The sequence below is a fragment of the Ensifer sp. Root954 genome (genome assembly GCF_001429005.1).
In the GTDB taxonomy this organism is placed as follows: Bacteria; Pseudomonadota; Alphaproteobacteria; order Rhizobiales; family Rhizobiaceae; genus Ensifer; species Ensifer adhaerens.
Genome location: NZ_LMJM01000001.1, coordinates 364,440 through 476,702 on the forward strand (window position 1 = coordinate 364,440; position 112,263 = coordinate 476,702).

The 112,263-nt window shown below is 63.1% G+C and carries 109 protein-coding genes (1 of these 109 cut by a window edge); 62 read left to right on the forward strand and 47 right to left on the reverse strand.

Translation table 11 applies throughout. The features are described from left to right. A partial coding sequence (locus ASE71_RS36665) for an isocitrate/isopropylmalate family dehydrogenase (protein WP_244497345.1) occupies nt 1-331 on the forward strand: 331 nt, incomplete at its 5' end. 116 nt (nt 332-447) lie between these two features. Here ASE71_RS36665 and ASE71_RS01570 read toward each other — a convergent pair. The 10 genes from ASE71_RS01570 to ASE71_RS01615 form a co-directional block, all read right to left on the reverse strand. Then, a complete protein-coding gene (locus ASE71_RS01570; protein ID WP_060517845.1) occupies nt 448-1,197 on the reverse strand; it encodes an SDR family oxidoreductase in 750 nt (249 codons plus the stop codon). Nucleotides 1,198-1,217: 20 nt separating this feature from the next. Beyond that, nucleotides 1,218-2,060 carry a fumarylacetoacetate hydrolase family protein gene (locus ASE71_RS01575; RefSeq protein ID WP_060517844.1) on the reverse strand — a complete coding sequence of 281 codons (843 nt, stop codon included), beginning with the start codon at nt 2,058-2,060 and terminating at the stop codon, nt 1,218-1,220. A 42-nt stretch (nt 2,061-2,102) separates the two neighbouring features. Next, a complete protein-coding gene (locus ASE71_RS01580) occupies nt 2,103-3,125 on the reverse strand; it encodes a hypothetical protein (protein ID WP_034787909.1) in 1,023 nt (340 codons plus the stop codon). Continuing rightward, the gene (locus ASE71_RS01585; protein ID WP_060517842.1) at nt 3,122-4,015 is read right to left on the reverse strand and encodes an SMP-30/gluconolactonase/LRE family protein; all 894 of its coding nucleotides are present in this window, start codon (nt 4,013-4,015) and stop codon (nt 3,122-3,124) included. The genes ASE71_RS01580 and ASE71_RS01585 overlap by 4 nt, the downstream gene beginning before the upstream one ends. A gap of 9 nt (nt 4,016-4,024) precedes the next feature. Next, nucleotides 4,025-5,137, reverse strand: a complete 1,113-nt coding sequence (locus ASE71_RS01590) for a mannonate dehydratase (RefSeq protein ID WP_060517840.1) — start codon at nt 5,135-5,137, stop codon at nt 4,025-4,027. A 19-nt stretch (nt 5,138-5,156) separates the two neighbouring features. Continuing rightward, on the reverse strand, nt 5,157-5,942 hold the full coding sequence (locus ASE71_RS01595; protein ID WP_034787900.1) for an SDR family NAD(P)-dependent oxidoreductase: 786 nt from the start codon (nt 5,940-5,942) through the stop codon (nt 5,157-5,159). Between the two features lie 108 nt (nt 5,943-6,050). Continuing rightward, nucleotides 6,051-7,043, reverse strand: coding sequence for an ABC transporter permease (locus tag ASE71_RS01600; protein WP_034787896.1), 993 nt, complete (start codon nt 7,041-7,043; stop codon nt 6,051-6,053). After that, nucleotides 7,040-8,584, reverse strand: coding sequence for a sugar ABC transporter ATP-binding protein (locus tag ASE71_RS01605; protein WP_082566297.1), 1,545 nt, complete (start codon nt 8,582-8,584; stop codon nt 7,040-7,042). The genes ASE71_RS01600 and ASE71_RS01605 overlap by 4 nt, the downstream gene beginning before the upstream one ends. A gap of 74 nt (nt 8,585-8,658) precedes the next feature. Continuing rightward, the gene (locus ASE71_RS01610; protein WP_051659114.1) at nt 8,659-9,618 is read right to left on the reverse strand and encodes a substrate-binding domain-containing protein; all 960 of its coding nucleotides are present in this window, start codon (nt 9,616-9,618) and stop codon (nt 8,659-8,661) included. A 111-nt stretch (nt 9,619-9,729) separates the two neighbouring features. Beyond that, nucleotides 9,730-10,473 carry a FadR/GntR family transcriptional regulator gene (locus ASE71_RS01615; protein WP_051659113.1) on the reverse strand — a complete coding sequence of 248 codons (744 nt, stop codon included), beginning with the start codon at nt 10,471-10,473 and terminating at the stop codon, nt 9,730-9,732. A gap of 200 nt (nt 10,474-10,673) precedes the next feature. Between ASE71_RS01615 and uxuA the strand changes: the two genes are divergently transcribed. Together uxuA and ASE71_RS01625 are read left to right on the forward strand one after the other, a co-directional pair. Further along, entirely contained in the window at nt 10,674-11,864 is a 1,191-nt protein-coding gene (gene uxuA / locus ASE71_RS01620) for a mannonate dehydratase (protein WP_060517838.1), read from the forward strand. Between the two features lie 8 nt (nt 11,865-11,872). Beyond that, a complete protein-coding gene (locus tag ASE71_RS01625; protein ID WP_034787868.1) occupies nt 11,873-12,565 on the forward strand; it encodes an RraA family protein in 693 nt (230 codons plus the stop codon). Between the two features lie 33 nt (nt 12,566-12,598). Here ASE71_RS01625 and ASE71_RS01630 read toward each other — a convergent pair whose 3' ends face one another. Beyond that, on the reverse strand, nt 12,599-13,081 hold the full coding sequence (locus ASE71_RS01630) for an Lrp/AsnC family transcriptional regulator (protein WP_034787865.1): 483 nt from the start codon (nt 13,079-13,081) through the stop codon (nt 12,599-12,601). A gap of 100 nt (nt 13,082-13,181) precedes the next feature. Between ASE71_RS01630 and ASE71_RS01635 the strand changes: the two genes are divergently transcribed. The 6 genes from ASE71_RS01635 to ASE71_RS01660 all read left to right on the forward strand — a co-directional run bounded on the left by ASE71_RS01635 (nt 13,182) and on the right by ASE71_RS01660 (nt 19,792). Beyond that, a complete protein-coding gene (locus tag ASE71_RS01635) occupies nt 13,182-14,678 on the forward strand; it encodes an aminotransferase class V-fold PLP-dependent enzyme (RefSeq protein WP_082566296.1) in 1,497 nt (498 codons plus the stop codon). Beyond that, nucleotides 14,671-15,546 (forward strand): MBL fold metallo-hydrolase, encoded by an 876-nt coding sequence (locus tag ASE71_RS01640; RefSeq protein WP_060517836.1) that lies wholly within the window; start codon nt 14,671-14,673, stop codon nt 15,544-15,546. Before ASE71_RS01635 ends, ASE71_RS01640 begins: the two co-directional genes overlap by 8 nt. 28 nt (nt 15,547-15,574) lie before the next feature. After that, a complete protein-coding gene (locus ASE71_RS01645; protein WP_060517834.1) occupies nt 15,575-16,336 on the forward strand; it encodes a sulfite exporter TauE/SafE family protein in 762 nt (253 codons plus the stop codon). A gap of 157 nt (nt 16,337-16,493) precedes the next feature. Then, entirely contained in the window at nt 16,494-17,489 is a 996-nt protein-coding gene (locus ASE71_RS01650; RefSeq protein WP_034787853.1) for an SLAC1 anion channel family protein, read from the forward strand. Then, entirely contained in the window at nt 17,489-18,448 is a 960-nt protein-coding gene (locus ASE71_RS01655; RefSeq protein ID WP_060517832.1) for a GlxA family transcriptional regulator, read from the forward strand. Before ASE71_RS01650 ends, ASE71_RS01655 begins: the two co-directional genes overlap by 1 nt. Nucleotides 18,449-18,493: 45 nt before the next feature. Beyond that, the gene (locus ASE71_RS01660) at nt 18,494-19,792 is read left to right on the forward strand and encodes an amidohydrolase family protein (protein WP_060517830.1); all 1,299 of its coding nucleotides are present in this window, start codon (nt 18,494-18,496) and stop codon (nt 19,790-19,792) included. A 17-nt stretch (nt 19,793-19,809) separates the two neighbouring features. Here the strand turns inward: ASE71_RS01660 and ASE71_RS01665 are convergent, their stop codons facing one another. Together ASE71_RS01665 and ASE71_RS01670 are read right to left on the reverse strand one after the other, a co-directional pair. Further along, the gene (locus ASE71_RS01665) at nt 19,810-20,667 is read right to left on the reverse strand and encodes a MurR/RpiR family transcriptional regulator (protein ID WP_043614025.1); all 858 of its coding nucleotides are present in this window, start codon (nt 20,665-20,667) and stop codon (nt 19,810-19,812) included. A 76-nt stretch (nt 20,668-20,743) separates the two neighbouring features. Then, entirely contained in the window at nt 20,744-21,823 is a 1,080-nt protein-coding gene (locus ASE71_RS01670) for a spermidine/putrescine ABC transporter substrate-binding protein (RefSeq protein ID WP_234852724.1), read from the reverse strand. 162 nt (nt 21,824-21,985) lie between these two features. Between ASE71_RS01670 and ASE71_RS01675 the strand changes: the two genes are divergently transcribed. The 4 genes from ASE71_RS01675 to ASE71_RS01690 are packed head-to-tail and all read left to right on the forward strand — an operon-like array spanning nt 21,986 to nt 25,943. Next, nucleotides 21,986-23,077: an ABC transporter ATP-binding protein gene (locus tag ASE71_RS01675; protein ID WP_034787836.1), complete on the forward strand. Its 1,092-nt coding sequence runs from the start codon at nt 21,986-21,988 to the stop codon at nt 23,075-23,077. Between the two features lies 1 nt (nt 23,078). Beyond that, entirely contained in the window at nt 23,079-23,978 is a 900-nt protein-coding gene (locus tag ASE71_RS01680; RefSeq protein WP_034787833.1) for an ABC transporter permease, read from the forward strand. A gap of 7 nt (nt 23,979-23,985) precedes the next feature. Further along, nucleotides 23,986-24,816 carry an ABC transporter permease gene (locus ASE71_RS01685; protein WP_060517868.1) on the forward strand — a complete coding sequence of 277 codons (831 nt, stop codon included), beginning with the start codon at nt 23,986-23,988 and terminating at the stop codon, nt 24,814-24,816. A gap of 2 nt (nt 24,817-24,818) precedes the next feature. Beyond that, nucleotides 24,819-25,943, forward strand: a complete 1,125-nt coding sequence (locus ASE71_RS01690) for a P1 family peptidase (RefSeq protein ID WP_060517827.1) — start codon at nt 24,819-24,821, stop codon at nt 25,941-25,943. A 36-nt stretch (nt 25,944-25,979) separates the two neighbouring features. Here the strand turns inward: ASE71_RS01690 and ASE71_RS01695 are convergent, their stop codons facing one another. Beyond that, nucleotides 25,980-26,858, reverse strand: a complete 879-nt coding sequence (locus ASE71_RS01695; protein WP_060517825.1) for a helix-turn-helix domain-containing protein — start codon at nt 26,856-26,858, stop codon at nt 25,980-25,982. A 94-nt stretch (nt 26,859-26,952) separates the two neighbouring features. Here ASE71_RS01695 and ASE71_RS01700 point away from each other — a divergent pair, with 94 nt between their 5' ends. The 3 genes from ASE71_RS01700 to ASE71_RS01710 all read left to right on the forward strand — a co-directional run bounded on the left by ASE71_RS01700 (nt 26,953) and on the right by ASE71_RS01710 (nt 30,438). Further along, entirely contained in the window at nt 26,953-28,515 is a 1,563-nt protein-coding gene (locus tag ASE71_RS01700) for a 4-hydroxyphenylacetate 3-hydroxylase family protein (RefSeq protein WP_060517823.1), read from the forward strand. Between the two features lie 8 nt (nt 28,516-28,523). Then, nucleotides 28,524-29,036 (forward strand): flavin reductase, encoded by a 513-nt coding sequence (locus tag ASE71_RS01705; RefSeq protein ID WP_034787824.1) that lies wholly within the window; start codon nt 28,524-28,526, stop codon nt 29,034-29,036. Nucleotides 29,037-29,184: 148 nt separating this feature from the next. Next, entirely contained in the window at nt 29,185-30,438 is a 1,254-nt protein-coding gene (locus tag ASE71_RS01710) for a sensor domain-containing diguanylate cyclase (RefSeq protein ID WP_060517822.1), read from the forward strand. An 84-nt stretch (nt 30,439-30,522) separates the two neighbouring features. Here the strand turns inward: ASE71_RS01710 and ASE71_RS01715 are convergent, their stop codons facing one another. Both ASE71_RS01715 and ASE71_RS01720 read right to left on the reverse strand, forming a co-directional pair. After that, nucleotides 30,523-31,230 carry a YczE/YyaS/YitT family protein gene (locus ASE71_RS01715; protein ID WP_034787819.1) on the reverse strand — a complete coding sequence of 236 codons (708 nt, stop codon included), beginning with the start codon at nt 31,228-31,230 and terminating at the stop codon, nt 30,523-30,525. 164 nt (nt 31,231-31,394) lie between these two features. Then, nucleotides 31,395-33,122, reverse strand: coding sequence for an amidohydrolase family protein (locus ASE71_RS01720; RefSeq protein ID WP_060517820.1), 1,728 nt, complete (start codon nt 33,120-33,122; stop codon nt 31,395-31,397). Between the two features lie 176 nt (nt 33,123-33,298). On the opposite strand from ASE71_RS01720, the gene ASE71_RS01725 reads away from it, so the two are divergent. Further along, nucleotides 33,299-34,201: a LysR family transcriptional regulator gene (locus ASE71_RS01725; protein ID WP_060517867.1), complete on the forward strand. Its 903-nt coding sequence runs from the start codon at nt 33,299-33,301 to the stop codon at nt 34,199-34,201. 45 nt (nt 34,202-34,246) lie between these two features. Here the strand turns inward: ASE71_RS01725 and ASE71_RS01730 are convergent, their stop codons facing one another. Next, the gene (locus tag ASE71_RS01730) at nt 34,247-35,725 is read right to left on the reverse strand and encodes an aldehyde dehydrogenase (protein WP_060517819.1); all 1,479 of its coding nucleotides are present in this window, start codon (nt 35,723-35,725) and stop codon (nt 34,247-34,249) included. Between the two features lie 71 nt (nt 35,726-35,796). After that, nucleotides 35,797-37,248, reverse strand: coding sequence for an APC family permease (locus tag ASE71_RS01735; protein ID WP_060517817.1), 1,452 nt, complete (start codon nt 37,246-37,248; stop codon nt 35,797-35,799). 297 nt (nt 37,249-37,545) lie between these two features. Here ASE71_RS01735 and ASE71_RS01740 point away from each other — a divergent pair, with 297 nt between their 5' ends. The 6 genes from ASE71_RS01740 to ASE71_RS01765 are packed head-to-tail and all read left to right on the forward strand — an operon-like array spanning nt 37,546 to nt 43,915. Continuing rightward, nucleotides 37,546-38,328, forward strand: coding sequence for an IclR family transcriptional regulator (locus tag ASE71_RS01740; protein WP_060517815.1), 783 nt, complete (start codon nt 37,546-37,548; stop codon nt 38,326-38,328). Next, complete coding sequence (locus tag ASE71_RS01745; RefSeq protein ID WP_060517813.1) at nt 38,328-39,581, forward strand: Tm-1-like ATP-binding domain-containing protein; 1,254 nt, start codon at nt 38,328-38,330, stop codon at nt 39,579-39,581. The genes ASE71_RS01740 and ASE71_RS01745 overlap by 1 nt, the downstream gene beginning before the upstream one ends. Beyond that, the gene (locus ASE71_RS01750) at nt 39,578-40,252 is read left to right on the forward strand and encodes an HAD family hydrolase (RefSeq protein ID WP_371273169.1); all 675 of its coding nucleotides are present in this window, start codon (nt 39,578-39,580) and stop codon (nt 40,250-40,252) included. The genes ASE71_RS01745 and ASE71_RS01750 overlap by 4 nt, the downstream gene beginning before the upstream one ends. A 2-nt stretch (nt 40,253-40,254) precedes the next feature. Then, a complete protein-coding gene (locus ASE71_RS01755; RefSeq protein WP_034787806.1) occupies nt 40,255-41,610 on the forward strand; it encodes an aspartate aminotransferase family protein in 1,356 nt (451 codons plus the stop codon). Nucleotides 41,611-41,613: 3 nt separating this feature from the next. After that, nucleotides 41,614-42,897 (forward strand): aspartate aminotransferase family protein, encoded by a 1,284-nt coding sequence (locus tag ASE71_RS01760; protein WP_060517809.1) that lies wholly within the window; start codon nt 41,614-41,616, stop codon nt 42,895-42,897. Between the two features lie 7 nt (nt 42,898-42,904). After that, nucleotides 42,905-43,915, forward strand: coding sequence for a phosphotransferase (locus ASE71_RS01765; RefSeq protein ID WP_060517807.1), 1,011 nt, complete (start codon nt 42,905-42,907; stop codon nt 43,913-43,915). A gap of 20 nt (nt 43,916-43,935) precedes the next feature. On the opposite strand, the gene hpaR is transcribed toward ASE71_RS01765, so the two are convergent. Continuing rightward, on the reverse strand, nt 43,936-44,424 hold the full coding sequence (gene hpaR / locus ASE71_RS01770; protein ID WP_034787802.1) for a homoprotocatechuate degradation operon regulator HpaR: 489 nt from the start codon (nt 44,422-44,424) through the stop codon (nt 43,936-43,938). A gap of 108 nt (nt 44,425-44,532) precedes the next feature. On the opposite strand from hpaR, the gene ASE71_RS01775 reads away from it, so the two are divergent. From ASE71_RS01775 to ASE71_RS01840, 14 genes are all read left to right on the forward strand, one after another. Beyond that, nucleotides 44,533-44,925 (forward strand): 5-carboxymethyl-2-hydroxymuconate Delta-isomerase, encoded by a 393-nt coding sequence (locus tag ASE71_RS01775; protein WP_034787798.1) that lies wholly within the window; start codon nt 44,533-44,535, stop codon nt 44,923-44,925. A 64-nt stretch (nt 44,926-44,989) separates the two neighbouring features. Next, nucleotides 44,990-46,507 (forward strand): 5-carboxymethyl-2-hydroxymuconate semialdehyde dehydrogenase, encoded by a 1,518-nt coding sequence (hpaE, locus tag ASE71_RS01780; protein WP_060517805.1) that lies wholly within the window; start codon nt 44,990-44,992, stop codon nt 46,505-46,507. 33 nt (nt 46,508-46,540) lie between these two features. Then, the gene (hpaD, locus tag ASE71_RS01785) at nt 46,541-47,521 is read left to right on the forward strand and encodes a 3,4-dihydroxyphenylacetate 2,3-dioxygenase (protein WP_060517803.1); all 981 of its coding nucleotides are present in this window, start codon (nt 46,541-46,543) and stop codon (nt 47,519-47,521) included. A gap of 50 nt (nt 47,522-47,571) precedes the next feature. After that, nucleotides 47,572-49,008, forward strand: coding sequence for a pyridoxal phosphate-dependent decarboxylase family protein (locus ASE71_RS01790; RefSeq protein WP_060517801.1), 1,437 nt, complete (start codon nt 47,572-47,574; stop codon nt 49,006-49,008). Beyond that, on the forward strand, nt 49,005-49,874 hold the full coding sequence (locus ASE71_RS01795; RefSeq protein WP_060517799.1) for a fumarylacetoacetate hydrolase family protein: 870 nt from the start codon (nt 49,005-49,007) through the stop codon (nt 49,872-49,874). Before ASE71_RS01790 ends, ASE71_RS01795 begins: the two co-directional genes overlap by 4 nt. 3 nt (nt 49,875-49,877) lie before the next feature. Further along, nucleotides 49,878-50,681 carry a 2-oxo-hept-4-ene-1,7-dioate hydratase gene (gene hpaH / locus ASE71_RS01800; protein WP_060517797.1) on the forward strand — a complete coding sequence of 268 codons (804 nt, stop codon included), beginning with the start codon at nt 49,878-49,880 and terminating at the stop codon, nt 50,679-50,681. A gap of 8 nt (nt 50,682-50,689) precedes the next feature. After that, entirely contained in the window at nt 50,690-51,496 is an 807-nt protein-coding gene (gene hpaI / locus ASE71_RS01805; protein ID WP_060517795.1) for a 4-hydroxy-2-oxoheptanedioate aldolase, read from the forward strand. Nucleotides 51,497-51,630: 134 nt separating this feature from the next. Continuing rightward, on the forward strand, nt 51,631-52,863 hold the full coding sequence (pepT, locus tag ASE71_RS01810) for a peptidase T (protein ID WP_060517793.1): 1,233 nt from the start codon (nt 51,631-51,633) through the stop codon (nt 52,861-52,863). 96 nt (nt 52,864-52,959) lie between these two features. Next, nucleotides 52,960-53,892, forward strand: coding sequence for a helix-turn-helix domain-containing protein (locus ASE71_RS01815; RefSeq protein ID WP_060517791.1), 933 nt, complete (start codon nt 52,960-52,962; stop codon nt 53,890-53,892). A 227-nt stretch (nt 53,893-54,119) separates the two neighbouring features. Next, nucleotides 54,120-55,397: an ABC transporter substrate-binding protein gene (locus ASE71_RS01820; RefSeq protein ID WP_082566294.1), complete on the forward strand. Its 1,278-nt coding sequence runs from the start codon at nt 54,120-54,122 to the stop codon at nt 55,395-55,397. 90 nt (nt 55,398-55,487) lie between these two features. Further along, nucleotides 55,488-56,348, forward strand: coding sequence for a carbohydrate ABC transporter permease (locus ASE71_RS01825; RefSeq protein ID WP_060517789.1), 861 nt, complete (start codon nt 55,488-55,490; stop codon nt 56,346-56,348). Next, entirely contained in the window at nt 56,348-57,169 is an 822-nt protein-coding gene (locus tag ASE71_RS01830) for a carbohydrate ABC transporter permease (RefSeq protein ID WP_060517787.1), read from the forward strand. Before ASE71_RS01825 ends, ASE71_RS01830 begins: the two co-directional genes overlap by 1 nt. Before the next feature lie 32 nt (nt 57,170-57,201). Further along, the gene (locus ASE71_RS01835) at nt 57,202-58,248 is read left to right on the forward strand and encodes an NAD(P)-dependent alcohol dehydrogenase (RefSeq protein ID WP_060517785.1); all 1,047 of its coding nucleotides are present in this window, start codon (nt 57,202-57,204) and stop codon (nt 58,246-58,248) included. A 3-nt stretch (nt 58,249-58,251) separates the two neighbouring features. Then, a complete protein-coding gene (locus ASE71_RS01840; RefSeq protein ID WP_060517783.1) occupies nt 58,252-59,334 on the forward strand; it encodes an ABC transporter ATP-binding protein in 1,083 nt (360 codons plus the stop codon). A 40-nt stretch (nt 59,335-59,374) separates the two neighbouring features. On the opposite strand, the gene ASE71_RS01845 is transcribed toward ASE71_RS01840, so the two are convergent. Next, nucleotides 59,375-60,367 carry a hypothetical protein gene (locus ASE71_RS01845; protein ID WP_244496838.1) on the reverse strand — a complete coding sequence of 331 codons (993 nt, stop codon included), beginning with the start codon at nt 60,365-60,367 and terminating at the stop codon, nt 59,375-59,377. 591 nt (nt 60,368-60,958) lie between these two features. Between ASE71_RS01845 and ASE71_RS36335 the strand changes: the two genes are divergently transcribed. Further along, nucleotides 60,959-61,420 carry a hypothetical protein gene (locus ASE71_RS36335; RefSeq protein WP_060517781.1) on the forward strand — a complete coding sequence of 154 codons (462 nt, stop codon included), beginning with the start codon at nt 60,959-60,961 and terminating at the stop codon, nt 61,418-61,420. Nucleotides 61,421-61,473: 53 nt separating this feature from the next. Here ASE71_RS36335 and ASE71_RS01855 read toward each other — a convergent pair whose 3' ends face one another. Next, nucleotides 61,474-62,115, reverse strand: a complete 642-nt coding sequence (locus tag ASE71_RS01855) for a response regulator (protein ID WP_034787767.1) — start codon at nt 62,113-62,115, stop codon at nt 61,474-61,476. 5 nt (nt 62,116-62,120) lie between these two features. Then, the gene (locus ASE71_RS01860; RefSeq protein WP_034787765.1) at nt 62,121-63,506 is read right to left on the reverse strand and encodes a sensor histidine kinase; all 1,386 of its coding nucleotides are present in this window, start codon (nt 63,504-63,506) and stop codon (nt 62,121-62,123) included. 278 nt (nt 63,507-63,784) lie between these two features. Here ASE71_RS01860 and ASE71_RS36340 point away from each other — a divergent pair, with 278 nt between their 5' ends. From ASE71_RS36340 to ASE71_RS01895, 7 genes are all read left to right on the forward strand, one after another. Next, nucleotides 63,785-64,537 (forward strand): hypothetical protein, encoded by a 753-nt coding sequence (locus ASE71_RS36340; protein ID WP_034787762.1) that lies wholly within the window; start codon nt 63,785-63,787, stop codon nt 64,535-64,537. A 75-nt stretch (nt 64,538-64,612) separates the two neighbouring features. Continuing rightward, nucleotides 64,613-65,380, forward strand: a complete 768-nt coding sequence (locus tag ASE71_RS01870) for an EAL domain-containing protein (protein WP_034787760.1) — start codon at nt 64,613-64,615, stop codon at nt 65,378-65,380. A 355-nt stretch (nt 65,381-65,735) separates the two neighbouring features. After that, nucleotides 65,736-66,044 carry a hypothetical protein gene (locus ASE71_RS01875; RefSeq protein ID WP_060517779.1) on the forward strand — a complete coding sequence of 103 codons (309 nt, stop codon included), beginning with the start codon at nt 65,736-65,738 and terminating at the stop codon, nt 66,042-66,044. A gap of 244 nt (nt 66,045-66,288) precedes the next feature. Further along, nucleotides 66,289-66,669 (forward strand): hypothetical protein, encoded by a 381-nt coding sequence (locus ASE71_RS01880; RefSeq protein ID WP_060517777.1) that lies wholly within the window; start codon nt 66,289-66,291, stop codon nt 66,667-66,669. 66 nt (nt 66,670-66,735) lie between these two features. Then, on the forward strand, nt 66,736-67,410 hold the full coding sequence (locus ASE71_RS01885) for a response regulator transcription factor (RefSeq protein ID WP_034787757.1): 675 nt from the start codon (nt 66,736-66,738) through the stop codon (nt 67,408-67,410). After that, a complete protein-coding gene (locus ASE71_RS01890) occupies nt 67,407-68,876 on the forward strand; it encodes a sensor histidine kinase (RefSeq protein ID WP_034787754.1) in 1,470 nt (489 codons plus the stop codon). Before ASE71_RS01885 ends, ASE71_RS01890 begins: the two co-directional genes overlap by 4 nt. A gap of 144 nt (nt 68,877-69,020) precedes the next feature. Further along, nucleotides 69,021-70,274, forward strand: a complete 1,254-nt coding sequence (locus tag ASE71_RS01895) for an adenylate/guanylate cyclase domain-containing protein (RefSeq protein WP_034787751.1) — start codon at nt 69,021-69,023, stop codon at nt 70,272-70,274. A 64-nt stretch (nt 70,275-70,338) separates the two neighbouring features. Here ASE71_RS01895 and hutC read toward each other — a convergent pair whose 3' ends face one another. Both hutC and ASE71_RS01905 read right to left on the reverse strand, forming a co-directional pair. Beyond that, complete coding sequence (hutC, locus tag ASE71_RS01900; protein ID WP_051659117.1) at nt 70,339-71,118, reverse strand: histidine utilization repressor; 780 nt, start codon at nt 71,116-71,118, stop codon at nt 70,339-70,341. A 139-nt stretch (nt 71,119-71,257) separates the two neighbouring features. Then, entirely contained in the window at nt 71,258-71,449 is a 192-nt protein-coding gene (locus ASE71_RS01905) for a hypothetical protein (RefSeq protein ID WP_034787749.1), read from the reverse strand. Nucleotides 71,450-71,736: 287 nt separating this feature from the next. On the opposite strand from ASE71_RS01905, the gene repA reads away from it, so the two are divergent. From repA to ASE71_RS01925, 4 genes are all read left to right on the forward strand, one after another. Beyond that, nucleotides 71,737-72,933 (forward strand): plasmid partitioning protein RepA, encoded by a 1,197-nt coding sequence (repA, locus tag ASE71_RS01910; RefSeq protein ID WP_034787965.1) that lies wholly within the window; start codon nt 71,737-71,739, stop codon nt 72,931-72,933. Nucleotides 72,934-72,936: 3 nt separating this feature from the next. Beyond that, the gene (gene repB / locus ASE71_RS01915; RefSeq protein ID WP_060517775.1) at nt 72,937-73,938 is read left to right on the forward strand and encodes a plasmid partitioning protein RepB; all 1,002 of its coding nucleotides are present in this window, start codon (nt 72,937-72,939) and stop codon (nt 73,936-73,938) included. Between the two features lie 155 nt (nt 73,939-74,093). Beyond that, entirely contained in the window at nt 74,094-75,362 is a 1,269-nt protein-coding gene (gene repC, locus ASE71_RS01920) for a plasmid replication protein RepC (RefSeq protein WP_060517773.1), read from the forward strand. A 737-nt stretch (nt 75,363-76,099) separates the two neighbouring features. After that, nucleotides 76,100-77,266: an RHE_PE00001 family protein gene (locus ASE71_RS01925; RefSeq protein ID WP_060517771.1), complete on the forward strand. Its 1,167-nt coding sequence runs from the start codon at nt 76,100-76,102 to the stop codon at nt 77,264-77,266. A gap of 43 nt (nt 77,267-77,309) precedes the next feature. Here the strand turns inward: ASE71_RS01925 and ASE71_RS01930 are convergent, their stop codons facing one another. The 9 genes from ASE71_RS01930 to ASE71_RS01970 all read right to left on the reverse strand — a co-directional run bounded on the left by ASE71_RS01930 (nt 77,310) and on the right by ASE71_RS01970 (nt 86,589). Then, the gene (locus ASE71_RS01930) at nt 77,310-77,525 is read right to left on the reverse strand and encodes a hypothetical protein (protein ID WP_034787730.1); all 216 of its coding nucleotides are present in this window, start codon (nt 77,523-77,525) and stop codon (nt 77,310-77,312) included. Nucleotides 77,526-77,580: 55 nt separating this feature from the next. Next, nucleotides 77,581-78,279 carry a helix-turn-helix domain-containing protein gene (locus ASE71_RS01935; protein WP_060517768.1) on the reverse strand — a complete coding sequence of 233 codons (699 nt, stop codon included), beginning with the start codon at nt 78,277-78,279 and terminating at the stop codon, nt 77,581-77,583. Nucleotides 78,280-78,368: 89 nt separating this feature from the next. After that, the gene (locus ASE71_RS01940; protein WP_034787727.1) at nt 78,369-78,764 is read right to left on the reverse strand and encodes a hypothetical protein; all 396 of its coding nucleotides are present in this window, start codon (nt 78,762-78,764) and stop codon (nt 78,369-78,371) included. 180 nt (nt 78,765-78,944) lie between these two features. Then, nucleotides 78,945-80,450, reverse strand: a complete 1,506-nt coding sequence (locus ASE71_RS01945; protein WP_060517766.1) for a tripartite tricarboxylate transporter permease — start codon at nt 80,448-80,450, stop codon at nt 78,945-78,947. Between the two features lie 10 nt (nt 80,451-80,460). Next, a complete protein-coding gene (locus tag ASE71_RS01950; RefSeq protein ID WP_034787711.1) occupies nt 80,461-80,922 on the reverse strand; it encodes a tripartite tricarboxylate transporter TctB family protein in 462 nt (153 codons plus the stop codon). 219 nt (nt 80,923-81,141) lie between these two features. Beyond that, complete coding sequence (locus ASE71_RS01955) at nt 81,142-82,119, reverse strand: tripartite tricarboxylate transporter substrate-binding protein (RefSeq protein ID WP_060517764.1); 978 nt, start codon at nt 82,117-82,119, stop codon at nt 81,142-81,144. A gap of 228 nt (nt 82,120-82,347) precedes the next feature. Next, nucleotides 82,348-83,133, reverse strand: coding sequence for a pseudouridine synthase (locus ASE71_RS01960; protein ID WP_060517761.1), 786 nt, complete (start codon nt 83,131-83,133; stop codon nt 82,348-82,350). A gap of 77 nt (nt 83,134-83,210) precedes the next feature. Next, entirely contained in the window at nt 83,211-84,773 is a 1,563-nt protein-coding gene (locus tag ASE71_RS01965; protein WP_060517759.1) for a D-aminopeptidase, read from the reverse strand. 97 nt (nt 84,774-84,870) lie between these two features. After that, nucleotides 84,871-86,589 (reverse strand): ABC transporter ATP-binding protein, encoded by a 1,719-nt coding sequence (locus tag ASE71_RS01970; protein WP_060517758.1) that lies wholly within the window; start codon nt 86,587-86,589, stop codon nt 84,871-84,873. A gap of 335 nt (nt 86,590-86,924) precedes the next feature. Between ASE71_RS01970 and ASE71_RS01975 the strand changes: the two genes are divergently transcribed. Further along, the gene (locus ASE71_RS01975) at nt 86,925-87,218 is read left to right on the forward strand and encodes a DUF6074 family protein (RefSeq protein WP_034787698.1); all 294 of its coding nucleotides are present in this window, start codon (nt 86,925-86,927) and stop codon (nt 87,216-87,218) included. A gap of 10 nt (nt 87,219-87,228) precedes the next feature. Here ASE71_RS01975 and ASE71_RS01980 read toward each other — a convergent pair whose 3' ends face one another. From ASE71_RS01980 to ASE71_RS01990, 3 genes are all read right to left on the reverse strand, one after another. After that, nucleotides 87,229-88,449: an adenylate/guanylate cyclase domain-containing protein gene (locus ASE71_RS01980; protein WP_060517756.1), complete on the reverse strand. Its 1,221-nt coding sequence runs from the start codon at nt 88,447-88,449 to the stop codon at nt 87,229-87,231. Nucleotides 88,450-88,517: 68 nt separating this feature from the next. Continuing rightward, nucleotides 88,518-90,584, reverse strand: coding sequence for a pyridoxamine 5'-phosphate oxidase family protein (locus tag ASE71_RS01985; protein ID WP_060517754.1), 2,067 nt, complete (start codon nt 90,582-90,584; stop codon nt 88,518-88,520). Nucleotides 90,585-90,643: 59 nt separating this feature from the next. Further along, a complete protein-coding gene (locus tag ASE71_RS01990) occupies nt 90,644-91,255 on the reverse strand; it encodes a glutathione S-transferase family protein (protein WP_034787691.1) in 612 nt (203 codons plus the stop codon). Nucleotides 91,256-91,402: 147 nt separating this feature from the next. On the opposite strand from ASE71_RS01990, the gene ASE71_RS01995 reads away from it, so the two are divergent. Continuing rightward, nucleotides 91,403-92,296 carry a LysR family transcriptional regulator gene (locus ASE71_RS01995; RefSeq protein ID WP_060517752.1) on the forward strand — a complete coding sequence of 298 codons (894 nt, stop codon included), beginning with the start codon at nt 91,403-91,405 and terminating at the stop codon, nt 92,294-92,296. A 10-nt stretch (nt 92,297-92,306) separates the two neighbouring features. Here the strand turns inward: ASE71_RS01995 and ASE71_RS02000 are convergent, their stop codons facing one another. The 3 genes from ASE71_RS02000 to ASE71_RS02010 are packed head-to-tail and all read right to left on the reverse strand — an operon-like array spanning nt 92,307 to nt 95,413. After that, the gene (locus ASE71_RS02000; RefSeq protein WP_034787682.1) at nt 92,307-93,110 is read right to left on the reverse strand and encodes a LytR/AlgR family response regulator transcription factor; all 804 of its coding nucleotides are present in this window, start codon (nt 93,108-93,110) and stop codon (nt 92,307-92,309) included. After that, nucleotides 93,107-94,201 (reverse strand): sensor histidine kinase, encoded by a 1,095-nt coding sequence (locus tag ASE71_RS02005; protein WP_200949893.1) that lies wholly within the window; start codon nt 94,199-94,201, stop codon nt 93,107-93,109. Before ASE71_RS02005 ends, ASE71_RS02000 begins: the two co-directional genes overlap by 4 nt. A 9-nt stretch (nt 94,202-94,210) precedes the next feature. Next, nucleotides 94,211-95,413 (reverse strand): sensor histidine kinase, encoded by a 1,203-nt coding sequence (locus ASE71_RS02010; protein WP_200949891.1) that lies wholly within the window; start codon nt 95,411-95,413, stop codon nt 94,211-94,213. Nucleotides 95,414-95,669: 256 nt separating this feature from the next. On the opposite strand from ASE71_RS02010, the gene ASE71_RS02015 reads away from it, so the two are divergent. Together ASE71_RS02015 and ASE71_RS02020 are read left to right on the forward strand one after the other, a co-directional pair. Then, nucleotides 95,670-98,696, forward strand: a complete 3,027-nt coding sequence (locus tag ASE71_RS02015) for an autotransporter domain-containing protein (protein ID WP_162251834.1) — start codon at nt 95,670-95,672, stop codon at nt 98,694-98,696. Next, nucleotides 98,696-99,232, forward strand: coding sequence for an invasion associated locus B family protein (locus ASE71_RS02020; RefSeq protein ID WP_060517749.1), 537 nt, complete (start codon nt 98,696-98,698; stop codon nt 99,230-99,232). The genes ASE71_RS02015 and ASE71_RS02020 overlap by 1 nt, the downstream gene beginning before the upstream one ends. A gap of 168 nt (nt 99,233-99,400) precedes the next feature. Here the strand turns inward: ASE71_RS02020 and ASE71_RS02025 are convergent, their stop codons facing one another. Next, entirely contained in the window at nt 99,401-99,979 is a 579-nt protein-coding gene (locus ASE71_RS02025; RefSeq protein ID WP_034787676.1) for a flavin reductase family protein, read from the reverse strand. Between the two features lie 219 nt (nt 99,980-100,198). Here ASE71_RS02025 and ASE71_RS02030 point away from each other — a divergent pair, with 219 nt between their 5' ends. From ASE71_RS02030 to ASE71_RS02040, 3 genes are read left to right on the forward strand one after another with little or no spacing between them, the layout of a single operon-like run. Then, nucleotides 100,199-100,522 carry an ArsR/SmtB family transcription factor gene (locus ASE71_RS02030; RefSeq protein ID WP_034787670.1) on the forward strand — a complete coding sequence of 108 codons (324 nt, stop codon included), beginning with the start codon at nt 100,199-100,201 and terminating at the stop codon, nt 100,520-100,522. Continuing rightward, nucleotides 100,519-100,929, forward strand: a complete 411-nt coding sequence (locus ASE71_RS02035) for an SRPBCC family protein (RefSeq protein ID WP_060517747.1) — start codon at nt 100,519-100,521, stop codon at nt 100,927-100,929. The genes ASE71_RS02030 and ASE71_RS02035 overlap by 4 nt, the downstream gene beginning before the upstream one ends. A 42-nt stretch (nt 100,930-100,971) precedes the next feature. Then, nucleotides 100,972-101,187 (forward strand): hypothetical protein, encoded by a 216-nt coding sequence (locus ASE71_RS02040; RefSeq protein WP_034787664.1) that lies wholly within the window; start codon nt 100,972-100,974, stop codon nt 101,185-101,187. A 19-nt stretch (nt 101,188-101,206) separates the two neighbouring features. Here ASE71_RS02040 and ASE71_RS02045 read toward each other — a convergent pair whose 3' ends face one another. Together ASE71_RS02045 and ASE71_RS02050 are read right to left on the reverse strand one after the other, a co-directional pair. After that, a complete protein-coding gene (locus ASE71_RS02045) occupies nt 101,207-101,461 on the reverse strand; it encodes a helix-turn-helix domain-containing protein (protein WP_060517745.1) in 255 nt (84 codons plus the stop codon). Between the two features lie 65 nt (nt 101,462-101,526). After that, a complete protein-coding gene (locus ASE71_RS02050; protein WP_034787658.1) occupies nt 101,527-102,420 on the reverse strand; it encodes a LysR family transcriptional regulator in 894 nt (297 codons plus the stop codon). A 122-nt stretch (nt 102,421-102,542) separates the two neighbouring features. Between ASE71_RS02050 and ASE71_RS02055 the strand changes: the two genes are divergently transcribed. After that, entirely contained in the window at nt 102,543-103,238 is a 696-nt protein-coding gene (locus tag ASE71_RS02055) for a type 1 glutamine amidotransferase domain-containing protein (protein ID WP_060517861.1), read from the forward strand. Nucleotides 103,239-103,479: 241 nt separating this feature from the next. Here ASE71_RS02055 and ASE71_RS02060 read toward each other — a convergent pair whose 3' ends face one another. Continuing rightward, the gene (locus ASE71_RS02060; RefSeq protein WP_060517743.1) at nt 103,480-103,953 is read right to left on the reverse strand and encodes a VOC family protein; all 474 of its coding nucleotides are present in this window, start codon (nt 103,951-103,953) and stop codon (nt 103,480-103,482) included. Nucleotides 103,954-104,204: 251 nt separating this feature from the next. On the opposite strand from ASE71_RS02060, the gene ASE71_RS02065 reads away from it, so the two are divergent. Continuing rightward, the gene (locus ASE71_RS02065; protein ID WP_060517741.1) at nt 104,205-104,969 is read left to right on the forward strand and encodes an SDR family oxidoreductase; all 765 of its coding nucleotides are present in this window, start codon (nt 104,205-104,207) and stop codon (nt 104,967-104,969) included. Nucleotides 104,970-105,166: 197 nt separating this feature from the next. Then, nucleotides 105,167-105,904 (forward strand): glutathione S-transferase family protein, encoded by a 738-nt coding sequence (locus tag ASE71_RS02070; RefSeq protein ID WP_060517739.1) that lies wholly within the window; start codon nt 105,167-105,169, stop codon nt 105,902-105,904. Between the two features lie 75 nt (nt 105,905-105,979). On the opposite strand, the gene ASE71_RS02075 is transcribed toward ASE71_RS02070, so the two are convergent. The 3 genes from ASE71_RS02075 to ASE71_RS02085 form a co-directional block, all read right to left on the reverse strand. Continuing rightward, a complete protein-coding gene (locus tag ASE71_RS02075; protein WP_034787648.1) occupies nt 105,980-106,357 on the reverse strand; it encodes a hypothetical protein in 378 nt (125 codons plus the stop codon). A gap of 10 nt (nt 106,358-106,367) precedes the next feature. After that, on the reverse strand, nt 106,368-107,282 hold the full coding sequence (gene yghU / locus ASE71_RS02080) for a glutathione-dependent disulfide-bond oxidoreductase (protein WP_060517736.1): 915 nt from the start codon (nt 107,280-107,282) through the stop codon (nt 106,368-106,370). A gap of 128 nt (nt 107,283-107,410) precedes the next feature. Next, complete coding sequence (locus ASE71_RS02085; protein ID WP_034787642.1) at nt 107,411-107,830, reverse strand: GNAT family N-acetyltransferase; 420 nt, start codon at nt 107,828-107,830, stop codon at nt 107,411-107,413. A 239-nt stretch (nt 107,831-108,069) separates the two neighbouring features. Between ASE71_RS02085 and ASE71_RS02090 the strand changes: the two genes are divergently transcribed. Further along, on the forward strand, nt 108,070-109,038 hold the full coding sequence (locus ASE71_RS02090; protein ID WP_210333184.1) for a TerC family protein: 969 nt from the start codon (nt 108,070-108,072) through the stop codon (nt 109,036-109,038). Nucleotides 109,039-109,174: 136 nt separating this feature from the next. Here the strand turns inward: ASE71_RS02090 and ASE71_RS02095 are convergent, their stop codons facing one another. Further along, nucleotides 109,175-110,590, reverse strand: a complete 1,416-nt coding sequence (locus ASE71_RS02095; protein ID WP_060517859.1) for an aldehyde dehydrogenase family protein — start codon at nt 110,588-110,590, stop codon at nt 109,175-109,177. A 96-nt stretch (nt 110,591-110,686) separates the two neighbouring features. On the opposite strand from ASE71_RS02095, the gene ASE71_RS02100 reads away from it, so the two are divergent. Beyond that, complete coding sequence (locus ASE71_RS02100) at nt 110,687-111,619, forward strand: LysR family transcriptional regulator (protein ID WP_060517735.1); 933 nt, start codon at nt 110,687-110,689, stop codon at nt 111,617-111,619. A 125-nt stretch (nt 111,620-111,744) separates the two neighbouring features. After that, nucleotides 111,745-112,263: the 5' portion of an RNA polymerase sigma factor gene (locus ASE71_RS02105; RefSeq protein ID WP_034787638.1), read on the forward strand. 24 nt of this gene lie beyond the right edge of the window; only the first 519 of its 543 coding nucleotides appear in the window; the start codon lies at nt 111,745-111,747; the stop codon falls past the right edge of the window.

Sequence of the window (112,263 nt, forward strand, 5' to 3'; positions counted from 1 at the left end):
CTCGCTCGGCATGCTGCCCTCGGCCTCGCTCGGCGCACCGGATGGTGTCAGCGGCAAGCGCAAGGCGCTCTATGAGCCGGTGCACGGCTCGGCACCCGACATTGCCGGCCAGGGCATCGCCAACCCGATCGCGATGATCGCGTCGTTTGCCATGTGCCTGCGCTACTCCTTCAACCTGGTGACGGAAGCCGACAATCTGGAGAAGGCGATCGCCAACGTGCTCGACCAGGGCATCCGCACCGGCGACATCATGGCCGAAGGGGCGACGAAGGTCGGCACCACCGAGATGGGCGACGCCATCCTTGCCGAATTCAAGGCGCTGTCGGCGTAAGCGACAACCGATCCCGAACGGCGTCACGCCGACGCCAACAGGCCTACGAAAACCAACACCTCCGGAGCGCATCCGGAGGTGTTTTGCGTTTCACGGCCTTGCGAGAATGCGGCGTCTCAGATCGTGATGCCGCCGTCTATGTTGATTGCCTGGCCGGTAATGAAGGCCGCCTCGTCGGAGGCGAGGAAGGCGCAGATGGCGGCGACTTCTTCGACCGTGCCGAACCGGCCGGCCGGCTGGCGGCTGATGAAGGACCGGTAGGCCTCATCCCGGCTTCCAAGCTTTTCGCCAAGTTCGCCGATGCGCTCTTCCAAGGAGGGTGACGCGACAGTGCCGGGGCAGACCGAATTGCAGCGAATGCCCTGAGAAACGTAGTCAGCTGCCACCGCCTTGGTCAGGCCTATGACGCCACCCTTGGCGGCGCCATAAGCGGCACGCCGCGGGAAACCCTTGATCGAGGAGGCAACCGATCCGATGGTGATGATGCTGCCGCCATTGGCCTTCATCTTCGGGATTGCGCCGGCAATGACGTTGTAAGCGCTGTCGAGCGTAATGTTCACCGAGCGCCGCCAATCGGCGGGCGAGCATTCCTCGATCGTGCCCTGATGCACGTAGCCGACCGCGTGCACGAGGATATCGACCCGGGCGAAGGCGTCGAAATAGGCACCGACCGCCACATGATCCGTCGCATCAAGCCGCGTCGTTGTAACCCCTTCGAGTGTGGCGAGCAGCTCGGCATTGATGTCGCTGGCGTGGACCTCGGCGCCTTCAGCCATCAGTCGTTCGGCGACCGCGCGGCCGATGCCTTGGCCGGCAGCCGTGACCACGGCAATGCGCCCGGTCAAACGTCCCGTCTTTTCCTTCATGGTGAGACCCTTCTGCATGTCTAGAGGGATTGAACGACCTGACGCTGGCGGCCGAGTCCATCGATACCGAGTTCGACCACGTCACCGGGCCCAAGATAGCGCGGCGGCTTCTTGCCCATGCCGACGCCGGGGGGCGTGCCGGTGCAGATGAGATCGCCGGGCTCCAGCACGCAGAACTCGCTCATGTAGGAGACGATGGTCGCGACGTCGAAGATCATGCGCGCGGTCGTACCCGCCTGCATGCGCTCGCCGTTGACGTCGAGCCACATCGACAGGGCCTGCGGGTCCGGAACCTCGTCTTTCGTCACAAGCCAGGGGCCCGTCGGGCAGAAATTCGGGAAGCTCTTGCCCTTCACCCACTGCCCGCCACGCTCCATCTGCCAGGCACGTTCGGAGACATCGTCGACGATCGTGTAGCCGAGGACATGGTCCATAGCCTCGGCGCGCGATACGTTGAGCGCCCGCTTGCCGATGACGATGCCGAGCTCGACCTCCCAGTCCAGCTTCGACATTTTCTCGGTGTGGAGAAGCGGTGCGTTCGGGCCGCAATAGGTGCCGGCCGCCTTGTTGAAGAGGATCGGTTCGGACGGCACTGGCAGTCCCGCCTCTTCCGCATGGTCGGAGTAGTTGAGGCCGACGCACCAGATTGTACCGGGCCTTGCGACCGGCGGCAGGATGTCCGCATCGACCACCGGCATCACAGGGAGCGCCGCGAAATCGGCGCCGGAGAGCACTGCCAAGACACCAGGCAAAGTCTCCGCCGTGAAGTCCTGGACGAGCGAAGACACGTCCCGCGCCTTGCCCTCGCCATCGAGGATGCAGGGCACGGCAGAGCCGTCGACGGTGAGACGCAACAATTTCATTCTCTTGGCCTTTCAGTTGGATATGTCTCAGCGAGCGACCATTCAGCCGATCGGAGCGGCTTCGACGGAAAGCCGATAGCGGGTGGTGAAGGTCTGATCGGGTTCGAAGGCAATCGCCGTTGCAACGCCGGATCCCGCGATGGGGCTGTCGCCCGTGGAGACAGCCGGTCCGAGATCGAAGGCGGATGCGATCGGCTCGACGCCGAGCGCCACGTGCCGCCCATTCCAGGGGTAGGCCTTGCGACCGCGGTTGCTGTACCAGAGCAGCAAGCTTGGGAAATGCTCGTTCTGCCAAGTGAGCCGCGCGCGAAAACCCTCGTCGCGATAGTGGAGCGCGAGGCTGCCGTCGATGCCCGAGAGCTGCAGCAGGTCCTCGGTCTCCTCGACAAGCGGCACCTGCGACGCATCGAGCATGACACCTTTGCGCGTCTCGACCTTGCCGAGCGATAACCATTGCCGATCGGGCGAGAACAGAGCCGCGCCCGGTTCGACATCGCCGGGAAAACTCCAGACGCGATCATGGGCGCCGGGTTCGATCGTGACCGAACCGGGACGGCTCGGCAGTCGGAACGTCGGATGCAGGCCGATCGGCAGGCGGCACGGACGCCGGGCCTCGATTTCCAGGGTGATGTCGATGGAGGGCGCATTTGGATCCGGCACGATCTGCCGCCGCAACAGTCGGATCGGATGGTTCTCCGGATAATGGCATTCCATCGCTATCTGGCGGTCATCGCAGGCACCCCACGCCCAATGGACATTGGAGCTATGGCCATGCGGCACGCCGGCGCCGTCGAAACTCTCACCGTCTACGGACCAGCCTGCAGGAAGCGTGCGGCTGGCGTCGCTGCCGAAAGGCACACACGGCCACTCGCCACGCAATTCCTTCAGGATTTCCGGCAGCGTCTCGCGCTCGGGATCGTTGCCCCAAGGCGCAACTTGCAAGGGGCTGACTTGCCGCCCGTCCGGAAGCAGGAACAGCACCGGGCCGAGCATGCCGCCGAGCGACTGCACCGAGAGGCAGCCATGCGCCCAGGCGAGCGCGCGCCGTGTGGTCTCCGCGCTCACTTTGTAGCCGCCCCGAACCGGTTTTCCGGCATGCCGGCGACCGTGACGCGCATGGCATAGAGGCTGCCGGCGAGACGCTCGGCTGGCCCCGCACCGGCCGTGGTGATGTAAAGCGTCTTCAGGTCGGCGCCACCGAAAGTGCAGGTGGTGATGTTGGTGATCGGCATATCGATCGTCTCGGCAAGGCTGCCATCCGGCGCAACACGGGCGATGCAGCCACCGCCATAACGGCAGTTCCAGAGGAACCCCTCGCTGTCGATCGCCGAGCCGTCGGGCGCGCCGCGATCGAAACCGGTGAAGAAGGGTCGTTCGCCGGAAATCGAGCCGTCCACGGCATGATAGTCGAAGGCGTAAATCTCGTTTGCCAGCGTATCGCCGAAGTAGAAGGTGCTTCGATCCGGGCTCCAGCAGAGCGTGTTGGAAATGCCGAGGCCATGCCGCCATTCGGTGACGGTGCCATCGGGTGCGATCCGGTAGAGGATGCCCTCGCCCGGGGCAACGTCGCCAAGCTGGCCATCCGGAAGCACGTTGTTCTTCATCGAGCCGACCCAGAAGTTTCCGAGGGGATCGGCGCGACCGTCATTCAGCCGAACACGCGGTGAACCGGGCAGGACGAAGCCGTGATCCTGCCGCCGGTCGGTTTCGGGCCACCACCATATGAGCTTCGAGCCGAGAGCGATGAGCAGACGCCCATCTTCACGGGTCAGCGAGATCGCCACCACCGGCTCGTCGAAGAGCCACGTCCTGACCGCGCACGTCGCCTCGTCATAGCGGTGGATCAGAAAGCGGTTGATGTCGGTCCAGTAGAGCGCCGCCTCTTCCGCCGACCAGACGGCGCCCTCGCCGCAGCGGTCGCCGACGGGCGCGACACAGACGAGCTCACGGGCCATCTCCGCCTCCTATTCCGCTGCGATGCTTGTCGGGATCGAACGCGCGGGGCCGAGCGCCTCGGCATTCTGCACAAGCGCCTTCATGTAGCCGAGCGCAAAGGCCTTGCCCGCATGCCAGGAGGCGCCGCAGGTCATGGCCGGCGTATGGTCGGGGATCATCACACCCTGGTAGTTTTCGTCGCGCAGGATGCGGATGATTTCGGCCATGTCGATATCGCCCTCGTCGACGAAGGTCTCGACATAACGCGGCATCTTTCCGCGTACGTTGCGGAAGTGGATGTAGCCGATGCGGCCGGAGCGGGCGAAACGACGAACGTGCTCGTAGATATCCCCTCCCGGCATTTCCTGCAGCGAGCCGAGGCAGAGTTCGAGCCCGTTCGAGGGCGAGTCGGCGATCGCCATCAGCCGGTCGTACTTCTCCGGACGGTTGACGAGCCGCGCGGTGCCACGCAGTTCCTCGGCTGGCGGATCGTCCGGGTGAGCGCCGAGCACCACGCCCGCCTCCTCGGCGACCGGCACGACCTCCTTCAGGAAGTGGCTGAGGCGGTCCCAGAGCTCCGCCGAGCTGACGGAAACGGAGGCAGCGCCGGCGACGCCACGACGATAGCGCATGTTCCAGACCATGCCGTCTGGGATCGGCGCATCCGGGCTTGGCGCGATGCTGTTTTCGACGCCGAAGCCGACGGATTCCGCACCGCCGCGGGCATAGGGGCCGCGGGTCCAGCCATAGACGCCGGCAAGCGAGAAATTGTAGCCGATGCAGGGAATGCCGGCGCGACCGGCGTCGCGAATGAGCTGCTTCAGCCCCTCGATCTGCTGCGCCCGCTCTGGCCCGTCGAGCAACACGTCATGCCAGAAGCGCGGCGAGAAGTTCTCGATCGCCGCCACTTCCAGCCCACCGGCCCGCACGTCCTTCACCAGCGCCGACAGCTCTTCGTAAGTCCAGAGCCGGTCACCGGAGCAATCACCCCAGCCGCCCTGGTCGCCACTGTCGATCTTCGGATCCTTGCCGGCGAAATAGTTGGTGAGATGCGCGACGACGTGGGTCGCGCCCGCCTGCAAGGCAAACTGAAAGTTATCCGGGGTGAGTTGCTCCCGGTAGAGCCCAAGGCCGATTTTCATCTTGTCGTTTCCTATCCGATTATTTGACGCCGATGCCGGCGGTGAGGCCGCCGTCGATGCGGAAGTCCGAGCCGGTGACGAAGGCGGCGCGATCCGAGGCGAGATAAGCGACCAGCTCGGCCACCTCCTCCGGCTCGCCGATGCGGCCGATCGGGTGTGCAGCGCCGAAGCGGGCAAAGGCTTCCGCCTCGCTGACGCCCTCGCCGCCATAGGTGCGGGCTGCAAGCGATAGCAGCGGCGTGCGCACCGAGCCTGGGCTGACCGAATTGACCCGGACCTTCGCCGCCGCATGATCGAGCGCCATGGCGCGGGTCAGCGCATGGATCGCGCCCTTGGAAGCGACATAGGCGGCGACGTTCTGCTGGCAGGCATGACCCTGCACCGAGGAGATGTTGACGATCGCGCCGCCGCCGCGCTTCATCATTTCCGGAATGCCGAAGCGGCCGGTGAGATATATCGAGCCGACATTGACCGACAGGCAGCGCGCAAAGGTCTCGGCGCTGGTGTCGAGCACGGTGCCATAGGGGTGAACGGCGGCGGCATTGACGATGATGTCGAGGCCGCCGTGGCGCAGCACCGCCTCGCGCACGGCCGCTTCGACCTCTGCTTCCACGGCAACGTCCGTCAGTCGGGTCGACATCGGCAAGTCGCGCTCTTTGGCTATGCGGTCGAAGATCTCGTTGGTGGCGACGTCGTTGCCACAGGCAAGCACGGTGGCGCCTGACGAGGCGAGCCGGATCGCCGAGGCAAGCCCGATCCCGGACGTGCCGGTGACCAGCGCGATCTTTCCCTTGAATTCAGTCATGATTGTCTCCGCGATGGATCGCGATGATCCGGGCCGGCGTCGACCCGAGATCATAAGCGTGATCGTTGGTCATAAGGGGGAGCGGGATGCGGACACCCCGCGCCGGTCTCAGCGCACCCGTTCCAGAACCTGGTTCAGGAGCACGGCGCCGAGGATGATCCCGCCGCGCACGACGTATTGCCAATATTCGCTGACATTCATCAGCGTCATGCCGTTGGAGATGCATCCAAGGAAGAGCACCCCGATCAGCGTGCCCCAGATCCGGCCCTTGCCGCCGAAGAGCGAGGTACCGCCGATGATGACGGCCGCGATCACGTCGAGTTCCATGCCGGTCGCCGTCGTCCCGGTGCCGGCCCCGATCTGCGAGGCGATCAGCGTGCCGGAGACGGCGGTTAGCGCGCCGGTCAGGCCCAATGTCAGCGCCTTCACCTTCCAGATGTCGATGCCGGAGAGACGTGCCGCCTCCATGTTGCCGCCGACCGCGTAAACCTCACGGCCGAAGCTTGTGTACTTCATCAGGAAGTGCATCGCCGCGAAGGTCAGCGCAAAGATATAGACCGGGAACGGAATGCCGAAGAGATAACCGCCGCCGAGGAAATCGAAACCGAGCGGGAAGGACGACATCGGGAAGCCGCCGGTGATCAAATTGGCGACACCGCGGAGTGCCGCGAAAAGCGCCAGGGTGGTGATGAAGGTCGGCACGTTGAACCACTGCCGGAAACGGCCGGTGAGATAGCCGAGCGAGAAGCCGAGCAGAAGTGCCACCGCAAAACCGACGGTGACCGCGCCCCAGTCACCGAACGTGTCGGTGAAACGGTCGGCGAACCAGGCAACGATGCAGCCGGCGAGCGCGGCACCGGCGCCGACCGAGAGATCGATCTCCCCGCTGATGATAACCGCCGTCATGCCGAAGGCGATGATGCCGAGCATCGAGACGGTGCGCAGCACGTTCAAGACGTTGCTGGTGGAGGCGAAGCCCGGTGCGACGAAGATCAGGAAAATCACCAATGCGGCGAGAATGATCTCCATCGGGTAGGTTTTCAGAAACTTGAGCGGCGTGTTCTGTCCGCCTGTTTCCGTGGTCTGGCTCACGAGTGTCATTGCTTGGCCCCTTCCATGCACAGGCCGTAGAGTTCGGTCAGGTCGGTTTTCGTCGGATCCACTTCGGCGACGACGGCGCCGTGATGCATGACGAGGATGCGGTCGGCGACTTCCAGCACCTCCTCGAGCTCGGTCGAGACAAAGAGGCTGGCAAGGCCATCGGCGGCCTGTTGCCATATGATGTCGAAGATCTGGCGCTTGGCCTGGACGTCGACGCCGCGGCTCGGCTCATCGAAGAACATCACCGACGGCTGCCGGTTCAACCATTTGCCGATCACCACCTTCTGCTGGTTGCCGCCCGACAGCGACGACACGGGCAGTTCCGGATCGCCGCACTTGATGTGCAGATCGGCGATCTGGCGGCGCACGTGCGGCTGTTCGCGGCGGCGCGAAATGAAGCCTCTGTTGGAGATCGGGCCGAGGCTCGCCATGCAGAGATTGTCGGCGGTCGAAAGCGACTGCACGAGGCCGACCTCCTTGCGATTTTCCGGCGTGTAGCCGAGTCCCGCCTTGCGCATGTCGCGTGGGCTGGCACCGGTCATATCGCGACTGTTGAACGTCACTGAACCGCTGTCGATCCGGTCGGCGCCGAAGATCGCCCTCATCAGTTCGGTGCGCCCGGCGCCGAGCAGGCCGGCGATTCCGAGGATTTCGCCCGGATAGAGATCGAAAGAAACATTCTGAAAATGCCCGGAGCGGCTGAGATCCCGCACCTCGAGCACCGGCCGGGTGCGATCGAGCGTGCGCCGCGGCGGCCGCGTTGCGCGGGCGGCATCGCCGAACATCATGCCGACGATCGCCGAAGGCGTCGTCGCCTTCATCTCGACCGCGCCGATGTAATGGCCGTCGCGGATCACCGTGCAGGTATCGGCAATCTCGAAAAGCTCGCTCATCCGATGGGTGATGTAGATCATCGTCACGCCGCGGGCGCGCAGCCGTTCGATCAGTGCGAAGAGCTGCTTGACCTCGCGCGACGCCAGCGCCGAGGTCGGTTCGTCCAAGAGCAGGATCGACGGGTTGAAGGACATCGCCTTGACGATTTCCACCACCTGCTGCTGGCCGACGCTCAGCGCCGAAACCGGCTGGCGGGAATCGATCGCAAGCCCCATGTCGGCAAGCAATTCGCCGGCGCGCTTGTGCAGGCCCGCCCAGTCGACGACGCTGAAACCGGCGCGACGCCGATGCGGCAGCCGGCCGAGAAAGATGTTCTCGCCGACAGAAAGCTCCGGCACCAGCGAGAGCTCCTGGTGCACGGTGACGATGCCGGCGGCAAAGGCATCATGCGGCGAGGTGAAATGGCGATCCTCGCCATTGACACTGATCGTGCCCGATGTCGGCTCGGTGACGCCGGCAAGCAGCTTGACGAGCGTTGATTTGCCCGAGCCGTTCTTGCCCATCAGGGCATGCACCTGGCCGGGGGCGAAGCTGTGGGTGAATTCGGAGAGGGCGACAGTCGGACCGTAACGCTTGGTCACGGCCCGAAAGTCCAGCCGTCCCTGCACCCCTTGCAACGCGGCTGAACTCGGTTGCGGATAGCTCATGCGGATTTCCTGCTGTGCAAGACGAGGGAGTGGCGGGCGCGATGTCCCGCCGCTCGGCTGACGTCAAAACCCAATCACTTCAGCGCCTTCAGGCCTTCCTTGTAGGCCGCGACCGCCTGCGTATCGGCGCGCGTCAGAGGCAGCACCGGCACGTTGACCTTGGTCTCGATCTTCTTGCCGTCGAGCAGGTTCTGTGCCGCTTCGATCGCCTGCTTGCCGACCTCGAGCGGCTGCTGCGCCGTCGTTGCCTGCAGTACGTTGTCGGAATTCAGCAACATGTTGGCGAGCTGCTCGGAACCGTCGGTGCCGAAGACGAAGACCTTGCCTTCGAGGCCTGCCTTTTTCACGGCCTGGACCGCACCGATCGTGCCGCCCTCGTTGGCAGCGTAGATCACCTGGATATCGGGATTGGCCGTCAGCATGTCGCTTGCGACCGCGAGCGCCTTTTCGGCAAGCCAGGCATCCTGCTGGGCGACGATATCGACCTGGTCCTTGACGACGCTTAAGAACCCGTCGACGCGGGCGTTCGACTGTTCAGGCAGCAGTGCCTTGAAGGCGAGCGTGCCGATCTTGACCTTGCCACCATTGCCGAGGGTCTTCAGGAAGTCGGTTGCGGCGTTGCCTGTGCCGATGCCGATATCGCGGTCCGAGCTCGTCACCGTCGCCTGGGCGACGTCGCCATTGGCCGAAGTGCCGTAGGTGACGACCGTGATGCCAGCATCACGCGCCTTCTTCAGCGCCGGCACCGAGGCATCGGCCGAAAGCGGCGCCACGACGATCGAGTTCACGCCGCGAGCGATGTAGGTGTCGATGAGCTGCGCTTCCTTCTCCAGCTTGCTGTCGCTGTTGCCGGCGAGAAGCTCGTCGCCGGCGGCTTCCGCAGCCTTCTCCATGCCGATCTGGATGCCGCGGAAATACTGGTCCTGCTGGAAGACGATGCCAGCGATCGCCTTGCCGCCAGCAAAGGCTGCGCCCGGCGCAAAGCTGACGGTGGCAAGAAGTGCGGCAAGCGCCAGACGTTTCATGTTGCTCATATTGGTTCTCCTCCCAAGTGCCCTGTTCGTGCCGCCGGACCAACGGGCGAAAATCCGGCAAATGGCTGCCCGCACCGCGTGAAGCGCGGTTCGGACCCAATCTCCAAATGTTTATCGTGGCTGCGAGCTGCCCGGCACGGCATCGACGAAGCGGATGCCGAACTCCAGATGACGGCTCATCAGGTAGACATAGGCGATGCGGTCGCGCGCCCTCAGCGCCCGGATGATCTCGGCATGCGCCTCGAAGGTCGCCGCGTGCACCGGACGTTCGGCCTTGCCGAGCCGCATGACCTCCTCGATCACCGAACGCAGCATGTGATAGGCGGCAAGCGTCGTGCGGTTGCCCGAGAGTTCGACGATCGCCGAATGGAACTCATAGTCGCACTGTGCGGCTGCCTCGACGCTCTCGGCCTCAAGGATCCTGGAATTGATCGCATCGAGCCGGTCGAAATCGGCGTCGCTGGCCGTCAGGATGATGTGTTCGCCGACACCGGTCTCGATGATGCGGCGGAAGCCCTGCAGGTCATGAAACGAGTCCGGTGAGATACCGTTGTGAAAGGCAAAGAGCCGGCGGATCGCCTCGCCGTGGCCACCGCTGATCACGGCGCCCACCTTCGGCCGGGTCTCGACCATGCCATAGGCGCGCAGCACCTGCAGCGCCTCGCGCACGGTGTTGCGGCCGGCCTGGAACTGTTCGCCGAGATCACGCTCGGTCGGCAACGCGTCACCGACACCAAGGCCACGCTCAGAAATCATGTCGCGGATCTGCTCGACCAGCCGATCGACGGCCGAGGTCTTGCCCGGCTCCACGGCCTCGACGCCCGACAACACCTCTTCCCTTACCGAACTGCTCACCGGCTCTCCTCCCTGCGATGCCTTATTTGTTGGTCCAGATTGCAGTTTCCGTCAAGCGAAATTTGAAGGCCTCAGCTTAATCGGTGATTTTCACGCGAAATCTCCGCTTTCAGACTTGAATTGTTGGACCAATGGGACATTATTGCCGGGCGTGGTCCAACAATAGCCACGGAAGCGGGTAGGAGTTCTGCATGAGACTGATGGAAGAGTGCTTTCGCTGGTACGGGCCCAACGATCCGGTGCCGCTCAGCCACATCCGGCAGGCGGGCGCCACAGGGATCGTCTCGGCGCTGCATCACATTTACGACGGCTCGCCGTGGTCCGATGAGGCTATCCTTAAGCAGAAGGCGCTGATCGAGGCGGCCGGCCTGCGCTGGAGCGTCGTCGAGAGCATTCCGGTGCACAATTCGATCAAGCTCGCGACGCCAGATAGCGATCGCTATATCGGCTGGTACAAGGATACGCTTCGCGCCCTGGCACGTTCGGGCATCAGCATCGTCTGCTACAACTTCATGCCGGTGGTCGACTGGACGCGCACGGAACTGATGCAGCCTTTGGCCAATGGCGGCTTTGCGCTGCGCTTCGATGCTGTCGATTTTGCCGCTTACGACCTCTTCGTCCTGCAGCGTCCGCATGTGGAGGACAGCTACTCAACGCAGCAGATCGCCGCCGCCCGCCAGCGTTTCGACGAGATGGACCAGGCGAAAATCGACCGGATCGAACGCAATCTGATCGCCGGTCTTCCGGCCACCGAGCGCCAGTTCAACCGGGCGAGCTTCCTCGCAGCCCTCTCGGAATATAATGGCGTCACCGCCGACATCTTGCATGAGAACCTCGCGCGCTTCCTCAGGGAGATCGTGCCGGTCGCAGAAGAAGTCGGTATCCGGCTCTGCATCCATCCGGATGACCCAGCCTTCTCTCTCTATGGCCTGCCGCGGATCGTTTCGACGCCGGCCGACGTCCGGCGCATTCTCGCCGCCGTCGACAGTCCGGCCAACGGCATCACCTTCTGCACCGGCTCTTACGGCACACGCTCCGACAACGATTTGCCGGCCATGGTGCGCGAATTCGGCCCGCGCATCCATTTCGCCCATCTGCGCAACGTCCAGCGCGAAGAAGACGGATCCTTCTACGAGGCCGACCATCTTGGCGGATCGAGCGACATGCCCGCGGTGATATTGGCATTGATGCAGGAGCAGGAGCGCCGCGTCCGCGAGGGTCGCACCGACTGGCAGATCCCGCTTCGGCCCGATCACGGCCATCTGCTCGCGGACGATATCGGCAAGGAGCGGATCAACCCCGGCTATTCGCTGATCGGGCGCTTGAAGGGTCTCGCAGAAATCAGAGGCGTCATGCAGGGCATTGCAACGGCCATGGCGCACAAGGATTGAGGGAAGACATGAAACATTTTGAAGACGATACCGAACTCTTTACCGCCATGCGCAGCCGGCTGTTCACGGCCGTGGTCGGCGACATTCTCGACACGATGGGCCTGCAGCACCAGTTCCTGCCGCCGCAGATCAAGGCGCTGCGCGACGACATGGTCGCTGTGGGCCGCGCGATGCCCGTGCTGGAGGCGGATTTTTTCGCGACCGCTGAGGCCGGCGGCCATTCGGAATTCAGCGCCAAGCCTTTCGGCCTGATGTTCCATGCACTCGATAGCCTGAAGGAAAACGAGATCTACGTCTGTTCCGGCTCGTCGCCGCGCTATGCGGTCTGGGGCGAACTGATGTCGACGCGAGCAATGAAACTCAAGGCGGCCGGTGCGATCTGCGACGGCTATTGCCGCGACAGCGCCGGCATTCTCGCGCTCGATTTCCCGACCTTCTGCTACGGCTCCTACGCCCAGGACCAGGGCCCACGCGGCAAGGTCGTCGACTACGGCATCCCGATCGAGATCGGCGGCATCCGCATCCGGCCGGGCGACATCCTCTTCGGCGACCGCGACGGCGTGCTCGTCATCCCGAAGGAGGCGGAGCGCGAGGCGATCGCGCTGGCGCTGGAAAAGGCCGAGACTGAAAACAAGGTGCGGCTGGCGATCGAGGCCGGCATGAGCACCGTCGAGGCCTTCGAACGCTTCGGCGTCATGTAACGACAGAATGATGAGGTGCCGGGAGACGGCGCCTCACCTCAACCGGCTCAGATCCACGGGGCGACCGTTGATGATCGCCTCCATCGAGAAGAAGCCGGTGACCGTGGCGAGGTCGAAATTGGTGATGAGCTTCTGGTAGAAGGTGTCATAGCCGCGCATGCCGCGGGTCACCACCTTGATCAGATAATCCCAATCCCCGCCGATGCGATAGAAATCGATCACCTCCGGCAACCGCTCGACATGCTGCCGAAAACCGTCGCTCCATTCCTTGGAGTGATGGCGGGTGCGGATCATCACGAACACGGTGAGATCCAGCCCCAAAGCGTCGAGATCGATGTCTGCATGCGAGCCCCGGATCACACCGATTGCCTGCAGGCGCTGGAGGCGCCGCCAGCAGGCGTTTTGCGACAGGCCGACCTTTTCGGCCAGATCCCGCTGCGACAGCGACGAATCTTTTTGCAATGCGGTAAGAATGTTCAGATCGAAAGCATCGATTTTGAGCGACGATTCGATCATTTGACACAATTCCTCGATGAAACCGCAGAAGATAGGTGAGGTTTTCGACCCTGGACGGGATTACAATTGCTGTCAATGTCCGCTCCGAGGAGTAAGCGCGATGATCGTGCCCGCCGTCCACCAACCCTGCGAGGCGCTCTCGCCGCTCGCCCGGTTCCGCCAGTCCCTGAACCGGCCGGGTCTCGTCGCCGAGCTACGCGACGACCTGGTCGGAGCGAAGGCGCGGATCGCCGGTCCCTACGGCACGAAGGCACTGGTCTATGCCGACTACGTCGCCTCCGGCCGCGCGCTGCGCGTGATCGAAGATTTCGTGCTCGAAGAGGTCCTGCCTTACTACGCCAACAGCCACACCGAAGCCTCCTATTGCGGGGGCTTCATGACCCGGATGCGGCGGGAAGCGCGGGCGCTGATCGGGGAATTCTGCGGCGCCACGGCCGACCATGCCGTGATCTTCACCGGCTCCGGTGCGACCTCCGGCATCAACCGTCTGGTCAAGCTCGTCGGCGTTAGCGACGCGGTTGCTGCCGGCCAAACCGTCCGCGTCATCATCGGCCCCTACGAGCACCACTCCAACATCCTGCCCTGGCGCGAAAGCGGCGCTGAGATCGTTGAGATCGCCGAATGCCCGGCGGGTGGACCGGACCTCACGGAACTTCGCAAAGCGCTGAGCGTTGGCTCGTCCGACCTGACAGTCTGTACCCTCTCGGCCGGCTCGAACATCACCGGCATCACCAGCGACGTGGCCGCGATCACCCGCATGGTCAAGGCTGCCGGTGCGAAGATGATCTGGGACTATGCCGGCGCCGGCCCCTATGTTCCAATCGCCATGTCTCCCGTTTCCGGTGCCGAGATCGACGCCATCGTCGTCTCGCCGCACAAGTTCATCGGTGGCCCGGGTGCTTCCGGCATCCTGATCGTTCGCCGCGACAGTGTCACGACCGACAAGCCGACCTGGCCGGGCGGCGGCACGGTGAAGTTCGTTTCGCCGGATACACACGACTACAGCGCCAACATCGAGGCCCGCGAAGAGGCCGGAACGCCGAACGTCGTCGGTGACATCCGTGCAGCCCTTGCCTTCATCGTCAAACACGCGATCGGGCTTGAGAGCATGGAGCGGCGCAACCGCGAACTGGCGGAGCAGGCATTTGCCGCCTGGAGGGCCATTCCGCAACTGGAACTGCTCGGCTTGCAAGAACCGGACCGGCTGCCGATCTTTTCGTTCCGCATCAGGAACGGCAAGGGCGGCTATGTCCACCAGCAGCTCGTCACCCGCATGCTGAGCGACCGCTTCGGCATCCAGGCGCGCGGCGGCTGCGCCTGCGCCGGACCTTACGTTCATCGGCTGCTGTCGATCGATGCCGAGCACTCCGAACAGATCCGCCAGGCGATCCTTGCCGGCGAGGAAATCGAGAAGCCGGGTTTCACCCGGCTGAACTTCAGCGTGCTGCTTTCGGAAGACAAGGTGAAGTACATTCTCGATTGCGTCACGCAGCTCGCCGCCGACGCGCCGAGCTTCGAAGCCGATTACGATTTTGACCCCGCCCGCGCGATCTTCTTCCCGTGCGCCGCGGCTGAAGAGGCCCTCGCCTATGCATAAGCCCGATGTGACCGGCTTCTACGATCCCCGCACCGGCAGCATCCAATATGTCGTCGCCGACCCGGCGACGGGCAAATGCGCGATCATCGATCCGGTGCTGGACTTCGATGAAAAGTCCGGCTCGACCGCGACGCGGAATGCCGATGCGATCCTCGACCATATCGCCGCCAAGGGTTTGACGGTCGAGTGGATCCTCGACACCCACCCGCACGCCGACCATTTCTCGGCGGCGCGCTACCTCAAAGCGAAGACCGGCGCGCCGACGGCGATCGGCGAACATGTGAAGGGCGTGCAGCGGATCTGGAAGGAGATCTACAACTGGCCGGACTTCGCCTGCGACGGTTCGCAATGGGACCGGCTGTTTGCCGACGGCGAGACGTTTCAGATCGGTGAGCTCAAGGCCCACGTCATGCATTCGCCGGGACATACGCTCGCCTCGATCTCTTACGTGATCGGCGACGCCGCCTTCATTCACGACACGCTGTTCATGCCCGACAGCGGCTCGGCCCGCGCCGACTTTCCGGGCGGAAGCGCTGCCGACCTCTGGCGCTCGATCCAGGCCATTCTGGCACTGCCGGACGAAACACGGCTCTTCACCGGCCACGACTATTGCCCCGGCGGCCGCGAGGCGCGCTGGGAAAGCACGGTCGCCGAACAGAAGGCCACGAACCCGCACGTTGCCGGCAAGTCCGAGGCCGATTTCGTCGGCCTGCGCGAGGCGCGCGACCGCACCCTGCCGATGCCGAAGCTCATCCTGTACGCGCTGCAGGTGAACGTGCGTGGCGGCGAGCTCCCTGTCGCCGAGGACAACGGCCGACGCTACCTGAAGATACCGCTCGACGCGCTGCCCGGTTCGGTCTGGGGGTAGCGGCATCGTGGCGGACCCCTTCCAGCAGATGCTGCTTGCGATCGGCTCCGGTTCGCTCACCGGCTTCACGCTCGGCCTGATCGGCGGTGGCGGCTCGATCCTGGCGACGCCGCTCCTGATCTATGTCGTCGGCATCCGCGACGTGCACACCGCGCTCGGCACCGGAGCGCTTGCGGTTTCCGCCAATGCCTATCTCAACCTGATAAGCCACGCGCTCCGCGGTCATCTCTGGTGGCGCTGCGCGCTGATCTTCACGGTCGCGGGTTCGCTTGGCGCCTTTTTCGGCTCCAGCCTCGGCAAGCTGATCGATGGCCAGCGATTGCTGTTCCTCTTCGGCCTCGTGATGATGTTCGTCAGCTTCGCCATGCGGAAGGTCAGGTGCGACACGGCGGCGACACCGCAGTCGCTTTCGCTCGGCACACACGCCAAGACCGGCTTGACAGCGCTTCTGACCGGCACCTGTTCCGGCTTCTTCGGCATCGGCGGCGGTTTCCTCATCGTTCCCGGACTGCTGCTTGCGACCGGCATGCCGCTCATCAACGCTGTGGGCACGTCGCTGCTTGCTGTCGGCACCTTCGGCCTGACGACCGCGATCAACTATGCCGCCTCTGGATTGGTGGATTGGCGCATCGCCGGCTACTTCATCCTGGGTGGCGTCGCGGGTGGCGTGATCGGCACGATCGTTTCGACGCAGCTTTCGACCCAGCGCGATACGCTGACCAAGATTTTCCGTGCGATCATCTTTTCCGTCAGCCTTTACGTTCTCTGGCGCAGCTACGGAGCCGTGTGACCGGCTTCGCCGTCCGCAATCCATATGACGGCGCGACTGATCGGTCCTTGGCCGGAAACATACGCAGCGAGTCCGGAATCGTACTATCTGGATCATTCAAGACAACGGCGTGGCGTGTTTTAATCCTGTCAGCACTCTTTCGGACAGGAATAATCCAATGACCGTTCAATCCATGGACCTCTCGAACAGCACGCCGTTGACCCGCAGGTCGATCTCGCAGCTTCCGATCAACCTGTTCGCCTCGGTAATGGGCATAACCGGCCTGAGCCTCGCCTGGCGCGAAGCCACCAGGACGATCGGTCTGCCGGCCCTTCCCGGCGAATATGTCGGCTGGCTCGGGACTTCGATCTTTCTAAGCCTTGCGCTCGGCTACGCTTTCAAGTGGCACCGCCATCCGGCCACGGTCGCCGCCGAATTCGCCCATCCGGTTCAAAGCAACTTCTTCGCAACGGTCGCAATCGGCTTGCTTCTGCAGTCAGCTTTTCTGAACCGCTATAGCCCGCTGCTGTCAGAAGTCGTCTGGACGGCTGCGTCGGCGCTGACCTTCGCCCTCGCCTATGTCGTCGCCAGGGGCTTCCTCGGCCGGCAACAGTCGCGCGATACGACGCTGCCGCCGCTGCTCATCCCCGGTGTCGCCACTCTGGATATCGCCGTTACCGGCCACGCCATGCCGTTCGCCTGGGCACATGAGGTCAACATGCTTGCCTTCTCGGTCGGCAGCGTCATCGCCGCAGTCTTCATTGCGCTGATCTTCTCGCGGTTGCGCCATGAAGATCCACTTCCGGCGCTGGCTCGGCCGTCTCTCATGGTTCTGGTCGCCCCCTTTGCCGTCGGCTTCCTCGCCTATACCAATGTCACGGGTTCGGTCGATCTCTTCGCCACGGTCCTGTTCTACTTCGCGCTGTTTCTGATGCTCGTCCTGTCGCCGATGGTATTCCGCTCCCATGTCCCCTTCAGCGTCGGCTGGTGGGCGATCAGCTTTCCGCTTGCTGCGCTCTCGATCGCCTTCTTCCGGTATGCTGCGTCTGCCGAGAGCACCGTCCTCACCGGGCTGGCTGGACTGTTCTTTCTGTTTCTGGCTGGCGCGATTGCGGTTGTCTTCTATCGGACGATCAGCATCATCCTCACCGGCAGATTGTTCGAGGTTCGCTAATGGCCGTTCACAAAGTCGCGATCGTCGCAATGCAGGGCGTCCAGCTCCTCGACGTTATCGGCCCTTCGGACGTGTTCGCGGAGGCCAACCGTCAGAGTGGCACCGACCATTATTCGGTGGAGGTCGTCAGCGCCTCCACCGCCCCGGTGCGTGGGTCTTCCGGGCTGACCCTCCTTCCCGACCGTGCGATGGATGACGGCATTGCCGACATCGATACCCTGCTGGTTGCCGGGGACCCGCTCATTCACGAACGACCGCTTCCGATATCGCTTCTGACTTGGGTGAAGGACGCATCCGCCCGTGCCAGTCGCTTCGGATCGGTATGCTCCGGCGCCTTCGTGCTCGGCGAAGCGGGCCTGTTGAACGGCAGGCGGGCGACGACGCATTGGTCGCAAGCGGCGGAATTCGGCAAGCGCTTTCCGGAGGTGAAGCTCGAGCCCAACCGCATCTTTACCAAGGACGGCAATGTCTGGACCTCGGCGGGCGTGACAGCCGGCATCGACCTCGCACTTGCCATCGTCGAAAAGGATCTCGGCCTGGACATCGCCTTGAAAGTCGCGCGTGAACTTGTTGTCTTCCTCAAGCGACCCGGCGGCCAGACCCAGTTCAGCACGCTCCTTGCCGGCCAGCTTGCGCAGAAGACCCCTATTCGCGCGGCGCAGGACTACATTGCCGACAACCTCTCTGCCGATCTCGGTGTCGGGGCGATCGCCAGGCGCACCGGCATGAGCGAGCGAAACTTCTCCAGGCAATTCAAGCAGGAGGTGGGCATGACGCCGGCTGACTATGTTGAGAGCATGCGGCTTGAGGCGGGGCGCAGATTGGCCGAAGACACAAGCATCCCGCTCAAAAAGATTGCGACCGATATCGGCTTCCATGACGATATCGCCTTCCGTCGTTCCTTCGTTCGTCGATTCGGCACGTCGCCGGCGGCTTATCGAAAGAGCTTCGGCTCCTAAGCCTCGCTCAAGGCCCGCGCCGTTACCGCCACCGGAGAAACCAGCATGTTCGACCTGATCATCCGCAATGCCAATCTTCCGGACGGACGGCTTGGCGTCGATGTCGGCGTCAAGGGCGGCAAGATCGCAGCGATCGAGATGGCTCTTGCCGCGACAGCGGGCGAAGAAATCGACGCCACCGGCCGCCTGCTCAGCCCGCCTTTCTGCGACCCGCATTTCCACATGGACGCGACGCTGTCGCTCGGACTGCCGCGGATGAACATTTCGGGCACGCTGCTGGAAGGCATCGCGCTCTGGGGCGAGCTGCGCCCGATGTTGACCAAGGAGGCGCTGGTCGAGCGGGCGCTTCGCTATTGCGACCTCGCCGTCAGCCAGGGCCTTCTTGCCATCCGCAGCCACGTCGACACCTCCGATCCACGGCTGGTGACGGCCGAGGCACTGCTGGAGGTAAAGGAAAAGGTCGCGCCCTATATCGACCTGCAGCTCGTCGCCTTCCCGCAGGACGGCTATTTTCGCGCGGCCGACGGCGAGGCTTCACTGAACCGCGCACTCGATATGGGCATCGGCATCGTCGGCGGCATCCCGCATTTCGAGCGCACGATGGAAGATGGCACCCGCTCGGTGGAAGTGCTCTGCCGGATCGCCGCAGACCGCGGCCTGCCGGTCGACATGCATTGCGACGAGACCGACGATCCGATGTCGCGCCACATCGAGACGCTGGCGGCTCAAACGGTCCGTTTCGGACTTCAGGGCCGCGTCGCCGGATCGCACCTGACTTCGATGCACTCGATGGACAACTACTATGTCTCCAAGCTGATCCCGCTGATGGCGGAGGCGGAGATCAACGTGATCCCCAATCCGCTGATCAACATCATGCTGCAGGGACGCCACGACACCTATCCCAAGCGCCGCGGCATGACGCGGGTTCGCGAGTTGATGGCGGCCGGCCTCAACGTTTCCTTCGGGCACGACTGCGTCATGGATCCCTGGTACTCGATGGGTTCGGGCGACATGCTGGAAGTGGCTCACATGGCCATCCACGTGACGCAGATGGGCGGGATCGAGGACAAGCGCAAGATCTTCGACGCCATCACCGTGAATGCAGCGAAAACCATGGGCCTTGAAGGCTATGGCCTCGACGTCGGCTGTAAGGCCGACCTCGTCCTGATGCAGGCGGCCGATGTCAGCGAAGCGCTGCGGCTGAAACCGAACCGGCTCTGCGTGGTCAAGGACGGCAAGGTCATCGCCAGGACGGCGCCGCGCATCAGCGAACTGCTTCTCGACGGCCGGCCGGCCTCCATCGACATCGGGCTGGATTACATCCCGCAGACGTCGGCGCCCTGAGCTTTCGGACTTCGATTTCAATCCTCGAAGTCGCCGAAGACGTTCTGTAGCCGAGTAAGCTGGGCGACGCGCTCGCCGACCTCGTCGCCGAGGACGACGATGATGTTGCTCAGAAGCAGGTCCATGACCGCGACGGTCGTTGCTGCTCCATCCCAGAGCGGACCATGGGACCCGGGCACGACGAGGCAGATGTCGGAGACCTCCGGCGCCCAGGGGCAGAACTCGTCGGTGAAGAGGATGACCTTGACGCCGGCCCGACGCGCCTCCTCCGCCAAGGGCCGCGCCTTGGCGGCGAAGCGGCGTACGTCGTGCAGGAACAGCACGCGTCCCTCGACGGAACCGTCGAGCAGCTCGGCATAGGTGCCGTTGAGGCCATCGACGAACTGCACCCGCGGCCGGGTATAGGATAGCTGGCTCGCGAAATACTGCGCGATGCCGCGTACGTTCTGGTAGGCAGCGACATAGACCTCGCTGGCAGCAATCAGAGCGTCGATCGCCTGCTGCCATTCCGGCGCGGTCGTCAACTCATAGATCATGCCGAGATTGTCGATCTGCTGCTGGATCAGGCCGGCAAGCAGCTTGCCTTCGCGGTTGTCGTCGCGCAGACGGCCAACCGATCCCTTCACCTGCCAGGCAGGATTGTTGGAGCCGTCGCGCCGAAGCTCTAGTTTCAGCTCGTCGAGACCGTCGAAGCCCATGCGCCGAAGATAACGCCCGACCGTCATCGGCGAAACTTCAAGCCGGGTCGCGATCGAACGCGCCGTCTCGAAGGGAATGTCGGCCAGATTACGCTCGATGTAGTTGGCGATGAGCTTATCAGATTTCGAGCGTCTGAGCTCGTCGCTGCGCACCAGCTTCAGGATTCGCTGCGCCACGTCCCCTCCCCTTGCATGATCGGAGCGGGACGCCGGCAAGCTAGCGCCGCATATCCCGCTCCGTCGCATCGCCTGTTTATTGCGCCGTCTTCACCTTCGTCCAGACCCGATCGAGCTGGCGCACGCCGGGGCCGAGATCTTCGAAGATCTGCAGCTTCTGCATGGTTTCCGGCGGCGGGTTGATTTCCTTGCTATTCTTGATCTGCTCGGGGGTCAATTGCCGCGCAGGCACGTTGGCCGTGCCGTTCGTCTGCTGCTCGATGTTGAGCGCCGCCACTTCGGGACGCGTGTAGAACTGCATGAACTTTACGGCGTTCTCCTTGTTCGGCGCGGTCTTCAGAACGCAGATATCCTCCTGATACATCGTCGCGCCTTCCTCCGGGATCACGTAGCCGAGATCCTTCGGATTGCCGAAGACGTCGACCATCGAGCCGACGAAGAAATGACCGGCCGCCACATCGCCGGCCGCGACCATCGGGCGGGTGTCATAGGTGAAGGCGGCGACATCCGGCTTCATGGCGATGATCGTATCGGCCGCCTGCTGCAATTCGGCAGGGTCGGTGGAATTGACCTTGTGGCCATTGAGGATGAGGCCGACCGACAGCACCTCGCGCATGTCGTCAAGCAGCGTGAATTTCAGGCCTTTGGCCTTCACGGTTTCGATCAGGTCGCGCCAGCCGGTCACGTCCTTGCCGAGCAGCGTGCGGTTATAAAGGATACCGACCGTACCGAAGGCATAGGGCAGGCAATATTCGCCCTTCGGGTCGCTCTTGGCGCGCAGGAACGTCGGGTCGATATTCTTGAAGCCCTCATAGGTGTTGATGTCGGTCTTTTCGAGCAGGTCGAGCTTGGCCATGATGTCCTGCATGTGCACCGACGGGAAGACGATGTCGTAACCCGTGGCGCCACCCTGGATCTTCGCCAGCATCTCCTCGTTGGAGGAATAGGTCGAGAGGTTGACCTTGATCTGGGTCTCCTCCTCGAACTTCTTGAGGACAGCCGGATTGATGTATTCGCCCCAGTTGTAGATGTTGAGCTCGGCCGCTTGCGCCGTGCCGAAAAGGGCTGTCAGCGTCGCGAGGGACAGTGCCACTGTGCGCGCACGGGTCGCGAAGGCTCTCCTGCCCCCGCGGGTCGTCCCGTTTGTCATCGTCATCGAAATTCTCCTCTGATGGTTCTGGCCGGACGGCCTGACACGACCTTGACCGGCCGCTTCCGGATCACGGCTTCTCGTGGCCGTTGACTCCGATAGGCAAATGGTATCCATATATCGAAAACGCACAAGCGTTATTTGCATAACATTTTGGGGAACAGAAGTATGCAGAATTCCATCGTCCGGCTGGTGGAGGCGAGCAAGGCCTTTACCACTCCGGAAGGCGGCACCGTGACCGCTCTCGACCGTATAAATCTCGATGTCCGCCGCAACGAATTCCTGACCTTGCTCGGTCCCTCCGGTTGCGGCAAGACCACACTGCTGCAGGCGATCAGCGGCTTCGTCGAACTCGACGGCGGCTCGATCCTGATCGACGGCGAGGACATGACCGACCGGCCGCCCTATCGTCGCCCGGTCAACACCGTCTTCCAGAACTACGCGCTGTTTCCACATATGACCGTCGGCGAAAACGTCGCCTACTCGCTGGAGGTGGCGGGCGTTGCCAAGCCGCAGCGCCGGGAAAAGGTCGCGTCCGCCCTGAAGATGGTCGGGCTCGAAGGCATGGAAGCACGCAAGCCGCGCCAGCTCTCCGGCGGCCAGCAGCAGCGGGTGGCGCTCGCCCGCGCCATCATCGCCCGGCCGAAGCTGCTTTTGCTCGACGAACCGCTGTCGGCGCTCGACAAGAACCTGCGCCAGGCCATGCAGATCGAACTCAAGACGCTGCAGAACGAGCTTGGCATCTCCTTCATCTTCGTCACCCATGACCAGCAGGAAGCGCTGACGATGTCGGATCGCGTTGCCGTGCTATCAGGCGGGCGCATCCAGCAGCTCGATACGCCTCGCGCCATCTACGACCATCCGGTCAACACGTTCGTTGCAACGTTCATCGGCGCCAGCAATCTGTTCGAAGGCAGGCTCGACGGCGACCGGTTGATGACGGCTGACGGCATGGCGATCCGCCACCGGCCCTGCGAGCGGAAGATTTCGGCAGAGGCAACGGCGCTGATCCGTCCGGAACAGTTCTTCCTCGCCGAGGACAACGCTCCCTTCCCGACGATCGACGTCGATCTCGACCAGATCGTCTTCGTCGGCTCCACCTTCGAGCTGTTCGGTCGCACCGCCGAGGGCCGCAAGGTCGTCGCCGAGATTCCGGCCAACCGCCGCAGCCTCGTTGGCACGGTCGAGCAGACCCGTAAGGCGCGACTTGCCTATGATCCAGCCGCCGTGCACCTGATTGGCGAAAGCGCAGGTGCCTAAGATGACGATCGCCAGTCGCCGCCGCTTCCAGCTTGCACTCCTGCTCGGGCCCGTCTCGGCCTTTCTCGCCGTCTTCTTCCTCGGGCCGCTCGCGATCATGATCGTGACCAGCTTTCTCGCACCCGGCCTTTATGGCGGGGTGGAATGGACCTTCTACCCGCATAATTTCGGCCGCATTCTCGGCTTCGCCGATCCGATGTTCGAGGAGTTCGATCCGATCTACATCGCGATCTTCCTGCGCTCGATCGAGATCGCGGCCCTTACGGTGCTCGCGACCCTCCTCGTCTGCTACCCCGCGGCCTTCTGCATCGCCCGGCTTTCCGACCGCTGGAAGAACTTCTGCCTGTTCCTGATCACACTGCCCTTCTTCACCAGTCTGATCGTGCGGCTGTTCGTCTGGGTGCTGATCCTGCGCCAGACCGGCCTCGTCAACGAAGTGCTTCTATCCACGGGGCTGATCGAACGGCCGCTCGACCTGATCTACACCAAGGGCGCGATCATCCTCGGCATGACCTATGTGTTCATTCCCTTCATGTTCATGCCCGTCTATGCCAGCGTCGAGAAACTCGACTGGACGCTGGTGCGCGCCTCGCTCGATCTCGGCGCCGGCCCCGTGCGCACCTTCTTGCGCATCATCCTGCCCTTGACCGCACCCGGCATCGCCGGCGGCTCCGTCATCGTCTTCATCCCGGCGCTCGGCAACTTCGTCGTGCCGGCGGTGCTTGGTGGCGCCAAGGTGATGATGTTCGGCAACCTCATCGAGCAGCAGTTCCTCGCCGCCCGCAACTGGCCCTTCGGTGCAGCACTGGCGATGATGGTGATGAGCGTCATGCTGATCATGATGATCGCCCATGTCATCCTTTCCGGACGGCGCGGCGCTGCCGCCGCACTGGCACGGTGAGGCGCCCATGAAGATCGCTCGATCCCTTTTTACCGGTGGCCTGCTTGCCTACACCGGCTTGTTCTTCGCCTTCATCTACATCCCGCTCGTGGTCATCGCCGTCTATTCGTTCAACGCCAATCCGGTGAACATGATGACCTGGACCGGGTACACCACCGAATGGTACGCTCAGGTTCTCGGCTTCAAGACCAAGGTCTCCGAGAGCGCGCTCTACATCGAATCGACGGGGCAGCTGCTGCAGGCGGTGTGGAACAGCCTGGTCATCGCCGCCTCGACAACGGCCATTGCAACCGTCTTCGGCACGGCGATCGCGATTGCGCTCTACCGCTTCGAATTTGTCGGCCAGCGCTTCTACCGGGTGGTGATGTTCATGCCGATGCTGATGCCGGATATCGTGCTCGGCATCGCGCTCCTGATCTTCTTCGTCAATTCCGGCATCCGGCTGGGCCTGACGACGATCATCATCGGCCAGTGCACCTTCCTGATCTCCTACGTCTTCATCGTCGTCTCGGCCCGCCTTGCCGGCATGGATCGCACGTTGGAACACGCGTCGGCCGACCTCGGCGCCAACGAATGGATGACCTTTCGTCGGGTGGTGCTGCCGCAGCTTTTCCCGGCGATCGTCGGCGGCGCGCTGCTCGCCTTCATCATCTCGATGGACGATCTCGTCATCACCTATTTCATCGCCGGCGTCGATGTCACGACGCTGCCGATGTTCATCTTCTCCATGCTTCGGCGCGGCATCAAACCGGAGATCAACGCCATCGCCGTGATGATGCTGACCTTCTCCTTCGTCGTCGCCTCGCTCGGCCTTTACCTTCGCTCCCGGCAGAAATGATCATGAACGACAAAACCTCTACGCCCTCCAGCGCCCGCGCCCGCGATATCGGCCTGCCCTTTGCCGGCCGCACCGGCCGCTTCAACGCCATCACGGATGTCGAAGGCATTGCCGTCGGCTTCCGCACTATCGAGGAGCAAACGCCGCGACCCGGCCGAAAGCGCCCGGTGCGCACCGGCGTCACCGCCATCCTGCCGCATGCCGGATCGGAAACACCGGTCCCGGTTTATGCCGGGGTGCACCGCTTCAACGGCAACGGCGAAATGACCGGCACCCACTGGATCGAGGATGGCGGCTTCTTCCTCGGACCCGTGATGATCACCAACACCCATGCGGTCGGCATGACCCACCACGCCACCATCCAATGGATGCTGGAGCGCTACAGGACGACCTACGACACCGATGATTTCCTCTGGCTGATGCCGGTGGTCGCCGAAACCTATGACGGCGTTTTGAATGACATCAACGGCCAGCCGATCACGGAAGCCGATGTGCACGCCGCACTCGACGCTGCCGCGTCCGGCCCGGTCCAGGAAGGCAATTGTGGTGGCGGCACCGGCATGATCGCCTATGGCTTCAAGGGCGGCACCGGCACCGCCTCGCGCGTCGTTGAATTCGGCGGCCGCGACTACACGATCGGCACGCTGGTCCAAGCCAATCACGGGCAACGCGACTGGCTGACGATCCGCGGCGTTCCGGTCGGCGAACACATGCGCGACGGCACGCCGCAAAGCCAGATGCAGGAGCGCGGCTCGATCATCGTCGTGATCGCGACCGACCTGCCGATGGCACCGCATCAACTCAAGCGCCTGGCGCGACGGGCGGCGATCGGCATCGGCCGCAACGGCACGCCCGGCGGCAACAATTCCGGCGACATCTTCCTCGCCTTCTCCACCGCCAACACCCAGCCGATGGCCCACAAGGCGCCGCCGCGACTGTCGCTGGAAATCGTCAACGACGAGCTGCTTGACCCCGTCTATCTCGCGACCGTCGACAGCGTCGAAGAAGCAGTGGTGAACGCGATGATCGCGGCCGAAGATTCCGGCGGCACAGCCCATGATCGCTTCAAGATCCGGGCGATCCAGCATGAGCCTCTGATGGAGGTTATGCGGGCCTATGGCCGATAACCGACGGACTTGGCGATACCTCTCGGAGCCGGTGACTTAGCCGGCTCCAGGCGAGTTCAACCGCGCGCGGCGCCAGTCGCTCGGGGCTTCGCCGACCCTCAGGCGGAAAAAGCGCGAGAAATAGGCGGCGTCGGCAAAGCCGATCTCATAGGCAATGTCTTCGAGTGGCCGGACCGTAAAGAGCAGTAGGCGCTTGGCCTCGAGCAATCGCCGCTCGTTGATCAGTTCCTTCACCTGCATGCCGAAGGCATCCCTGCTCGCCTTGGCAAGCAGGTGCGGCGTCGTGGCGAGCGCGTCGGTGTAGTGCCCGACGCTCCAGTTCTCGCGGAAACGCAGATCGATGAGCCGGCGCAGTTCCGTGGCCAGCATCGCCTGTGTCGGCTGGGCGGTGGGCGGTGCTGCGGCTGCCAGGCGGGCGATCTGGGTCAGCACGGCGGCGACCAGAGATGCCAGCATCCGCTGCGTGCCCGTGGCACCGCCGGCGTACTCATCAGCGACGATATCGAGCAGTTCCGCAAGACGGCGCCAATGCCGGTCTTCACCGTCGCCACGGATCATCATGGGCGTATCGAGCGCCAGCGTCGTTTGCTCGCGGATAGAGAGCAGCGCACCATCGGCAATCGAAACGACAATCGCGTCGCTCGTCTCTGGATCGACCGAAAACCCGTGCACGATGCCGCTCGGCACGAAGCTGATGGCGGGTGCGGAAAAGTCCAAAGGCTTGTCGTCGATGAAGTAAGTTCCCCCGCCGCTCAGCCAGTAGGTGATCTGTCCCATCTGGTCGTGCTTGTGCGCCTTGACCTGGCCCTGATGCAGGTTCCGCCGCGCCATCACCGTCTCGACATGGAAGAACCCGGGCTCGACCTTCTGCTCCGGTTCGCCATAGACGAAGAAACTTGGAATGCTGCTGCTCATGTTCCACCCGAAAAAGTCCAAGTCATTTTGCCATTCTGTCCATGGCCGCTGCCGATTTCAACGCCTAGCCTTGACGAAACTCAAGGAGGAGAAAATGAGAGCAGAGGATTTCCGCGCCGACAGGGCGCGGCCCTTCACCGGCGCCGAATATCTGGAGAGCCTTCGCGACGGCCGCGAAGTCTATATCAATGGCGAGCGCGTCCACGACGTCACCAGCCATCCGGCCATGCGCAATTCCGCCCGGTCGCTCGCAAGGCTCTATGACGCGCTGCACGACCCGGCGAAGAAGGATATCCTGACGTCACCGACCGACACGGGCTCGGGCGGCTACAGCCACAAATACTTCCGCGTCGCCCGCTCCTCCTCCGATCTTGCGGCACAGCAAGGCGCGATCGCCGAGTGGGCACGCATGTCCTATGGCTGGATGGGCCGCACCGCCGACTACAAGGCGGCGCTGATGAACACGCTGGGCGCCAATGCCAACTGGTACGGGCCGTTCAAGGACAATGCGCTCGCCTGGCACAGACGCGCCCAGGAAGCCGCCCTCTTCATGAACCATGCGATCGTCAATCCGCCGATCGATCGCCACAAGCCGGCGGATGCGGTGAAGGACGTGTTCGTCCACATCACCAAGGAAACGGATGCCGGCATCTACGTCTCCGGCGCCAAGGTGGTGGCGACCTCCTCGGCGCTGACGCACTACAATTTCCTCGCACAGAGCTCGGCGACGGTGACCGAGGATCCCTCGCTCTCCGTCATGTTCATCGTTCCGATGAACGCGCCGGGCATCAAGATGTTCTGCCGGGTCTCCTACGAGCAGACGGCCAACACGGTCGGCCATCCCTTCGACTATCCGCTGTCGTCGCGCTTCGACGAGAATGACGCGATCCTGGTGCTCGACAATGTCTTCGTGCCCTGGGAGGATGTTCTGGTGCTGCGCGACGCCGCCAAGATCCTCTCCTTCCACCCGGCCTCCGGCTTCATGCACGGCTACTGCTTCCAGGGCTGCACCCGCTTCGCGGTGAAACTCGACTTCCTCGCCGGCCTGCTTGCCAAGGCTTTGAGGGCGACCGGCGGCGACGCCTTCCGCGGCAACCAGGCGGCGCTCGGCGAGGTCATTGCCCTTCGACACATGTTCTGGAGCTTCTCCAACGCCATGGCGCATAACCCCATTCCCTGGGCCCACGGCGCGGTGCTGCCCAATCTCGAAGCTGCGCTTTCCTACCGCACCTTCATGTCGGAGGCCTATCCGCGCGTCGTCGAGACGATCCGCAGGGTCGTCGCCTCCGGCCTGATCTACCTGCCCTCCTCGGCGCGCGATTTCGGCAATCCCGAGATCGATCGTTACCTGGCGCAATATGTGCGCGGCTCCAACGACATGGGCCATATCGAGCGCATCAAGATCATGAAGCTGCTCTGGGACGCGACCGGCACCGAGTTTGGCGGGCGGCACGCGCTTTACGAACTCAACTATGCCGGTGCACCCGAAGAGGTGCGGCTGCAGGTGTTGAAGGGCGCCGAGCGCGGTGGGCGCCTGAAGGAGATGGAGGCGCTCGTCGATCAGTGCATGGCCGACTACGACGAGAACGGCTGGACCGGCAATACCTGGCTGCCGCCGCTCGACGACAACGCCACCCTTCGCAGCGCAGCCGAGTGAGGCCTGCCATGGAACCGCTCGTTTCAAAGACCGAGTTTCGCAATGCGATGGCGCGGGTCTGCGCGCCGGTCAACGTCATTACCACCAACGGACCCGCCGGACGCGGCGGGTTCACGGCCACCGCCATGTGCTCGGTAACCGACGAGCCGCCGACGCTGCTTGTCTGCATGAACCGGAACTCCACCCAATGCGGGCTGTTCATCGACAACAGGCGCTTTTGCGTCAACGTGCTCAGCCACGACCATCGGGATCTCGCCGGCCATTTCGCCGGCGCGACGCAGGACATGGCCGCGCGCTATGCCGCCACCGACTGGGTCGAGATGCAATCGGGCAGCTTCGCCGTCAAGGATGCGATCGTTTCGCTCGACTGCGAACTGGCCGAGGCGCGGCTCTTGGGAACGCACCATATCCTCATCGGCCGGGTCGTCGGCATCCGCTCGCGCAGCGATGGCAATGCGCTGCTCTACTTCGACCGCAACTATGTACACGTGCCGACGCAGCTCGGAAGTTTCGGCGGGTAAGCACGGACGCAGCGTCGCTGGTTCGGTGCAAACACGGCATCTTTCGCCACAGAGCCGGCGCAATCCACATCCAGTTGCTGTTCAGCGCCTTTTGTTTTTTCCCTAAAACGCGTCTATTGCCGGGCGTGGAATGAGAAAGGAAAACGGAATGGTGGTTGCTGAGCCAGCCGGACGTCCGACGACGGACGCGAAAGGCAGGGAATTCGATCGCTTGGCCGCCCTTGGACATCTCGATATCCTCGACACGCCAAGGGATGAAGGCCTTGAACGGGTCGTACGGCTGATCAAACAGGTCTTCTCCATAGAGATCGGCATCGTCTCCTTGGTCGATGCACATCGCCAATGGTACAAGGCCTGCTCCGGCCTTTCGGCCGACGAGGTCCCGCGCAAAGAGACCTTCTGCCGATATGTCGTCGTCGCCGAGGAGCCTCTCGTCGTCCACGACGCCACGAAGGATGCACGCTTTTCGCAGCACCCGGCCGTGGCCGGTCCCGAACATGTTCGGTTCTACGCAGGCGTCCCGCTGAAGACGCGGGACGGGCATACAGTCGGGACCGTGTGCGCGATCGATCGCGCGCCACGACAGTTCACTGAGACGGATCTTGCGATCCTGATGGAGTTGGCTGGCGTGGCGATGGACCGGATCGATCTGCTCCGCTCGGCCGCGACGGATGGACTGACCGGGACGCTGACGCGGCGCGCCTTCCGCGAGGAAGCGGACAAGCTGATCTCGCTCGCGGTGCGGCACCAGCATGACCTGTCTTGCATCGTCCTCGATGTGGACCATTTCAAGCGGGTCAACGACACACACGGGCATGCGGCAGGAGACGAGGTCTTGAAGGCCGTTGCCTCCATCTGCCAGTCCAATCTGCGAGCAAGCGACCTCTTTGGGCGGCTCGGCGGCGAGGAATTTGCCGTCATGCTGCCGCATGTCGACGCGACAGGCGCGCTGACGGCGGCGGAAAAACTGCGGGCAGCGATCGCCGCTCAGACGATCCACGGTGAATTCGGCCAGCTCGCGGTGACTGCGAGCTTCGGCACCGCCGCCCTTTCGGCCAATAGCAGGGATAACGCCACCTTGCTCGCCCAGGCGGATGCGGCGATGTATCTCGCCAAGGCCGGCGGACGAAACCGCTGCGTCGAATGGAGCAGTCTCGAAGCCGGCTATCCGCTCGGTCCGCGCCAGCGCGTGCTGAAGGCCGGAACCATTCTCTTCGACGACAGGCATTCACGGATCGACTGCACCATCCGGTCGCTGGGCGCCGATGGCGCGGCGGTTACGGTTTCGAATTCCGCCGGCATACCACCGGAACTCGTTCTGGTGGTCGCCGGCGACGGTTTCGAAACCAAGTGCCAGGTGGTGGCACGGGACCGGCAGAACCTCGAACTCGCTTTCGGATAAGCCTGTTCGCCCGTAAGCAGAGATCACGACACATGATGAAGGGGCGCCGGTTGGGCGCCCCTTCTCGCATCTTTGCGCGGGATGCTATTCCGCGGCCGCTTCCAGGCCCTTCGGCGAAGGTGTCGCCTTGCCCTGGAACTTCCTGAACAGGAAGAAGTAGAGCTTGATGTACTGCCCGACGAGAATGGCGTTCAGGATCGTGCCTTCGCGGATGAACTTGACCTCTGCGAGGAAGAGCAGACCGATACAGGCCGACAGAACCAGCAGCGTGCAGTCGAAGCCGGTCTTGATGTTGCCCCACTTCCAGCCGGTGCGCTTGAAGATGGTGTTGACGAACATGTCGATCGGCATCAGCACCAGATTGGCGCGGATCATCAGGAACAGGCCGAAGGCCAGCGCCGCATCGGCAAAGACCAGCAGCGCCACCCGCAGCGGATAGGCCTCGAGCTTGATGAACTCGGTGATCCCCAGGTTGAAGTCCAAGAAAACCGCGAGCACGAAAGCCGGGATCAGCGAGGCGAAGTTCTTGAGCTTGAAGTCCTTGGGCAGGACCAGATAGGTCAAGAACAGCATGATCAGTTCGAGCATGAAGTTGTACGTGCCCTGGCTGAAGGGCGGATAGACCAGCGTCATGGTCCGCGTCAGGCTGCTCTGGGGTGAAATGCCGATGCCGGCCCGGATCGCCAGGCTGACACCGAAGGTCAGCACATAGATGCCGACGACATACATGATCCAGCGTCGCGTCAGGCTGCCGGTATCGACGATTTCGGCTTCCGCCGCATTGTGTGCCATTGTTTCCTCCCTCGAAACGATGCGGAGCTCCTTACCCCGCCGGCCCATCGCCCCCTCAGCGATGCGCTTTTATATCATTCGGCATGTCCGCCCATTGTCGCGGAAGCACGCCACTTTCCAGGCAGACGGACGCCGAAACGCCCGTCTCCTTTTTCTGAATGGCTCTAGGCCATGAAGCGGAACCGGTGCAACGAGATGAACAGGCTGAGCAGCTTGTTGACCACCGGTTCGCCTTCGTTGCGGTTGCCAAGAGCTTCGAGCGCCGCATCGATCGCAGCGGCACTGGCCGTCAGTTGCTCGACGCTCATGTTCGCCATGACCCCGTAGATCTCCAGCGGCATGACGGCCTTTTCCACCCTGTCGTCGGTGACGATGCAGGCGCCGGCATGGGTATCGACCCGCTTGAGGCAATGGCACATCTCGGCGCTGTCCTGACCGACGACGACGAAATAGGGCTTCGGCGCCGGCCAAAAGGTCGCCACTGCGCCACGATCGACATGAACGCCCTTGAAAAGCCCGTTCACCACATGGCGTTTGCCGTCGGCATAGCGCTGGACGACCGACAGCCGGCTCATCTTCTTGCCCTCATGCTCGACAACGACCTTGCCATCCTTCAGCGGAACCCAGATTTCCTGGTAGAATTTGGCGTGGCCGCGGCCGTAGACATCGAACAAATAGACCTTGGCCTGCGTGCCGTCTTCCGACACTTCCAGGGGCACGATGTCCAGTTGCTCCGGCGAGAGATCGGCGAGGCCGGAAACGCCGTCCTTGCACATGCCGGAATAGTCGATGTCGGCATTCTTCAGCAGCTTACGGTCTTTTGCGACCAGTTCGCCATCCTTGAACACGTAGAGCGGATTGATCTTCGACAGGCTGTCGGTCAAGACGATATCGGCGAACCGGCCGGGCGTCAGCGAACCGATCTTGTCTTCCATGTGGAAAGAACGCGCGGTGTTGTAGGTCGCCATCTTGATCGCGTGGATCGGGTTGATGCCCATTTCGGCTGAGAGCGAAATGATCCAGTCCATGTGGCCCATGGTGAGCAGTCGCTCGATCGAGATGTTGTCGGTGCAGAGCATGAAATTGTCGGTCGGCCATTTGCGGTCGACGATCGCGCGCAACAGCACCTTGATCACCTCGCTGCTGCCGACCCCGAACTTGATGTGCGTCGGGAAGCCGTAGCGAATGCTCTTCTCGATATCCTTCTCGTTCCAGACGTCGTGATTGTTGGAGACGCCGATCGCCGGCAGATAGTTGAGGATCATGTCGGAGAGCGCGGTGACGCCCCAGTGGCCGTTCATAAAGCCGCCCTTGGCGCGGACCCAGGCCGCCTTGCGGAAATCGTCGTCGTTGCCGGAACTGTAGGTGAAGTGCTCGAACTCCCCGAGGCCGATCACCGGTTCCATCTTGAGCACGGCTTCCGTCACCGATGCCGCCGTCTTCTTGCCCGGTGCGAAGGCATAGAGCCGGTAGGGCAGCTGCTCGTAGTCCCGGAAAAGGCTCTCGGCCGCTTCGATGCCTTCCTTGCCCGCGGCGCTGAGCAGATCCAGGCACTCGGCATAGATCGTCGTCGTGCCGCAGGGAACCATCGCCTCGGCGAGCGCCGTCGGGTGCGCGAGCTGGGATTCGAAATGGATATGCGCGTCGATCAGGCCGGGGATCGCATAGAGGCCCTTGCCGTCGAAGACTTGCTTGACCTTCAAGACGGTCTCGTCGGGGTTGAGCGCAACGATGCGCTTGTCGTAGACGAGAATGGACCCCTGGTAGACGGTCTCTCCATGAACATCGAGGATGTTCAGGTTCTTCAAAAGAAGATCCGCCTCCCGCTCGCCGTTCAGGATATCGAAGATGGCGCGCACCTTTTCGTAATGCGCGGCTTCAGTCTGGTTCACGAATAGTCCTCCACTTTCATAGTCGTCGGCGCCTGCCCATAACCCGCCATATTCAGCGGGTGCAGTGCCGGCAGCGCGCCCCTCGCCAACCATAAGAAGTCATTGCACCGCTTCCGAAAAGCAGTATTTTCTGCTCGTACCGTTCGCTTTTCGAGAACGATTAAATGGGGAAGACCATGCTGCATTCACGCGTGCTGCGCTATATCGACGAGGTGGCGCGCTCAGGCTCGATCCGCGGGGCGAGCGAACGGCTGAACGTCGCTGCCTCGGCCATCAACAAGCATGTGTTGCAGCTTGAGGAGGATATCGGCGAACCGCTGTTCGAGCGGCTGCCGCGCGGCCTCAGGCTGACGCCGGCCGGTGAAATCCTCGTCGCGCATGTGCGCCGGACCATGAAGGAATACAGCCAGGTCGAAGCCGAAATTCGCGATATCAAGGCGCTGCAGAGCGGCGAGGTGATCATCGCCACAATGAACGGCCTTGCCGGCGGCATCGTGCCGAAGGTGGCTGCGACCTTCGGCGCACGCCATCCACGCCTCAAGATCACGATCCGGGTAATGTTCGCCCGCGAGATCGTTCAGGCGGTGGCCGGTGGCGAGGCCGACCTCGGCTTTGCCTTCAGTCTCCCGCCGACGCCGCAGGTCGAGACACTCTGGAAGATGGACACCCGCCTCGGCGCGGTCGTTGCTCCGGAACACCCGCTCGCCGGCATGGAATCATTGCCGCTGGCCTATTGCCAGCCCTACCCGCTGATCTTTGCCGACAAGTCGATGCAGATCCATGGCATCGTCGCCGACGCCTTCGCTGAGGCCGGGCTGACAGTCGAGCCGAGCTATCTCACCAATTCCATCGAGGCGATGAAGTTCCTGGCCGCGGCCGGCGACGGCATCGCTTTCCTCAGCAAGTTCGACATTACCGAGGAACAACGAAACGGCGTGCTGACATATCTTCAAATCCGCGACCGGACTTTTGCAAAGAACGTGCTTTCGCTGGTGCAGCGGGAAAGACGCGGCCACGGCCTGGCCGCCGCCATGTTTGCCGAAGAGATCATCCGGGCCTTGCGGGCGACGATGGAATAGCCTTCTTACCCGGCCCAACGCCGATACGGTTTGTCGTCCCGGGGGTCAGAGCTGAATCCAGGCGGTCTTCAGATCGATGTATTTATCGAGCGCGTGCAGCGACTTGTCGTGACCATTGCCGGACTGCCTGACGCCACCGAGCGGCACTGTGTTGTCGGCGCCGCCATAGGTATTGACGTGCACCACGCCGGCGCGGATGCCGCGCACCATGCGGTGCGCGCGTGACAGGTTCGCAGTCCAGACGGCCGACGCCAGACCGTAGTCGGTCGCGTTGGCGATCCGGAGTGCGTCGACCTCGTCATCAAACGGTATGACCGCAAGCACGGGGCCGAAGACCTCCTCCTTCGCCAGCTTCATATCCGGCTGAACGTCGAAAACGGTCGGCTGCATGTAATAACCGCCAGTCTCCTCGAGGATGCGCTTGCCGCCGGAGCGCAACCTTGCACCTTCAGCCTCGGCCTCTCTGACGAAATCGAGGTTCTTCTTGAGTTGAACCTCGCTCGAAATCGCGCCGGCCTCGGTCGCAAGACGCAGCGGGTCGCCGACCTTCACGGATCCTGCGATCGCTGCCACCTTCTCGGCGAAGGCTTCGTGAATGGAGCGCTCGACAAGCAGCCGCGAACCGGCAACGCAGACCTGGCCGGAGTTGCGGAAGATGCCATAGGCGGAAATGCGCGCGGCCTGGTCGAGGTCGGGTGCGTCGGCAAAGACGACGTTCGGCGACTTGCCGCCGAGTTCGAGATAGACGCGCTTCAGGTTCGAGCGCGCGGAATATTCGAGCAGCCGACGACCGACGCCGCCGGATCCGGTAAAGGCGAGAACGTCGATATCGCCATGAAGGCCGATCGCCTCGCCCGTGGTCGCGCCGCGACCGGTCACGACATTCAAGACACCCTCTGGCAGACCGGCCTCGGCGCAGATCTCAGCGAGCCTGAGCAGGCTGAGCGAGGCGCCCTCGGCCGGTTTCAGCACCACGGAATTGCCGGCGGCAAGCGCCGGCGCGATCTTCCAGGCGCCGATCATCAGCGGAAAATTCCAGGGAACGATCGCGGCGACCACGCCAATCGGTTCGCGGTGCACGAGACCGAGAATATTGTCGGCCGTCGGAGCGATCTCGCCATAGACCTTGTCGAGCGCCTCAGCATAGTAGCGGAAGGTGCCGGCGGCACTGCCGGGTTCGGCCTTCAGCGCCATAGAGATTTCCGTGCCATTGTCGCGTACGCCGAGAACGGCCAGCTCGAGTGCCTGCGCCTCGATGATCTCGGCAATGCGCGTGAGAACCTTTTTGCGCTGGGCCGGGGCAGCCTTCGACCAGCTTCCCTTCTCGAAAGCGGCGCGGGCGGCCTGGACCGCGGCATCGACATCACCGGCTGCCGCGTCGGCGATCGTCGTCAGATGCCTGCCGTCGATCGGCGAGACGACATCGAGGCTTTGACCGGAGAGGCTCTCCTGCCAACGCCCCCCGATGAACAGTTTTTGGGCCGCAACGGGCAGGTTGCGCAATTGATCGATCTTGTCCTGCATCGTGTCCTGTCCCGTTTGGTTTGCAGGGATGGCGGCGGGCCGCCATCCCCAAAAGCGATATTCCCGAGAGATCAGATCTCCTGGCCGGCACCCAGGCGGGCGAACTCAATCGGATTGCCCGATTTCAGCGAGGCCGCCAGGAACAGCCCGATGACCCCAAAGATCACGACGAGCCCCGGCAAGAACACCGCGAGCATGCCGGTAGCGCCGGCGAGATCGCCGAAATTGGCCGCGATCGCGATGATGACGGCAACGAGGATCAGACCGGTGATGACGGGGATGACCTTGGTGACCAGCGGGTTCGTTTCAAGCCCAGGATTGCGGTTGAAGAAGGCGACGATCGCAAAGGCGGTAAAGGCCATCAGCGTCATGACCGCAAGCGTGCCGACGTTGGTCAGCCAGGAGAACAGCGCCAGCACCGGGTCCTGACCCGTTGCCGCAAAGAGCGCGACGATTAGCACGGCAATAACCGTCTGGATCAGCGAGCCGACATGCGGGCTGTGGTAGACAGGATGTGTGACGCCGATCGAGGCGGGCAGCAGGCGCTCGCGGCCGGCGACGTAGAGATAGCGGGCGACACCGTTGTGGAACGCCAGCACGCCGGCAAAGAGGCTCGTGACGAAGAGCACGTTCATCAACGGCGGCAGCCAGCCGCCGGCATAGCGTTCGGCGAGGCCGAAGAGAAAAGTGGTCGGATCGGCAAGGCCCTGCAGTTCGGGCACCAGCTTGTCCGCGCCGGCGGCGTTCACCATCAGCCACGAGGTGAACATGTAGAAGATGCCGATGATCAGCACCGAGATATAGGTCGCACGCGGCACGGTCTTCTCCGGATCGCGGGCTTCCTCGCTGTAGATCGTCGTCGCTTCGAAACCGATGAAGGCGGCGAAGCAGAAGAGAATGCCGATCGACGGCGAACCGGAGAGGATCGCCGAGGGCGTGAACGAAACCGTCGTCAATCCGCCGTCGCCGCCCTTGGCAAGGATCGCGACGTCGATGACGAGCACGACCAGATATTCAAGGATGACGAGGACAGTCAGCACCTTGGCGGAGAGATCGACGCGGCGATAGCCGAGAATGCCGACCGCAGCGATGCCGATAAAGGTCCAGACCCACCAGGGCAGATCGATCCCCAAGCCGGCGAAAAGCCCCGCCGTTGCCGCGCCGAAGAGGCCGAAGACGCCGATCTGCATCGCGTTATAGGCAAGGATCGCGATCATCGCTGCGGCACCGCCCATCAGCCCGCCGAGGCCCTGTGCTGTATAGGCATAGAAGGCGCCGGCATTGCGGATATGCCTCGCCATGGCGACATAGCCGACCGAGAACAGAAGCAGGATCGCGGTGACGATCAGGAAGGTGCCGGGAATGCCCGCACCGTTTCCGAGCATCATCGACAATGGAACGCCGCCGGCAACCGCGGTTAGCGGTGCAGCGGCGGAAACGACGAGAAAGGTGACGGCGCCGACGCCGAGGGCGTTCTTGCGCAATTGGTTCGCCCCGGTCACGGGCGCAGGCGAATTGGTCATGGTCTTGGCTCCCCTTGCTGGCGCGAACGCCTTTTCGCCTCCGGTCCTTCTCTCCGTCGGCGGCTCCCTGAAGCGGACTTGAGGCGCGGGGCTTGCTTTTTGTCTTTGCCGCGCAAGTCTTTCGGTTCATTATTTGAACCTTAGCTTCAAATATAGACTTGCAAATTGCATCTGGCCCTGTCAAGTTATTTCGCATGTTAAGTATCTCGACCCAGAACGACCGGGAGAGCGGGTCTACCGCTCCTTAGGAGGGAACAGGCGAGAGGACTGACGGGGCGCTCGACAACGGAGGAATGGATGAGCACCATCGGTAAGGCCCTGACTTTGCTCGACGCGATCTCGCGCCTTGAGAAAGAGGCGGGGTTGAGCGACATCGCCCGCCACTGCGGGCTCGACAAGGCGACGGCCAGGCGCTTCCTCGTCGAACTGGAAAAACACGGCTTCGTCGAGCAGGACGTGGAAACGCGCCGTTATCGCCTCGGCGGTGCACCGGTGCGGCTCGCCCGTATCCGCGAGGCGCGCTTTCCCTATCTGAGCGTGGCGACCCCTTTTGCGCGGGAACTCGCAAGCCTTGCGGGCGAGACCGTCCACCTCTCCGAATACGCCGCCGGCCGCCTCTCGACCATTCATGTGGAGGACTCGCAACGGGCGCATCGTGTCATCGTCGACGTCGGCAGCATCCTGCCCTTCCACGCGACCGCATCCGGCCTCGGCTTTCTCGCCTTCTGCCCGCAGAAGGAGATCGACGCGGCCCTGTCGGCGCCGCTCCAGGCCTTCACCGACCACACGCTGACGGATCCGGCCGCACTCCGCCAGACGCTCGGCGAGACGCTCCGGCGTGGCTACTCGATCTGCCATCACGGGCTTGAGACCGGCGTCGTCAGCGTCGCCGCTCCGATCCGTGCGCCCGGCACAACGCCGGTCGGCGCCATCGCTATCGCCGCACCTGCAACGCGTGCCGACAAGGAGACGGTGGAACAGATGGGGCGCGCCGCTATGGCTGCGGCAAGACGCATTTCCGAAAGACTTTTCGGGTTGGAGCAGGTTGCTGCCGATCCGCTGGCAAGGAGGGCCGGCTGATGAATGCAATGAACCGTCTCCCCAATATCCTGGTCGTGGGTACGGGAGACACCAAATGCGACGAACTCCAGTTCATGGCGTCCGTCATCCGCGAAGCCGGCGGACTGCCTGTGATGATGGATGTCAGCATTCTCGGCGACCCGCCCTATCAGCCTGATTACTCGCGCCACGACATTGCCGAAGCAGCCGGCGTCTCGATCGCGGCCATCGCATCCAGCGGCGACGAACACAGCGCCATGGCGCTGATGGCAACAGGTGCCGCCGCCCTTACCCGTTCGCTCTACGAGGCCGGCCAGGCCGATGGCGTCATCATTCTCGGCGGCTCCATGGGCACCGATCTGGCGCTCGACGTCGCCGCGGCGCTACCACTCGGCGTGCCGAAATTCATCGTCTCGACGATTGCCTATTCGCACCTCTTGCCGCCCGAGCGCATCGCGCCTGATCTGATGATGATCCTCTGGGCTGGCGGGCTCTATGGTCTCAACGGCATCTGCCGCTCGGTGCTCTCCCAGGCCTGCGGCGCGGTCGTCGGTGCTGCGCGGTTCGGTACAAAGCCGGATGGATCGCGGCCGCTGATCGGCATGACCTCGCTAGGATCGAGCTGCCTCAAATACATGAAATACCTGAAACCCGAACTCGAGCGCCGCGGCTACGACGTCGCCGTCTTCCATTCGACCGGCATGGGCGGGCGCGCTTTCGAGGCGATCGCGGCCGAGAAGGGTTTCACGGCCGTCTTCGACTTCTGCATCCAGGAGGTCAGCAACCACCATCACGGAACGGTCGTCACCTCAGGGCCGGACCGGCTTGAAAATGCCGGGCGAGCCGGCATCCCCCAGATCGTCGCGCCCGGCGCCGTCGACATGGTCGACCTGCCGGCTTGGCAGCCCGTTCCGCAAGCCTTCGCCGACCGCCCCTATCACGCCCACAACCGGCTGCTCGGCTCGGTCACCACGTCAGCCCATGGGCGGCGCGAGATCGCTCGCGTCATCGGCGGCAAACTGGCCGGCACCGGCGCCGAAGTCGCCTTCATCCTGCCGCTCAAGGGGATTCAGGAGTGGGATCAGCCCGACGAGCCGCTCTTCGAACCGGAGGCGCTCGACGCCTTCATCGACGAGATGCGCCGGTCGATCCCGTCAGGCGTCGCGCTGCTTGAGGTCGACAGCCACATCAACGCCCCGGAATTCTCGAAAGCAGCACTTGCGATCTTCGACGACTGGGTGTCGCGCGGCATCGTGCCCGAGGGTCGGCCATGACGAAGAACATGACCGACAAGGCATTGATCCTCGACTTCGGCGGCGTCGTCACCCGAACGCTATTCGAGACCCACGACGTCACCGAGCGCACACTTGGCCTTGCGCCGGGCACGCTCACGTGGCGCGGCCCCTTCGATCCGGCGACCGACCCGCTCTGGGCCGCCATGCAGCGGCGCGAGATCACCGAACGGGACTACTGGACGACACGCACGCGCGAGGTTGGACAGTTGCTCGACGAAGACTGGAGCGACATGAAGACCTTCGTGCAGCGGGCGCGCGGGGCCGAACCGGAGCTGGTGCTCAGGCCCGAGGCACGCGACGCGATCCTTGCCGCTCACAGGGCCGGCATCCGCCTCGCGATCCTCTCCAACGAACTCGACCTCTTCTATGGCGTCGCGTTCCGCGAGCGTTTCCCGCTGATCGAGCTCTTCGAGATTATCGTCGACGCCACCTACACCAACATCCTGAAGCCCGATCCGCGCGCTTACGAACTGGTGCTGAGCCAGCTCAGTTTGTCGCGCGAAGCCTGCGTCTTCGTGGATGACCAGTTGAAGAACATCGAGGGTGCGCGGGCCGTCGGCCTGCCTCACGTCCATTTCGACGTCACCCGCCCCGCAGAAAGCTATGCCAGAGCGCTTCAGATGCTCGGCCTCGAGCTGACAGGAGCATGAGCATGCGCGAAACCAACTTCCTCATCGAGAACAACGCCCGCCACCTCTGGCATCCGATGGCGCATCCGGCCGAGATGCAGGCGACGCCGCCGCGCATCATCAATGCCGGCGAGGGCGTCGAGATCGTCGACATTCACGGCAAGAAGGTGCTCGACGCGGTCGGCGGTCTCTGGAACGTCAATCTCGGCTATTCCTGTGAACCGGTGAAGGAGGCGATCCGCCGCCAGCTCGACGACCTGCCCTATTATTCGACCTTTCGCGGCACCACCAATTCGCCGCTGATCGAGCTGTCCTACGAGCTCGCTGAATGGTTCCGCGAGGACGGGCTGACGCGCTCGTTCTTCACCTCGGGGGGCTCGGATTCGGTCGAGACCTGCCTGCGTCTCGCCCGCCAATACCACAAGCTCAACGGCCAGCCGGAGCGCACCAAGTTCGTCGCCTTGAAGAAGGGCTATCACGGCACCCATTTCGGCGGCGCCTCGGTCAACGGCAATGCCAATTTCCGTCGCAACTACGAGCCGCTGCTGCCCGGCGTCTATCATCTGCCGGCGCCCTATACCTATCGCAACCCGTTCGACACGACCGACGGCGCTGTCATCGCCAAGTCGATCGCGCGACTCTTCGAGGACGAGATCGCCTTTCAGGGCGCAGACACCATCGCGGCGCTGATCATGGAGCCGGTGCTTGGCGCCGGCGGCGTGATCGTGCCGCACGAGACCTTCATGCCGCTGATGCGCGAGATCTGCGACCGCCACGGCATTCTGCTGATTGCCGACGAGGTGATCACCGCCTTCGGCCGCACCGGCGCCTGGACCGGCTCACGTCTCTGGGGCGTGAAGCCAGACTTCATGTCGACCGCGAAGGCGATCACCAATGGCTACTATCCCTTCGGCGCAGTGATGATCGCCGACAAGGTGGCCGAGGCTTTCGAAAGCAACAAGACGGCTGCCGGATCGATCGGCCATGGTTACACCTACTCCGGCCATCCGGTCGGTGCTGCGGCAGCACTCGCAACGCTGAAGGAGACGCGCAAGCAGAACGTGGCGGCGAATGCCGGTGCCCGCGGCGAGGAACTCATCGCCGGTCTCGAAGCGCTGAAGGAGCGGCACGAACTGATCGGCGACGTGCGTGGCAAGGGTCTGATGTGCGCGCTCGAACTGGTCTCGGACCGCGAGAAGAAGACCGCTGCGGCGAAGGATGTGGTGCAGAAGGTCCAGGACGTGACCTATGACGCCGGCGTCATGGTGCGAACCTCGGGCGCCAATGTCATCCTCTCGCCGCCACTCGTCATCACCGCCGGCGATGTCGCCCGTATTCTGACGGCGCTGGACGCCGGCCTCACCGCCGCACGGGGATAAACCATGACAGGCAACGCGGATCTGATCGCGCGCCGCGAGCGGCTGCTCGGGCGCAACATGTCGCTGTTCTACGAGGAGCCGGTGCATCTGGTGCGCGGCGAAGGCGTCTGGCTCTTCGACGCCGATGGCCGCCGCTATCTCGACTGCTACAACAACGTGCCGCATGTCGGCCATTGCCATCCGCGGGTGACCGAGGCGATCGCCCGGCAGGCCTCAACCCTCAACACCCACACCCGCTATCTGCACGAAGGCATTCTCGACTATGTCGAGCGGCTGACCGCGACCTTCGACAAGAGCCTCGACGCGGCGATCCTCACCTGCACCGGCAGCGAGGCGAATGACGTGGCGCTGCGCATGGCTCAAGCCGTGACCGGCAAAACCGGGGTGATTGCCACCGACCACACCTATCACGGCAACACCGCGGCCGTGTCGCAGCTTTCGACCCGAATGCCGCCAGTCGGCGGCTTCGGCGGCCACGTGCGCCACGTGCCAGCACCCGACAGCTACCGACCGCTCGGCGGCGAGCCGGGTGACGCATTCGCTGCGGCCTTCACCGCCAAGGTCGAAGAAGCGATCGCCTCGCTTGAGCAGAGCCCGCACGGCTTCTCGGCGCTGATCATCGACCCCTTCTTCGCCAATGAGGGCTTTCCGGAGTTGCCATGGGAATTTCTCGACGGGGCTGTCGCCGCGGTCAGAAAAGCCGGCGGCCTCGTCATTGCCGACGAGGTCCAGCCGGGCTTCGGCCGTACCGGCGGCCATATGTGGGGACACCAGAAGGCCGGCATCGTGCCCGATATCGTCACGCTCGGAAAACCGATGGGCAATGGCCATCCGATCGGCGGCGTGGTTGCCGGCGCCGACACGCTCAACGCCTTCCGCAAGGCGTTTCGCTACTTCAACACCTTCGGCGGCAACCCCGTATCCTGCGCTGCCGCCATGGCGGTGCTCGATGTGATCGAAAGTGAGAAGCTCATCGAGAACGCCGCTGCCGTGGGCGCTTACGCCAAGGCGGGTCTCGCGCGGCTTGCGGACAAACATGACGTGATCGGCGACATCAGGGGCAGCGGCCTGTTCTTCGGTGCGGAACTCGTCACCGATCGCAGCGAGAAAACACCGGCGAGCGGTCTCGCGACAAAGGTGATCAACGGCATGCGAGGGCGAGGCGTGCTGATGGGCAAGCTTGGCGTCCACCAATGCACGACGAAAATCCGGCCGCCGATGCCGTTTACCCGCGAGAATGCCGACGTCATGCTGTCGACGCTCGACGACGTGCTCTCGGGTCTGTGAGCCGACGATGATCGCCGACCTGCCTCCGCAATTTCGCGCCGCGCTCGACAGGCGGGCCTGCCAGGCGCTCTCGCACTGGGGCGTCGCCGACCAACGGCCGGAACTCCTGAAATACCGGGAAAACGCGGTGTTTCGCGTATGCCTCCCCGATGGTCGGTCGGCGGCGCTGCGGCTGCACCGCGCCGGCTATCACGGCGAAGCGGCCCTTCGCTCGGAACTGCAATGGATGGCAGCACTCGGCGATGCCGGTCTCGCGGTGCCGCGGCCGATCGCAACGGCGGACGGATGCCTGCTTGTTGCCCTGCCGGAAGATGAAGCGTTTGCCGCGCAGCACGCCGATATCATCGGCTGGATGGACGGACAGACGCTCGGCGAAAGCGGAAAGCCGCTGTCCCACACACCCGAAAAGCTCGGCGCGATCTTCTCGGCACTCGGCGCCACCATGGCCGAGATGCACAATTTCGCCGACCGCTGGACGTCGCCGGAGGGATTCTGGCGCCCCGCCTGGGATGCGGAAGGACTGCTCGGCGAGCGGCCGCTCTGGGGACGGTTCTGGGACTGCGACGGCTTGTCTTCGGCGCAGACAAGAGCACTTTCGGCGTTGCGCCATGATCTCCGGCGGCGCCTGGCAACGATGCCGACTCCGGCGCAGGATTTTGGGCTGATCCATGCCGATCTCGTTCGGGAGAACGTGCTCGTTGCCGAGAACGGCGTGACCGTCATCGATTTCGACGATGCCGGCTACGGCTTTCGCCTCTTCGACATCGCGACCGCACTCCTGAAAAACCGGCGCGAGCCGGCATATGAGACGATCGAGGCTGTGCTGATCTCAGGCTATCGAAGCCGCCGCGCCCTGCCGGACGAAGCGTTTTCCTGCCTGCCGCTGTTCCTCGTGCTTCGCAGCCTCACCTATATCGGCTGGTTTGCCTCGCGGCCGGAGTTGCCCGCGGCGCGCGACCGCGTCCTGCGATATGCCGACGAGACGCTGGCGCTTGCGGAAGAACTGGGGGTTCGATGATCAGGGCGCCGTCGAAGCACTCAGTCGTTGAGACTGGCGAGTTCGTCCAGCATATCGAGCAGGACTTCGACGCGCTCGTGGCCGTAGCGAGCTTCGAGCTCCTCGTAGATCGCGCGGCTTTCCGGGCTGACGTCGGCGATCACCCGCATGCCCTCGGGCGCGATCTCGAGCAGAACGCGCCGGCCGTCGTCGGCGTCCTTATGCTTGGTGATCAGGCCGCGCTCCTCGAGCGAGCGGATGATGCGCGTCAGGCTTGGCGCCAGGATGAAGGCCTTGTCGGCCATCTCGGACGCATCGACCCGGCCGGCTTCGGCGAGAATGCGGATCACCCGCCATTGTTGCTCGGTAATATCGTGACGCGCCAGCATCGGTCGAAAATGCGCCATGACGGCTTCGCGTGCGCGCAGAAGCGCGATCGGCAGCGAACGGCGCGTGTTGTGCGGCAAAAGGGCGTCGTGGCCCAGGTCGGTGGGAGGCTTTTCGCGGCTCATAGGCGTTCTATCGGACATTTTCTTTCGTTCTGCAATCGGCAGGCGCAGCTGCGGGAAACGGGCTGCTTGACACTGTCGGCAATTTCGTTAACGTGTTAAATATATGAGAGCGCATCGGGAGGAAAGATGCCGCATCTGACAATCGAATATTCCGGTAACCTCGACACTCGCGTCGACTTTGCCAAGCTGTGCCGCACGGTGCACGCGACCATCCTCGGCACCGGCCTCTTCGAGCTTGGCGCCATCAGGGTGCGCACGATCCAGAGCCGCGACTATGCGATCGCCGACCTCCTGCCGGAAAACGGCTTCATCGACCTGTCCTTCCGCATCGGCCGCGGCCGCACGGAAGCGGAGAAGAAGGCGACCGGCGACGCGATTTTCAAGGCCGTCAGCGAAGAACTCTCGACGCTCTTCTCGACGCCGCATTTCGCCCTCAGCCTGGAGATCCGCGAGATCGATCCGGAGCTGAGCTGGAAGAAGAACGCCATTCACCCCAGGCTGCGCGCCTCCAACGGCTGAGCGCGGCCCTCCCACAAAAACACAGCAGTGCGCGGCGAAGTCTGCGCCAGCATCGGAGACCATCATGTCCAAGCTCGCCGAAAACCTCGCCAAGGCGGAACGCTTTCTTGCCCGCTTCAGACGCGAAGGCGTGCTCAACTACATCAACGGTGAAGCCCTTCCCTCGCTTGATGGCGAGACTTTCGAGACCATCTCGCCCATCGACCTGAAACCGCTGGCGAAGATCGCGCGCGGCAAGGCAGCCGATATCGACCGCGCCGCCAAGGCCGCGAAAGCAGCCTTCGCCGAATGGGCGTCCATGCCCGGCGATACGCGCAAGAAGCTCCTGCATAAAATTGCCGATGCGATCGTCGCGCGCTCCGAGGAGATCGCCTTCGTCGAGTGCGTGGATACCGGACAATCGCTGAAGTTCATGGCCAAGGCGGCGCTGCGCGGTGCGGAAAACTTCCGCTTCTTTGCCGACCGGGCGCCGGAGGCACGCGACGGCAAGATGCTGCGCGGCGGCAACCAGATCAACATGACGACGCGCGTGCCGATCGGCCCAGTCGGCATCATCACGCCCTGGAACACGCCCTTCATGCTGTCGACCTGGAAGATCGCCCCGGCGCTCGCCGCCGGCTGCACGGTCGTCCACAAGCCGGCGGAGTTCTCGCCGCTGACCGCACGGCTGCTGGTGGAGATCGCCGAGGAGGCCGGGCTGCCGAAAGGTGTCTGGAACCTGGTCAACGGTTTCGGCGAAGACGCCGGCCGGGCGCTGACCGAACACCCCGATATCAAGGCGATCGGCTTCGTCGGTGAAAGCCGCACCGGCTCGATGATCATGAAGCAGGGTGCCGAGACACTGAAGCGCGTCCATTTCGAACTCGGCGGCAAGAACCCGGTGATCGTCTTTGCCGATGCCGATCTCGAACGCGCGGCCGACGCCGCCGTCTTCATGATCTATTCGCTGAACGGCGAACGCTGCACCTCGTCCTCGCGCCTTTTGGTCGAAGACAGCATCTATGACCGGTTCACCGCGCTCGTCGCCGAGAAGGCCAAGCGCATCAAGGTCGGTCATCCGCTTGACCCCGAGACCGTCGTCGGCCCGCTCATTCACCCCGTGCATGAGAAGAAGGTGCTCGACTATATCCGAATCGGCCGCGAGGAGGGTGCAACCATTGCTGCCGGCGGCGAGAAATTCGACGGTCCGGGCGGTGGCTGCTATGTGACCCCGACGCTCTTTACCGGCGCCAATAACGGCATGCGCATTGCCCAGGAAGAAATCTTCGGGCCGGTGCTGACGGCGATCCCGTTCAAGAACGAGGCGGAGGCGCTGGCGCTTGCCAACGACACGCAATACGGCCTGACCGGCTATCTCTGGACCTCCGACGTCACCCGCGCGTTCCGCTTCACCGATCATCTGGAGGCCGGGATGATCTGGGTGAACTCGGAGAATGTGCGCCACCTGCCGACGCCGTTCGGCGGCGTCAAGAGCTCGGGCATTGGCCGCGACGGCGGCGACTGGTCGTTCGATTTTTACATGGAAACCAAGAACATCGCCTTTGCCAGCTCGGCGCACGCGATCGCCAAGCTCGGCGGCTGAGCGCGCTGGCAAAAAAAACTGGAGGAGACATCAATGCCCTTGCCGAAACCGAACCTCTACCCGCCCTTCAACATCGTGCGGCTGAGCCATGTGGAGCTCGCCGTCACCGATCTCGCCAAATCACGCGCCTTCTATGTCGACGTACTCGGCCTGCAGGTCACCGACGAGACGGCGGACACGATCTATCTGAGGGCCATGGAGGAACGCGGCCACCACTGCATCATTCTGAAGAAGGCGTCGAGCGCAGAGGCTCGCGACCTCGGCTTCAAGGTCTTTGGCGACGAGGATCTCGAAAAGGCCGCGCATTTCTTCAAAGCGAAAGAATTGCCTGTCGAGTGGATCGAACGCCCCTACCAGTCACGCACCTTTCGCACCCGTGACCCGCAGGGCATCCCGCTCGAATTCTATTCGAAGATGGACCGTCTGCCGCCAATCCACCAGAAATACGCGCTCTACCGCGGCGTCAAACCGCTGCGCATCGACCACTTCAACTGCTTCTCGCCCAATGTCGACGAAGCGGTCGCCTTCTACAACGAGATCGGCTTCCGGGTAACGGAATACACGGCCGATGAGGAGACGGGACGTCTCTGGGCCGCCTGGACCCATCGCAAGGGCGGCGTGCACGACATCGCCTTTACCAACGGCCGCGGCCCGCGCCTGCACCACACCGCCTTCTGGGTACCGACGCCGCTCAACATCATCGACCTGCTCGACCTGATGTCGACCTCCGGTTGGCTCGCCAATATCGAACGTGGCCCCGGCCGCCACGGCATTTCCAACGCCTTCTTCCTCTATGTCCGCGACCCTGATGGACACCGCATCGAGATCTACTGCTCCGACTACCAGACCGTCGATCCGGATCTGGAACCGATCAAGTGGGACCTGAAGGACCCGCAGCGCCAGACGCTCTGGGGCGCGCCGGCACCGAAATCCTGGTTTGAGGAAGGCAGCGCCTTTGCCGGTGCCGAGGCGAGGGACTCGATCCTGAAAGCCCAACCGATCGTCGCGCCGTGACGTTTGGCGAGTGGATCGGGTAAGGGCCTCGCATCGAACGGGAGTAGAAAATGGACGAAAAGAGTTTCACCGAATGGTCGCTGAAGGCGGCGAAATGGGGTGCGGACTATCGCGCCTCGCTGCGTGACCGCCCCGTGCGGGCGCAGACGGCACCGGGGGCAATTGCCGCCCAGATCCCGGCGCAGCCGCCGCGGACCGGCGAGGACATGCAGGCGATCTTCGAGGACTTCGAAAAGATTATCCTGCCGGGCATGACACATTGGCAGCATCCGCGTTTCTTCGCCTATTTCCCCGCCAACGCCGCCCCCGTCTCCGTCGTCGCCGAGTATCTCGTTACCGCCATGGCGGCGCAGTGCATGCTCTGGCAGACCTCGCCGGCGGCGACAGAGCTCGAAACCAAGGTGATCGACTGGCTGCGCCAGGCGATCGGACTGCCCGAAGGATTCTCTGGTGTGATCCAGGATTCGGCGTCCTCGGCGACACTCTCGGCCGTGCTTGTCATGCGCGAGAAGGCGCTCGGGTGGAACGGCAACAAGAAGGGCCTCGCCAGCCAGCAGCAGCTTCGCATCTATTCCTCCGATCAGGTTCACACCTCGATCGACCGGGCGATCTGGGTCTCGGGGATCGGCGAGGAGAACCTCGTGCGTATCCCGGCGAACGGGCCGCGGCGGGCGATGGACTGCCAGGCGCTCGAAGCGGCAATCCTCCGCGACAAGGCAGCAGGCCTCGTGCCGGCGGGCGTGATCGCCTGCACCGGAGGGACAAGCACGGGTGCCTGCGACGACATCGCCGAGGTTATACGGGTCGCCCATGCGCACGGCCTCTACGTCCATGTCGATGCCGCCTGGGCCGGTGCCGCGATGATCTGCGAGGAGTTTCGCGAACTCTGGGCCGGCGTCGAAAACGCTGACTCCGTCGTCTTCAATCCGCACAAGTGGCTGGGCGCGCAGTTCGACTGCTCGGCGCATTTCATCCGCAGTCCCGATGATCTGGTGAAGACGTTGGCGATCCAGCCGGAATATCTGAAGACACACGGCCGCGACGGTATCATCAATTATTCCGAATGGACGATCCCGCTCGGCCGGCGTTTCCGAGCTCTGAAACTTTGGTTCCTGCTGCGCTTCCATGGTCTCGAAGGCCTGCAGACGATGATCCGCAACCACGTGCGCTGGTCCCGGCAACTGGCGGAGCGGCTGGCCGAGCACCGGGAATTCGAGATCGTGACCGCACCGATGCTGTCGCTGTTTTCGTTCCGCCATCTGAGCGAAGGGGATCCGGACGCCCACACCATCGCTTTGGTCAATGCGATCAACGATGACGGCCGCATCTACCTGACCCAGACGCGCGTCGATGGTCGCGTGGCGATCCGTTTCCAGGCGGGCCAGTTCGACATGACGCAAGAGGATGCCGAGACGGCGTTCGAGGTCATTGTCGAGGTCGCCGCCGCGCTCGACGGACAACACGAAAAAACGAAGGCTTCCCGATGACACCTCCCCGTTTCGTCACCTTTTCGGCCGGAAACAGGCGGGGCTACGGCCTCGTTTCCGGCAATGGATTGATCGACCTTAGCACACGATATGGATCGACCTTTCCGACGCTGCGCGAGGTGATCGAAGCCGGTGCCCTTACCCGGCTTGCCGACGAAGCGGCCGGACTGCCGGCGGACATTTCGCTCGATGACATCCGCTATGAAATCCCGGTGCCGGCACCGGAAAAGATCATTTGCGTCGGCGTCAATTTTCCGGACCGCAATGAGGAATACAAGGACGGGCAGGCGGCGCCCGCCAACCCGTCGCTGTTCATCCGCTTCCCGCGCTCGTTTACCGGCCACAGTCAACCACTGATCCGCCCGCCGGAAAGTCCGCAGCTCGATTATGAAGGCGAGATCGTCATCGTCATCGGCAAGGGCGGTCGTCGTATCCCCGAGGCGACGGCGCTCGACCACGTCGCCGCGCTTTCGCTCTCAAACGAAGGCACGATCCGCGACTGGGTGCGCCATGCCAAGTTCAACGTCACCCAGGGCAAGAACTTCGACCGCACCGGCTCGATCGGTCCTTGGCTGGTGCCATTCACCGACGAGGCCCAGCTTGCCGACATCAAGCTGGAAACCCGCGTGAACGGCGAGGTTCGCCAGCAAGACCGCACCAGCCGGATGATCTTCTCCTTCCGCAAGATCATCAATTACGTCTCTACCTTCACGACGCTGGTGCCCGGCGACGTCATCGTCACCGGCACGCCGACTGGCGCCGGTGCCCGTTTCGATCCGCCAATCTGGCTGAAGCCTGGCGACATCGTCGAGGTCGAGGCCCAAGGCATCGGCACGCTCATCAACCCAGTTGCCGACGAGGCCTGACCCATGCTCGACAAGAACCAGATCGAGTCAGCCGCGACGGCACTCGACATCGCCGAACGCGAGCGCGTCCAGACCGGACTGCTGTCGCTCCAGCATCCCGACATGACCATGGACGACGCCTATGCGGTGCAGGCCGCCTGGGTGAAGAAGAAGATCGCCGCTGGACTCCGGGTGATCGGCTGGAAGATCGGCTTGACCTCGAAGGCGATGCAATATGCGCTCAACATCGACATCCCCGATTCCGGCGTGCTCTTCGATGACATGCTGTTTGAGGACGGCGCGCGCATTCCGGGCAATCGTTTCATTCAGCCGCGCATCGAGGCCGAGATCGCCTTCGTGATGAAGGCGCCGCTTTCCGGCCCCAATGTCACCGTCTTCGACGTGTTGAACGCCACCGATTACGTGACGCCGGCGCTCGAAATCCTCGATACGCGGATCCTGCGCGTCGATCCGGAAACGAAGAAGGCGCGCACGATCGTCGATACCATCTCCGACAACGCCGCCAATGCCGGCATCGTGCTTGGCGGAAGACAGATGCGGCCCGATGCGATCGACATGCGCTGGATGGGCGCGATCGTCTCGCGCAATGCCGAGGTCGAAGAGACAGGACTGGGCGCCGGCGTGCTCAACCACCCGGCCCGCGGCATCGCCTGGCTCGCCAATCGCCTGGCGCTCTACGGCGACCGTATCGAGGCCGGCCAGATCGTGCTTGCCGGCTCCTTCATCCGCCCGGTCGAGGCGCGCCATGGCGACACCATCGTCGCCGACTTCGGCCCGTCCGGCACCGTCAGCTGCTTCTTCGAATAGGACCGACCATGCCCGCTCCGCGCAATACGTTCAAACAGGCCCTCACTGACAAGCGCCCGCAGATCGGCCTCTGGCTGGCGCTCGCCAATCCCTATACGGCCGAGATCTGCGGCGGCGCCGGGTTCGACTGGCTGCTGCTTGACGCCGAGCATGCGCCGAACGACGTGCCGCTTCTGGCAGCACAGCTCCAGGCACTCGCCGCATCGCCAAGCCACGCCATCGTCCGGCCGCCGATCGGCGAGACCTGGATGATCAAGCAGATCCTCGACATCGGCGCGCAGACGCTGCTGGTGCCGATGGTTGAAAGCGACGAACAGGCCCGCGCCCTGGTGCGCGCCGTGCGTTATCCGCCCCATGGCGTGCGTGGAGTCGGTGCCGCCCTTGCCCGGGCATCGGCCTTCAACCGTATTCCCGACTATCTGCAGACCGCCAATGACGAGGTCTGCCTGCTCGTGCAGATCGAAAGCCGCGCCGGCCTTGCCGCCCTCGACGAGATCACGACCACCGACGGCGTCGACGGTGTCTTCATCGGCCCGGCCGATCTTGCCGCAGACATGGGCTTTCTCGGCAAGCCCGGTGCGCCGGAGGTACAGCAAGCAGTCGAGGCGGCGCTCCTTCGCATCCAGTCGCACGGCAAGGCGGCCGGTATCCTGACCTCCGATCAGGCCCTTGCCCGCCGCTACCTAGAACTCGGCGCGACCTTTGTGGCGGTCGGCAACGATGTCGGCCTGCTGGTCGGCGCCACGTCGAAGCTGGCAGCGGAGTTCAAGGGTACCAGAGGCGAGACCGAGACGACGGCTGGAAAAATCTACTGATCGGCATCGTCTGCGCCGCGACCGGAGGAGCCAGTCGGGCCACCACCAACCGCATGCGTTGGGCGGTCACGACTTTCCCTCGTCTCTGTCTGGGGGTATAGCGGTCTGACGCCCACCAGCATTGGATTCCCGCCATGACCGATACCGTTCTCGACCGCTTCCTTCGTTATGTCGTCATCGACACCCAGTCCGACGCCAAGTCGAAGACGCAGCCGTCGACGGAAAAGCAGAAGAACCTCGGTCGCGTGCTCGTCGAGGAACTGCTGACGATTGGCCTTGCCGACGCCCATCTCGATGAAAACGGCTACGTCTATGCCACCATTCCTTCGAACGTGGACAAGCCGGTGCCGGTCATCTGCTGGTGCTCGCACATGGACACGGCGCCGGATTTCACCGGCACGAACGTCAAGCCGCAGATCGTCAGCAACTACCAGGGCGGCGATATCCGGCTCACTGGAGATCCGCAGCAGGTGATCCGCGTCGCCGACCACCCGGTTCTCAACGACCAGATCGGCAATGACATCGTCACGACCGACGGCACGACTCTGCTCGGCGCCGACGACAAGGCCGGGCTTGCCGAGATCGTCGCGGCCGCTCAAGTTCTCGTCGACAATCCCGAAATCAAGCACGGCACGATCAAGCTGCTCTTCACCACCGACGAAGAGATCGGCCGCGGCGTCGACAAGGTCGACTTGAAGAAGCTTGGGGCCCAATTCTGCTATACGGTCGATGGCGAAACCGCCGGCCATATCGAGGACGAGACCTTTTCCGCCGATGGCGTCGAGATCGTCATTCATGGCGTCGCCATCCACCCGGGCTTTGCCAAGGACAAGATGGAGAACGCCATCAAGATCGCCGGCAACATCATTAGCCGGCTGCCGCGGGAGGTTTCGCCCGAGGGCACCGAGGGCCGCGACGGCTTCGTGCATCCGACCGGCGTGACCGGCTCGATGGACAGGGCGCAGCTCGGCCTCATCGTGCGCGACTTCGACGAGGCGGGCCTTGCCTCGAAGGAAGCCATGCTCGAAGGCATCGTCAAGGACGTGATGAAGGCCTATCCGGGCTCCACCTACAGTTTCGAGGTCAAGCAGCAGTACCGCAACATGAAGGCCATCCTCGACCGCCATCCGGAGATCGTCGAAAACGCCATCGAGGCGATCCGCCGGGCCGGCATGCAGCCGGTGCGCGGCAGCATCCGCGGCGGCACCGACGGTTCGCGGCTCTCCTTCATGGGTCTGCCTTCGGCCAACCTCTTCGCCGGCGGCCACGCCTTCCATTCGCCGCTCGAATGGGTCAGCCGCCAGGACATGGAGCGCAGCGTAAAGACGCTGGTCGAGCTCGCCAAGATCTGGGCCGAACGCGCCTGACATAGTCCGGAAAACGGGGCGGCTTGGGTGCAATAGCCAGCCGCTCCTTCTCCAAAGGAGACGACCGATCGACACGACGCGAAGGAGGGTCAGGCGATGAGTACGGCGCGGGGCCCAAAACGCGCGCCGGCAAAGCCCGCTTCGCTCGCAACCAACCCGCCGACCTTCGAGCACATCGTCACCGGCGTCAACGAGACGTTCCTATGGCGTCTCGACAACTATCCCTGGGAACGGAACGTCTGGAACTTCCATCCGGAGATCGAAATCCATCTCATCCGCAAGGCCTCGGGCCTTGCCTTCGTCGGTGATCATATCGGCCAGTTCGGTCCGGGTTATCTCACCGTCATCGGCAGCAACCTGCCGCATGACTGGGTAACGGTTACCGAACCCGATGAGATTATCGAAGGCCGTGACATCGTCATGCAGTTCCACCCGGATCGCATGCGCGAGATCACCGACGCCCTACCGGAATTTGCCGAGCTTGAGGCCTTCTTCGCCCGCGCCGAGCGCGGCCTGGTGTTTCATGGCGAAGCCCGCGCCAAGGGCACCGATCTGATCGAACGTATGGGCAGCCTGAAAGGGCTCTCGCGCTTCTCGCTGTTCATCCAGCTGCTCGATCTGCTGGTCAACACCGAAGAATACGAGTTGCTCTCCTCGCCGGAATTCGCGCCAGAACTCGACCAACAATCGCTTGACGTGCTGCGCGGCGCTCTGGCCTTCATCTACGAGAACATCGCCACCGACATTCATCTTGCCGATCTTGCCCGGCAGGCCGGCATGAGCGAAACGGCCTTTTCCCGTTTCTTCAAGAAGAATACCGGCAACACCTTTACCGACCACGTCAACAAGCTGCGCATCTGGCAGGCGTGCAAGCTGCTTGCCGAAACCGACGTCCCGATCACCGACATCTGCTTCGAGGTCGGCTACCTCAACATCTCCAATTTCAATCGCACCTTCCTGCGCCAGCACAAGATGACGCCTTCGGCCTACAGGCGGCTGACAGGCCAGCGTCGTACTTCCCGTTCTTAGGCGCGTTTCACCCACCCAGGCGATGAATCCTTGCGTTTGCTGCGCTGCAAACGGCTGGCATCTGGAAATTTTCTGCAAGAAAGTACAGAATTGCCGCATCGCGCACGCTAGTTCGGCAGAGCGTAAGGCCTATCATCGAACCCAGCGAAACGGTTCGCTATGAGGAAAACGCACTGGATCTGAGGAGTATCCGGCGCGCATCGCAGACCTGGGGAGGTCTTTTCACAATGAAAAAAGCCAAAACGCTCGTTTCGAGCATCGCCTTCGCATGCCTTCTTTCCACAGGCCTGACGACTGTTGCGGTCGCTGCCGAATGCTCCGGCACGATCAAGGTGCTCGCCCAGCCGCGCGACGGCCTGACGCTGCTCGAAGACTACAAGTCCGAATTCGAGAAGCTCTCGGGCGGCGCATCCTTTGAGATCGACTATCTCAACGAAAACGACCGCCGCGCCAAGACCAAGGCGGACGCCTCGACCATCGGCAAGTACAACGTCTATTACATCGACGAGGCAAATGTGGCGCTATTTGCGTCGGCCGGCTGGGTCGCGCCGCTGATGGACTATTATCCTGATGACTACGACTACGCCGATTTCGATCCGGGCCGCCAGAAGGTCGCGACCTATGACGGCAAGGTCTGGTTTGCGCCGGTCACTGGCGGCGGGGACCTCATGGTCTACCGCAAGGACTTGCTCGAGGCGGCCGGCATTACGCCGCCGAAGACGCTCGACGAATATGTTGCCGCAGTGAAGAAGCTCAATCAGCCCGACCAGGGTATCTACGGCACAGCCCTTCGCGGCCAGCGCGGCTCGGGCGCCAATGTCTGGCGCTGGATGCCCTTCTTCAAGGGCTTCGGCGGCAACTGGTTCGACGGCAAGACGCCGGTCTTTGACGGCGAACAGGCGGTCAAGGCGACCGAGACCTATCTCGAACTCTTCAAGTACTCGGCACCGGGCAGCCAGACCGGCGGCTGGGACGAGGCGGTTGGTGCTTTTACCTCCGGCCAGGTGGCGATGCTGATCGAATCCACCCCGCTCGTCGGCATGGCGATCGATCCGAAGTCCTCGAAGGTGGCCGGCAAGGTCGGCTACCTGCCGCCTCCGGCACCGTTGACGGGCGGCGGCTACGGCCATGGTCTGGCAATCGGCATGAAGGCCAACAAGGATGAGGCCTCCAAGGCCTGCGCCGGTCTGTTCGTAGCTTGGGCGACCTCGAAGGAAAACGAGGCCCGGCGGCTCGAAGCCGGACAGTTCAGCGAACTCAATCGCACCAGCATCATGACCAGCCCGAAATTCGCCGAGCTCTACGGCCCCGATCTCGGCCAGGCGCTTGCTGATACCGGCAAGGTCACCGCCGTCAACTTCTGGCAGAACCCGCAATGGCCTGATCTTGGCGACCGCTGGGGCATCATCCTCGAGGAGCTGATCACCGGAACGCGCACCGACATCAAGGAAGGCCTCGACGAACTCGACGGCTTCGCCAAAGACCTGGTTGCCCGCAGCCAGTAAGCCGGTTCCTCCCAAGGGCCATCGGCCGGCAAAGCCGCCGGTGGCCCGCACCATCGGGGGCGTTCAAAGCCCAGCCGTAGGACTGATCACATGAAGCAGAAAAACAGCCTGCCGGCGGTGTTCCTCACCCCGGCCATGGGCATCCTTGCCGTTCTCGCCCTCGTGCCGACGGCCTATGCGATCTACATATCGTCCCAAAACCGGGAACTCAGCCGTCCGGACGGCAGCTTCGTCGGTTTCGCCAACTATATCGACCTTTTCTCGGACCGCCGCTTCATCAATGCGATCGGCGTCTCCCTGACCTGGGAAGCCGTGACCGTCGGTATAACGCTCGCCATCGCCGTCGGCCTTGGCATCCTGCTGTTCGAATGCGTCTCGCCGCGCACGCGCAACCTGCTGGCGCTCCTGTTTCTGGTACCGGTGATCCTGCCACGCGTTTCGGCCGCCTTCGTCTGGAAGTTCGCCTTCCATCCGCTCTATGGCATCGCCACCTATCCCTACAAGGCAATCACCGGTCAGCCACTCGATCTCCTGTCCAATCCGGCGACTGCACTTGCGACAGTCGCATTGGTCGATGTCTGGCAATGGGGCCTGTTCTTCGCCGTCATCGTGCTGAAGCTCCTGGAAACGCTGCCGCCCCAGCCATTCGAAGCGGCACGGCTGGACCACGCCCGCACCTGGGAGATTTACGCCTTCATCGCGCTGCCGATGCTGAAGGCGCCGCTGAGCTCGCTTGCCTTCGTCAAGATGATCGAGTCGCTGCGCGCCTTCGACCTGATCTACGTCATGACCCGCGGCGGCCCCGGCATCGCGACCGAAACGCTCGACATGTACGCCTTCTCGCAAGGCTTCATCGAGTCCGGCCGGATTTCCTACGCCTCAAGCATGGCGGTTCTGATGATGATCGCCACCTCGATCGCCTTCACCTTCATCTGGAAGAGGGTTCAGTGATGACCGCCCACGCCCTTGGCCGCTTCATTGGCCGGCTCATCCTTGCCGCCGCCGCCTTCTCTGCCGTGTTTCCAATGTTCTGGACCGCGCTCAATGCCTTCAAGAACCGGGTCGACATCGTGACACCGACCCCGCTCTTCTTCTTCGAGCCGACGCTCGACAACTTCGCCTATGTGCTCGGCCGCGAAAGCGTCTTTGCCGGCCTCGTCAATTCGCTGCTGATATCGGGCGCTGCGGTGCTGATCGGTGCCGCTCTCGGCCTGCCCGCCGCCTATGCGATCGCGCGCTATCCCAACCGCTGGTCCCGCGACATTCAGTTCTTCGTTCTGTCGCTGCGCTTCCTGCCGCCGGTCGCGATCGCCATTCCGCTGATGGTGATCTGGCTCGATTTCGGCCTCTATGACACCCGCCTGTCGATGATCGTCACCTATTCGCTGCTGACGCTCGCGACCATCATCTGGCTGAGCGTCCCGGCCTTTGCGCGAGTGCCGAAGGAAGTCGAGGAGGCTGCCCGCGTCGATGGCTACGGTCCTTATGCGATCTTCTTCCTTATCGCGCTGCCGATTGCCCTTCGGTCGCTGATCGGAGCGGTCGCCTTTGCCTTCGTGCTCGTCTGGAACGAATTCCTGATTGCGCTGATGCTGACGACGTCCGACGCCAAGACGTTGCCGATCGTCGCCTCGGAGCTGACGCAACTCGGTCGCGACGTGCCCTGGGGCATCCTCAACGCCTCCGTCGTGCTGCTCTCCATCCCGCCGCTGCTCTTCATCGGGGTTCTAAGTGGCATGCTCAACAGCGCCTTCAAGCGCAAGACCCAATGAATCCCAAGACTGGAAAAACAAGGAAATCCTTCATGCAAGCGTTGGTCCTCGAGCAAAAAGGCAAGCTCGCAATCCGGGAGATCGATCTCCCGCTGGAACTTGGTCCCGATGATGTCAAGATCGCCATCGACACGGTCGGCGTCTGCGGCAGCGACGTGCACTACTACACCCACGGCGCCATCGGCCCCTATGTGGTGCGCGAACCGATGGTGCTCGGTCATGAGGCGGCCGGCACCGTCGTCGCGGTCGGAAGCAATGTCGAAACGCTCGACGTCGGCGACCGGGTCTGCATGGAGCCGGGTGTTCCAGAACTGACCTCCCGGGCTTCCAAACTCGGCATCTACAATGTCGATCCCAAGGTGCGGTTCTGGGCAACGCCGCCGGTTCATGGCGTGCTCGCTCCCTTCGCAGTCCATCCCGCCGCCTTCACCTACAAGCTTCCCGACAACATCTCCTTTGCCGAAGGCGCGATGGTCGAACCGTTCGCCATCGGCATGCAGGCAGCCGCCCGCGCGCGGATTGCACCGGGCGATGTCGCCGCGGTGATCGGCTGCGGGCCGATCGGCATCATGGTGGCGCTCGCAGCCCTTGCCGGTGGCTGCAGCCGTGTCTTCATCTCCGATTTCAGCGCGGAGAAGCTGGCGATCGCCGCTCAGTATCCGGGCATCATCCCGGTCAACATCGCCGAGCGGCCTTTTGCCGATGTCATCGCCGCGGAAACCGGCGGCTGGGGCGCCGATCTCGTCTTCGAGGCGAGCGGCAGCGCCAAGGCCTTTTCCGGGATATTCGATCTGGTCCGCCCGGGCGGTGCCGTGGTTCTGGTGGGCCTGCCGGTCGAACCGGTACAATTCGACGTTCCGGGCGCAATCTCCAAGGAAGTCCGGATCGAAACGGTGTTTCGTTACGCCAACATCTTCGACCGCGCCCTGCAATTGATCGCGTCCGGCAAGGTCGATCTGAAGCCGCTGATCACTGAAACCTTCCGCTTCGAAGACAGCATCAGGGCATTCGAGCGGGCCGCATCCGCCCGACCGACTGATATCAAACTACAGATCCGCATGGACAGTGGGAAGGATTGAGCCATGGCGAACATCGTCTGCTCCAATGTCGACAAGCAATACGGCGCCGTTGATGTCATCAAGGATTTCAACCTCGATGTCGCCGATCATGAATTCATCGTGTTTCTCGGTCCATCCGGCTGCGGCAAGTCCACGCTGCTGCGCATGATTGCCGGTCTCGAAGACATATCCGGCGGCATCGTCTCGATCGGCGGGCGGGCGGTCAACGACCTGCCGCCTCGCGACCGCGGCGTCGCCATGGTCTTCCAGAACTATGCGCTCTACCCACACATGACGATCTACGACAACATCGCTTTCGGACTGAAGCGCATGAAGGTGCCGAAGGCGGAGATCGATACGCGGATTCGCGCTGTTTCGGCAACGCTCGGCCTCGAGCCCTATCTCGCCCGCAAGCCGACCGAGCTGTCCGGCGGGCAGCAACAGCGCGTCGCTATCGCCCGCGCGATGATCAAGACGCCGCGGGTCTTCCTCTTCGACGAGCCGCTCTCCAATCTCGACGCGAAGCTGCGCAATCACATGCGGGTCGAGATCGCCCGGCTGCACCAGAAGCTAAAGACCACGACGATCTATGTGACCCACGACCAGTTGGAGGCGATGACACTTGCCGACCGGATCGTCCTGATGAAGGGTGGCGCGATCGAGCAGGTCGGAACGCCCGCCGAGATATACGAACGCCCGCGCACGCTCTTCGTCGCCGGCTTTATCGGCACACCCAACATGAATTTCATCGACGTGACGGCCGAAAAGACCGAAGGCGGCTGGCTGTTGCGCAGTGCGGGCGCCAGCTTCGCGATCTCGGACGACAGGTTCACGCTTCGCCATGGCCAGACGCTAGTGCTGGGCATACGTCCCGCCGACCTGGCGCCGGCGGAAAGCGGGCTCAATCGTATCGAGGGCATCGCCGACCTGGTCGAGTTTCATGGTAACGACGCGCTCGTGACCTTTCTGTTTGCCGGCAAGGAAATTGGCGCACTGGTCAAGGCCAGCGGCTGCCCCAGGCCGGGGGAAGCCGTATCCTTCACAATCGAGCCAAACGGCTTGCACCTGTTCGACCGGGAGAGCGGTCTCTCGGTGCTGAGTACGTGAGCGGCAAGCAACAGCCCTGCCCCGACAGGACTGTTTGCCTTCAGGCCGCGTTGGCGAATGAGGCGGCCGGGAGCGGCCCGGCCGTCATCATCGTAAAATCGAAGGGCGCGCGAACGTCGGCATCGAGCACGTATTGGCGGTGCACACGCAGGAAGTCGCGCTTGATCCGGCCATAGCGCTCCGGTGACAGCATATGCTTGAGCCGGATGAAAACGATGGGCGGCTGGGGCGCATCGCCGTGTCCGGCAAGCGCCACCACCTGGCATCTGTAGAAATTGATCGCGTCGGTCAGGCACTGGACGTCGAACCAGAAGATATCCTTCACCCGGGCGATGGCGCCGACGCGCGCGCGCAACACTTCGGCTGAGCGCAGCAGCGCACATTGCAGGATCGCGCCGCCGAGCGTGACGAAGACGATGCGTTTTCCGGCAAAGAGGCCTGGCTCCCGCTCCACCAGGGCGCCGATCACTTGGGTGGCGATGCTGGAGCCCATGCTGTGAGAGCTGATGACGTACTCGTCGGCCGGTTCGTTGAGCGCGGCCCGCACGGATGCCAGGCTGTCTTCAACCCATTGCTTTAAATATGGTTTTTCCAGACGCGCAACGGCAACCGCCAGCTCCCAGTCGGAAAAGAGATGCAGGGTATGCCACCGCTCCGACCAGGGGAGAAACAGCTTGAAAAAGACCAGGTAGGCGACGATCGCGCTCAGGACGAGAAGCGATGATTCAAGCGCAAGCCAGTAGGGGGCGGTGCCGATCAACACGCTCCCCGCGACGCCAATTGCCACCAGCAGGAACGGAAAGAGAAAGAACAGGCCGAACCGCCAGGCATGCCGGAAGTAGCCGAATGCGCCGCCTTCCCAGACGACGCGCAGGGCGCTCAGGTAGCCCGCGACCATTCGATGCAGCGTGCCCCGGCCATTCAGGCGTCGGACGATCTCGTCGTGATCGAAGATGTAGACGCGGCTGGCCGTCTGCCAGTCGGCGCCCTGGCTATCCACGTCGAAATAGCGGCCGGGTCCCTCGCTCTCCACCTGCCCGACCTGAACATCGAAATCCTGAAGTCTCGCCGTCTTGACCGCCGATCGCTTGTAGCGCGCCTGATGCTTGACGGCATCCAGCGGCTCGAAGCCCGGAAAATGCAGCACGATGCGTTTCTTGACGTGCCCGGTCGATTTGTCGTGTGACAAGTGTTGATCTTTCAAAAGGCGCAAAACGCCCGTCCCCGGGCCTCCGAAGAGGTGCAGGAGCGGGCGCTCGATGAGCGCCGGGTGGTCCCAGCCTGCCGGAGACGTCAACGATCTCGATGTCGAGAATATGGCCAAATGAAACGATGCAACGGCGTGCATGACAATTTCAATCGCGCCATCGCCTGACTACCCGTCACGCCACGGTCGCTGCTCGGCAAGAGCGCAGGCCACAGCCGCCAAACGACGACGCATGGAACCCGACTTTGGTCCTAAGGGAATCCGACGATTGTCCGGCCGTCGCCGGGGAAAGGTCTGGGAAAGCGTAACCGGCGCAGACGCGCGTTGACTGGCCATGCCGGCCATGAGCAAAGTCGAACTTGCCGGTATCCGCCGGAGCGTGCCCACCCTGTGCCGCGACATCGCCAGAGGACTGAAATGCCCAATCGCCGGATTTTTCTTGCTGCATTCTTCTGGCCCGCGATCCTGTTGGTGACGACCCTTCCCTACAAGCTCGATCTGACCCGCGCAGGTCTGTCGATGACCGAGACGGTCGCCCTCGCCAAGAACGGCAATAATGGCGGCGGCAACGGCGGTGGGAATGGTGGTGGTAATGGCGGAGGGAACGGGAACGGCGGTGGCGGCAATAACGGCAATGGCGGTGGCAACGGCAATGGAAACGGGAATTCCAACGAAACCCGTTCCGGCGGAAACTCCAAGGCCTCCCGTGCCAATGAAGACGCCACCGACGATGGCGAAACCGGTATCCGTCACAAGGGCGGCATAACCGAGCAAGTCAGGAAGGGGCGCTACATCATGAAGGATGCCCGCGGACGGACGATCATCAACCGCCGCGCGACATCAGCCGACAAGCAGCGCATGGAGACCCTGGCGCATTAGCACGCGCCGCCGATCGGCGTCGGCGGTGCGACGGTATCGGTCGGTCTTAGAGACTAAAGCTCGCGCGCGTCGCGCAGAACCATTGCCGCTTCGGTGCGGTTTGCGACCCCCAGCTTCGTCATGATCTGCGTCATGTGATGCTTCACGGTCTTTTCCTGCAGGTCCAGCTCGATGGCGACATGCTTGTTGCTCATGCCGGCGGCCACCAGGTGCAGAACCTCTTTCTCGCGGGGCGTCAGGGTTGCGACCAGACCGGATTTTCCAGGCTGGGCCGGGCCCTTCGTCGACAAAAGCTTGGCCGAAAGGGTCGGCGCCACGTAACGCTCGCCCGAAGCGACAGTGCGAATGACCTCGGCGAGCGCCGAGGCGCCGACCCCCTTCAGCACATAGCCGGTGGCACCCCGGTCGAGCGCCGTGGTCACGTCATCTCCGTCTTCGGAAACCGTGAGCATGATGATCTTCTGCGACGGAGCGACCTCCAGGATCGCCGGTATCGCCTCCAGCCCGCCGCCCGGCATGGAGATATCCATGAGCATCACATCCGGTCCGAGGCTTTGCGCGATCCCGGTCGCGTCGTCCTTCGAACTGCCCTCGGCGACGATCTCAAACCCCTCGATCTCCGACAGGCTCCGGGTCACGCCTTCGCGAAACAGAGGGTGGTCGTCGACCACGGCAACGCGTATCCTTGACGTCATGATTGTCAGATCTCCTTGACGCTGGTCGTCATGCGAACGGTGGTGCCGGTCGGCTCGATGATGAGCTCAAACGTTCCGCCGAGACTTTCGATCCGTTCGCGCAGGCCGGCAAGACCAAGACTTGTGGGCGGAACTTTGTCCGGATCAAATCCGGGTCCGCCATCGGCGACCTCGATGGTGACACGGTCGCCGACTGTTCGTTGCGATACCTGCTGCCTCACGCCGCCGGCATGCCGGTAGCCGTTGTTGAGGGTTTCCTGCACGAAGCGGTAGATGCAGATCTTTGCCGCCTGCGACAGACGGTCCGGCGGATCGGCCAGGGCGAGCTCGACCGCCGCCCCTGTGCGCTGCTGATGGGCCTTCACGCAACGCTGCAGGATCTCTGCCAATCCGGCCGTCTCGATCTGCGGCAGGACCAGGCCGCCGCAGATTGTGCGGATCTCCTGCATCGCCTCGTCGAGGCTCGCCTTGATCGCGCCGATCTCGCGCGCACGGGTGGCCGCCGGCGTCGCGTCGCGCTTCAAGGTCTCGCTGCCCAGTCTTAGCGAAGCATAGGCGACGAGTTGGGCGGGGCCATCATGCAGGTCCGCGCCGATGCGCCTCAGATAGCTTTCGTTCAACGCGGTGGCGCGCTGCGATGCGCGCTGCAGCCGGCCGCGCAACGTTTCGTTCTGCGCCAGCGATGCCGAAAGCTCGTCGACGCGCTGGGCGAGCGCATGCCGCTGGCTCTCGATCGTCTTGCTGCCCCGAAGCACGATCGCCGACAGCACGACGAAGAAGGCAAGCGTGAAGGCTGCGACCGCCAACCAGGTGTGTGCGCGCGCCTGATTGAGGCTTTGTTCGAAATCATTGGCCACCTCATGAAATTCCGACACGGCCACCACCTGGCCGGACCAGGGCTGGAGCACCGGATTGTAGATGGCAAGCGCCGGCTCGGCCGTAGCCCTGTCCGCCGTCCCATCCCCGGCCTGGTCGAAGCGGGCGACCATTTTGCCTGAAAATGCCGTCTGAAGTTCCTCGCTTGGCTCCACCTTGGTGCCGACGGCCGCCTGGTCACTCGAATAGAGAAGCGTGCCATCCGCACGCCAAAGGCGGAACGAGAGGAGGCGTTCGCCGAGCGCGCCCTGGCCAAGGGTCTCGTCCAGCGCACGGGCAACCGTTTCATCGAGCACTTCATTCGTCTGCATATCGGGCAGCAACGGCGCGATCACGCTGTCGACGTAAAGCGCCGTCGTTGCGGCGGAATTCCGGGTGACTGCGTCTTCGATCCTGTTCGATACGAAGGCGCCGACCAGAACCATCGCACAAGCGGCGACCGCTCCTCCGATCAGCAGGAACTGGGTGGCTAGAGATTGAGAATTCCAGCGGGTGATAAGCTGTTGGACGCGCACCAGGTCTCTCGGATCGGGCCGCCGGCTCGTGCGGCGCGACGATTGTAGCAAGGCCGCGCCAACCTAACCACTCTCATGACAGGGTCAATGGCGCAGCCATCGCGACCGAACTGTTCGGACCTTTGATGCTGCGGAATAGGACCTAGGTCCTAGGCGAAAAGGCAATGGTCGGGGGCCGATGGCGCCGTCTCGGAGGCGCAGATATCGTCTTCACATCGAACGTCGTGTCTCGATCCGTAAGCAAATGAGAACGACCAGTTGGAAATGAGGAGATATCTATGCCTGTGACGAAGCTGATCGCCCGGAGCATCATGGCGCTGACGCTGGCAGTCGCGCCAATGGCTGCCGGTTCCCTGAGCCTGATCGATTCCGCCTACGCCAAAGGCGGCAATGGCGGCGGTGGTGGCAATGGTGGCGGCGGCGGTAACGGCGGGGGCAACGGTGGTGGCAATGGCGGGAGCCACGGTGGCGGTTCTGGCCACAGCAAATCCGACACTTCCCGCGGAAGCAAGGAAACGAGCACTGGCAAGTCCAGTGGAAAATCGCAGCACAAATCCGGGACCTCCGGCAGCAAGACCAAGGCGACCAAGGCAGCCAAATCGGCAAAAGCCGAGAAACCCGCCAAATCGGTCGTGGTTGCATCGGACCCGGTGGTCGATCCGGTAGTCGATCCCGTTGTGGCGCCCGAGTCTAAGCGAGGGTTCAACTCGCTCAACCGCAACTACCACGCCTATCTCAATTCAAACGATCCGAAGATGGCGGCCGTTTCCGCTTACGCAATCGCCTATGCGCAGTTCGAGGCGGAAAATGGCGTCGACGCCATCCCAGCCGATCCTGCGCTGAGCGACGAAGCGCTGCGCGAGGCGCTAGCGGGCTTCACCAAGGATGGCGTGGTGACCGACGACATGGTCGACGAAGCCAAGGGGATTCTCGGGGTCGGCCCCGCCGTTGGCAAGATCGACGAAATCCGCGGCACGCTGCCGCCGCAGACGGTGGTTGTTGTCGAACCGGAGCCGGAGACCGCCCAATAACGAGGAACTGGCCACCGGCTCACTTGGTGAGCCGGTGGCTGCATCCGGACCCGCGTCCAAGCCAATGGAGTTTAAATGTTTGACCGTGTTGTGGAAATCTTCGACCACGCAGCAAAAGAAGGGCGCGTCGGGTTTTCACTTCAACACGTCAATGCCGTCGCCGATGTCGGCACCGTGCTCTATTCGGAGTGTCTGGGAAGGATCATCCGACCCGACGGCGAGGTCATGACCGCCAGCGAGTTCATACGCTATCTGGAGGCGGCCGGCCGCATTGCTGCGCTGGACAGGCACATGCTCACGCTCGCCTTCGACTGGTTGGCGCATCATCCAACCGGCGACCTCGGCTGCAACATCTCGGTCGAAAGCATCTGCGATGAACGTAACCGGACGCTGCTCCTGGATCTGCTGTCGACCCATCGGGGGCTGGCACCGCGCCTCGTGCTCGAACTCGCCGAAAGCCTACCGATCTCAGCGCTCCCGACGGCCGGGTGTTTCGTTCGAAGCGTACGCGAGCTTGGATATCGGGTCGCCGTCGATGACTTCGGAACGGGATTTTCGACGCCGGAGGCACTTTTGTCCCTGCCCGTCGACATCGTGAAGATCGACGGCTTCTTCCTGCGGCTCGGACGTCCCGACGCGGAGCGGTTCCTTCTGCACATGGTGGGTCTGGCGTCCTGCGTCGCTCCCGTCGTTGTGGTCGAAGGTGTTGAAACTTATGCACAATTTGAGGCCGCGCAAGGCGCCGGCGCAACGCACGTGCAAGGGTTCCTGCTCTCCGAACCGACCCTCAGCCCACTATTTGGCGGCGAGTTGCGTCCAGCTCAAACCGCGATGCTCTGCTAGCGTCGCGCGCAATCATTCAAGCGCACTGCACTCCCTCCCCTTATGCTTTCCTGATCTTTCCATCCCATCTTCCCAGGCGAAATCCTATGCAGATCTGCGCGATAGAAGGAGCGGGCGGCAATGTGCCTGTAGGTCGTTTTGCCTCAGGCATGCTGCCATGCTGGTGCCGCTTTTGGATGGCTTGAGACGTGCCGCGCCGCAACACCCGGTGCCGCAGCATTCACCTTTCCTGTGATCGGCCGGATTTGCGTTGGCGGCAACCCACCCGGCTTCGGACGCGAAAGCAACAGAACAGCGCAGACGCTTGCCAGTACCGGCATGTCCGGTTCCGAAGGCGTCACAGACGAGCAAGACTATGAAATTCACAAACGGGTTCAAACTCTCCTCCAGAGCCAGCCGCCGTCTGCCGACGGAATATTTCATGCTGGTGGATGTCGCGTTCGAGGGCGACGTTATCGGCTCTCTGGGCAGTTGTCCGATACGGGAATCCGTGCGCGACGGAGAGGGCCTTGTCTATCGTTTCGTCGGCGTGGCACCGCGCCTGGTGAGCGGCGGCTTTGATGTACTGGCACTTCGCACGGGCGAGTGGATCGTCAAGCCGGGCCTGGTTTACGCGGCTGATCGCAAGGTAGCGCAAACACGTGACACAGACCGCGCTGCCTAGGAAGTATGCAGCGCTTCTTCGGCAGTAACGACATCCGTTGCCCCCGCCACCGGCTTCGTCGGCGCAGCTTTCGCCAGCTTCGCGCCGGCCCTGCAATGCCCCTGTAATCTTGGCCCTTTAGCTCCCGGTCAGCCGTCGCATCGCTCCGGATCGCAGTCGTTCCGGACGGGCGGCACGTCAACGACAACTGCTGGCTTCGCGCGTCCCGTGGACGACTGGCGCTGCAGGAAAACCGGGATCCGTCATGCTCTCCATTAAGGGGTTTTGCACCCTCGCCTGCTTCGCCGCCACCGCCGCCCTGCTGGCCGGCTGTGCATCCGATACGATGAAGACCTATATCGGCCAGCCGGTCGAATCCGTCATCATCGACTATGGTCCGCCCACCAATGTTCTCGATCTCGGCTGGAACGAGCGCGCCTATCAATGGCGCAAGATCTCAACGAATGTCGTCTCCGGCACATCCAGCGGCGAAATCAGGGACACCCGGCGCGGAATGCGCTACGAGGAGTATTCGACGCCGGGCTATGTCGAGGAACAGGAGTGCTTCTATAGCTTCTACGCCCGGATGCAGCACGGCCGCTGGTACATCACCAACTTCCGCCAGCCAAAGCTGGAATGCGAGTGACGCCTCGGGCAGTCGACGTGACGGATCAGCGACCCGCATAGATGCGGGCACAGAAGGGAAAGTGGCATGCGCATCTTGCTGCTGGAAGACGAGCCGGAGATGGCCTCGGCCCTCAAGGCTGCCCTGGCGCGGCGCCAGGTGATCGTCGATCATGTCTCGACGCTCGCCGACGCCGAGGCCGTTGCCGAACTCTGGCCCTATGACGTGGTCGTGCTTGACCGCCGGGTGCCGGATGGCGAGGGGCTGGATCTTATCCCGAAGCTCAGAAGCCTTGGCGTCGAGGCGCCGATCCTGATGCTGACGGCATTGGGATCGATCAACGACCGGGTCAGCGGGCTCGATGCCGGTGCCGACGATTATCTTTCCAAGCCTTTTGCCGTCGAGGAACTGATGGCGCGGCTGCGCGCGCTTGCCCGCCGTCCGGTCACGCTCAAATCGGAGCAGACCAAGGTCGGGCGGCTCATCTACGACTTCCGCCACCGGGAGGCCGCCGTGGACGACAAGCCTCTCGACCTTCTGCGCCGGGAACGGCTTGCGCTCGAAGCGCTGATGCGGCGGCCCGGCCGAACCGTGCTCAGGGCGACGTTGGAAGAATCGGTCTACGCCATGGAAGACGAGATCGAATCCAACGCGCTCGACTCCCATCTTTCGCGCCTGCGCCGCAAGCTCGACGACGTCGGCGCCGGCGTCGAAATCCGGGCGATCCGCAATCTCGGCTATCTCCTGCGCGCGACGACATGATCAAGGTTCGTCCGCGCTCGCTGCAATGGGTCCTCGTCCGTCGGCTGATCCTCCTGCAGGCGGCCACGTTGTTCGTCTTCATCGGCCTGCTTTTCCTGGGCGTGTTCATCGCCCAGCCACGGTTGCTCGTCGACAACGAAGCCGCCTTGGATGTGCTCGACCGCGCCGTCGGGCGCGACGCGAACGGCGTGCTGGCCGTGCACGAGACCGAGGACCTGCGCGAGCTTCGCCAGTCCTATCCCAATCTCTGGTACATCGTCCGCGACGCCGCCGGCCAGGTCGTGCGCTACGGAAACGTCCCTGCCCCCTATGAAGAAGCCGGTGGCGACCTGCTGCAACGGGTGGAGGGGGCGAAATTGCTTTTCGAAGAAGGCGGTACGCTTCCGGACGCTGTCCTCCACAATGTCGAGACCGAAGCCGGCCGGGTCCAGATCCTCGCGGCGACAGTTTCCTCCCGCCGCGACAATGAGCCGTTGGACGTGCAGATCAGCATCAATGTCGATATGGCGCGCGACCTCGACGGCAGGACGGCGTGGATGGAGGTCATGCCGACGCTCGTGCTTGTTGTCCTTTGCTTCCTTTTGCCGATCGTCTTGGTCATGGGCGTCTCCACTCTGCTGACGACGCCGGCCGTCGTGCGCCGTTCGCTCGCGAGCCTCGTCTCGACCGCCGACCAGGCGGGGCGCATCGACATCGACAACCGCGCGGTGCAGCTCGAAACCGAGGAAGTGCCGACCGAAATCGCCCCTTTGGTGCGGGCCTTCAACCGGGCCCTGGCGCGACTGGGAGAGGGATACGACCAGCGCAACCGCTTCCTGACCGATGCGGCCCATGAATTGCGCACCCCGATCGCGATCCTGCGGACCCGCGCCGAGCTTCTGCAGGAAGACCCCGAAACCACCCGCCTGAGGCTCGATATCGAGCGCCTGTCGCATCTCGCCCAGCAGCTTCTCGACCGGCAAGTCCTCGAACATGCCGGCGGTCCGCTCGAGGTGGTCGACCTCGTTTCTCTCGGGAGGGTCATGGCAGCGGACTTCGCACCGCTTGCGTTCGAAGCCGGCTACGAGCTGGCATTCGAAGCCGAAGCGCCGGGCGCCCTGGTCAGCGCGCGGCCGCGGCAGATCGAGCAGGCTGTCGCCAACCTTCTGCGCAACGCCATCGAACATGGCGGCGGTGCCGGCACGATCACCGTTCTGGTCGATGCCGCCGGCGGGCTCGAAATCCACGACGAAGGCCCCGGCATTCCGGTAGAGGAGCGCGATCGCGTCTTCGAACCTTTCTATCGCTTGCGTCCGCGCTCCACCGGCGCCGGGCTGGGGCTCAATCTCGCGCGCGAGATCGCCCGGCTCCACGACGGCCGTATCGACATTCTCACCGGTCCATGGCGTGGCACGCGGGTGCGCCTGCACTTGCCGCTGATCGACGGAAGCCGACCTGCGGCCGCGCCGGCACGCCCGATCGTCTGACAGAAGCGGCGGCATGCCGCCCCAGATTTCTCAAAAGCTTTTCAGGTTGCCCCTTATCAAGGCGGTGCCGATGCTCCACATTTGCTGCGATACATCGTTCGGCTTAAGCGGCTTCACCCGCTTGAGCGCCATGGAGAACAGCAGATGCAGACCCCATCTGAGGCCCCCTCGCCTTCACCCGAGGATGGCAGCTTTCCGGCTCGACGCCAAGGCGTGCTCGACTGGCTGATCATCGAAACGCGCAACGAGCGCTTCATCGACAATATCCTTGTCGAGTTGGGCGAACGGCTGCAGGCCGCCGGTATTCCGGTTGCGCGCGCCACGTTGCACTTCCGCATCAACCATCCGCAATGGCTCGGCGCTCGCATCCTGTGGCGCAAGGGGCTGGCCGAGGGCGAAATCGATCTCTACGACTATGGCACCCAGAACACCGCTCTCTACCTCAACAGCCCGCTCTACGTGATCAATAACGGTGGCACCGAGGTTCGAACCAACCTCGAGGACTTGACGGAAGAGCAGGAACAGAGCTCGCTCTATGTTGACCTCAGGGCCGAGGGCCTGACCGAATACATCGCCTGGCCGCTTGAGCACACGCTCGGCAAACGCCACATCGTCACCTTTGCCAGCGACCGGAAGGGCGGCTTCGAAGACGAACATCTGGCCTTTCTCGCGAAGATCGTGCCGGCGCTGGCGCTGGTCAGTGAAATCAGGCTGAAGAACCGTTTCGTCCGAACGCTGCTCGAAACCTATGTCGGCCCGCACGCGAGCGAACAGATCCTTGCCGGCGCCACCACACGGGGCAGCGGCGTCACCGTCGGTGCCGCCATCCTGATCTGCGACCTGCGCAATTTCACAAAGCTTTCCGATCTCTGGCCGCGCGACGACGTGATCGAACTGCTGAACGCCTATTTCGACGCCATGTCGGAACCGATCGAGCGCCATGGAGGCGAGATCCTCAAATTCATGGGTGACGGGCTGCTGGCGATCTTTCCGCTAAGCAACCCCGACGCCGCGGAGAATCTGCTCCAGGCGATCCGGGAGGCGGAGGCAGCCATCGCCGTCCTGAACCAGGACAACCTCTCGAAAGGTCGCGAGCCGCTCGGCTACGGCATCGGCGTGCATGTCGGCGACGTGATGTATGGCAATATCGGCTCGCGCCGCCGGCTCGACTTCACCGTCATCGGCCCCGCCGTCAACATCGCCTCAAGGCTTGAGAGCCTGACCAAGGAAACCAAACGCCCGGTGCTGTTGTCGCGCGCCTTCGTCGAGCTGGCCGGCTGCGCCTCGAGCATGGAGCATCTCGGCGCCTACCCGGTCAGGGGCATCGGTGAACCCATCGAGGTCTTCGCTTTTTCCGGCAACGAACCGGCACCGAAGCTGCGCCTCGCCGCAGGATAATCGGCGCGGAACCGCCGATCGAGGGCCTGCTTCATCGGTTGTCCGCGGACAACCGATCCTTCGACTAGCCGATGGGGCTGGGCGCGAACTGCGCAACGAGTTCGTGGCGGTCGCCGGGATAGGTGAGCCGCACATGCGTGACCGGCGCCCGTCCGCTCCAGGTCCGCCGCTCGATGACGAGGCAGGCTGTGCCGGTGGCGATACCGAGCGCCTGCGCTGCCGACTTGCTGGCCGCCACGGCACGAATGCGGTGTTCGGCCGTGCTCCACGGTACCTTGCCGAGCAGCCACGAACCGGGCGCCGCGGTCTCGAATGTTTCCTCTTCGGCCTCCGGAACCGCAGAAAGGCTGATCAACCTCTCCTCGAAGCAAAAGGGACGCGAGCCGGCAAAATGCCGGCACGTTACGTCCAGCAGCTTGCCCGAGCTCGGGAGATCCAGGCGTTCACGATCCCGGCTTTCGACCTTGCGCACTTTTCGCTCATCCACGCGGAAGCTGTAATCGAGCCCCAGCGACTGGACTTCGAGTTTAACGTCGTGGATCTCCATGACGGCGGACTGGACCTGCGGAAAGGTAACGTAGCTTCCCGACTTGCGCCGCCGCTCGATCAGCCCGCGCTTGACGAGTTCGGTCAGGGCCTTGTTCACCGTCATGCGCGAGCAGTCATATTGCTCGGTCAGTTCGTGCTCGAACGGGATGCGGTGTCCGGGTGGCCACTCCCCGGAAAGAATGCGCCCTTCGACGTCACCGAGGATGCGCTGGTGCAGCGATAGCACCTGCCCCTGACTGTCGGCCGCATCGCCAGGCGGGTCACTTGAAACGGATCGATCTTGCTTGGTGTCCATGACAGCGAACTTAATCAATTCGCAGCCGCGAAACAGCCCTTCCCTCGCCGATTTGCGCTTTTCCACGGCGGCTGAAACGGCTTTCACGTTGACAGCTGTCAACGCTTGGGCGGCGCAGTTCGGCGCCACGCCTCACTCCTCAGTAAAGGAGGTGCCACGGCGTCAGGAACGCGCGCGCCCATTCCTGATTACGATCGGACTCTTCGCACGTCGCCTTGTCGAGCGTCGTCGAGGCGACATCCACTTCCGCCTGCCGCTTTGTCTTCATCGCCTTCGGCACAGGCGGGGGCGGCTCAAGATAGCCAAGGGTCATTCCACCGAGATAGAACATCAGGAAGCTCCATGCATCCAATCGCCAACTGAACACAATCCTGACACAATCAGATCCGCTGTCAATAGTCTATTAAATCTATGCTCTAATTGGAGATGCGCGAACGTGCCCGAAGGGAAGTTGTCCGCGGACAACTCGGCCGCTTCACAAGCTCGCTTTCCACCGCAAGGGCAGCACCTCCGTCAAAACGCTATGCATTTGTAAAACCGCGCCGAATCGGAGCATAGTGCATCTGCGCATATTGTCCGGATATGACGATTTTTGCGCAGTTTTCGGGGATATCAATGTTGCAGCAAAAAATTCAAAGCCAGGACGCACAGGAGCATCTGCCGACGCTTCTGGCTGCCGATGCTTTGGAGCTTGCCCATCAGCTGCAGCAGCACCAAAAGAAAATCTTCCCCCCGCAAGCGCAAAAGCAGATGCGTCTCTTCAGCCCTGCCGAAGCGGCAGCCTTCATCGGAATCGGCGAAGGCTATCTGAGGCAGGTGGCCTCAGAGGGCCACGGCCCAGCGCCCTTGTCAAACGGTCGGCGCATGTATGCCGTTTCCGACATCGAACGCATTCGCCGCGTTCTCGACGATGGCGGCAAGTCGGGCAAATATGTCCCGCACCGGCGCGGCGATGAAAAGCTGCAGGTCCTGTCTGTGATGAACTTCAAGGGCGGGTCGGCTAAGACGACGACCTCAGCCCACCTCGCCCAATATCTGGCACTTCGCGGCTACCGCACGCTCGCGATCGATCTCGATCCGCAGGCTTCGCTTTCCGCCCTCTTCGGCCATCAACCGGAGTTGGATGTCGGAGAAGGCGAGACGCTTTACGGCGCGATCCGCTATGACGCCCCGCGGTCGATCGCCGATATCGTGCGGTCGACCTACACCGCCAATCTGCATCTCATTCCCGGCAATCTCGAACTCATGGAATTCGAGCACGAAACGCCGAAGGCGATGATGACGGGCGGGGCTGCAGAAACCCTTTTCTTCGCCCGCATCGGCGATGTGCTCGCCGATATCGAGAGCTTCTACGACATCGTCGTCATCGATTGCCCGCCGCAGCTCGGCTTCCTCACCATGTCGGCGCTCTGTGCCGCAACGTCCGTCCTGATCACCGTGCATCCGCAGATGCTCGACGTCATGTCGATGTCGCAGTTCCTGTCGATGACAAGTGAGTTGATGAGCGTCGTCGAAAAAGCCGGTGGCCGCACCAGCTATGACTGGATGCGCTATCTCGGAACACGGTTTGAGCCGAACGACGGCCCTCAAAGCCAGATGACCGGTTTCATGCGCGCCATTTTCGGCAATCGCATGCTGCAGAACGCCATGGTGAAGTCGACAGCTATCTCCGACGCCGGCGTAACAAAGCAAACGCTTTATGAAGTCGAGCGCTCGCAGTTTGTCCGCGGCACCTACGACCGCGCAATGGACTCTCTCAACCTCGTCAATGGCGAGATCGAGGACCTGGTCCGCAAGGTCTGGGGGAGGAAGTAATCCATGGCCCGTAAGAACCTGATCGGGATATCGGAGGAACGCGTCGACGATGCCAACGGCGCACCGGGCAACGACCGCCCGATCGCCGGGCTGATGGCCGGTGCCCGCCCCCCGACTGCTGTCGGTGGCATCACCCGGTCGCTGTCGAACATCACGCAGAAGGTCGAACGCGCCCAGGAGCTCGAGCGGCAACTTGCCGAAGGGCAAGCGGTCGTCGAACTCGATCCGGCGCTCATCGACGCATCCTTCATCGTCGATCGCCTCGGGATTGCGGCCGACGCGCAACTGAGCCTCGCTGAACAGATGCGAGAGCACGGACAACAGGTGCCCATCCTGGTCCGGCCGCATCCAACCATCGAGGGGCGATACCAGGTCGCCTACGGCCATCGCCGCCTGGCTGCTGCCCGCGACATCGGTAGCAGTGTTCGTGCGGTCGTTCGCAATCTCAATGACGAGCAATTGGTCGTCTCGCAGGGACAGGAAAACAACACCCGTTCCGACCTCTCCTTCATCGAGCGCTCGCTCTTTGGCGGCCGCCTTGAGGATCGCGGGTTTTCGCGTGAGATCATCATGTCGGCGCTGGGTGTCGACAAAGCCGCCCTGTCGAAGATGATTTCTGTTGTTCGCCGGCTACCGATTGCGCTGATCGAGGCCATCGGACCGGCACCATCGATCGGACGGCGCCGTTGGTTTGAACTCGCTGAGCTTCTCGCACAAGATGGCAAGCCGGAGGCCGCAGCCGCCTTCACGCAAGGCCGAGAATTCCAGAAGGCCGGCAGCGATCAGCGTTTCGACGCCTTGTGCACCTTCTTAAGCGCCTCCAGGGCGCGTGCCCGGCCTATCCCATGGCTGGCGCCAGACAACACAATCCCGGTGCGTATCCGTGAAACGCACGTCGAGACGACGCTTGCCTTCAACAGCAAGACGGCACCAGGCTTTGCAGATTTCGTGAGGCAGAGGCTCAAATCTCTGTACCTCGAATATCAAGAGGAAACAGGAGACTAACTGAGCAAAAGAAAAAGGCTTCCGAACGACTAGCGCTGCGGAAACCCTTCTCTCGTGTAGCAACTAGAGAATCCCATTTCCGCGAATCGGTGTCAAGAGTTTTCAACGTCGTTTCGGCGAACGGATTTCTTTTGCCTTGGAAAAGGTGAAGAAGAATGGATCGTGGGATTGTCACGACGCCCTTCGGGCGGCGGTCGATGACGCTTGGGATGTTGGCATACCAACTTTCCAGCGCTCCGGCCGTCGACGACGGGAGCGTCGACAAGTGGAAATTGTTTCGAACGGTATGTGCCGCCAAGACAAGCCTTGGGGTTTCCGACCGTTCGCTTGCGGTGCTGAACGCACTGCTGTCCTTTTACCCAAAGAGCGAACTCGACCCGGCCGCCGGCCTCGTCGTGTTTCCGTCGAATGCGCAGCTTTCGCTCCGTACGCACGGCATGGCCGAGACAACGCTGAGGCGGCATCTGACGGCGCTTGTCGAGGCTGGGCTCATCCTCAGGCGCGACAGTCCCAATGGCAAGCGTTACGCCCGACGTGACCGCAAGGGCGCGATCGGCCAGGCCTTTGGCTTCGATCTCGCACCGATGCTTGCACGGGCGTCAGAGTTCGCAGCGGAAGCGGCACGGCTGGAAGCGGATCGTCGCTACCTGCAGGTGATGCGCGAACGTCTGAGCCTTTGCCGGCGCGACATCGTCAAGCTCGTCGAGCTCCTGCGCCAGTCCGATGTCCTCCAAGCGGAAGAAGCGGAAACGCAGTGCCAGGCGGTCTACACTGCACTGTCGCGCAAGCCGCTGATCACCGAAGTGGAGCGCGCCCTCGCCGTTTTGTCGGCGCTCCGCGACAATCTGACTAATTACCTGGAAAACTTGCTGAAAACGCAAAATACGGCTGCCAATGAACGCCAGTATGAGCGGCACATACAGAGTTCAGAATCCGATTATCAATCTGAATCTGAAAACGCTTGTGAAAGACCTGAAGCGGCATTTTCGGATCTGGCTGGCACCAAGACGTCATGCACCGCGGTTGATGATACCGTTGCAGGCAGTGCAAAGTCGCCCGGCCTTTCTCGCCTTCACGATCATATCGGCGCGCTGCCGGTGGTGCTGAAAGCCTGCCCGCAGATCCGTGACTATGGACCAGCGGGGCGAATTGGCAACTGGCGGGACATGTTCCTAGCCGCAACCGTTGTCAGGACGATGCTCGGCGTCAGCCCGGAGGCCTACGACGAGGCGTGCACGGTGCTTGGTCCCGAAACGACGGCAACGGTACTCGCCTGCCTTCTTGAACGATCCGAGCACATTCATTCGGCCGGGGGCTATCTGCGGGACCTGACGCGCCGCGCGAGAAACCAGACATTCACCGTGTCGGCGATGCTGTCGGCGCGCTTGCGAGCCCAGGCCGGAGTGGTGGCCGTGAGCGGATGAACAGCGACAGGGGGCATGAGCGTCGCCTCTCGCGGAAACGCTTTGGCTTGTCTGTGACGTTGAAATGCGGGACACTGTAAGTGCAGGGATTCGTTGACATCTCTACGTTATTCTTACGTCTGAGATTGTTTTCAGACCCTCGCCACCCATCAGAAAACATTGCTGTTTCTCCTTCTTTTGGAAAGGAAGGGGCGGTTCAGTTCCGTTGCGCGGACTCAGCGTACAAGACTTCGAATTTCTCGATCTCGAGCCGAATGATTGAGCGTCCTCCCTTGTTAGAGCCCGTTCTAGCGGCAGAATCCGTTCAGGTGGCGAACTCGCGGGCTGTTGCCAGCTGTCAACAGGTTGCTGGTTTAAAGCCGAGCGCCCTCCCCCCAAAAAGCTGGGTCGCGAAAGGGTAAACTAAAGCGACAAAGCACCAAGCATAGTTGGATCTCACTGCCGCGTGATTGCGAACACGGTATGGCTGGGGGAAACAGCGAGTATGGTACTCAACTCACTGACCGGGTTTGGCGTTGATAGACGAGACATCAACACGGTTGACAGCTGTCAACACATTGGCGTGCGCCGAGACACATGCAAGTCCTGTTTGAATAGAAATATTCGCCCCGTCGTCGTTTGCGAAATCAGGCGGCGCAGCTTGCTGGTCTTCAAGCGGTGGAGAAAGCGTCTCCTGCCTGTGGGGGAAGTGATTCTCATGTTACGTTCCACATCCGCAGGAACCGTCTATTTTCAAAATGCGATACCAGTCTCCCGATCCCTACCATCCAACGCTGATCCCGCTGATGATTTCGGCGGAAGACGCCTTGGCGCGGCTCGATGAGCGCACGAACCGTCATGTCGTCGAAGACGGGTACCGCGAGCGCGGGCATTTCTTCGATGCGACGGCAGCACTTTGGGTGGCGGGCCAACTCGTTCATGTCGAGGATCTTGTGCTGCACGATGCGCACATGGACGCCCGAGCGCCGACCCACGAGTTGACCATCGCCCATTCGGTCCTGAAAGTCCGCCGCCGCATCTGGCTCGGCGAGCCTGGTTGGGCCCTTTCTGCCCAGGGGCTTGCAACACTCAGCGGCGAACAGAGCCCAGCCCCGGAGCTCGATATCCCTTCACTTGCGCCGGCCGAAACACGGCAGGCGGCGGGTGTCGATCGTGAGCCGGAGCGGGGCGAGCCGGAGGACGACGGCGACAGCAATCCGATGGCGGCCGAATTCGCGGCCATCGACGCCGCCATCGCTCGCTCGCAGCGCCTGCTCGATGCGCATGACCAGGACACGCTGGAAGTCGCAGAACGGACGGCGTTAGCGACAGCCCGCGAGCCGATGGGACAGCTCGGCCTGCTCTTCGACGAAGAGTGGGATGAGGAAGTGCGTCTTGACGAATGGCGCCAGATGGTGGCAGCGGCTGATCAGCTGCCGCCCTGTCTTGGAGCCGCCTTGCTCTTCGATGCCTGGGAGCGGAGGGAGCCTCTGCGCCGTCAGCATTGGCTGGGGTCATTGTTGGTCGGCGCTTACCTGCGCTCCAGAGGCAAGGTCACCTCGCACCTGCTGTCGTTCAACACCGGGCTAAAGACCATCCGCTATGAGCGACGGAGGTCCCAGGACGCACTGACCCGTTGGAGCGCCTTTCTGGAGGCGATGACGGTGACGGCGGATCTCGGTCTCAAGGAACTCGACCGTCTGTCGCTTGCGAAGACCCAGATGGACATGCGCATTCGCGATCGTCGTTCCAACAGCAGTCTGCCGGCCTTGATCGACCTGGTTCTGTCGCGGCCGATCGTATCGGCAGCTTTGGTCGCCAAGCATGTCGGGGTGACGCCGCGCGGCGCGCTGAACCTCGTTCGAGAGCTTGGCATCCGCGAGATGACCGGCCGCGGGCGTTACCGCGGCTGGGGCGTGCTTTGAACCGGCGGCAGCGCGGAAAGCTTGCCGCCGGACCGTATAGGCGTCAGCCCATCGTGATCACGATCAACAGAACGAAGATCACCGGCACCAGCGTCAATGCCGGAATGATGATCGCCGGGTAGCCGAAGGCGACGATGGCGAGCAGCCAGAGCAGCGCGCAGTTGATCAGAAACAGCACCTTGGCCGTCTGTGAACCTTGCACGGCCTCCTTGAGCATCCAGCCGAACACCGGCACGTGGTAGACAAGTCTCGCAATCATGGTTTTTCCTTTGCGTGGGTGGCCGCATTGGGGGGACAGGCGGCGCGGGTTTTATTCAAGGGCGTGTCGTCTCGCCGGTCTGTTGTCGGGTGAAGCCGGCGGTCGTTTCGAGGCGTTCGGGATCGAGGACACGCATTGTCTTCGGGTGGCTGAAGTCGATCAGGCCCTCGCGCTTGAAACGGTTGAGACGGCGGCTGACCGTTTCGACGGTAAGGCCAAGCCAATCCGCAAGGTCGGCGCGGGTGAGATGGAGATGAAAGCTCAACCGGGCAGGGGCGCCGTTACGGCCGGTCCGATTGAACAGGCGCGATAGTTCCACCAGCGCACTGGCGACTTTCTCGCTGGCGGTCTTGCGACCAAGCAGCGTGGCATGGATCTGCATGCGGTGAAGCGTCGTCTTCAACTCGCTGGCGACGGCCGGATTGGTGGCGTTGAGATCCGCGTCACCCAGAGGCTCGATGCGCGCGATACTCAGCGTTTCGGCGGTGGCGATGTTGCGGCCGTCGATAGTGAAGCCGAAGAGCCGGCCCGGTCCGAGCACGTCGGTGATCTGGCGGCGACCGTCGTTGAGAAGTTGCGAAAGCACGACGCAGCCGTCAACGACACGGTAGAGCGCGCGGTTGCGTCCGCCCTCATAGAGCAGGGTCAGGTTTTCGCCGACGACACGACTACGCGAGGCCGGGCGAGGCGGCCTTATCGAGGACGCGCGAGGGGGAGCCGCTGGCGCGGCAGTGGTGATCAGGGTTTCTGGCATGAAAAACGTCCGCATGACCGACGCAAGGAGGCGTGATGCCCCGATGCCGACGGGCGTCGAAGGAGGATGTTGACAGCTGTCAACGGAGGTCAAAGCCGGATGACGACCTGTGGCGGGCCTCGCGGACGGGCATTGGGTGCGTGAACTTGTGGCACCGGTCGAACTGCCGCAACCCGGATCGCAGGTGTGCGGTTTGCCTCCAGGCGCTCGCTGAGAGAACCGTCCGGCGGCGTCAGCAGCGCCCAGAAGAACCGACAGGCGCTGCAAACATGTTTATGGCCGGGCTGGTCTTTGCCGTCTTCACCCAAACCGGTCTGGCAAAAATCGGGCAGGGACCCGTCGGGCAGGGCATAGAGCGCCAGTTCGGCCGCCGGCAGGCGAGTGGCCAGGGCAGGGCCGAGATGGGCAAAACCAAGCAGGAACAGCGCCGCGGCGCAAAGCATGCGCACGGCATTGTTCCATCTGATCTTCTCGCGACGTGTCATCGCCCCGGCTCGTTCCTGTTTCGATGGGGCAGAGATTGGCGACCGGCTTGATAAAGCTCAATGTGGCAAACCGCGCAGGGGCAGAATGCCGCAGCCAGAAGAACGCCGCGCCTCCGATTGGGGCGCGGCGATTAACCTATTGAATTATATTGTTATTGTTGCGAAATTGGCGGGCAGGGATCAATCCTCCTCGACAAAAACCTCGTGGCGCTTGGCCTTCACACTCGGCAGGAACACGACGACGAGCACCAGGGCTGCGATCAGAAGCAGGATGGCGCTGATCGGTCGAGTGACGAATGTCGTCGGGTCTCCGCGCGACAGGATCATGGCGCGGCGGAGGTTTTCTTCGAGCAGCGGTCCGAGCACGAAGCCGAGCAGCAGCGGAGCGGGTTCGCAGCGCAGCTTCAACAGCAGGTAGCCGACGAGGCCGAAGAAGGCGACGGCATAGAGGTCGTAGACATTGGAGTTGACGCTGTAGACCCCGATCGAGCAGAACGCCATGATGATCGGGAAGAGCACGTAATAGGGGATCTTGAGCAGCTTCACCCAGAGCCCGATCAACGGCAGATTCAGGACCACGAGCATCAGATTGCCGATCCACATCGAGGCGATGATGCCCCAGAAGAGGGCGGGCTGTTCGCTTGCGACGTTCGGACCAGGCACGATGCCCTGGATGATCATCGCGCCGATCATCAGCGCCATCACCGGGTTGGCGGGAATGCCAAGGGTGAGCAGCGGAATGAACGAGGTCTGCGCGCCCGCATTGTTGGCGCTTTCCGGACCGGCGACGCCGGCAATCGCACCGTGGCCGAACTCTTCGGGGTGGTCCGAGACTCGTTTCTCCACGGTGTAGGAAGCGAAGGCCGCAAGGATTGCGCCGCCACCGGGCAGAATGCCGAGCGCCGAACCGATGATGGTGCCGCGCACGACCGGCGCGAACATGCGCTTGAAGTCGTCCCTGGTCGGCATCAGGTCGGTGACTTTGGCCATCAGCACCTCGCGGGTGCGTTCGTTTTCAAGGTTGCGCAGGATCTCGGCGATGCCGAAGACACCGACGGCGAGCGCTACGAAGTTCAGGCCGTCGGCATATTCCCGGATGCCGAGGGTAAAGCGCGGCGTGCCGGAATAGATATCCGTGCCGACGAGGCCGAGCAGGAGGCCGAGGGCGACCATGGCCAGCGCCTTGACGATCGACCCGTGCGCGAGTGCGATCGAGGAGACGAGGCCGACGATCATCAACGAGAAGTACTCGGCAGCGCCGAACTTCAGGGCGATTTCGGTCAAGGGCGGCGCGAAGACCGCGACGAGGAAGGTCGAGACGGTGCCGGCAAAGAATGAGCCGAGGGCAGCGATCGCCAGGGCGGCGCCGGCCCGACCCTTGCGGGCCATCTGGTATCCGTCGATCGCGGTGACGGCTGACGACGATTCGCCCGGCATGTTGATCAGGATCGCCGTGGTCGAGCCGCCATACTGCGCGCCGTAATAGATGCCGGCGAGCATGATCAGCGAGGAGACCGGCTCGAGCTGGAAGGTGATCGGCAGCAGCATGGCGATGGTCGCGGTTGCGCCGATGCCCGGAAGGACACCGATCAGGGTGCCGAGAAGCACTCCGATGAGGCAGAAGAGCAGGTTGGCGGGGGAACCGGCGGTTACAAAGCCGAGCGCGAGATTGTTGAAAAGATCCATTGCGCGTCTCCTAGAATTGGACCCAGGGGCCGAAGCGCTGGAAGGGCAGGCCGAGACCATAGCTGAACACGGCGACGGAGAAGGCCGTCAGCGCTGCGGAGAGCGCCAAAGCCATGAGCGGCGTCATGCGGCCGGAGGCAAAGCAGGCGATGAGTGCCGTGAAGAACAGTGCCGGGACGAAGCCGAGGCCGCGGACCGTGAGGCCGAAGAAAACCGGCGCCGGCAAAATGAAGAGCATGCCACGCAGCGCAATCGCGCCGATCGGCTCCCCCTGGACGCGGGTGGACTGTACGAGGATCACGATGCCGAGGAGCGTCAGGATGATCGCGAGCACGAGGGGGAAATAGCCAGGCCCCATGCGGAAGGCCGTGCCGAGCTCTAGGTTGAAGGCCTGCCAGGCGAAGAACAGGCCGACCGCGGTCAGGATCCCGCCGCAGAGCGCATTGGTGCTATCGAAGGAGAGTGATTTCATCGTGTCCCCATTTGTTTTCGCGGGGTAGCCGGGCCGAGGCGTCGACGGCCTCCCGCATTGGCATTGCCGGCTCGCGCCGGGTTCGCACATTGGGCAACGTCGCGTTGACAGCTGTCAACCGCTGTTGACGGCGCCTGTCCGGACACCGTCGGGAACATGCCCATGTCAGAACCGCCGCACCCCGAGATGACTCGAGAGCGCGGCGCGATGAGCGGTGGATTAGTCGGCGTACTGGCCGGCCGCTTCGATCACCGGCTTCCAGCGGGCGATCTCGCCTTCGAGCTTGGTCTTCAGCGCGGCGGGGGTGGCGTCGCTGTCCGAAGACGGCTCGGTGCCCAGTTCGCCGAAGCGGGCAACCACGTTCGGATCCTTGAGCGCCACCTGCAGCGACTTCGACAGGCGTTCGGTCACTTCAGCCGGCGTACCCTTCGGCGCGTAGACGCCGTGCCAGATGCCAACCTGCAGGTTCGGCAGACCACCTTCGGTGGTCGTCGGCAAGTCCGGGAAGACCTTCAGGCGTTCGGGCGAGGTGACGGCGTACGCCTTGATCGTGCCGCCCTGAATCTGCTTGGTGGTGTTGGTCGTCTGGTCGCACATGATGTCGACCTGACCGCCGAGGAGATCGGTCATCGCCGGACCGGTGCCCTTGTAGGGAACGGTGGTCAGCGGCGTTTCGATGGCGCTCATGAACATCATGCCGCAGAGGTGCGAGGCGGCGCCGATGCCGGCATTGGCGACGGTGACCGTGTCCTTGTTCGCCTTCACATATTCGACGAGACCCTTGAGGTCGGTCGGCTCGAGGTCCTTGCGCGCGACGATGGTCATCGGCACTTCGGTGACGAGGCCGACATATTCGAAGGCGTTCAGCGTGTCATAGGCGAGTTTGCGGTAGAGCGTCGCGCTGGTTGCCATGCCGATGTGATGGAGCAGCACGGTGTAGCCGTCCGGATCGGCCTGGGCGACGCGACCGGCGCCAAGCGTACCGCCGGCGCCGCCGACGTTCTCGACGATGATCTGCTGGCCGAGGTCCTTCGACATGGATTCAGCAACCAGGCGCGCAACCGTGTCCGTCGGGCCACCGGCGGAGAAGGGCACGACCATGGTGATCGAACGTTCGGGGTAGGTCTGTGCGTTGGCGGAAACGGCAAAAATGGAAAGGGCGGCAACGGCGCCGAGCAATGCGTTGAGGGTTTTCATCTTCTTCCTCCCGGATGAAATATGGCCAGCCGGCAAGGTTTCCTCCCACGCCGGTGCTGGATGCCCCCATTTGCGGACGCAATCTTAGCACAGACAACGGGCTGTCCGCACGATCCGACGCATTTGTCAGGAGCCTGGATCGGCTTTGGGTGGATTCGGAAACATGGCGGTGCTCGCGTGGGTGGATTTCCACCCATCGCGCGTTTGGCTGCGCGCCGCGGGAAGGGCCTAGAGGCCGGTGCGCCGCTTCAGATCGGCGATTTCGTCGGCGGTGAGGTTACGCGCAGCACCCTTCGGCAAATCACCGAGAGCGATCGTCCCGATCGAAACCCGCAGCAGCCGCAGCACTTCGAAGCCGAGCGCATCGAGCATGCGGCGAATCTGGCGGTTTCGACCCTCTTCGAGTTCCACCTCGATCCACATGTTGCGGCCGCCCACCCTTAGGCGTTCGGCCCTGGCGGCCCGCAACATCTCGCCGCCTTCGTCGATGCCGGCGACCATTTGCGCAAGCTGCGCGTCGTCGATCTGCCCGGTCAGTTGCACGTGATAGACCTTGCCGACATGGGTTTCCGGATCGAGCAGCCGCTGCGCAAGCACCGTGTCGTTGGTGAACAGCAGAAGGCCCTCGCTCGCCTTGTCGAGGCGTCCGACCGGCGACAGATGGGTGGAGTCGATGTTCTTCAGGCAGTCGAAGACCGTCGGCCGGCCCTCCGGGTCATGCCTGGTCGTCACCAGCCCGCGCGGCTTGTTCAGCATCAGGTAGACCTTCTCTTCGGCAAGCACGGCCTTACCGTCAACGGCGAGACGGTCCTTGTCGACATCGACCCATGCGGTGAGGTCAGTTGCCTTGCGCCCGTTGATGCTGACGCGGCCTTCAAGCACCAGTTTCTCGGCCTGCGTGCGCGAGCAGTAACCAAGCTTGGAAAGGGCGCGGGCGACCGTCACGCGTTTTCCCGTATCGGCCGCGGGGCGGCGGCCGGTATCTCGGGCGGCTGTCGGTCGCTTCTGTTTCACGTTCTGGTCTTCCGGTTATGGTCATCTTGTGCCGCATGGTCCCGCCTGCGAGCATCGCCGGCGACGCGATCTCGACATCAGCCGATCTTGCTATAGTCGATCCGCCGGGCGAGCCAGCAGCCGATCGTCAGCCCCGTCACCTTGCCTTCTGCGTCACGCGAAACGACTACGGTCCAGTCTCCCGGTGCCGGCGCGTCCATCGAGCGTTTGCAGCGCAGCAGCCAGACATCTTCGGCGAGCGGCCGCAGGGCGTGCATGGCGCCTCTGCCAAGCGATCCGTCGAAACCACCATAGAAGACGCCGTTGGTGGAGACGATGTCGAGATCGGCATCGAGTTCTGCCGCATGGTAGCGGCCGGCGATATCAGGCTTGGCGGCGCCGGAGATGCGCGCGGCGTGAACCGTCAGGTTCTCACGCGGGCGCTCCATGTGTAGCGAGGCGCCTTCCACGCGAAGGGTAACGGCCGCTGACTGCGCGCTGCCATCCGGACCGACCGCAAGCGTTTCGGCACCCGTGGCGAAGTTCAGCGCGACGCGGGATTTGCCGGCGGGCCTGGTAACGAGTGCGAGGCCCGTTTCCGGATCCAGATAGCTGCCGGTGCCGTCGGCATCCCAGTTGCCTGTCGCGGGCTCTGCATCGCTGTGGCCAAGGGCGACCTTCATCAATGCGGTCGCCGCCGCATGGGCGTCGGCTTCATGGTTGAACATCACCACGACCGAAAGGCGCTCAGCGGGCGCGTAGAGCCTGCGGCTGCGGAAGCCGCGCAGCGCGCCGCCATGGCCGGTGATGGCGACGTCGCCGATCTTTTCATGCGCAAGGCCGAACCCATAATGGGCCGGGCGGCCATCGGCATAGGTCTGCGGTACGGACAGGCGGCGATAGAGACTGTTTTCGTCATTCCGCGTCCGGTCGATGAAGCATTCCCAGGCGAGCATATCGTTGAGCGAAGCGGAAACACCGGCATCGCCGGCCCAGTAGATGTTGTTGGCCGCCTCGAAATAGCCAGCCGTCTCATTGCCCTCGTAGCCGACGATACCGTCGGGGGGCAGGCTCGTATCGGCGGTGAGGGCAGCGGTCTGCATGTCGGCCGGGCCGAACACGGAACGCTGATAGAGCTCGGCCATCGAGCGCCCGGTATGCGCTTCGATGAGGTCGGCGAGAATGCGGAAATTACCGTTCGAATAGGAGTAACGCGTGCCCGGCTCGAAATGGGTCGACCGCGCGGAGGAGAGCAGGGACCGTGCGTCCTCGCGGCGGAAGACGCCGTCGTGCCTGGCGCCTTGCAGCACGGTCAGCGCCCAGTAGTCGCGCAGCCCCGACTGGTTGTGACAGAGATGGGCCACGGTCGGGCGCTTGCCTTCGAGCAGAGGCAGGTAGGTGTCGAGCGCGCGGTCGAGCTTTGCCGGTTCGCCGACGGCGTCCAGAAGCACGGCGCAGGTCATCTGCTTGGTGATCGAGCAGATCGGTACGCGGGTTGTCGCCGTCATCGGCCTGCGGGCGGTCAGGTCGGCATAGCCCCAGCTGTGGCTGAGGATCACCTGACCATCCCGGACCACACCGGCGACGCCGCCGGGACCGGGATAGTGTTGGGGCAGGGCTTTTAGGGCGCGTTCGAGAGCGGAAAGTTCGGAAGTGGTCATGGCGCTGAAGAATCGGTCCGACGAAGGGCAGGGCGGTGTCTGCCTTCGTTCGTACCGTCCCCTCCCGGCACTTGCAATGCCGCGCCGACAGCTCTCCTCAGCCGGCGCCTGCCTGGGCGTGATAGAGGCGGCTGTAGGCGCCCTTGGCGGCCAGCAGCGTTGCATGCGGTCCCTGTTCGCGAATGCCGCTACCGTCGACCACGACGATGCGGTCGGCATCGCGGATCGTTGCCAGCCGGTGCGCGATGATCAGCGTCGTGCGCCCCTTGGAAAGCTCGGTAAGAGACTGCTGGATTGCTCTCTCGGTTTCCGTGTCGAGCGCCGAGGTGGCCTCGTCGAGAATGAGGATCGCCGGGTTTTTCAGGAACATGCGGGCGATCGCCAGTCGCTGTTTCTGTCCGCCGGAAAGCTTGACGCCGCGTTCGCCGATCACCGTGTCCATGCCGTCGGGCAGGGCCGCGATCATGCCGTCGAGCCGGGCGCGCCGCGCCGCTTCCAGGATGTCGGCTTCGTTTGCTCCGAGCCGGCCATAGGCGATGTTGTCGCGAATGGTGCCGGCAAAGAGGAAGACATCCTGCTGCACGATGCCGATCTGGCCGCGCAGCGACGACAAGGTGATGTCGCGGATATCTGTGCCGTCGACAGTGATTGCGCCTTCCATCACTTCGTAGAAGCGCGGCAGAAGCGAGCAGATCGTCGTCTTGCCGGCGCCCGACGGGCCGACGAAGGCGATCGTCTCGCCGGCGCGGATCGTGAGGTCGATATTCTGGATGATCGGCTTTTCGGCGCTGTAGCCGAAGGAGACGTTGCTGTAGGTGATGTCGCCCTTGAGATCAGCGACGTCGGTCGCACCGGGACGATCCTCGATATCGGGCTCGGTCTCCATCAGTTCGAGGAAGCGCTTGAAGCCGGCGATGCCCTTCGGATAGGTCTCGATCACCGAATTAATCTTCTCGACCGGCCGGAAGAAGACGCCGACCAGAAGCAGGAAGCTGACGAAGCCGCCATTGGTCAGCTCGCCCGTCAACACGAAGTAGCAGCCGGTAATCATCACGATCAGCTGCGTCAGCCGCATGCTCATGTAACTCAGCGACGTGCTGGCCGCCATGATACGGTAGGCCTCAAGCTTGGTGCGGCGATAGTTCTGGTTGTCGGTCTCGAACAGGCTGCGCTCATGGGCCTCGTTGGCGAAGGCCTGGACCACGCGCATGCCACCGACATTCTCCTCGATACGGGCGTTGAAGTCTCCGATCCGGCCGTAGAGATTGCGAAAATTCCGGGTCATGCGCCCGCCGTAGCGGCTGGTTACCCAGGCGGTCAGTGGCACGACGGCGGCGGTAATCAGCGCCAGCTGCCAATGCACCATCAGCATCAGGATCAGCGCACCGATGAAGGTCATGACGGCAATGAACAGATCCTCCGGACCGTGATGCGCGACCTCGCCGATTTCTTCCAGATCCTTGGTGAGGCGGCCGACGAGATGGCCGGTCTTCTGGTTGTCGAAGAACGAGAAAGAGAGCTTCTGCAGATGATCGAAGGCCATGCGCCGCATGTCCGTCTCGATATTGATGCCGAGCATGTGGCCCCAATAGGTGACGGTTGCCATCAGGCCGGTGTTGAGCAGGTAGACGATCAGCAGCCCCACGGAGGACAGCAGGATCAGTGTCCATTCCTGGCTCGGCAAGAGCTGGTCGACGAACAGCTTCACCGCAATCGGGAAGCCGAGTTCAAGCAGGCCTGATAGTACGGCGCAGGAAAAGTCGAGAATGAACAGGCCGCGATAGGGGCGGTAGAACGCGAAGAAACGCTTCAGCATGCACGTGCACTCACTGGGGGCGGGGGCGCCATGGGCGCTGATAGAAAGATGATTTTTAATGTCATGTTTTTGGATCGAAACCAACCCAGAAAAGCGTGAAAGCGTGTCGGCCACGTGACGCGACCGATGTCTCGTGCACCTGCGAGACGCAATCGGTTCACTTCGGCACCGGTGGGAAGGAAACGTTAACCATAGGCTTCGTAGAAATGGAATCAGCAGAGCAAATCGCCTTCGGTTGGGGACACCGGAAGCGGAGCCATTGCTCTATATCACTACGCGTAGGGCGTCTTTGTGCGTTCGCGTCAACGCACGAAGTCCAGGGGGCAAACGAGACGATGGCAAGCAATCAATCAGTGGAAGCCACGGAAACCAACACCATTGTTCCGTTTCCGGTGGTCAGGAGATTGCATGCCATTCGCAGTGCTGCCGCCGAGCTTGAAGATCTGCACGGTGCCGAAGCGCTGCAATTCTGGCGCCGCCGCTGCCGCGCTCTAGCGGATGAGCTCTTTGCCTGCGGATGTTCGGAAGACGAAGTGCGCCATCAGGTTCTGGTTTTTCAGGACGAGGTGCAGATCGAGCTGCAGCATCGCCACCTCTCGCGTCTTTCTGCAGGCGCGATGAGCCAGTAGCCGCTGCGTCTCAGGCCATCGGCAATTCCGGATCCCAGGTAAACAGCTCCTTGGCCCTCGCGATGCCGCGCAGCGCAAAGCGGCCGAGCGAGACTGCGTGGACCCGTTCATCCGGCGGGCAGGCTTCGACGAAATCAGACGACATGATCATGTGCCTCTCGACGGAACGGCACATCGAGGAAATGCGGCTCACCTCATTGACCGCCGGGCCGACCACGGTGAAATCGAGGCGGGTCTGGCTGCCGATATTGCCATAGAAAACTTCGCCGATATGGAGCCCGAGATAGACCTCGGTGGTCGGCTTGCCTTCGGCCTGCCGGCGGGTGTCGAGTTCCGCAAGCATGCGGCGCAGCTGCCGTTCGGCGCCGATTGCATTGGCGCAGGCGGTCCCCGGATCGTCGGCATTGAAGATCGCCAGAACACCGTCGCCGATCAGCTTCAGCACGCTGCCGCCATGGTCGTGAATGGCGGTGATCACGGTTCCTGAATAATCGTTGAGAAGCGGGATGATCTCGTCGGGTGCTGCGGTGTCGGAGATGCGCGTATAGCCGCGCAGGTCGGAAAACCACATGACCGTTTCGATGCGTTCGGCCGAACCGCGGGCAATGCTGCCCTTGACGACGCGCTGGCCGGCATCGGCGCCGAGATAGACGTCCGCAAGCGTGCTGATGATCCGCACGCATGAGCCTGCCTTCACCGCTAGCGCAAGCGTTGGCAGCAGGATACGGAGTGCTGCGATGTCATCCTCGCTGAAGCCACCGTCGTTCCGCGTCGTCCAATAGGAATAGAAACAGTCCATCTCGCCGACGCGGCCCTGGTCGGTGAAGTGGTGGATCATGCTGACGCAGTCGGTGTGGCCTTCGTCTTTCAGCTTGTCCAATATGTTGTAGGTGGTGCCCTCGTCGGAGGAAAGCCGGATGCGGCGCTCCGCGGTTCGGTCGCAAAGCATGTGGTAGAAGATCGAATTCTGCCAGTTCAGCAGCGCCTCGCCCGTGGTCGTCGAGCCGTATTGGATGACCTCCGGCGTGATCTCGCTTTCGTCGTTCCACTGGAACGCGCGCCCCTCGAATTCGGGATGCAACGTGTCGATCAACCCGAGCGCGCGGGCAAGGTCGAGACCGGCTGCCCGACATTGCTCGCAGAAGCCGGCAAACAGCTCCGGCTCGTCCAGTCCCTTCAGGCCCTGTTCTGAAAGCCAGAGCACGATATCGCGTAGCTGTTGGTCGTTCATGGCGCATCCCGCTCGGCCGAGGTCGACTGCCTGATGATGTGGTGCATCATCCATAGCCGAACCAGGGCTCAGAGCGAAAGATGCAGTTTGCCCGTTTCGCTCTCCGCCGGCACGGCGCAACAGATCAGCGCTTCGCCTTCGCCGACCGGGAAGGAGGGCTGCGAGGGGTAGGTCACCCTGCCCTCCAGCACTGGCGTCCGACAGGTGCCGCAACTGCCGTTGCGGCAGCCGTATTCCGGGTTCAGGCCACGCGCCTCCGCCAGATCAAGCAGCGTGCCTTCGCCCGGCTGCCAGCGCGCCTCCTTGCTCGACTTGGCAAAGACGACGTGAACCGGGGCGTTCGCCGCCGGTACCATCACCGGGCCAGAACCGCCGTCCGGTCGCCGGGTCAGCGACGACAGCCCGAAGGCCTCCGCATGGATGCGGGCATCGGCGATGTTGAGCGCCCGCAAGCCGTCATAGAGCGACTGGGTGAAGGCGGCCGGGCCGCAGAGATAGAAATCGTAGTCGTCGAAGGGCAGGGTGGCCTTGAGATGGGTGAGGTCGATGCGACCGGCAATGTCATAGTCCTGGCTTTCGATGGCCGTTGCCGGCTGGCTCAGCGCCCGCACCAGACGAATATTGCCCTCGCCTTCCGCGACCAGGTCGGCGATCTCCCGATCGAAGGCGCGCTCTTCCGGCGAGCGGGCGGCCTGAAAGATCCAGGTCGGGCGCGTGCGCCGCTTGCGGCGGCTTTCGGCGACAATGTGCTTGAGCATGGCAAGGATCGGCGTGATGCCGACGCCGGCGCCGATCAGCACGGCGGGCCGCCGCTCGGTTCCATCGATCGTGAAGCTGCCGGCAGGCGCCCGCGCCTCGATCCGGTCTCCAGGCTTCAGTCCGTGCAAGTGCCGGGAAGCCACGCCGTCCTTCTTGACGCTGATGCGGTAGAGACCATCCGTCGGTGCCGAGGACAGCGTATAGCTCCTGACGAGCGGTCTTTCGCCGTCTCCGACGTTGATGCGGATCGGCAGGTGCTGGCCGGCCTGATGGGCCATGAGCCCGACGCCATCGTCCGGCGCGAGGTAGAGCGAGCGGATCGTCGTGCTCTCGTCCTCAACGCGGGCAATCCGGAACGGGCGCCACGCATCGGCAAGGGCCGCGGCGTCAAGCCGGACCTTCGCCTGATCCCAGTCGCCGGTGGAATTGAGGCTGGGAGACCAGCCGCCCTCCTCGAAGGCCCAACGAAGCGGCAGGCCGTCCTCGCGATAAATGACCTTCTCCGGCCGGAAGCGCCACAGGCGTTCGGCGCCCTGAAATGCCGCGACCTCCAGAGAAGACAGGATCACCTCGGCGCTGCCGGTCATCTGCAGCATGTCGCCGGTCGCAAAATCGACGAACAGCAGTCCTGCGCGCGGGTTGACCATGAAATTGCCGAGCGTGTTGAAGAACAGGTTTCCGGAGAAGTCCGGAATCGTCAGCACGCCGTCCTCGCCGATCTGTACGAAACCCGCCTTGCCGCCGCGATGCGAGACGTCGACCTGGCGCTCGCCGCTGTCGCGATCGACGTAGGACGCGACGAAGAAGGTGTCGGCCTTGGCGATGATGGCCCGGGCGCGGGCGTCGAGCACGCGACCATGCACCGGGCGCACCGAGGCCGGCTGGTGCGGGTCGCGAACGAAGGCGAACTGGCGAAGCTGGATATATTGCGGGCAGTTGCCGAAGCTCTGCCGGACGCGGAGCGTGAAGCCGTCGTCGGCATCGCGCCGGATCGCGCCGTTCAACCGGTTCCTGCGCCGGGTTTCGAGCTGGATGCCGAGCATGCCGATGGAGTGCGCGTCCTCCATGCCGGCATCGGCCGGATCATCCCTGTCACGCGGCAACCGTATATCGAGATTCCAGGCGTCCGGCGCCTGCATGAAGCCGGGGGCTGCCGCGCGCATCGTCGCCCAGACATCGCCGCTCGCGTCGACGGCCCCGAACATGGCGAAGGGCAGCATCGGGAAGAATTGCTGGTGCTGCTCCGGCATGAAGCTGCGCACGAAATTGCGCCCGGTCGCATCCATGCGCTCGGCGACGCCGAGGCTGCGCTGGATGGCGAGTTCGCCTTCGTGCCACGGCGAATCCGGCTTTTTCTGCTGTGCGTTGTCCGGCATGGTCGGGTGTCCCGGTTGGAAGGGGGCCGGGGCAGCGCTGCCGCCCCGGGGAGCTTGGATCAGGCGGCGAGGCCGACGGCGGTCTTCTCAAAGCCGACGAAGCCGGGCAGGCGCTCGATGCGCGAAAGCCAGGCACGAACATGGGCGTAGTCGGAAAGGTCGACATTGCCTTCCGGTGCTGCCGACACGTAGCTGTAGAGGGCGACGTCGGCGATGGTCGGCCTTGCGCCCACGAGGAAGTCGTGGCCGGCAAGCTCCGCATCGATCTGTGCAAGCACCCGGTGGGCCCTGGAGATAGCCCCTTCTGCATCCAGATTGGCGCCGAAGACCGTGACGAGACGCGCGGCTGCCGGACCAAAGGCGATGTCACCGGCGGCAACCGAGAGCCATTTCTGCACCTTCGCCGCCGAGGCCGGATCTTCCGGCAGCCAGTCGATGCGGCCGAGCTTCTTGGCGAGGTAGACGAGGATGGCGTTGCTGTCGGCGATGACCGTGCCTTCGTCGTCGAGCACCGGAACCTGACCGAAGGGATTGAGCGCGAGGAATTCCGGCGCCTTGTGTGCCCGCGCCTTGAGGTCGACGTCGATCAGCTCGTGCGGCACGCCGAGCAGCGACAGGAAAAGCTGCGCCCTGTGCGAGTGGCCGGAGAGCGGATGGCGGTAGAGTTTCATGGGAGATGTCCTCGAAGAGCTTGAGAACCGTCACGGCCCTCCGGCGGTTCGGAATGAACCGCCTTCGAGATCAATCTATGACTTTCCAATTTTCGGCAGTAGAATGCGATTTCGATAGTCTGATTTCCGAATTATGGAAGGATAAAAGTGGACCGTCTCGACGCCATGGGGGTTCTGATCGCCGTCATCGAAAACGGCAGCCTGTCGGCAGCCTCCCGGCACCTCAAGGTGCCGTTGGCCACGATCAGCCGGAAGGTTTCCGAGCTTGAAGCGCATCTGGGCGCGCAACTCATCACCAGGACCAACCGCAGGATCCAGCTGACAGAGGCCGGCCGCGTCTATGTCGAGGCTGCCAAGGAGATCCTTGCCCGCGTCGAAGAGGCGGAACGGGTGGCAGCCGGCGAATACAGCACGATCAAGGGCGATCTGACGGTCTCTGCGCCCATCGTCTTCGGACGCCTGCATGTGCTTCCCGTCGTGGTCGATTTCCTCAAGGCCCATCCCGAGGTCGATATGCGGCTCGCCTTGGGCGACCGGTTCGCCAATCTCGTCGACGATCACATCGACGTGGCGCTGAGGATCGGCAACCTGCCCGACAGCAATCTCGTGGCGACGAAGATCGGCACGGTGCGCCGGGTGGTCTATGCAAGCCCCGATTATGTCGCGCGGCATGGCGTGCTCCGGCACCCCAGCGAACTTGCCGATCACGATTGCATCACCTTCGAAAACGTTACGGCCGCCCATGTCTGGCGTTTCCTCGACGGCGGGCGCGAGCTGGCCGCGCCGATCCGGTCGCGGCTTATCGTCAATACGGCGGAATCCGCCGTCGACGCGGCGATATCCGGTCTTGGATTGACGCGGGTGCTTTCCTATCAGGTGGCGCGCCAAGTGGCGGACGGCCTGCTCGTGCCGCTGCTGGAAGACTTTGAGCACCCGGCGCTGCCGGTCCAGCTCGTCTATCTTCCGCAGGGGCTGGTGCCGATGAAGCTCCGGGCCTTCGTCGACTTCGCCGCCCCGCGGCTGCGCGCGGTCCTGCGATAGTGGGCGGCGGCTAGTCCGGCTGGCTGCGTTCGCCGGTCGTCGGGCGGATGTGTCGGGCGTAGGTTCGGCCGACGCGGATCTCGCTGCCGTCGGAGAGAAGGGCGATGAGCGCGGCGAAGGGGGCCTGCTTCAGCCCCACGATACAGTCCCGGCGCACGATCGAGCTGCGATGCAGCCTGAGGAATTCTGCGGGATCGAGGCGACGCTCGAGCGAGGCGAGGCTTTCGTGGTGCAGATAGGACCGGCCCTCGACGTGAATGCGGACATAGTCGCGTTCCGCCTGAAAGCGCACGACCCGGTCGAGCGCGATCCGCACGAATTCTCCCCGGGCCTTGATCCAAAGGTCGCCGGTCTGGGTTTCGTGCTTGCGCAGCGCCTGGCGCAGCGCCGTCACGGTTTCGTTGAGTTCGAGCACCCGCTCGGCGCTCGTGCGTGCCGCGATTGCGAGGCGGGCGCGCTCGATCGCGGTGCGCAGGCGGCTGGATTCGATCGGCTTGGTGACATAGTCGACCGCGGCGGCTTCGAAGGCGCGCAGCGCATAGTGGTCGAAGGCGGTCACGAAAACGACTGCGGGTGCGTGGTCGCCCAGCCGTTCCAGGACATCGAAGCCGGTGCCGCCCGGCATCTGGATGTCGAGCAGGATCGCGTCCGGCGAAAGCTCGGCAACCATGGAGCAGGCCTGCTGCACGTTGCCGGCCGTTCCCACCACCTCAACGGCGGGCATGGCGCCGAGCAGGCGCAGAAGGCGCCGCCGCGCCAGCGGCTCGTCGTCGATGACGAGGATCGAAAGCGGAACAGTCTGGATTTCATTCATGCAAGCCTCAGCGGCATTGTGATTGCAGCTCTGAAACGACCGGGCGTGACGAGACCCGAAACGCAGGCGCCGACGCCGGGAAAACGGGCCTGGACGCGATCGGCTACATTCTTGAGGCCGATCCCCGTGCCCGGTCTCCGCTCGGTTTCGGGAGTTGCCGCAATGTCGTTTTCGACGGAGATTTCCAGCGCATGGCCCACTTTGGCGGCGCTGATGACGATTTCCACCTGATCCGGCGAGCGGCTGACCCCGTGCTTGACGGCATTTTCGATCAGCGGCTGCAGGATGAGGCTTGGCACCAAGGCCTCCTCGAGACCGGTGTCGATGTCCATTCGGAGCCTCATGCGGTCGCAATAGCGCTCGCCCTCGATATGCAGGTAACCGGCCTGGAGCGCGAGTTCGTCGGCAAGCCGCACGTCGTGCAGCGGGTCAAGCTCCAGCGTCGTGCGCAGAAAGTTGGACAGCGACATCACCATGCGCGTCGCGGCAAGGGGCTGCCCCTCCTCGATCAGGCCGGTGATGGAGTTCAGTGTGTTAAACAGGAAATGCGGGTTGACCTGGTAGCGCAGCGCCCGCATCTGTGCGGCGAGTGCCTCCTCGCGCGTGATCGCCAGGCGTCGCTCGCGCTCGCGCAGTTCGAAGCTGTAGAGCAATGCCACGAAGAAGAAGGACCAGCCGACGAAGGTCGCCATGCTGTAGACCAGCGTGTAGCCGATGCTGGTCCAGTCCGGCGTGATCGGGTCGGGACGCACGATGAAAAGATAGAGAAGAAAGTCGACGCCGGTATTGGCGATCGCAGCCATCAGAGCGGTCGTAAAGCCGACGACGATCTTCAGCGCGATGTGTTGATGGCGGACGCCGAACATCGCAGCGGCGATGCCATAGGAAAAGACCATGCCGCAGGACATCAACAGGAGCTTGCCTGGCGCGGACATGATCGGGTCGATCCCGAGGATCGCCCAAAGAATGCTGCTGATCAGGAATTCCACGAACCAGTAGAGAAAACCGAGCCAGAGCGTCGCGCGCCGCACGCTGGCGATGTAAGCGCTCTCGTCCACCGATCTTGCGTCGTCCTCAGGTTTCATGGCCATTTTTATCCTTCAACCGGCCGCCGATGTCGATTGCCGTTCGTCGGCCAAATCGAGCGGTTTGCAGAAAGGCCCGGACTTTCGACCTTTGCCGGCCGTCGTTGGCCGGAGAGCGGCGATCAGACCAGCCGCAGCGGCATGGTGATCGCTGCCCGAAACCGGTGCGGTGCCACGAGGCCGGATATGAAGGCTCCGACCTCGGGGAACCGGGCCTTGATGCGGTCGGCGACATTCCTCAGTCCGGTGCCGGTCCCGGCAGGTTTGTTCGCCGGGCGGGGCGGCTCGTTCGCCATGTCGTTTTCGACGGAAAGCTCCAGCGTCTCGCCTTGCCTTGCCGCCCGGATCACGATCTCGACCACGCCGATCGAACCGCCCACGCCGTGCTTGATCGCATTTTCGATCAATGGCTGGAAGGATGAGGCTCGGGACCAGCGCCTGCTCCAGGCCCGGTGCAATGTCGAGCTTGACCCGCATGCGGTCGGAGAAGCGTTCGCCCTCGATGTTGAGATAGCCGAGCTGCAAGGCCAGCTCGTCGGCAAGGCAAACGTCCTGCATCGGATCCAGCTCGAGTGTCGTGCGCAGGAAGGAGGAGAGCGAGAGCACCATGCGGCGGGCGGTCGTCGATGCGCCCTCTTCGATCAGCCCGGCAATCGAGTTCAAGGTGTTGAACAGGAAGTGCGGATTGACCTGGTAGCGCAGCGCCCGCATCTGCGCCGTCAGCGCTTCCTCCCGTGTCACGGCAAGCCGGCGTTCCCGCTCGCGCAGTTCGTAATTGGCGAGAAGGGCGATGTAGAGAAACGCCCATCCGTGAAACAGCGCCATGCAATAGATGAGGGTGTAGCCGACATTGGTCCAGTTGATTGGGCCCGGATCGCCATGCTCGATCAGGCCGTGACTGAGGAGATCGACGCTGGCATTGATCGCTGCGGCGACGAGCGCCAGGGCGGAGCCGAGCAGAAGCTTGAAGAGGATGGACCTGCCCCGGAAGCGAAAGAGTGCCACTGCCATCGCATAGGACATGAGTGTCCCGTTCAGCATCAGGATCAGGGTGATCGGCGCGATCGCAATCGGGTCATATCCAAGGAAAGCCCAGAGCGTACTGCTGATGACGAACTGCATGAACTGGTAGAGGAGCCCGAGGAAGAGCGTCGCCCGCCGAACGCTTGCGGCATATCCAGCCTCGTCAGGCAAAACCGTCTCATGTCCTCGCACCATGCGAGGTTTTATCCTTCAAGTCCATATGGTTGTCGACCGCCGTTCGTCGCCGAAAACAAGCCGTTTGCAGAAACCCACAGCCCTTCGACGCCGCAATCTGCCGTTTGCAGAAAGCCGAATTCTCGCTTTTTGCGGGCTTGCTATAGCCGCCCCATGACCCGTGCTTTCCCGGCGAATCCGTTCGCCTGGGATTTGTGCGCCCACGAATGAAAAGGAAAAGGGGCAGACATTGAATACCTGTGCGAAGGCGGACGTTTTGAGGATCAACCTTCTGAGTTCGACGGCGCTCGGTCGCGCCGGCCTGCTCTCACTGGCTCTGGCCGCCGTGCCACTCGTGCCGTCGCCGGCAAAGGCGGCCGGATTGCTGGTTCCAAACGACACAACGTGGTCCAGCGACCATACGATCAACGGCAATCTCGTTATCCGCGGCGGGCCGGGCGGCGCGACACTGACGATCAACAATGGTGCCAAGGTTGAGAGTACCGATGGTTACATCGCAGACAGTCGCGGCAGCGTCGGCACGGTCGTCGTCTCCGGGCCGGGCTCGACCTGGGACATCGTCGATGCCAATCCCAACGGCGACCGCATGCTCTTTGTTGGCGGCTTCGAAGGCGGTATCTATGGCGGCAAGGGCACGCTGATCGTCGAGAACGGCGGCAAGGTTTCGGCTAAGGAGACCTATGTCGGCGCCCTGCAGGAGGGCGACGGAACGCTCGTGGTGCGCGGCGCGGGTTCCATGCTAAACACCGAGTTCCTGGGGGTCGCTTACGGTGCACTGACGCTGAACACCGCTACAGTTCGGATCGAGGACGGCGGCCTCGTCAACACCAACAAGACCTACTTCGAAAATGGCACGGTGCTCGTCACCGGCGACAATACGCGCTGGGTCAACACCGGTGAATTCACGATCGGCGACAGCTTTACCGTCGAGAAGGGCGCTGTCGTTTCCACCAACACCGCGATCCTGCGTGAGGACGAGAGCACCGACACCATCCAGGCCGTTATCGACGGCGCCGGCAGCGAACTCAAGGTGGCCGACAAGCTGACGATCGGCGAGGCTGGTCGCGCCAATCTTTCGGTCGCCAACGGCGCCAAGCTTTCGGTTGGTGGCGACATCGTGCTTTCGGGCGTCGGCGGTATCAACAATGAGGGCATGGGCAATCTGACGATCGGCGGTGCCGTCGATCTGAACAATATCGCCGAACCCGTTGCACGGCAGGCGCAGGGCGCCGGCACGGTCAACTCGTCCTCGAAGATCGATTTTGGGCCGCGCCGGGGCTACGTCAACTTCAACCATACGAACACCGGCTACGAGTTCGGCAATGTCATGGTCGGCAAGGGCATGATCTCGAATTTCTCCGGCGAGACCATCCTTACCGGTGACCTGTCGAAGTTCTATGGCAAGGTGAACGTTTCCGGCGGCAAGCTGGTGGTGAAGGGCAACGTCGACACGATCGACAATGACTCGGATAATGGCCCCTTGGACTATAGTGAGACCAACTTCGAGGTCACCAATGGCTCGCTGATCGTCGACGGTGCGACGGGACGCATCGAGGGCGACCGTTTCTATACCGGTGAAGTGAACGTCTGGGGTGAATCAAGGAGCAGTTCGGCCTTCGGCCGGCTTGGCGGCTCGGGCACGGTGGGCAACACCTATATCGACAAGAAGGCGATCATTTCGCCCGGCAACAATTCCACTGGCACGCTGACGATCATGGGTCGGCTGGATATGGCGACCGGCTCGATCTACGAGGCCGACATCGCCGGCGACGGCCGCTCCGACCGCATCGTCGTCAAGAGCATCGGCACCAACGACAACACCGGCATCGCGAAGATCGGCAGCGGCACGAACGTGCAGGTCACGGCACTCGATGCCAATACCAGCTATAAGACCGGTCAGACCTATACGATCCTGACCGCCGATCGGGCAATCGAAGGAAAGTTCGCCGAGGCGATCTCCAAGTCTGCCTTCCTCGAAGTGTCGCTTGACCAGCAGGAAAAGCAGGTCGATCTCAAGATCAAGGTCAAGAACGGCGGCACGAAGCCGGGAGAAGAACCCAAGCCGGGCGAAGAGCCCAAGCCCGGCGAGCCGAAGCCGGGTGAGCCCGAACCCGGTGTCTTTGAAGGTGAGGCGAACACCGGCAACCAGCGACAGACGGCGCTTGCCCTCAACACGCTCGCCCAGAGCGGTCCCTCGCTCGGGCTCTACAACGCCCTGATCCTTCAGGATGGAGATGCAGCACGCCGCGCCTTCGACCTGTTGTCCGGCGAGGTCCACGCTTCGGCGCAGACGGCGCTGATCAACGACAGCAGTCTCTTGCGCAACGCCGCCAACAACCGCATTCGCGATGCATTTGGCGACGTGGGTGCGGCAAACGTTCCGGTTCTCGCTTACGGTCCAGAGGACAAGATCACGACGGGTGCTGTTGCCGCCGTCAACGCTGTACCCGTCGCGCCGCCGGCAATGGTCGGCTGGGGACAGGTGTTCGGGTCCTGGACCAACACGGACGGCAACGGCAACGCCGGTGCGCTCGATCAGTCGACCGGCGGTTTCGTTACCGGTTTCGATGCGGCTATCTCGGACAATGCGCTCGTCGGTATCATGGCCGGCTACAGCCGGACCAACTTCGACGTCGACAGCCGCTCGGCGAGTGGCAACAGCGACAATTACCACCTTGGTGTCTATAGCGGCAGCCGGTGGGGCGACGTCGCACTGCGCTCGGGCCTTGCCTATACCTGGCATTCGATCAACACGTCGCGCAATGTCGCCTTCCCGGGCTTCAGCGATCAGTTGAAGGCCGATTATGACGCAGGCACCTTCCAGGCCTTCGGTGAAGTCGGCTACCGCATCGACCTGCCGAGTGTCGCGCTCGAGCCGTTCGCCAACCTCGCCTATGTCAGCCTGCACACCGACGGCTTCACCGAGCGCGGTGGTGCGGCGGCTCTGTCGACCCGGAGCAACACGACGGATACGACCTTCACGACGCTCGGTCTTCGCGCTTCGGCTCCGCTCAGCCTCGGCACCACGGAAGCGAAGCTGCGCGGCATGCTCGGCTGGCAGCATGCCTTCGGCGATACGACCCCGTTCTCGGCGATGGCGTTCGGCACGGGCAGCGCCTTCTCGGTCGCCGGAACGCCGATCGCCGAGGATGCGGCGATCATCGAAGCCGGCATCGACTTCGCGCTGACCGGCACTGCGAGCCTCGGCATCACCTATACCGGCCAGTTCGGTTCGGGCACGACGCAGAACGCGGTCGACGCCAAGCTCGACGTGCGCTTCTGATGCGAAGGTTCGTCTGGCTCTCGACAATGCTGATGGCGACGTTCGTCGCCATCACGCCGCTTCATGGGGAAGACGCCGCCGGCAAGCCCGCGGCGCCCTCCCAGCTTTCGGAGACCTACGAGGACTGGAGCGTCGCCTGCGCCGAGATCGAGGGAAAGAAACATTGCCTCCTCTCACAGCGCCAGTTCCACAAGAGCGGTCAGCATGTGCTGACGATCGAGCTTCGCACGGCGGCCGAAGCCGGGCTTGAGGGGAGCCTCGCGCTCCCCTTCGGTCTTTATCTGGATAAGGGCGTGACGCTTGGCGTCGACGACGCGACCGGCGGCAAGCCGACCCGCTTCCGCACCTGCTTGCCGCTCGGCTGCATCGTGCCTTTGACCTTCACCGAAGCGACGGTTGCGCTGCTTCGTAGCGGCACGGCATTGAAGATCGGCGCGTTCGCCAGCGACAGCCAAAAGGACGTGGCGTTCGCTGTCTCGCTCAAGGGCTTCGCTGCAGCACTCGACCGGGTGATCGCCCTGTCCGGAAGGAGCTGAGGCAACGTCACGGCCTTCGCTTCACCGCCAGGCTTTTGGCCGGTTTTTTTAAGATGCGTAGCCTCCCGGGGCGGGCCCGGTCGTGCGAAAGAGCGCGGCCGGGTCTTCTCCATGGGGGGAACCGAGTGTCGCCATCCGGACGCGCCACCGTTGGTGGGCGCTTTCGGCCTATCGGGAGGACACGTCGATCGCATCGCCGATGGCGTAGAAATGCCCGCCCGCCACATAGTGCAGGCTGCGCAAGGCCGGATCGGCCGTCTCGAACATCCAATGCCCGTCGCGAAACACGCGATCGTCGGCCCAGGCCGCGAAGACTTCGCCGATGAACAGGTCGTAGCGGCTCTCGATCGACGGCTCGCTGATCAGCCGGCAGGCGAGCCAGGCGGAGCAGCCGGTAACAAGCGGAAGATCATAGTCCGGCATGTCGAACAGTTTGACGCCGGCGTTGCGAAGTTTGTCGGGATCGTCGTGAAGGCTCGTGGTGCCCACCGCATGGGTCAGCAGCGCCTGGGCGGCGGTCGGCACCTGGATGACGAACACGCCCGCTTCCTCCGCGAGGCTGCGGGTACGGGTGGCGCTGTCGAGCACGACCGTCAGCTTGGGCGGATCGTAATCGAGCGCGCAGGCCCAGGCTGCCGCCATCACATCCTGAACGCCGCCATGGCGGGCGGAAACCAGGACTGTCGGGCCATGGTTCAGCAGCCGGTATGCCTTTTCGAGAGGAACGGCACGAATATGCGAAACCATCAGACTACCTCACCGCCATTGGCGGACATTGACCGATCATGCCTCTTCTATAGGGGCGCTGCATTTCGCCAACAAGCGCAAGCTTTCGCGGTGCCGGAGGGGCGGTACGGCAGCGGCTGCAAGGCACTTGAAAGGGATGGGGGCCGACGAAACATAAGCGTTTGACAAACGCATATCCGATTGGCTATACGTCGTCTCATAGCCAATCGGGTATGAGACATGACTGAGTTGCAGGACGCGGTTTTTCGGGCGCTCGCCGATCCCACACGCCGTGGGCTCTTCGAACACCTTTGCCGCCAGGGGGATACCACGGTCGTCGGCTTGTTGGCCGATGCCGGGGTTTCGCAGCCGGTCGTGTCCAAGCATCTCAAGATCCTGAAGGCTGCAGGGCTCGTGCACGACCGGCATGAGGGCCGCTACACCTATTACAGCGCCCGGCGCGAAGCGCTCGCGACGCTGGTTGACTGGACGACGGAGATGGCCGGCTTCTGGCAGGACCGCTTCGACGATCTCGATGATCTCCTGAAGAGAATGGACCAATGATCGAAACAACGGAAACCACCCGCTCTGTCGTCGTCGAACGCGACTTTCCCCATCCGCCGGAGAAGATCTGGCGCGCGCTGACGCAGCCGCATCTGATTGCCGAATGGCTGATGCGCAACGATTTCATTCCCGAAGTCGGCCGTCGCTTTACCCTTTCCGCCGATTGGGGCCAGGTCGATTGCGAGGTTCAGACGATCGAGGCGAACCGCTCGCTCGCCTATCGCTGGGACACCAAGGACTTGACCAGTGTCGTCACCTGGACGCTCGCGCCCGCCAGGGGCGGCACGAGCCTGCGCATGGAACAGCGCGGCTTCAGAGCCGACCAAAAGGCCTATTTCCAGGGCGCGACGGTCGGATGGCCACGCTTCTTCACTCAGCTGGAAGACGTCGTCGCGAAACTCGACTGATCGCAGCCATTGACGACCGTTGCTCAAACCCAAGGTGCCAGAATGACCGCCCTGATCCGGAAAATCCATCGCTGGACGTCGCTGCTCTTCTCCCTGGCCGTCGCCGCCATCTTTGCCGGCATGCCAGTAATGACGCTCCCCGAATGGGTCTACTACCTGCCCCTGCCGCCGTTGGCGGTGCTGCTACCGACCGGCATTTACCTTTTCGTGCTGCCCTATCTGGGCAAGCCCGAGGGCAGGATGCAGGCGGCGGAGTAGGGAATAGCGCCAGCCCGGCTCAATCCGCGGACAGAGCCGGGCTGGCAAAGCGCTTGCGATATTCGGCCGGCGTGACGCCGACATGTCGCATGAAGGCGCGCCGGAGCGTATCGGCATCGGCAAAGCCGCAGCGGGCGGCGACCTGCTTGGGGGCGTCCTGCCCCTGCTCGAGCAGGCGCCGGGCCGCCGCGACACGTGCTTCTACGATCGGCCCACCATCGGGCATAAGCGACCAGCGAAGCAGATAGGGCGCAAAATCGCTGCTGATTGTCATACTGCGGATCCGCTGATTGCGCGCGGTGGCACCACGGCCACGGCGCGAACTGACGAGCGCTTCCCTCAGGCCTGCTCCACGAGGCAGTCGATCAATGCTCGGGTCGCAGCCGGTAGGTTTCTGTGCGGCGGATAAATGAGGGAGAAGGGGCGCGACCGGCCACCGAATTCCGGCAGAAGCTCGACCAGGCTGCCGCGCGCCAGGCGGTCGCGCGCGATGAAATCATAGGTTTGGCAGATCCCGAGGCCTGCCTCCGTCAACGAGACGGTGCCGAGCACGTCGTCCTCCACCTGGATCGGGCCATGGGGTATCCAGTCGAGGTCGGCTCCGGCGACGCGCAACAGCCATGGGGCCGGACGCCCGCTGCTCGGCATGATGAAGGGCAGGCAGGTATGTGCTGCGAGCTCGTCGACAGAACGCGGCATGCCACGCCGCGCGACGTAATCGGGCGAGGCGACCAGCCTCAACGGCGCGTCTTCGAGCCTTCTGCCGATCATGCCGCTGTCGGGGAGCTGGCCGAGGCGTATGGCAAGGTCGTAGCCCTCGGCGACCAGATCGACATTGCGGTTGGCAATCGACAGCTCGACGGTGACGGATGGATGCCTCGTCGCGAAGCGGGTCAGCTTTTCCGGCAGCTGGAAATGGCCATAGGTCGTGGGCGCACTGAGCCGAACGCGTCCGGCAACAACGCCGTCGCCTTGAATGGCGCGTTCGGCCTGATCGATTGTCTCGAAGGCCGCCCGCACCTGATCGAGGTAGACCCGCCCGGCGTCGGTGAGGCTGATGCGCCGCGTCGTCCGCCGCACCAGCTGCGTGCCGAGTTTCGTCTCGAGCCTGGTGATGGCGCGGCTCAGCACGGAAGGCGTCGTGGCCAGCGCGACGGCTCCTGCGGTCATCGACCCCTTGTCCATGACGGTGATGAAAGCCTCGACATCGGCGAGGTGATCGAAGCGACGCATTTTTGCCTCTGAAGACCAGATCATTTCCTGCGCGGCGCATTTATCGCCGCAGATGGAAGCAATAAATAAGCAGCATCAATTGAGAGCCGCAATGTCAGGCTCGCTTCAACCAGGAGAAAATGATGCCAGAGACGACATCCGTTCCGAAAAAGCCTGTGCTCTTTGTGCTCACCAGCCATGGCATCAAGGGGGAGGGCGGCCAACCCACCGGCTTCTATCTTGGAGAGGTCACCCACCCGCTTGCCGTGCTCGAGGCGGCCGGCATTGCCGTCGAGTTTGCTTCGATCAAGGGCGGCGAGCCGCCGGTCGACGGGCTCGACCTCAATGACGGGACCAATGTCCGCTACTGGAACGACGAAGGGTTCCGTGCCGCAATCCGCACGACGGTTCGGCTCGATGATATCGATCCCGACCGCTACGCGGCCATTTTCTTCGCCGGCGGTCATGGCGCCATGTGGGACCTGCCACAAAGCCGCGCCGTCGACCGGGTGACGCGTTCGGTGTTCGAGGCCGGCGGTGCTGTCGCGGCGGTCTGCCACGGACCGGCAGCCCTCGTAAACGTCAAGCTTTCCGACGGCCGCTATCTGGTTGCTGGCCGCAACGTCAGCGCCTTCACCGATTCCGAAGAGCGCGCCGTCGGCCTCGACAAGACGGTCCCGTTCCTGCTCGCAAGCACGCTTGTCGAGCGCGGTGCGACGCACCATCCGGCCGCGGACTGGACATCGAAGGTGGTTGTCGATGGCAGGCTGATCACCGGCCAGAACCCGCAGTCGGCGACTGGGGTCGGCGAGGCGCTTCGCGATATCCTGAGTGCCTGATCCCGCGTAGCCGGGCACTTGGAAAGGTTCGGCAAGTCTGTCCCGATCGTGCTGCCGGCGATGCGTCGCCGACAGCGTGAGGCGAACCGGACAGGTGGGGCGCTCGACTGCCATTGCGTTGGCCATGGCGGGAAACCGGAAAAACCGCCATGTTCACCATCCCTGTCGCGTCCGGTTGACACTGCCCGCACACCATTGGGTAAGCCGTGTCGGGCCGGAAAGTTCCGTCGGAGCGGAGGCTTCAGCCGCGCCGCGCCGCCTCGATCGCAGCGACGTCGATCTTGCCCATGGTCATCATCGCCTCGAAGGCGCGCTTTGCTTCGGCACCGCCGGCCGCCAGGGCATCGGTCAGGACCCTTGGCGTGATCTGCCAGGAAATGCCCCACTTGTCCTTGCACCAGCCGCAGGCACTCTCCTGTCCGCCATTGCCGACAATGGCGTTCCAGTAGCGGTCGGTCTCCTCCTGGTCGTCGGTGGCGATCTGGAACGAAAAGGCCTCGTTGTGCTTGAACATCGGCCCGCCGTTGAGGCCGAGGCAGGGAATTCCGGCGACCGTAAACTCCACCGTCAGCACGTCTCCCGCCTTGCCGGACGGAAAGTCGCCGGGCGCGCGATGCACGGCGCTGACCCGGCTATCGGGAAAGATCTCGGCGTAGAAGCGAGCGGCGGTCTCGGCCTCCTTGTCGTACCAGAGGCAGATCGTGTTCTTGGCCATGACGCGTCCTTTCGTTTTGAAGCCGGAGGGGCCGTTTCCTTCGCCACCTGCTCTGCGAGATAGGTCGGCGCCCCCGTTTCTCCACCCTGAAATCTTCCCGCACTTGCCTTTGCCCGGCGGAACGCGCGTCGAAGGCATGTGCGCCGGGTCGTCGCATCCGGCGCTTTCCCGTTGGAAATTCAACCGCTGATACCTAATTGTGCGGCTTCGACACGCGCGTCGGCCTTCTCTTCGCGCTTTAGGGGATGCGGATGATACAACTGAATGAAACTGTTGCGGTGGTTACGGGCGCTGGTCGCGGCCTCGGAGCGTCCCTGGCCTATGCCCTGGCAGAAGCGGGGTGCGATCTCGTGTTGTGCGGGCGCAGCCAGAGCGCTCTCAAGGACGTGGCCAAACCGATTGCCCTCAATCTCGGGCGACGGGTACAAACCGTCGCGCTCGATCTTGCGGATGCGAAAAGCGTGGCTGCGGCAGTCGAGGGCATCAAGTCCGAGAACGGACGCATCGATATCCTCGTGAACAACGGCGCCATGTGGCTCGAGGACAGTGACGAGGATCATCCTGATGACGCGGTGCTCGGCGTCGTCAACGCGGCGGTTACCGGGACCTTCCTGTTCACCCAGGGGCTGCTGCCTTTGCTCGCTCACTCGCCCCGCCCGGATATCGTCACGATCGGCTCGATCAGCGGCCTGCCTAATGCCGCACTCCAGACCGTGTCCGTGCCCTTTTATGCTGCCAAGCGGGCACAGGCCGCCCTGGCCGATGGCCTGCGCCAGAAGCTTGCCGGTACGCCCACCCGTTCGATCGTCGTCCACCCGCCATACATTGAGGACATCTCGCCGCTTGATGGCGCATGGGAGGCGGCCGGCAGTCGACGGAAGGGCGAGGCGGCGACGAACCGGGACATCGCCGAGGCAGTGCTGTTCGCGCTGACGCGGCCGCGGCATGTAACCTTGTCGATCACCGTCGATGCCGACGATGGCGGCCTCTATCCGTCTCCGGCTCGCTCCGCCTAGCGGCAAGGCCCTGCCAGGGGCCGATCTCGCACATTGCCGAACGCCCCAATGGCGTTCGGCGAAAATCAGGCATCGTTCGCCGAGATCCTTCAATCTCGATCGTCCACATATGCAGACGATAAGTCCAATTTAGGCCGACTACAGAGGCGCCGTCCACGTCGATATATCCATGACATCAACAATGGAGAAACGACATCATGCACAGTGTCTCTGAACCGATCTTCACCTCAGGCTTTCCACTCGGAAGTTCCGCCGGCCTGGTCACCGCCTTCGAATGGCTCGGCCAGCCCTATCGCCTCACCCGCGTCGACATGCTCGGGGAAATGCGCACCGACGCCTATGAGCGCTTCAACGGTCGGGTCGAAACGCCCGCTCTCGTGACCGACAAGGGCGACGTGCTGACCGAGACCATGGCGATCGCCTTATGGCTGGAGGGGCGCGATCAGGAGCGTCGCATCAGCTTCGCCCCGGGCACTTTCGAGGCGGACCGCATGCACCAGTTCATCGCCTTCCTCAACACCGGCTTCACCGGCGCGTTCTTCTCGATGTGGGTGGCGCTGGAATCCGAAGACGCCACGGAGGAATACCGCGAAACCTTGCGCGCCTTCGGCCGCGAGTTCGTCGCCAAGCGTCACAAGCAGTTGGAAGCGATGATGGGCGACAGCAATTACCTCATCGGCGACCGGCCGACGCTTGCCGATGCGGTCTTTGCCGGCGTGGCCCGCTGGGTCGATTTCCACGAGGCGATCGATCCGAAGGACTATGCGCGCAACTATCCGCGCATCCACGCGCTGCGCCAGCGCATCGAGGCCGATCCGGCCTTCCGCTTCGCAGTGGCGATCGAGGATGGCGAGCCCGTTACCGGCAGCGGTGCGATGAAGGGGCTTGTCCCGCTTGAGGATGTGTTGCGGATGACGGGCGCACTCCGCGCGTGATGTAAAAAAGTGAGGTGGCGCACCGGCAGGCGGTGCGCCACCTCAAACAGTTGGAGCGGCCAGCCGCCGCCGACATCACACCTCGAATACGTCGACGAACGATTCCGGGAAGCTTTGCCGGGCAACCTTCTCGTTGATGACGAGCAATGCTTCGTAGGACACGGGATCGAAATCCTTGTCGACCGGCAGCACCTCGCGTCCGAACAGGAGGTTCAGCCGGGCGGCATCGAGATTGCCGCGCTCGAATGGTTCCGCGCCGAAATGATGCCAGAGGGCGTGGAGGAAGGCCGCATCGATGCGGTGCGCCCCGGAGCCGGGCCGGGCATGGCGGGGCAACGCCTTGATCGGCGTTGCTCCCTTGGGGTTGGCCCGACGGATGACGAACTGGATGCCCGTGCCCGGCATGGCGTAGGGAAAACCCCGGTGTTTCGTCATATCAGCCAGCTTGGCCATTCTATTCTCCTTAGGCGGTCTGCTTCTCGACGATCTTGTCCTCAGTCTTCGTATCGAAGTCGGAAGCGTCGTGACGCTCATGCAATTGTTCGGACGGGTTGCCGCTCAAGCGGTTGACCATGCGGCCACGCTCGACGGCCGGCCGGGCGGCGATCTCGGCCGTCCAGCGCTGGACGTGCTCGTAGCTCTGAACCTCGAGGAAAGTACCGGCATCGCCATATACCTGCCCGAGCGCCAGATTGCCATACCAGGGCCAGGTGGCCATGTCGGCAATGGTGTATTCCGAGCCGGCGAGGAAGCGGTTCTCCGCGAGATGGCGATCGAGCACGTCGAGCTGGCGCTTCACCTCCATCGCGTAGCGGTCGATGGCGTATTTGATCTTCATCGGCGCATAGGCATAGAAATGGCCGAAGCCGCCGCCGAGGAACGGTGCCGAGCCCATCTGCCAGAACAGCCAGTTCAAGGTCTCTGTGCGGGCGCGAAGCTCGCTCGGCAGGAAGGCGCCGAATTTCTCGGCGAGATAGGTGAGGATCGAGGCCGATTCGAACACGCGCACCGGCGCGCCGCCGCCCTTGGGCGCATGGTCCATCAGCGCCGGGATCTTGGAGTTCGGGTTGACGTCGACGAAGCCAGAACCGAACTGGTCGCCGTCTCCGATCCGGATCGGCCAGGCATCGTATTCGGCGTCCTTATGGCCGGCCGCCAGCAGCTCTTCGAGCATGATCGTGACTTTCACGCCGTTCGGCGTCGCCAGCGAGTAAAGCTGCAACGGATGCTTGCCGACGGGCAGATCCTGATCGCGCGTCGCGCCGGCGGTCGGACGGTTAATGCTGGCAAACGCGCCGCCATTGCCCTTGTCCCAGGTCCAGACCTTGGGAACGTCATAGCCGGCGGGGAAATTGTCAGCGGGGGATTTTTCGGTCATCAAATCTGTCCTTGTCTTGGCGGAAACCTCGAACGTCGTGTTCGCTTATATAGGAAGTTTATCAAGCCACCACATCGACTTGGCTGCGAGGACGACCATGCTCAAAGGCCAGACGCTGGAGAATTTTTTTATCGAAGTTGGATGAGACCGGCATCCGTCGGCACGAAACCGCACCGGTCGACGTAGAATTCGCGCAGATGCGGGTCGAAGTCTACATGCAGCCATTCGCAGCCCGAGGCCTTGGCGTGCGTTACGGCCTCTTCGACGAGCAGCGTGGCGTAACCCTTACGCCTCAACGGTAGCGTCACCATCGTATCGAGCAGGAAAGCATGCACGCCACCGTCCCAGGCGACATTAACGAAGCCTGTCAGTGCGCCCGAGATCCGCATGGTGACCCAGCCGAGGCTGAAGCGGTTGACCTGGCTCCACCAGTCGTCATCGGTCAAGGCGTGCTCGAAGCATTCGGCGTGCAGGGTATTCAGTTCCTTGTTTTCAAATGCGCCGCGCCAGGCGAACGCGGGTACTTCAGTCGGATTCTCTACCGTCACGGTTCAACCTCAGAGTTTGCCGGGATCGATTTTGACCACCAGGGCTCGGCTGCCAGCAAGCGCGGCCGAGTTCTTGAAAAAAATCATGGGCCTCCCTTGATACCGGAAAACCGAGCTCCTATCTGCCGCCTAACCCGCTGGTCCGGGCCCCTCTGGCGAGAGCTTCGGCACTCTTGCGATGTCGGACCTTATTCCGACAACATGTGCCGATTGGGGACCCGTCTGTGGACTTTTCCTTCATGTCTGTAGTGTGGCTGGGAACGCCACTGTGGCTGTGGGCGAGCTTTTTCGCCCTCGTGATCGCTATCCTGTCGTTCGACCTTGGTATTCTCCATAAGGAGAACAAGGAGATCAACGTTGCCGAAAGCGTCAAGCTTTCCGCCTTCTATATCGCCCTCGGCCTGAGCTTCGGCGGCTTCGTCTGGTGGTATCTCGGTGCCGAGTCCGGCCTTGCCTATATGACCGGCTTCGTCGTCGAAAAGACCCTGGCGCTCGACAACGTCTTCGTCATCGCCCTCATCTTCTCCTTCTTCGCCGTCCCGCGCATCTACCAGCACCGCGTTCTCTTCTGGGGTATCCTTGGCGTTATCGTGCTGCGCGCGATCATGATCGGCGTCGGCGCGACGCTCGTCGCCGAATTCTCCTGGGTTCTCTATATTTTCGCTGCGTTCCTGGTCTTTACCGGCATCAAGATGCTGGTGATGAAGGAGGCCGAGCCCAACGTTTCGGACAACGCGCTCGTGCGCTTCATGCGCAGCCGTTTCAACGTCACCGAGGAACATCACGGCGAGCGCTTCTTCGTGAAGCTCGTCAACCCGAAGACCGGCAAGATGACCTGGTTCATCACGCCTCTTTTCATGGCGCTCGTCATGGTCGAGGTGGCCGACGTGATCTTCGCCGTCGACTCGGTTCCCGCGATCTTCGCGATCACCACGGACCCGTTCATCGTCTACACCTCGAACATCTTCGCTATCCTCGGCCTGCGCGCCCTCTACTTCGCGCTCGCTGCCATGATCCATCGCTTCCGCTACCTGAAGCCGGCGCTGGCCGTCGTCCTGATCTTCATCGGTTCGAAGATCTTCGTCGCCGATCTCCTGGGGCTAGAGAAGTTCCCCGCGGCCCTGTCGCTCGGTGTCACCTTCGCGATCATCGCTTCGGGTGTTGTCTGGAGCCTGGTCAAGACCAAGGAAGAGCAACTGCCGGCATAACGCCCGGGCTCATCCGACCGTGACGAGAAACGCGGCGGCCTTCGAAAGGGGGCCGCCGCGATCTTTTTGGCCTTGCCGAGCGTGGGGTTGACCCTCGCCCGGACGACCCGTCGGGTCGAGCCGTCCGGGCGAGGCATCACCCGATGATCGCCTTCGGTTCGAGGAAGGCGTCGAGGCCGAAGGGACCGAATTCGCGGCCGATGCCGGATTGCTTGAACCCGCCGAAGGGCGCTTGAGCGTCGGCCGGGGTTTCGTTGATCACCACGCGCCCCGCCTCCAATTGTCGGGCGATGCTGCGCATACGTTCGGCGTCGGTGCCAAGAACGTAGGACTGCAATCCGTATTCCGTGTCGTTGGCAATCGCGATCGCTTCCGCTTCCGTTTCGTAGGAAAGAACGCTGAGCACGGGGCCGAAGACTTCCTCGCGCGCAATCCGCATGTCGTTGGTCACACCGGAAAAGACGGTCGGGCGGACGAACCATCCCCGTTGCAGCCCTTCCGGCCGGCCTTCGCCGCCGACAAGAAGCGTCGCACCCTCTTCCTGCCCCAGGCGGATATAGGCCTGGACACGCTCCCACTGCCGGGCGCTCACCATCGGGCCGATGTCGGAGGCCGGATCGCTCGAAGGTCCGGGTCGCAGCGCGGAAACGGCGTGCGCAAGGCGCGATATCACCTCCGTATGTCTTCGCTTCGGAACAAGAAGCCGGGTTCCGGCGATGCAGGCCTGCCCGCTGTTGCGGAAGGCCGATGCCAGAACATGCGGGATCGCCCGGTCGAGGTCCGCGTCATCGAGCAGGATCTGCGGCCCTTTTCCGCCCAGTTCGAGCGTCACGCGCTTGAAGCTTTCCGCTGCATTGCGCAGGATCTCCCGACCGGTCGTGGTGGAGCCAGTGAAGGTGATCTTGGCGATGTCGGGATGCCGGCTGAGTTCCGCGCCGACCACGTGGCCGTAGCCGTTGACGACATTGAGGACGCCATCGGGCAGTCGCGCTTCGTGCAAGACTTCGAGCAGCACCTGGGTCTGGATAGCGCTCATCTCCGACGGCTTGATCACGATGGTCGTGCCGGCCGCGATCGCCGTGGCGAGTTTGGTGCAGATGAAGCCGATGTTGCTGTTCCAGGGTGTGATTGCCGCGGCCACGCCCACGGGTTCCATCACCACCTCCGCATTGCCGATACGACGGGTAAAGGCGTAGTCGGCCACGGTCCTTGCCGCGACGTCGAACACGTTCGCGGCGTGCGGCACGGAGAATGCGAGGAACGACTGCGGCGCGCCGTATTCGATGGTCATGGCCGCACGAAGCGCATCGGCGTTGGCGGCGACAGCCTTCGCCAGCGTTTGCAGCATGGCGATGCGTTCGGCCGGTGTCGTTTGCCGCATGGCCGGGAAGGCCCGTTTCGCGGCAGCAATGGCCGCGTGCGCATCCCGATTGTCGCCCAGCCGGACCTCGCCGATCTTTTCCTCCGTGGCGGGATTGAAAAGCGCGAAGCGCTCGTCGCCGTGAGGCGCAACGAAAGCGCCATCGACATATATCTGCTCAATGATCTTCATCGTCCGATTTCCTGTTGCGATGAAAAGGATATGCATCGGAACGATCGTCAGGATAAGATCATCAATCACAGACACTCTGATGAAGAAAATAGCGCAATGAAGGCGAGCCTGTCCGAACTGGAGGCGGTGGCGGCAATCGCGCGGCTCGGCGGCTTTCGGGCCGCTGCCCGGGAACTCGGGGTTTCGTCCTCGTCGTTGAGCCATGCGGTCCTGGCGCTGGAGGCGCGCCTCAATGTGCGCCTGTTCAACCGCACGACGCGATCGGTGGCGCTGACGACGGCAGGCGAGGCTTTCGTTGCCGAGATCCTGCCGGCTCTTGCCGCCATCGACGGCGCCGTCGAGCGGGCGACGGAGTCTCAGGCACGACCGAGCGGCATGCTGCGGCTCAACACCTCCCCGGGAGCGGCGAAGATGGTTTTGCGGCCGCTACTGATCGAGTATCTGAGGCGATATCCAGAGATGGCGCTGGAGGTTGCGACCGACAATGCGCTGGTGGATATCGTAGCGCTCGGTTTCGACGCCGGGTTTCGTCTCGCCGAGGCGGTTCCTCCGGATATGGTCGCCGTTCCGGTCGTGCCTCAGTCGCGCATGATCGTCGTGGGTTCGCCGGACTATTTTCGCGAAAGAGCGGTGCCGCTGCTGCCGGGCGATCTGAGGCAGCACGCCTGCATCCGGGCGCGCATGGCAAGCGGCAGGATCTATCACTGGGAGTTTTCCCGGCGCGGGGAAAGCGTCGAAATCGATGCGCCGGGACCGCTCATCCTCGACGACAGCGAACTCATGCTTCAGGCGGCTCTCGGCGGGGTGGGACTGGCCTATCTCTCCGATCATCACGTCCGCGACGACGTCGAGGCCGGGCGTCTGGTTCCGGTGCTGGAAGAGTGGACGCCGCCCTACGATGGGCTATGTCTCTATTTTCCTGGCCGCCGGCATGTACCGGCGAAATTGCGTGCCCTGATCGATCTGGTCCGGGAACTGCGTTCCGGCGGCCCCCGCGCGCCCGCTCACACCCCGCATCGCCAGCCTTGAAATTTTAACATGAGTATTACAGACAAGTTTATTTCTGCGTGCTAAGAGACACGGCGCTCGATTGGTCCCTTGGCCATAGATCGCCTCTCGGCAGGGGTGCGCACGCCGCGCCAAATCGAAATTATATGATCGGATCAGACACAGTGGTCGACATCGATACGCGCCATCAGGTCTATTTCGCCAACCGTACTGCCCTGGTCGCCTATGCCACGCGGATCGTCGGATCGCGGGAAACGGCCGAAGATATCGTGCAGGAGGCCTTCATTCGATTTGCGCCGGCAAACACCGGCAATCCGCCTTCTGCCGGACCGTCCGGGCTTTCGCTCGCGTATCTCTACAAGATCGTCCGCAACCTGTCCCTCGACCTCTTGAAGCGCCGCAAGATCGAAGCGCGGGAAGAGCAGAGCGAGCCGCCGTTCTGGTCGATGCCGATCGAGGTGCCGACGCCCGAGGACATCATTCTCGTCAGCGACGAAATCAGACGCATCTCCGGCATTCTCGAAGACCTTCCCGAGGAAGTGCGGGTCGCGCTCGAGATGCACCGTTTCGGCGGCTACACCCTCGAAGAGATCGCCGCCCATCTCGACATCTCCGTCGCGACGGCGCACCGCCACGTGCGCGCCGCCATGATGCGGGTTGCGACA

What these genes read in the sequence shown, in the direction of transcription:
- ASE71_RS01715 (WP_034787819.1), bottom strand. Translation starts at nt 31,230, where the DNA reads ATGGCACACAATGCGGCGGAAGCCGAAATCGTCGATACCGGCAGCCTG.
- ASE71_RS01750 (WP_371273169.1), top strand. Translation starts at nt 39,578, where the DNA reads ATGACGAAGAACATGACCGACAAGGCATTGATCCTCGACTTCGGCGGC.
- ASE71_RS01895 (WP_034787751.1), top strand. Translation starts at nt 69,021, where the DNA reads ATGCAGACCCCATCTGAGGCCCCCTCGCCTTCACCCGAGGATGGCAGC.
- ASE71_RS01700 (WP_060517823.1), top strand. Translation starts at nt 26,953, where the DNA reads ATGAGAGCAGAGGATTTCCGCGCCGACAGGGCGCGGCCCTTCACCGGC.
- ASE71_RS01890 (WP_034787754.1), top strand. Translation starts at nt 67,407, where the DNA reads ATGATCAAGGTTCGTCCGCGCTCGCTGCAATGGGTCCTCGTCCGTCGG.
- ASE71_RS01640 (WP_060517836.1), top strand. Translation starts at nt 14,671, where the DNA reads ATGCATAAGCCCGATGTGACCGGCTTCTACGATCCCCGCACCGGCAGC.
- ASE71_RS02100 (WP_060517735.1), top strand. Translation starts at nt 110,687, where the DNA reads ATGAAGGCGAGCCTGTCCGAACTGGAGGCGGTGGCGGCAATCGCGCGG.
- ASE71_RS01760 (WP_060517809.1), top strand. Translation starts at nt 41,614, where the DNA reads ATGACAGGCAACGCGGATCTGATCGCGCGCCGCGAGCGGCTGCTCGGG.
- ASE71_RS01985 (WP_060517754.1), bottom strand. Translation starts at nt 90,584, where the DNA reads ATGCCGGACAACGCACAGCAGAAAAAGCCGGATTCGCCGTGGCACGAA.
- repB (WP_060517775.1), top strand. Translation starts at nt 72,937, where the DNA reads ATGGCCCGTAAGAACCTGATCGGGATATCGGAGGAACGCGTCGACGAT.
- ASE71_RS01990 (WP_034787691.1), bottom strand. Translation starts at nt 91,255, where the DNA reads ATGAAACTCTACCGCCATCCGCTCTCCGGCCACTCGCACAGGGCGCAG.
- ASE71_RS01815 (WP_060517791.1), top strand. Translation starts at nt 52,960, where the DNA reads ATGAGTACGGCGCGGGGCCCAAAACGCGCGCCGGCAAAGCCCGCTTCG.
- ASE71_RS01885 (WP_034787757.1), top strand. Translation starts at nt 66,736, where the DNA reads ATGCGCATCTTGCTGCTGGAAGACGAGCCGGAGATGGCCTCGGCCCTC.
- hpaR (WP_034787802.1), bottom strand. Translation starts at nt 44,424, where the DNA reads ATGTCCGATAGAACGCCTATGAGCCGCGAAAAGCCTCCCACCGACCTG.
- ASE71_RS01685 (WP_060517868.1), top strand. Translation starts at nt 23,986, where the DNA reads ATGAAGATCGCTCGATCCCTTTTTACCGGTGGCCTGCTTGCCTACACC.
- ASE71_RS02020 (WP_060517749.1), top strand. Translation starts at nt 98,696, where the DNA reads ATGCGAAGGTTCGTCTGGCTCTCGACAATGCTGATGGCGACGTTCGTC.
- ASE71_RS01825 (WP_060517789.1), top strand. Translation starts at nt 55,488, where the DNA reads ATGAAGCAGAAAAACAGCCTGCCGGCGGTGTTCCTCACCCCGGCCATG.
- ASE71_RS01820 (WP_082566294.1), top strand. Translation starts at nt 54,120, where the DNA reads ATGAAAAAAGCCAAAACGCTCGTTTCGAGCATCGCCTTCGCATGCCTT.
- ASE71_RS01925 (WP_060517771.1), top strand. Translation starts at nt 76,100, where the DNA reads ATGCGATACCAGTCTCCCGATCCCTACCATCCAACGCTGATCCCGCTG.
- hpaD (WP_060517803.1), top strand. Translation starts at nt 46,541, where the DNA reads ATGCCCTTGCCGAAACCGAACCTCTACCCGCCCTTCAACATCGTGCGG.
- ASE71_RS02065 (WP_060517741.1), top strand. Translation starts at nt 104,205, where the DNA reads ATGATACAACTGAATGAAACTGTTGCGGTGGTTACGGGCGCTGGTCGC.
- ASE71_RS01675 (WP_034787836.1), top strand. Translation starts at nt 21,986, where the DNA reads ATGCAGAATTCCATCGTCCGGCTGGTGGAGGCGAGCAAGGCCTTTACC.
- ASE71_RS01980 (WP_060517756.1), bottom strand. Translation starts at nt 88,449, where the DNA reads ATGAACGACCAACAGCTACGCGATATCGTGCTCTGGCTTTCAGAACAG.
- ASE71_RS02030 (WP_034787670.1), top strand. Translation starts at nt 100,199, where the DNA reads ATGACTGAGTTGCAGGACGCGGTTTTTCGGGCGCTCGCCGATCCCACA.
- ASE71_RS01625 (WP_034787868.1), top strand. Translation starts at nt 11,873, where the DNA reads ATGAAACATTTTGAAGACGATACCGAACTCTTTACCGCCATGCGCAGC.
- ASE71_RS01575 (WP_060517844.1), bottom strand. Translation starts at nt 2,060, where the DNA reads ATGAAATTGTTGCGTCTCACCGTCGACGGCTCTGCCGTGCCCTGCATC.
- hutC (WP_051659117.1), bottom strand. Translation starts at nt 71,118, where the DNA reads ATGGACACCAAGCAAGATCGATCCGTTTCAAGTGACCCGCCTGGCGAT.
- ASE71_RS01660 (WP_060517830.1), top strand. Translation starts at nt 18,494, where the DNA reads ATGTTCGACCTGATCATCCGCAATGCCAATCTTCCGGACGGACGGCTT.
- ASE71_RS01735 (WP_060517817.1), bottom strand. Translation starts at nt 37,248, where the DNA reads ATGACCAATTCGCCTGCGCCCGTGACCGGGGCGAACCAATTGCGCAAG.
- ASE71_RS01740 (WP_060517815.1), top strand. Translation starts at nt 37,546, where the DNA reads ATGAGCACCATCGGTAAGGCCCTGACTTTGCTCGACGCGATCTCGCGC.
- ASE71_RS01955 (WP_060517764.1), bottom strand. Translation starts at nt 82,119, where the DNA reads ATGAAAACCCTCAACGCATTGCTCGGCGCCGTTGCCGCCCTTTCCATT.
- ASE71_RS01935 (WP_060517768.1), bottom strand. Translation starts at nt 78,279, where the DNA reads ATGCCAGAAACCCTGATCACCACTGCCGCGCCAGCGGCTCCCCCTCGC.
- yghU (WP_060517736.1), bottom strand. Translation starts at nt 107,282, where the DNA reads ATGACCGAAAAATCCCCCGCTGACAATTTCCCCGCCGGCTATGACGTT.
- repC (WP_060517773.1), top strand. Translation starts at nt 74,094, where the DNA reads ATGGATCGTGGGATTGTCACGACGCCCTTCGGGCGGCGGTCGATGACG.
- ASE71_RS01950 (WP_034787711.1), bottom strand. Translation starts at nt 80,922, where the DNA reads ATGAAATCACTCTCCTTCGATAGCACCAATGCGCTCTGCGGCGGGATC.
- ASE71_RS01975 (WP_034787698.1), top strand. Translation starts at nt 86,925, where the DNA reads ATGGCAAGCAATCAATCAGTGGAAGCCACGGAAACCAACACCATTGTT.
- ASE71_RS01590 (WP_060517840.1), bottom strand. Translation starts at nt 5,137, where the DNA reads ATGAAAATCGGCCTTGGGCTCTACCGGGAGCAACTCACCCCGGATAAC.
- ASE71_RS01605 (WP_082566297.1), bottom strand. Translation starts at nt 8,584, where the DNA reads ATGAGCTATCCGCAACCGAGTTCAGCCGCGTTGCAAGGGGTGCAGGGA.
- ASE71_RS01630 (WP_034787865.1), bottom strand. Translation starts at nt 13,081, where the DNA reads ATGATCGAATCGTCGCTCAAAATCGATGCTTTCGATCTGAACATTCTT.
- ASE71_RS01745 (WP_060517813.1), top strand. Translation starts at nt 38,328, where the DNA reads ATGAATGCAATGAACCGTCTCCCCAATATCCTGGTCGTGGGTACGGGA.
- ASE71_RS01670 (WP_234852724.1), bottom strand. Translation starts at nt 21,823, where the DNA reads ATGACGATGACAAACGGGACGACCCGCGGGGGCAGGAGAGCCTTCGCG.
- ASE71_RS02070 (WP_060517739.1), top strand. Translation starts at nt 105,167, where the DNA reads ATGCACAGTGTCTCTGAACCGATCTTCACCTCAGGCTTTCCACTCGGA.
- ASE71_RS02090 (WP_210333184.1), top strand. Translation starts at nt 108,070, where the DNA reads ATGTCTGTAGTGTGGCTGGGAACGCCACTGTGGCTGTGGGCGAGCTTT.
- ASE71_RS01830 (WP_060517787.1), top strand. Translation starts at nt 56,348, where the DNA reads ATGACCGCCCACGCCCTTGGCCGCTTCATTGGCCGGCTCATCCTTGCC.
- ASE71_RS01600 (WP_034787896.1), bottom strand. Translation starts at nt 7,043, where the DNA reads ATGACACTCGTGAGCCAGACCACGGAAACAGGCGGACAGAACACGCCG.
- ASE71_RS01940 (WP_034787727.1), bottom strand. Translation starts at nt 78,764, where the DNA reads ATGACACGTCGCGAGAAGATCAGATGGAACAATGCCGTGCGCATGCTT.
- ASE71_RS02025 (WP_034787676.1), bottom strand. Translation starts at nt 99,979, where the DNA reads ATGGTTTCGCATATTCGTGCCGTTCCTCTCGAAAAGGCATACCGGCTG.
- ASE71_RS01930 (WP_034787730.1), bottom strand. Translation starts at nt 77,525, where the DNA reads ATGATTGCGAGACTTGTCTACCACGTGCCGGTGTTCGGCTGGATGCTC.
- ASE71_RS01790 (WP_060517801.1), top strand. Translation starts at nt 47,572, where the DNA reads ATGGACGAAAAGAGTTTCACCGAATGGTCGCTGAAGGCGGCGAAATGG.
- ASE71_RS01695 (WP_060517825.1), bottom strand. Translation starts at nt 26,858, where the DNA reads ATGAGCAGCAGCATTCCAAGTTTCTTCGTCTATGGCGAACCGGAGCAG.
- ASE71_RS01585 (WP_060517842.1), bottom strand. Translation starts at nt 4,015, where the DNA reads ATGGCCCGTGAGCTCGTCTGTGTCGCGCCCGTCGGCGACCGCTGCGGC.
- ASE71_RS01905 (WP_034787749.1), bottom strand. Translation starts at nt 71,449, where the DNA reads ATGTTCTATCTCGGTGGAATGACCCTTGGCTATCTTGAGCCGCCCCCG.
- ASE71_RS02060 (WP_060517743.1), bottom strand. Translation starts at nt 103,953, where the DNA reads ATGGCCAAGAACACGATCTGCCTCTGGTACGACAAGGAGGCCGAGACC.
- ASE71_RS01595 (WP_034787900.1), bottom strand. Translation starts at nt 5,942, where the DNA reads ATGACTGAATTCAAGGGAAAGATCGCGCTGGTCACCGGCACGTCCGGG.
- ASE71_RS01610 (WP_051659114.1), bottom strand. Translation starts at nt 9,618, where the DNA reads ATGAGCAACATGAAACGTCTGGCGCTTGCCGCACTTCTTGCCACCGTC.
- ASE71_RS01635 (WP_082566296.1), top strand. Translation starts at nt 13,182, where the DNA reads ATGATCGTGCCCGCCGTCCACCAACCCTGCGAGGCGCTCTCGCCGCTC.
- ASE71_RS01775 (WP_034787798.1), top strand. Translation starts at nt 44,533, where the DNA reads ATGCCGCATCTGACAATCGAATATTCCGGTAACCTCGACACTCGCGTC.
- pepT (WP_060517793.1), top strand. Translation starts at nt 51,631, where the DNA reads ATGACCGATACCGTTCTCGACCGCTTCCTTCGTTATGTCGTCATCGAC.
- ASE71_RS02040 (WP_034787664.1), top strand. Translation starts at nt 100,972, where the DNA reads ATGACCGCCCTGATCCGGAAAATCCATCGCTGGACGTCGCTGCTCTTC.
- ASE71_RS02050 (WP_034787658.1), bottom strand. Translation starts at nt 102,420, where the DNA reads ATGCGTCGCTTCGATCACCTCGCCGATGTCGAGGCTTTCATCACCGTC.
- ASE71_RS01755 (WP_034787806.1), top strand. Translation starts at nt 40,255, where the DNA reads ATGCGCGAAACCAACTTCCTCATCGAGAACAACGCCCGCCACCTCTGG.
- ASE71_RS01855 (WP_034787767.1), bottom strand. Translation starts at nt 62,115, where the DNA reads ATGACGTCAAGGATACGCGTTGCCGTGGTCGACGACCACCCTCTGTTT.
- ASE71_RS01840 (WP_060517783.1), top strand. Translation starts at nt 58,252, where the DNA reads ATGGCGAACATCGTCTGCTCCAATGTCGACAAGCAATACGGCGCCGTT.
- ASE71_RS01690 (WP_060517827.1), top strand. Translation starts at nt 24,819, where the DNA reads ATGAACGACAAAACCTCTACGCCCTCCAGCGCCCGCGCCCGCGATATC.
- ASE71_RS01765 (WP_060517807.1), top strand. Translation starts at nt 42,905, where the DNA reads ATGATCGCCGACCTGCCTCCGCAATTTCGCGCCGCGCTCGACAGGCGG.
- ASE71_RS01870 (WP_034787760.1), top strand. Translation starts at nt 64,613, where the DNA reads ATGTTTGACCGTGTTGTGGAAATCTTCGACCACGCAGCAAAAGAAGGG.
- ASE71_RS36335 (WP_060517781.1), top strand. Translation starts at nt 60,959, where the DNA reads ATGCCCAATCGCCGGATTTTTCTTGCTGCATTCTTCTGGCCCGCGATC.
- ASE71_RS01725 (WP_060517867.1), top strand. Translation starts at nt 33,299, where the DNA reads ATGCTGCATTCACGCGTGCTGCGCTATATCGACGAGGTGGCGCGCTCA.
- ASE71_RS02075 (WP_034787648.1), bottom strand. Translation starts at nt 106,357, where the DNA reads ATGGCCAAGCTGGCTGATATGACGAAACACCGGGGTTTTCCCTACGCC.
- ASE71_RS01880 (WP_060517777.1), top strand. Translation starts at nt 66,289, where the DNA reads ATGCTCTCCATTAAGGGGTTTTGCACCCTCGCCTGCTTCGCCGCCACC.
- hpaE (WP_060517805.1), top strand. Translation starts at nt 44,990, where the DNA reads ATGTCCAAGCTCGCCGAAAACCTCGCCAAGGCGGAACGCTTTCTTGCC.
- ASE71_RS02045 (WP_060517745.1), bottom strand. Translation starts at nt 101,461, where the DNA reads ATGACAATCAGCAGCGATTTTGCGCCCTATCTGCTTCGCTGGTCGCTT.
- ASE71_RS36340 (WP_034787762.1), top strand. Translation starts at nt 63,785, where the DNA reads ATGCCTGTGACGAAGCTGATCGCCCGGAGCATCATGGCGCTGACGCTG.
- ASE71_RS02005 (WP_200949893.1), bottom strand. Translation starts at nt 94,201, where the DNA reads ATGGCCATGAAACCTGAGGACGACGCAAGATCGGTGGACGAGAGCGCT.
- hpaH (WP_060517797.1), top strand. Translation starts at nt 49,878, where the DNA reads ATGCTCGACAAGAACCAGATCGAGTCAGCCGCGACGGCACTCGACATC.
- ASE71_RS01710 (WP_060517822.1), top strand. Translation starts at nt 29,185, where the DNA reads ATGGTGGTTGCTGAGCCAGCCGGACGTCCGACGACGGACGCGAAAGGC.
- ASE71_RS01570 (WP_060517845.1), bottom strand. Translation starts at nt 1,197, where the DNA reads ATGAAGGAAAAGACGGGACGTTTGACCGGGCGCATTGCCGTGGTCACG.
- ASE71_RS01835 (WP_060517785.1), top strand. Translation starts at nt 57,202, where the DNA reads ATGCAAGCGTTGGTCCTCGAGCAAAAAGGCAAGCTCGCAATCCGGGAG.
- ASE71_RS02055 (WP_060517861.1), top strand. Translation starts at nt 102,543, where the DNA reads ATGCCAGAGACGACATCCGTTCCGAAAAAGCCTGTGCTCTTTGTGCTC.
- ASE71_RS01705 (WP_034787824.1), top strand. Translation starts at nt 28,524, where the DNA reads ATGGAACCGCTCGTTTCAAAGACCGAGTTTCGCAATGCGATGGCGCGG.
- ASE71_RS01970 (WP_060517758.1), bottom strand. Translation starts at nt 86,589, where the DNA reads ATGCTGAAGCGTTTCTTCGCGTTCTACCGCCCCTATCGCGGCCTGTTC.
- ASE71_RS01645 (WP_060517834.1), top strand. Translation starts at nt 15,575, where the DNA reads ATGCTGCTTGCGATCGGCTCCGGTTCGCTCACCGGCTTCACGCTCGGC.
- hpaI (WP_060517795.1), top strand. Translation starts at nt 50,690, where the DNA reads ATGCCCGCTCCGCGCAATACGTTCAAACAGGCCCTCACTGACAAGCGC.
- ASE71_RS02010 (WP_200949891.1), bottom strand. Translation starts at nt 95,413, where the DNA reads ATGGTGCGAGGACATGAGACGGTTTTGCCTGACGAGGCTGGATATGCC.
- ASE71_RS01795 (WP_060517799.1), top strand. Translation starts at nt 49,005, where the DNA reads ATGACACCTCCCCGTTTCGTCACCTTTTCGGCCGGAAACAGGCGGGGC.
- ASE71_RS01655 (WP_060517832.1), top strand. Translation starts at nt 17,489, where the DNA reads ATGGCCGTTCACAAAGTCGCGATCGTCGCAATGCAGGGCGTCCAGCTC.
- ASE71_RS01875 (WP_060517779.1), top strand. Translation starts at nt 65,736, where the DNA reads ATGAAATTCACAAACGGGTTCAAACTCTCCTCCAGAGCCAGCCGCCGT.
- ASE71_RS02000 (WP_034787682.1), bottom strand. Translation starts at nt 93,110, where the DNA reads ATGAATGAAATCCAGACTGTTCCGCTTTCGATCCTCGTCATCGACGAC.
- ASE71_RS02095 (WP_060517859.1), bottom strand. Translation starts at nt 110,590, where the DNA reads ATGAAGATCATTGAGCAGATATATGTCGATGGCGCTTTCGTTGCGCCT.
- ASE71_RS01965 (WP_060517759.1), bottom strand. Translation starts at nt 84,773, where the DNA reads ATGACCACTTCCGAACTTTCCGCTCTCGAACGCGCCCTAAAAGCCCTG.
- ASE71_RS01680 (WP_034787833.1), top strand. Translation starts at nt 23,079, where the DNA reads ATGACGATCGCCAGTCGCCGCCGCTTCCAGCTTGCACTCCTGCTCGGG.
- ASE71_RS01730 (WP_060517819.1), bottom strand. Translation starts at nt 35,725, where the DNA reads ATGCAGGACAAGATCGATCAATTGCGCAACCTGCCCGTTGCGGCCCAA.
- ASE71_RS01945 (WP_060517766.1), bottom strand. Translation starts at nt 80,450, where the DNA reads ATGGATCTTTTCAACAATCTCGCGCTCGGCTTTGTAACCGCCGGTTCC.
- uxuA (WP_060517838.1), top strand. Translation starts at nt 10,674, where the DNA reads ATGGAAGAGTGCTTTCGCTGGTACGGGCCCAACGATCCGGTGCCGCTC.
- ASE71_RS01650 (WP_034787853.1), top strand. Translation starts at nt 16,494, where the DNA reads ATGACCGTTCAATCCATGGACCTCTCGAACAGCACGCCGTTGACCCGC.
- ASE71_RS02035 (WP_060517747.1), top strand. Translation starts at nt 100,519, where the DNA reads ATGATCGAAACAACGGAAACCACCCGCTCTGTCGTCGTCGAACGCGAC.